The organism is Nocardioides sp. GCM10027114, from assembly GCF_042659625.1.
GTDB lineage: Bacteria > Actinomycetota > Actinomycetes > Propionibacteriales > Nocardioidaceae > Nocardioides.
In genome coordinates, this window is the sequence record NZ_JBHSSS010000025.1 from 57,672 (window position 1) to 151,051 (window position 93,380).

The 93,380-nt window shown below is 73.4% G+C and carries 85 protein-coding genes (1 of these 85 only partly in view); 46 read left to right on the forward strand and 39 right to left on the reverse strand.

Annotated features, from left to right (window positions below):
- On the forward strand, window positions 1–776 hold the 3' portion of the coding sequence (locus tag ACFP2E_RS13450) for a GNAT family N-acetyltransferase (protein ID WP_378523983.1). It extends 313 nt beyond the left edge of the window; the window shows 776 of its 1,089 coding nt (coding positions 314–1,089); its start codon lies beyond the left edge, outside the window; its stop codon occupies window positions 774–776.
- Complete coding sequence (locus ACFP2E_RS13455; protein ID WP_378523984.1) at window positions 764–1,624, forward strand: aminotransferase class IV; 861 nt, start codon at window positions 764–766, stop codon at window positions 1,622–1,624. The genes ACFP2E_RS13450 and ACFP2E_RS13455 overlap by 13 nt, the downstream gene beginning before the upstream one ends.
- A 1,125-nt stretch (window positions 1,625–2,749) precedes the next feature.
- Here the strand turns inward: ACFP2E_RS13455 and ACFP2E_RS13460 are convergent.
- On the reverse strand, window positions 2,750–3,850 hold the full coding sequence (locus tag ACFP2E_RS13460) for a hypothetical protein (protein ID WP_378523985.1): 1,101 nt from the start codon (window positions 3,848–3,850) through the stop codon (window positions 2,750–2,752).
- 159 nt (window positions 3,851–4,009) lie between these two features.
- Between ACFP2E_RS13460 and ACFP2E_RS13465 the strand changes: the two genes are divergently transcribed.
- From ACFP2E_RS13465 to ACFP2E_RS13480, 4 genes are all read left to right on the forward strand, one after another.
- Window positions 4,010–4,489: a hypothetical protein gene (locus ACFP2E_RS13465; protein WP_378523986.1), complete on the forward strand. Its 480-nt coding sequence runs from the start codon at window positions 4,010–4,012 to the stop codon at window positions 4,487–4,489.
- A 76-nt stretch (window positions 4,490–4,565) separates the two neighbouring features.
- Window positions 4,566–5,258, forward strand: a complete 693-nt coding sequence (locus ACFP2E_RS13470; RefSeq protein WP_378523987.1) for a SprT-like domain-containing protein — start codon at window positions 4,566–4,568, stop codon at window positions 5,256–5,258.
- A gap of 95 nt (window positions 5,259–5,353) precedes the next feature.
- A complete protein-coding gene (locus ACFP2E_RS13475; RefSeq protein ID WP_378523988.1) occupies window positions 5,354–6,097 on the forward strand; it encodes a nuclease-related domain-containing protein in 744 nt (247 codons plus the stop codon).
- Between the two features lie 101 nt (window positions 6,098–6,198).
- Window positions 6,199–6,678: a hypothetical protein gene (locus ACFP2E_RS13480; protein ID WP_378523990.1), complete on the forward strand. Its 480-nt coding sequence runs from the start codon at window positions 6,199–6,201 to the stop codon at window positions 6,676–6,678.
- Here the strand turns inward: ACFP2E_RS13480 and ACFP2E_RS13485 are convergent.
- Together ACFP2E_RS13485 and ACFP2E_RS13490 are read right to left on the reverse strand one after the other, a co-directional pair.
- Window positions 6,644–7,138, reverse strand: a complete 495-nt coding sequence (locus ACFP2E_RS13485) for a TIGR02206 family membrane protein (RefSeq protein WP_378523991.1) — start codon at window positions 7,136–7,138, stop codon at window positions 6,644–6,646. The genes ACFP2E_RS13480 and ACFP2E_RS13485 overlap by 35 nt on opposite strands.
- On the reverse strand, window positions 7,139–7,390 hold the full coding sequence (locus ACFP2E_RS13490; protein ID WP_378523992.1) for a hypothetical protein: 252 nt from the start codon (window positions 7,388–7,390) through the stop codon (window positions 7,139–7,141). It lies immediately after the preceding gene.
- A 374-nt stretch (window positions 7,391–7,764) separates the two neighbouring features.
- On the opposite strand from ACFP2E_RS13490, the gene ACFP2E_RS13495 reads away from it, so the two are divergent.
- Both ACFP2E_RS13495 and ACFP2E_RS13500 read left to right on the forward strand, forming a co-directional pair.
- Complete coding sequence (locus ACFP2E_RS13495) at window positions 7,765–8,994, forward strand: DUF222 domain-containing protein (protein ID WP_378523993.1); 1,230 nt, start codon at window positions 7,765–7,767, stop codon at window positions 8,992–8,994.
- 103 nt (window positions 8,995–9,097) lie between these two features.
- Window positions 9,098–10,336 carry a hypothetical protein gene (locus ACFP2E_RS13500; RefSeq protein ID WP_378523994.1) on the forward strand — a complete coding sequence of 413 codons (1,239 nt, stop codon included), beginning with the start codon at window positions 9,098–9,100 and terminating at the stop codon, window positions 10,334–10,336.
- A gap of 30 nt (window positions 10,337–10,366) precedes the next feature.
- Here ACFP2E_RS13500 and ACFP2E_RS13505 read toward each other — a convergent pair whose 3' ends face one another.
- From ACFP2E_RS13505 to ACFP2E_RS13540, 8 genes are all read right to left on the reverse strand, one after another.
- A complete protein-coding gene (locus ACFP2E_RS13505) occupies window positions 10,367–11,119 on the reverse strand; it encodes a hypothetical protein (protein ID WP_378523995.1) in 753 nt (250 codons plus the stop codon).
- A 37-nt stretch (window positions 11,120–11,156) separates the two neighbouring features.
- On the reverse strand, window positions 11,157–11,831 hold the full coding sequence (locus ACFP2E_RS13510) for an endonuclease/exonuclease/phosphatase family protein (RefSeq protein WP_378523996.1): 675 nt from the start codon (window positions 11,829–11,831) through the stop codon (window positions 11,157–11,159).
- A gap of 79 nt (window positions 11,832–11,910) precedes the next feature.
- Window positions 11,911–13,560 (reverse strand): LuxR C-terminal-related transcriptional regulator, encoded by a 1,650-nt coding sequence (locus ACFP2E_RS13515; protein ID WP_378523997.1) that lies wholly within the window; start codon window positions 13,558–13,560, stop codon window positions 11,911–11,913.
- Window positions 13,561–13,619: 59 nt separating this feature from the next.
- On the reverse strand, window positions 13,620–14,768 hold the full coding sequence (locus ACFP2E_RS13520; protein WP_378523998.1) for a flavin-containing monooxygenase: 1,149 nt from the start codon (window positions 14,766–14,768) through the stop codon (window positions 13,620–13,622).
- A gap of 158 nt (window positions 14,769–14,926) precedes the next feature.
- Window positions 14,927–16,183, reverse strand: coding sequence for a ScyD/ScyE family protein (locus ACFP2E_RS13525; RefSeq protein WP_378523999.1), 1,257 nt, complete (start codon window positions 16,181–16,183; stop codon window positions 14,927–14,929).
- 126 nt (window positions 16,184–16,309) lie between these two features.
- Window positions 16,310–16,606, reverse strand: a complete 297-nt coding sequence (locus tag ACFP2E_RS13530; protein ID WP_378524000.1) for a contact-dependent growth inhibition system immunity protein — start codon at window positions 16,604–16,606, stop codon at window positions 16,310–16,312.
- A gap of 42 nt (window positions 16,607–16,648) precedes the next feature.
- Window positions 16,649–16,942 (reverse strand): contact-dependent growth inhibition system immunity protein, encoded by a 294-nt coding sequence (locus ACFP2E_RS13535; RefSeq protein WP_378524001.1) that lies wholly within the window; start codon window positions 16,940–16,942, stop codon window positions 16,649–16,651.
- Window positions 16,943–16,961: 19 nt separating this feature from the next.
- Window positions 16,962–18,359: an RNase A-like domain-containing protein gene (locus ACFP2E_RS13540; RefSeq protein WP_378524002.1), complete on the reverse strand. Its 1,398-nt coding sequence runs from the start codon at window positions 18,357–18,359 to the stop codon at window positions 16,962–16,964.
- Window positions 18,360–18,660: 301 nt separating this feature from the next.
- Between ACFP2E_RS13540 and ACFP2E_RS13545 the strand changes: the two genes are divergently transcribed.
- Window positions 18,661–23,283, forward strand: coding sequence for a PKD domain-containing protein (locus tag ACFP2E_RS13545; protein ID WP_378524004.1), 4,623 nt, complete (start codon window positions 18,661–18,663; stop codon window positions 23,281–23,283).
- 98 nt (window positions 23,284–23,381) lie between these two features.
- On the opposite strand, the gene ACFP2E_RS13550 is transcribed toward ACFP2E_RS13545, so the two are convergent.
- Together ACFP2E_RS13550 and ACFP2E_RS13555 are read right to left on the reverse strand one after the other, a co-directional pair.
- Complete coding sequence (locus ACFP2E_RS13550; protein ID WP_378524005.1) at window positions 23,382–24,185, reverse strand: hypothetical protein; 804 nt, start codon at window positions 24,183–24,185, stop codon at window positions 23,382–23,384.
- 604 nt (window positions 24,186–24,789) lie between these two features.
- Window positions 24,790–25,401 (reverse strand): hypothetical protein, encoded by a 612-nt coding sequence (locus ACFP2E_RS13555; protein WP_378524006.1) that lies wholly within the window; start codon window positions 25,399–25,401, stop codon window positions 24,790–24,792.
- A gap of 17 nt (window positions 25,402–25,418) precedes the next feature.
- Between ACFP2E_RS13555 and ACFP2E_RS13560 the strand changes: the two genes are divergently transcribed.
- On the forward strand, window positions 25,419–25,601 hold the full coding sequence (locus ACFP2E_RS13560) for a hypothetical protein (RefSeq protein WP_378524007.1): 183 nt from the start codon (window positions 25,419–25,421) through the stop codon (window positions 25,599–25,601).
- 13 nt (window positions 25,602–25,614) lie between these two features.
- Here ACFP2E_RS13560 and ACFP2E_RS13565 read toward each other — a convergent pair whose 3' ends face one another.
- Both ACFP2E_RS13565 and ACFP2E_RS13570 read right to left on the reverse strand, forming a co-directional pair.
- Window positions 25,615–27,135, reverse strand: a complete 1,521-nt coding sequence (locus ACFP2E_RS13565; protein ID WP_378524008.1) for a DUF4389 domain-containing protein — start codon at window positions 27,133–27,135, stop codon at window positions 25,615–25,617.
- A 209-nt stretch (window positions 27,136–27,344) separates the two neighbouring features.
- On the reverse strand, window positions 27,345–27,689 hold the full coding sequence (locus ACFP2E_RS13570; RefSeq protein ID WP_378524010.1) for a hypothetical protein: 345 nt from the start codon (window positions 27,687–27,689) through the stop codon (window positions 27,345–27,347).
- 225 nt (window positions 27,690–27,914) lie between these two features.
- Between ACFP2E_RS13570 and ACFP2E_RS13575 the strand changes: the two genes are divergently transcribed.
- Entirely contained in the window at window positions 27,915–28,103 is a 189-nt protein-coding gene (locus ACFP2E_RS13575; protein WP_378524011.1) for a DUF1918 domain-containing protein, read from the forward strand.
- An 18-nt stretch (window positions 28,104–28,121) separates the two neighbouring features.
- On the opposite strand, the gene ACFP2E_RS13580 is transcribed toward ACFP2E_RS13575, so the two are convergent.
- From ACFP2E_RS13580 to ACFP2E_RS13590, 3 genes are all read right to left on the reverse strand, one after another.
- Window positions 28,122–28,538, reverse strand: coding sequence for a DUF2237 family protein (locus ACFP2E_RS13580; protein ID WP_378524012.1), 417 nt, complete (start codon window positions 28,536–28,538; stop codon window positions 28,122–28,124).
- A 211-nt stretch (window positions 28,539–28,749) separates the two neighbouring features.
- The gene (locus ACFP2E_RS13585) at window positions 28,750–29,058 is read right to left on the reverse strand and encodes a WXG100 family type VII secretion target (protein WP_378524013.1); all 309 of its coding nucleotides are present in this window, start codon (window positions 29,056–29,058) and stop codon (window positions 28,750–28,752) included.
- On the reverse strand, window positions 29,055–29,378 hold the full coding sequence (locus ACFP2E_RS13590) for a WXG100 family type VII secretion target (protein WP_378524014.1): 324 nt from the start codon (window positions 29,376–29,378) through the stop codon (window positions 29,055–29,057). The genes ACFP2E_RS13585 and ACFP2E_RS13590 overlap by 4 nt, the downstream gene beginning before the upstream one ends.
- A gap of 172 nt (window positions 29,379–29,550) precedes the next feature.
- Between ACFP2E_RS13590 and ACFP2E_RS13595 the strand changes: the two genes are divergently transcribed.
- Together ACFP2E_RS13595 and ACFP2E_RS13600 are read left to right on the forward strand one after the other, a co-directional pair.
- The gene (locus ACFP2E_RS13595) at window positions 29,551–30,111 is read left to right on the forward strand and encodes a DUF6318 family protein (protein ID WP_378524015.1); all 561 of its coding nucleotides are present in this window, start codon (window positions 29,551–29,553) and stop codon (window positions 30,109–30,111) included.
- Window positions 30,112–30,422: 311 nt separating this feature from the next.
- Window positions 30,423–30,944: a hypothetical protein gene (locus ACFP2E_RS13600; RefSeq protein ID WP_378524017.1), complete on the forward strand. Its 522-nt coding sequence runs from the start codon at window positions 30,423–30,425 to the stop codon at window positions 30,942–30,944.
- Between the two features lie 104 nt (window positions 30,945–31,048).
- Here ACFP2E_RS13600 and ACFP2E_RS13605 read toward each other — a convergent pair whose 3' ends face one another.
- Both ACFP2E_RS13605 and glgA read right to left on the reverse strand, forming a co-directional pair.
- A complete protein-coding gene (locus ACFP2E_RS13605; protein ID WP_378524018.1) occupies window positions 31,049–31,471 on the reverse strand; it encodes a hypothetical protein in 423 nt (140 codons plus the stop codon).
- A gap of 80 nt (window positions 31,472–31,551) precedes the next feature.
- Entirely contained in the window at window positions 31,552–32,742 is a 1,191-nt protein-coding gene (gene glgA, locus ACFP2E_RS13610) for a glycogen synthase (RefSeq protein WP_378524019.1), read from the reverse strand.
- Between the two features lie 53 nt (window positions 32,743–32,795).
- On the opposite strand from glgA, the gene glgC reads away from it, so the two are divergent.
- From glgC to ACFP2E_RS13625, 3 genes are read left to right on the forward strand one after another with little or no spacing between them, the layout of a single operon-like run.
- Window positions 32,796–34,055 (forward strand): glucose-1-phosphate adenylyltransferase, encoded by a 1,260-nt coding sequence (glgC, locus tag ACFP2E_RS13615; protein WP_378524020.1) that lies wholly within the window; start codon window positions 32,796–32,798, stop codon window positions 34,053–34,055.
- Window positions 34,052–34,576, forward strand: coding sequence for a hypothetical protein (locus ACFP2E_RS13620; protein ID WP_378524022.1), 525 nt, complete (start codon window positions 34,052–34,054; stop codon window positions 34,574–34,576). Before glgC ends, ACFP2E_RS13620 begins: the two co-directional genes overlap by 4 nt.
- On the forward strand, window positions 34,537–35,559 hold the full coding sequence (locus ACFP2E_RS13625; protein WP_378539342.1) for a hypothetical protein: 1,023 nt from the start codon (window positions 34,537–34,539) through the stop codon (window positions 35,557–35,559). Before ACFP2E_RS13620 ends, ACFP2E_RS13625 begins: the two co-directional genes overlap by 40 nt.
- Here the strand turns inward: ACFP2E_RS13625 and ACFP2E_RS13630 are convergent.
- The 4 genes from ACFP2E_RS13630 to ACFP2E_RS13645 all read right to left on the reverse strand — a co-directional run bounded on the left by ACFP2E_RS13630 (window position 35,538) and on the right by ACFP2E_RS13645 (window position 39,753).
- The gene (locus ACFP2E_RS13630; protein ID WP_378524024.1) at window positions 35,538–36,164 is read right to left on the reverse strand and encodes a mismatch-specific DNA-glycosylase; all 627 of its coding nucleotides are present in this window, start codon (window positions 36,162–36,164) and stop codon (window positions 35,538–35,540) included. The genes ACFP2E_RS13625 and ACFP2E_RS13630 overlap by 22 nt on opposite strands.
- A 43-nt stretch (window positions 36,165–36,207) precedes the next feature.
- Entirely contained in the window at window positions 36,208–37,530 is a 1,323-nt protein-coding gene (locus tag ACFP2E_RS13635; RefSeq protein WP_378524025.1) for a phosphodiester glycosidase family protein, read from the reverse strand.
- Between the two features lie 18 nt (window positions 37,531–37,548).
- Window positions 37,549–39,141, reverse strand: a complete 1,593-nt coding sequence (locus ACFP2E_RS13640) for a CocE/NonD family hydrolase (RefSeq protein ID WP_378524026.1) — start codon at window positions 39,139–39,141, stop codon at window positions 37,549–37,551.
- A gap of 102 nt (window positions 39,142–39,243) precedes the next feature.
- On the reverse strand, window positions 39,244–39,753 hold the full coding sequence (locus ACFP2E_RS13645) for a GNAT family N-acetyltransferase (protein WP_378524028.1): 510 nt from the start codon (window positions 39,751–39,753) through the stop codon (window positions 39,244–39,246).
- A gap of 54 nt (window positions 39,754–39,807) precedes the next feature.
- On the opposite strand from ACFP2E_RS13645, the gene ACFP2E_RS13650 reads away from it, so the two are divergent.
- Both ACFP2E_RS13650 and ACFP2E_RS13655 read left to right on the forward strand, forming a co-directional pair.
- Complete coding sequence (locus tag ACFP2E_RS13650) at window positions 39,808–41,031, forward strand: site-specific DNA-methyltransferase (protein ID WP_378524029.1); 1,224 nt, start codon at window positions 39,808–39,810, stop codon at window positions 41,029–41,031.
- 10 nt (window positions 41,032–41,041) lie between these two features.
- A complete protein-coding gene (locus ACFP2E_RS13655) occupies window positions 41,042–41,893 on the forward strand; it encodes an oxidoreductase (protein ID WP_378524030.1) in 852 nt (283 codons plus the stop codon).
- Between the two features lie 16 nt (window positions 41,894–41,909).
- On the opposite strand, the gene ACFP2E_RS13660 is transcribed toward ACFP2E_RS13655, so the two are convergent.
- Entirely contained in the window at window positions 41,910–43,535 is a 1,626-nt protein-coding gene (locus ACFP2E_RS13660; protein ID WP_378524031.1) for a wax ester/triacylglycerol synthase family O-acyltransferase, read from the reverse strand.
- Between the two features lie 59 nt (window positions 43,536–43,594).
- On the opposite strand from ACFP2E_RS13660, the gene ACFP2E_RS13665 reads away from it, so the two are divergent.
- The 6 genes from ACFP2E_RS13665 to ACFP2E_RS13690 all read left to right on the forward strand — a co-directional run bounded on the left by ACFP2E_RS13665 (window position 43,595) and on the right by ACFP2E_RS13690 (window position 48,933).
- Window positions 43,595–44,884, forward strand: a complete 1,290-nt coding sequence (locus ACFP2E_RS13665) for a serine/threonine-protein kinase (RefSeq protein ID WP_378539343.1) — start codon at window positions 43,595–43,597, stop codon at window positions 44,882–44,884.
- Window positions 44,885–45,361, forward strand: a complete 477-nt coding sequence (locus tag ACFP2E_RS13670) for a hypothetical protein (protein WP_378524033.1) — start codon at window positions 44,885–44,887, stop codon at window positions 45,359–45,361.
- Between the two features lie 168 nt (window positions 45,362–45,529).
- Window positions 45,530–46,180 carry an HNH endonuclease family protein gene (locus ACFP2E_RS13675; RefSeq protein ID WP_378524034.1) on the forward strand — a complete coding sequence of 217 codons (651 nt, stop codon included), beginning with the start codon at window positions 45,530–45,532 and terminating at the stop codon, window positions 46,178–46,180.
- Window positions 46,181–46,336: 156 nt separating this feature from the next.
- Complete coding sequence (locus tag ACFP2E_RS13680) at window positions 46,337–46,687, forward strand: hypothetical protein (protein ID WP_378524035.1); 351 nt, start codon at window positions 46,337–46,339, stop codon at window positions 46,685–46,687.
- Window positions 46,688–46,737: 50 nt separating this feature from the next.
- Window positions 46,738–47,838, forward strand: coding sequence for an aromatic acid exporter family protein (locus tag ACFP2E_RS13685; protein ID WP_378524036.1), 1,101 nt, complete (start codon window positions 46,738–46,740; stop codon window positions 47,836–47,838).
- Window positions 47,839–47,844: 6 nt separating this feature from the next.
- Entirely contained in the window at window positions 47,845–48,933 is a 1,089-nt protein-coding gene (locus tag ACFP2E_RS13690; protein ID WP_378524037.1) for a DNA polymerase IV, read from the forward strand.
- A gap of 92 nt (window positions 48,934–49,025) precedes the next feature.
- Here ACFP2E_RS13690 and ACFP2E_RS13695 read toward each other — a convergent pair whose 3' ends face one another.
- Window positions 49,026–50,180 carry a glutamate--cysteine ligase gene (locus ACFP2E_RS13695; protein ID WP_378524038.1) on the reverse strand — a complete coding sequence of 385 codons (1,155 nt, stop codon included), beginning with the start codon at window positions 50,178–50,180 and terminating at the stop codon, window positions 49,026–49,028.
- A gap of 69 nt (window positions 50,181–50,249) precedes the next feature.
- Here ACFP2E_RS13695 and ACFP2E_RS13700 point away from each other — a divergent pair, with 69 nt between their 5' ends.
- The gene (locus ACFP2E_RS13700; RefSeq protein ID WP_378524039.1) at window positions 50,250–51,731 is read left to right on the forward strand and encodes a threonine/serine exporter ThrE family protein; all 1,482 of its coding nucleotides are present in this window, start codon (window positions 50,250–50,252) and stop codon (window positions 51,729–51,731) included.
- 3 nt (window positions 51,732–51,734) lie between these two features.
- Here ACFP2E_RS13700 and ACFP2E_RS13705 read toward each other — a convergent pair whose 3' ends face one another.
- The 3 genes from ACFP2E_RS13705 to ACFP2E_RS13715 all read right to left on the reverse strand — a co-directional run bounded on the left by ACFP2E_RS13705 (window position 51,735) and on the right by ACFP2E_RS13715 (window position 54,724).
- Window positions 51,735–52,262, reverse strand: coding sequence for a DUF402 domain-containing protein (locus tag ACFP2E_RS13705; protein WP_378524041.1), 528 nt, complete (start codon window positions 52,260–52,262; stop codon window positions 51,735–51,737).
- Between the two features lie 72 nt (window positions 52,263–52,334).
- Window positions 52,335–53,186 (reverse strand): SDR family NAD(P)-dependent oxidoreductase, encoded by an 852-nt coding sequence (locus ACFP2E_RS13710; RefSeq protein ID WP_378524042.1) that lies wholly within the window; start codon window positions 53,184–53,186, stop codon window positions 52,335–52,337.
- Window positions 53,183–54,724, reverse strand: a complete 1,542-nt coding sequence (locus ACFP2E_RS13715; RefSeq protein ID WP_378524043.1) for a flavin-containing monooxygenase — start codon at window positions 54,722–54,724, stop codon at window positions 53,183–53,185. The genes ACFP2E_RS13710 and ACFP2E_RS13715 overlap by 4 nt, the downstream gene beginning before the upstream one ends.
- Window positions 54,725–54,774: 50 nt before the next feature.
- On the opposite strand from ACFP2E_RS13715, the gene ACFP2E_RS13720 reads away from it, so the two are divergent.
- The 7 genes from ACFP2E_RS13720 to ACFP2E_RS13750 all read left to right on the forward strand — a co-directional run bounded on the left by ACFP2E_RS13720 (window position 54,775) and on the right by ACFP2E_RS13750 (window position 64,316).
- A complete protein-coding gene (locus ACFP2E_RS13720; RefSeq protein WP_378524044.1) occupies window positions 54,775–55,365 on the forward strand; it encodes a TetR/AcrR family transcriptional regulator in 591 nt (196 codons plus the stop codon).
- Window positions 55,366–55,524: 159 nt separating this feature from the next.
- Complete coding sequence (locus tag ACFP2E_RS13725; protein ID WP_378524045.1) at window positions 55,525–56,202, forward strand: DUF3558 family protein; 678 nt, start codon at window positions 55,525–55,527, stop codon at window positions 56,200–56,202.
- A gap of 135 nt (window positions 56,203–56,337) precedes the next feature.
- Window positions 56,338–60,198, forward strand: a complete 3,861-nt coding sequence (gene hrpA / locus ACFP2E_RS13730) for an ATP-dependent RNA helicase HrpA (protein WP_378524046.1) — start codon at window positions 56,338–56,340, stop codon at window positions 60,196–60,198.
- Between the two features lie 22 nt (window positions 60,199–60,220).
- The gene (locus ACFP2E_RS13735; protein ID WP_378524047.1) at window positions 60,221–60,817 is read left to right on the forward strand and encodes a hypothetical protein; all 597 of its coding nucleotides are present in this window, start codon (window positions 60,221–60,223) and stop codon (window positions 60,815–60,817) included.
- 300 nt (window positions 60,818–61,117) lie between these two features.
- Window positions 61,118–61,606 (forward strand): type II toxin-antitoxin system PemK/MazF family toxin, encoded by a 489-nt coding sequence (locus ACFP2E_RS13740; protein WP_378524048.1) that lies wholly within the window; start codon window positions 61,118–61,120, stop codon window positions 61,604–61,606.
- Window positions 61,607–61,636: 30 nt separating this feature from the next.
- Entirely contained in the window at window positions 61,637–62,911 is a 1,275-nt protein-coding gene (locus ACFP2E_RS13745) for a hypothetical protein (protein WP_378524049.1), read from the forward strand.
- 7 nt (window positions 62,912–62,918) lie between these two features.
- Window positions 62,919–64,316, forward strand: coding sequence for a flavin monoamine oxidase family protein (locus tag ACFP2E_RS13750; protein WP_378524050.1), 1,398 nt, complete (start codon window positions 62,919–62,921; stop codon window positions 64,314–64,316).
- Window positions 64,317–64,412: 96 nt separating this feature from the next.
- Here the strand turns inward: ACFP2E_RS13750 and ACFP2E_RS13755 are convergent, their stop codons facing one another.
- Window positions 64,413–65,255 (reverse strand): hypothetical protein, encoded by an 843-nt coding sequence (locus ACFP2E_RS13755; protein WP_378524051.1) that lies wholly within the window; start codon window positions 65,253–65,255, stop codon window positions 64,413–64,415.
- A 192-nt stretch (window positions 65,256–65,447) separates the two neighbouring features.
- On the opposite strand from ACFP2E_RS13755, the gene ACFP2E_RS13760 reads away from it, so the two are divergent.
- Window positions 65,448–66,854 carry an ABC transporter substrate-binding protein gene (locus ACFP2E_RS13760; protein WP_378524052.1) on the forward strand — a complete coding sequence of 469 codons (1,407 nt, stop codon included), beginning with the start codon at window positions 65,448–65,450 and terminating at the stop codon, window positions 66,852–66,854.
- A 9-nt stretch (window positions 66,855–66,863) separates the two neighbouring features.
- Here the strand turns inward: ACFP2E_RS13760 and ACFP2E_RS13765 are convergent, their stop codons facing one another.
- Window positions 66,864–68,081 (reverse strand): ribonuclease D, encoded by a 1,218-nt coding sequence (locus ACFP2E_RS13765; protein ID WP_378524182.1) that lies wholly within the window; start codon window positions 68,079–68,081, stop codon window positions 66,864–66,866.
- A gap of 122 nt (window positions 68,082–68,203) precedes the next feature.
- Entirely contained in the window at window positions 68,204–68,842 is a 639-nt protein-coding gene (locus ACFP2E_RS13770) for a DUF3000 domain-containing protein (protein WP_378524053.1), read from the reverse strand.
- 71 nt (window positions 68,843–68,913) lie between these two features.
- Here ACFP2E_RS13770 and hemE point away from each other — a divergent pair, with 71 nt between their 5' ends.
- On the forward strand, window positions 68,914–70,023 hold the full coding sequence (hemE, locus tag ACFP2E_RS13775; RefSeq protein WP_378524054.1) for a uroporphyrinogen decarboxylase: 1,110 nt from the start codon (window positions 68,914–68,916) through the stop codon (window positions 70,021–70,023).
- Between the two features lie 165 nt (window positions 70,024–70,188).
- On the opposite strand, the gene ACFP2E_RS13780 is transcribed toward hemE, so the two are convergent.
- Window positions 70,189–71,127: a LysR family transcriptional regulator gene (locus ACFP2E_RS13780; RefSeq protein WP_378524055.1), complete on the reverse strand. Its 939-nt coding sequence runs from the start codon at window positions 71,125–71,127 to the stop codon at window positions 70,189–70,191.
- A gap of 154 nt (window positions 71,128–71,281) precedes the next feature.
- Between ACFP2E_RS13780 and ACFP2E_RS13785 the strand changes: the two genes are divergently transcribed.
- The 6 genes from ACFP2E_RS13785 (at window position 71,282) to ACFP2E_RS13810 (ending at window position 77,768) form a co-directional block, all read left to right on the forward strand.
- Window positions 71,282–72,583, forward strand: coding sequence for an acyl-CoA dehydrogenase family protein (locus tag ACFP2E_RS13785; RefSeq protein WP_378524056.1), 1,302 nt, complete (start codon window positions 71,282–71,284; stop codon window positions 72,581–72,583).
- Window positions 72,584–72,780: 197 nt separating this feature from the next.
- Complete coding sequence (locus tag ACFP2E_RS13790; RefSeq protein WP_378524057.1) at window positions 72,781–74,064, forward strand: SfnB family sulfur acquisition oxidoreductase; 1,284 nt, start codon at window positions 72,781–72,783, stop codon at window positions 74,062–74,064.
- 29 nt (window positions 74,065–74,093) lie between these two features.
- Entirely contained in the window at window positions 74,094–75,272 is a 1,179-nt protein-coding gene (locus tag ACFP2E_RS13795) for an LLM class flavin-dependent oxidoreductase (protein WP_378524058.1), read from the forward strand.
- Window positions 75,269–75,850 carry an NADPH-dependent FMN reductase gene (locus ACFP2E_RS13800; protein WP_378524059.1) on the forward strand — a complete coding sequence of 194 codons (582 nt, stop codon included), beginning with the start codon at window positions 75,269–75,271 and terminating at the stop codon, window positions 75,848–75,850. The genes ACFP2E_RS13795 and ACFP2E_RS13800 overlap by 4 nt, the downstream gene beginning before the upstream one ends.
- Window positions 75,847–76,350, forward strand: coding sequence for a flavin reductase family protein (locus ACFP2E_RS13805; protein ID WP_378524060.1), 504 nt, complete (start codon window positions 75,847–75,849; stop codon window positions 76,348–76,350). The genes ACFP2E_RS13800 and ACFP2E_RS13805 overlap by 4 nt, the downstream gene beginning before the upstream one ends.
- Window positions 76,347–77,768 carry an MFS transporter gene (locus ACFP2E_RS13810; RefSeq protein WP_378524061.1) on the forward strand — a complete coding sequence of 474 codons (1,422 nt, stop codon included), beginning with the start codon at window positions 76,347–76,349 and terminating at the stop codon, window positions 77,766–77,768. The genes ACFP2E_RS13805 and ACFP2E_RS13810 overlap by 4 nt, the downstream gene beginning before the upstream one ends.
- A gap of 62 nt (window positions 77,769–77,830) precedes the next feature.
- On the opposite strand, the gene ACFP2E_RS13815 is transcribed toward ACFP2E_RS13810, so the two are convergent.
- Window positions 77,831–78,691 (reverse strand): NYN domain-containing protein, encoded by an 861-nt coding sequence (locus ACFP2E_RS13815; RefSeq protein WP_378524062.1) that lies wholly within the window; start codon window positions 78,689–78,691, stop codon window positions 77,831–77,833.
- 23 nt (window positions 78,692–78,714) lie between these two features.
- Between ACFP2E_RS13815 and hemG the strand changes: the two genes are divergently transcribed.
- From hemG to ACFP2E_RS13830, 3 genes are all read left to right on the forward strand, one after another.
- Window positions 78,715–80,115, forward strand: coding sequence for a protoporphyrinogen oxidase (gene hemG, locus ACFP2E_RS13820; protein ID WP_378524063.1), 1,401 nt, complete (start codon window positions 78,715–78,717; stop codon window positions 80,113–80,115).
- Between the two features lie 4 nt (window positions 80,116–80,119).
- Complete coding sequence (gene hemQ / locus ACFP2E_RS13825; protein WP_378524064.1) at window positions 80,120–80,815, forward strand: hydrogen peroxide-dependent heme synthase; 696 nt, start codon at window positions 80,120–80,122, stop codon at window positions 80,813–80,815.
- 121 nt (window positions 80,816–80,936) lie between these two features.
- A complete protein-coding gene (locus tag ACFP2E_RS13830) occupies window positions 80,937–81,593 on the forward strand; it encodes a hypothetical protein (RefSeq protein ID WP_378524065.1) in 657 nt (218 codons plus the stop codon).
- Between the two features lie 128 nt (window positions 81,594–81,721).
- On the opposite strand, the gene ACFP2E_RS13835 is transcribed toward ACFP2E_RS13830, so the two are convergent.
- Window positions 81,722–84,286, reverse strand: coding sequence for a PIG-L family deacetylase (locus tag ACFP2E_RS13835; RefSeq protein ID WP_378524066.1), 2,565 nt, complete (start codon window positions 84,284–84,286; stop codon window positions 81,722–81,724).
- A gap of 140 nt (window positions 84,287–84,426) precedes the next feature.
- Between ACFP2E_RS13835 and ACFP2E_RS13840 the strand changes: the two genes are divergently transcribed.
- Window positions 84,427–85,620, forward strand: a complete 1,194-nt coding sequence (locus ACFP2E_RS13840; RefSeq protein WP_378524067.1) for a response regulator transcription factor — start codon at window positions 84,427–84,429, stop codon at window positions 85,618–85,620.
- 21 nt (window positions 85,621–85,641) lie between these two features.
- Here ACFP2E_RS13840 and msrB read toward each other — a convergent pair whose 3' ends face one another.
- Window positions 85,642–86,043, reverse strand: a complete 402-nt coding sequence (msrB, locus tag ACFP2E_RS13845; protein WP_378524068.1) for a peptide-methionine (R)-S-oxide reductase MsrB — start codon at window positions 86,041–86,043, stop codon at window positions 85,642–85,644.
- Between the two features lie 82 nt (window positions 86,044–86,125).
- Window positions 86,126–88,465, reverse strand: coding sequence for a lamin tail domain-containing protein (locus tag ACFP2E_RS13850; protein WP_378524069.1), 2,340 nt, complete (start codon window positions 88,463–88,465; stop codon window positions 86,126–86,128).
- Between the two features lie 213 nt (window positions 88,466–88,678).
- Here ACFP2E_RS13850 and ACFP2E_RS13855 point away from each other — a divergent pair, with 213 nt between their 5' ends.
- Together ACFP2E_RS13855 and ACFP2E_RS13860 are read left to right on the forward strand one after the other, a co-directional pair.
- Window positions 88,679–89,764, forward strand: coding sequence for a DNA polymerase domain-containing protein (locus ACFP2E_RS13855; RefSeq protein ID WP_378524070.1), 1,086 nt, complete (start codon window positions 88,679–88,681; stop codon window positions 89,762–89,764).
- 23 nt (window positions 89,765–89,787) lie between these two features.
- Window positions 89,788–90,303, forward strand: a complete 516-nt coding sequence (locus ACFP2E_RS13860) for a DUF664 domain-containing protein (RefSeq protein ID WP_378524071.1) — start codon at window positions 89,788–89,790, stop codon at window positions 90,301–90,303.
- A gap of 358 nt (window positions 90,304–90,661) precedes the next feature.
- Here the strand turns inward: ACFP2E_RS13860 and ACFP2E_RS13865 are convergent, their stop codons facing one another.
- Complete coding sequence (locus ACFP2E_RS13865) at window positions 90,662–91,201, reverse strand: hypothetical protein (protein WP_378524072.1); 540 nt, start codon at window positions 91,199–91,201, stop codon at window positions 90,662–90,664.
- A gap of 1 nt (window position 91,202) precedes the next feature.
- Window positions 91,203–92,333: an ATP-dependent DNA ligase gene (locus tag ACFP2E_RS13870; protein WP_378524073.1), complete on the reverse strand. Its 1,131-nt coding sequence runs from the start codon at window positions 92,331–92,333 to the stop codon at window positions 91,203–91,205.
- Window positions 92,334–93,380 lie beyond the last annotated feature (1,047 nt).

The window sequence follows — 93,380 nt, forward strand, 5'->3', positions numbered from 1 at the left end:
CCTTCTTCGAGACCCTGCACCTCCTTCTCAAACGCGGCGCCCTCGACCCTGCGCTGACCGACGACCTGTTCCGCAACCGCTTCTTCAAGGCTGTGGGAAACCCCGGTGTACTGCGGGTTCTCGTGCGCGAGCCCGGCTCGTTTACGAACATCCACGATCTGATCGAACGCTGGCACGGCTACCTCCTCGCAAACCAAACCCCGATGCACCCTGGCTACTACGCCTACATCGAGGCCATCACCGAGGCCAAGGGCTATCAGGTCGAAATGCTCAGTGAGGACGATCTGACGGACCTCGAGGACCTTCAGGATGAGGTCCTACAAACCCTTAGCGACGACTCGTGGTTGCGTGCCAACACTGACGTGATGCTCAAGGAGTGCCTCTTGGACCACGTCACACTCGGGGTTCGGCATCATGGGAAGTTGGTCGCCGCCGCTGTCCTCTATGACGGCGGCAAGTCGGACGAGAGCATCAAGCACTACTTCACGGATGACCCCAAGGAGTTGACGAAGTCCGTCAATCTCAAACTGGTCCTAGCACTGAAGGAGCACCGCCGACACGGCCTGAGCCGCGCGCTAGTGGAACTCCTGGAGAAGCAAGCAACCGACCTTGGAAAGACCGAGATCATGTGCACGATCCACCCGAAGAACGAACCGAGTGAGTCGCTGTTCCGTCGGCTCGGGTACGAGCGCGTCGACTCGGTCACGACCTCCTATGGCAAGCGATCCGTCTTCGCTCGGAAACTGCCGCTGCCCAACAAGCAGTGGGCCCGCTAATCGGTTCCGAACTGCATACCCTCGACGGAGTTCTTGTCGAGACGGTTCCGCCTGCGTTCGCGCTCTGCCCATTCGGAGTCTTCACCACCTTCGTCGTGATCGAGGGCAGCGCTCTCGGACTTCAGTACCACCTCGCCCGGCTCTCGCACGATGCCCGCGCGCTGTGGGACCAGGATCTGGACGAGCAACATGTGTTGGACATGTTGGCTTTGCATGTCGCGCATCTGGGTTCGGCGTCGGCAACGGTGCGCGTCACGCTGTTTCCCGCGGAGTTCGAAGTCGTTTGGCCAGCGGGTGCCGCCGGATGCCGGATCTTGGTCTCGTCGCGGCCGGCAACCCTTCCGTTCCAGCCACTGTTGGACTTCTCGGTCGGCACCGCCGAGTTCCAGCGAGAGCTCCCAGAGGTCAAGTCCACCTCGTTGGTTCGGCAGATCCAGCTGCGGCGGGAGGCGCAGCTGCGTGGCTACGACGACGTGCTGTTCACTCGGGGTGATCAGGTGCTCGAAGGCGCGACGTGGGCGGTGGTCTGCTGGCGCGAGGGAGAGGTCGTGACACCGAGGGACGGGGTGTTGCCGAGTATCACAGCGAGGTTCCTCGGCGGCATCGCCGAGGAGATGGGGTGGATCTTCCATCAGCGTTCAGTAACCGTCGCGGAACTGCTCGGGGCGGACCTTGTGCAGGCCGTCAACGCCAATCACCCTGCGCGCGCGATAAGCGTCGTCGACGGCATTCCGCTCGCCCGGGATCATTCATTGTTGGTGGACGTGGCAGCAGCCTATTCTGGTCTGTCCAGATCCACCGTGACGATGCCTTCTGGCACCAAGAAGCGCAGAGCGGACGAGGCCTGAAGGCCTAGATCCCTGTCCGAGCAAGTGCGATGCCGTCGGCATGAGCACCTGCCTTCTTCGCCTGGCTCGCCCGGGAGCCCGTTGGAAGCACGCGGGCCGCGAGGACTCTGGCGCCGCCGAGGGATTGCTCTTGGCGTGCTTGCCCTGGCCCTGGATCCGACAAGTTGGCCTTATGGCCGTGGATCCGGTCGCGATGCCTGGCCACCCGGTCCAGGATCGCCGCACTCGACAAGGTGCCCGCCGGGCACGCGCGTGAGCGGGCGATCACGATCGAAGCGCTCGACATCACCACTATCAACGCCGCCACAGACCGACGACACCACCTCCAACACGCCAAGAGTTGGCTACCGGTGCGCGGACCCTGTGGGCGAGGCGATCTAAGACGTTGAGTCGCGGCCACCCGCGGATTAGTTCTCATAAGAGCTAGTGGGAAAAGCGCATGGCAGGGCCGTCAAACTAGCAACATAGGGCCATGAACAAGATGCCGCGCCATCCGCGAGGGGTTTCCGCCCGCATGGACGAGTTTCGATCCGGACGTCGGAGACCCCTCGCCCCGACCGCCGCCGCATCCCTGACATCGCCCTCGCACATACAGGCTGGGGAGACCACTAGGCGCGGTAGGGGGTCCGACACCCCAGGTGATAGTTGGCCGCCGGCGGAGTCGCCGATCGGTGGTCGGACTGCGGCCGTCGAGCCGGCGGCGGGTCGCCAGGAGGCTTCGGGACGAGCAGTTGAGGGGCCACGCCGTGGCCACCTACGGCTCATCCGAGGCGAGGGTTAGGGCGTAGGGCAGATCGGGCTCGGGGCTGACGCGAACCCGGCGACGGCGGCGGGGTTCGCCGTGTCACCTGAAGTGGCGACCGGCCACATCTAGTCCAACGGGCCGGCAGCACGTAGTGCCGGCCACCCGCCAGCGGGCGCGTGAACAGTACGTAGGTCTTGATGTGTCCGCAGGCGACGGTGCCTCTGTCTCTGACCCGGAGCTCCGCTGGCCAGCACTATTGGGCTGACGTCGCGCACGAACAACGCCTTCATATCTGCTCCACAAGAGAGTCCCCGCCTCCCACAGGAACGGGCACGTTGGCAGGTTCGGCATCGAGGCGACGAGATACGGCGGCGGCGGTGTCATGGCTCATGCCAAAGGCGCGACGATTCGAGGACCTGCAACCGATGACGCAGCTTCTCGTCTGCGGTCTCGGCTGCGAGAGCCCTAAGCCTCGACATCCAATCAGTGATCGCTGGAGACGTGTTACTCGTCGATCCCTTCTGTTTGGCCTGCTCTAGGGACAGCTCGACCAGAGCAATGAGTGGCTCCACGGTAATGTCGGGGTATAGCGGTGAGCGCTCTTCGACAAGCACGTTGTCAAGGAAGAACAACAGCAGCCGCAGACGCCCGACGCCGTCCTCGGTCCTACCTTGGTCCCGCTCGCCTCGGGCTGCTTCCACCTGTCGTTCGACTGTTTCGACCCAATCAACCTTCACGACTGCGGCCGCGTCGGTGCTACCAGAGCTGGCAGTCGCGTCGACGACTACACCCAATAGCTGTGACTCGTCTCCCACGGCGAGCCCGGGCGGCAAGACGTCGAGATCGACCTCCTCTCCATCTCTAGCCTCGAGGGCAGGAGATGAAGCGTCGTTGGCTGAAGTGGTGCGTGGCTGTAGGGCCGGCGGAGTCGGGGGATAGGTGCGGCCTTCGGGCCATTCGGGCCGGAGACGGTCTTTGATCGAGCCTCGATCAACCGGCGCGAGATTGTGTGCTTGCGCCGTGAGTATGGAGCCTCCCGGCTGCCAGGCGGTCTCGCAATCGGGCGGGGCCACTTCGTCCTGCGACTGCGGCGAGCCCGCATGACTCGCGATCTCTTGATCGAGGTCAACGCTCTCGCTCTGGCGCCGGTCACTAAGCTCGGCTCGCAAAGCCTGGTTCTCCCTGAGCAGTCGCCTTGCGCGGACCACGCCATAGACCGTGGCAACCGCCGCGATCGTCGCGGTCGCTGCTAGGGCCGAACCGCTACCGCCAGTCGACCTCAGAACCGTCGAAGCGCCCTTCAGAGCCGGCCCGGCTTCCACAGCCGGCACCTTGCGGCCCGATGCGATGTGCTCGCTCAGGAGGGTAGAGCCCTTCCCGAGGACCAGCCTGTACTCGTTCGGCGACCCGCCTAAGAACGTCTTCGGTCGAATGTTTGCCTCGTTGAGGAGCTTCGCCGCGGCCTCCCGAGAGGCCGTCATGCCGCTCCCGACCTGATGGCGCAGCCCTCCCGGGAGCCTTGGCCCTTGGAGCCAGAGGGATCGAGTCGGGCGGCATGCCAGCGCGGCCACCGACCGCGCGTTCCTGTGGTGGAGTTGAAGGTCATCTCGGGGTTGCCGGCCAGCATAGACCCGACTGTATTGGAGCAGCCGTTCACGCCGTTCGACTTCGGGACCCGCGACCCGCTGGCCGGCGGGCTGGGGGAGTTCCTGGAGCGCCGGGTTGCGGAGCTGAGCGGCGGCACGGTGCGCGAGGTGTCGTGGGAGTACGACGAGCGGGTGCTGCGGCCGGTTCGACGGGCGAAGACCACCGAGCTCGACGTCCACGCGCCGGGAGACCCCGGCCTTGAGGAGTACGCCGAGGTTGCGCGGCGGCTGTCGGCGGCGATCCCGGACGACACCTCGGACGCGGCCCGGGAGGTGCTGCACGCGCTGGTCGTGGCCGGGGTCAGTAGGCACCGGCTCTGGCTGGCCGCGCCGGACGACGCGACCGAGGTGGCGGTGCGGCGCACCCCGGGCGCCGGCTACGCGCTCTTCGCCGCGGTCGAGCGCGTCCAGCGGGCGCAGCCGCTCTACCGCGTGGTGGTGGACCCGACCTGCGACCCGGCGCTGCACCTGTGAGCGACGCGCCGGCCTGTCGGTGGGCCCGCCTACCCTCTGCTGCGCGGCGGGTGGCCGCGGAAGGCAAGGGGGACGGATGGACCTGAACGAGGCCGCGAGGCTGGGGCGGTGGCTGCTCGACGAGCACGGCCTGCACGACTGGTCCCTGGTCTTCGACCGCGCCAAGCGGCGCGCCGGGGTGTGCCGCGCCGGCCGCAGGCAGATCGGGCTGAGCGGGCCGCTGACGGAGATCCACCCCGAGGCCGAGGTCCGCGACACCCTGCTCCACGAGATCGCCCACGCCCTGGTCGGACCGAGGCACGGCCACGACGAGGTGTGGCGGGCCACCGCGCTGCGGATCGGGTGCAGCGGCAGTCGCTGCAGCAGCGAGGACGCGCCGGCGATCGAGGGGGACTGGGTCGGTACCTGCCCCGCCGGCCACCGGATCACCGCCCACCGCCGCCCTGCCCGGCCCAAGGCCTGCCGCCGCTGCGCCACGACCTTCGACCCGGCTCACCTGTTCAGCTGGACCCACCGCGGCCGACCGGCGCCGATGCTGCCGGGCTACGTGGCGGAGCTGGCGCGGATCCGGGACCTCGAGCGCGTGGTCGCGACCCAGGCGGCGACGCCGGTGCGGGTCCGGCTGGGCGACGAGCTGCGGATCGTGGTGCCGGGCGACCGGCACGACGGCACCGTCGGCACGCTGGTCAAGCGCGGCCGGACCCGGTTCCACCTCCGGGTGGGCGACCGGGTGCTGACCGTGCCGTTCTCGATGGTGGAGCCGGCCTGACCGGCCGCCCGGTCGCGGGACTCGCGAAAACTGGGGGGCGCGGAACCGCTGGCCGCGGCGTACCCTGCCTTTACCTGCATCGGGGGAGGTAGGGAATGGCGGGCGAGTCCGCACGAGAGTCCGCGCGTCGACAACGCGCGAAGGCCGAGCGCCTGCAGCGCTCGGTCGAGCTCTACCAGCGCCACGCCGAGGGCGAGGCGCGGACCGCCCGAGCCCTGGAGGCGCTGCCCGGCGGCGCGTGGACCGTGCTGCACGACCTCGGCTGGCCGGGCCGCAAGCACCCCAACGTCGACCACATCGCGGTGGGCCCACCCGGGGTGTTCGTGGTCGACACCAAGAACTGGCCCGGCGACATCACCGTCCGCGACGGGGTGCTGCGCCAGGGCGGCCGAGCGCGCGCCACCGCCGTGGCAGCCGTGCGCGACGCCGCGGCCGAGGTGGCCGCGCTGGTCCCGTCGCTGGCCCGCGACGCGGTCCACCCCGTGCTCTGCTTCGTCTCCGACGGGCCGCTGTCGGGCCGGGCCGGCGAGGTGCTGGTCTGCTCGACGTCCAACGTAGTGGCGACGCTCGCGACGCGGCCGGTGGTGATGAGCGACGCCGAGGCGCGGCGTACCGCCTCCGAGCTGGAGCGGGCGCTGGACGCCGTCGCGAGCCGGCTCGCCCCGGCCCCCGAGGGTGCGCCCGCGCGGGAGCGGGCGGCGCGCGGAGGGGGGCGGGAGCCGGCCCTCTACCGGGTCGCCCTGTTCGTGCTCGTGGTCGTGCTGCTGGCGCTGATCGTGCGGAACCTCGGCGAGCTGGGCGACCTCGCGTCGTCGCTGGTCACCCGGCTCGGCGGCTGAGGCCGGTCGTCCGCGACCGCGGCTGTGACGGGCCTCATCGGTGGCGGGGTTGGTTGCAGGGTGGGGGTTTTACTTCCGGCGGATCTTGGGATCATGAGGCAGTGACGTCGGACGCGTACTGCGAGCACTGCGACCTCCCGCTGGCCACCTGTGTGCACGGTGCGCCACCGCCCCCGCCGCCGGCCCCCGCCGCGAAGCCCGCGAAGAAGGCGACGCCGCGCCGGACCGCCTCGGCCGGGACCGCGACCACCCGGCGTACGTCGTCGGAGCCGAAGGTGTCGGTACGCCGCACCGGCCGCACACGCACCCCGCAGGCCGAGCTGCGGCCGCACATCCTCGCGGTGCTGCAGGAGTACGGCGGCCGGGCGCGCGGCGACGACGTGCTCACCGAGCTCGAGGTCCGGCTCGACGACGTGCTGCTCGACGGCGACCGCGAGAAGGCACCGACCGGCGATGTCCGGTGGCGGCTCAACGCCCGCCGCGAGCGCAAGGCGATGACCGACGAGGGGCTGATGGTGCCGCCGCGGGAGCCGGGCGTGTGGGAGCTCAGTGCGGAAGGGCGCGCGGCGTCGTACGAGTGACGCTTGCTTCGGCCGCTTTGGCGCGGTGGTCGCCGGCCACCCAGGGCCACGTGAACAGCGCCCAGGCGGCGGCGACGATCGCGGCCTCGGCAGCGATGTACCAGGGCCACGGCCCCAACAAGTCGAGGATCGAGGCGGACCGCGGCTTGGCGTTGAGGTAGCCGTAGTTGCTGCCGATCAGCCAGTTGAGCGTGAAGACCGCCGCCGCCCACGCCGCGGTGGTCGCGATCGCGATCCGGTAGCTGCGCCAGTCGGGCCGGATGTCGCGGCCCCAGGCGAGGTAGACGGCCGCCCAGACGGTGCCGATGTGCATCGCCCAGTAGAGCAGGAACACCGGGTCGGGGAAGGTCGACCGCAGGTAGGGGGTCACCACCGCCTGCGTGGTGAGGGTCAGGCCCCAGAAGTAGGTGAGGCCGGCCGCCCAGCGGTGGTGGAACCGCAGCGCGTACGCCGCCGTCACCTACGCGATGTCGCACAGCTGGACCGGGAGCGTGCGCTGGAGGTTCCAGTAGTCCGGGGTGAAGTACAGGATCTGCAGCGGCAGCAGGGCGGCAAGCATGACGACGGCGAACACCTTGCCGAAGTGGTCGCTGGGGTCGGTGCCTTGGCCGCGTCGTCCGATGGCCACGAGGGCGAGTGCCCCCGCCACCAGCACCAGGATCGCCACCTGGTGGGAGGTGCCGTAGGTCTGGAAGTCGGCTGCTTGAACCATGGTCGCGGCGTTTAGGCGGTGCGGTTGGTTCCAGTCTGTCTCGGCCGTCGTCGCGGGGGTAGGGCGACGGGCTCGACGGGCTCGACCGGCGTGGGTCACTGCCCTGCCCTGGTTCAGAGGTCTCGAGGCTCGGCGCTGGAGCGCCTCGCACCTCGACCACCGGTTCGGAGCCCACAGTGACCCACGGGGGTCGAGCTCGTCGAGACCCGATGAGGCCGGCGCCACGGGGTCTCGACGAGCTCGACCGACCTTGGTTGCGGTTGGTGGGTCCGCTCCCGGGCCGGTTTCCGTCCACAGTCGAGGGGTTGGGGAGGGTCCTCCAGGGTCGAACTGGCGTTCGAAGACGTGTCGGTGGTGGCGTCTAGTGTCTGGGTATGTCGATCCGGCCGCTGCACCCCACGCATCCGGTGCGGGCGTGCGCGGCCGAGATCGCGGAGTCGCTGGATCGGGTCGCGCAGGTGGACCCGGCCTACATGCGGACCGAGGACCAGGCGGCCGCCCTGGTCGAGCTGACCGCGCTGGCCTCGCGGGTGGAGGAGCTGAAGCTGCGCGTGCTCGCGACCGCCGATGAGGTCGCGCTCGACTCCGGTGCCCGGTCGGCGGCGGCGTGGCTGGCGAATGCGACCCGGACCGACGCCGGGCCGGCGCTGGGTGCGGCCCGGCTGGCCGAGGCGGTGACCGGCAGGTGGTCCCGGGTCGGGCAGGGGCTCGCGCAGGGGTCGGTGAATCCGGCGCAGGCGCGGGTGCTGGTCACGTCGCTGGACGACCTGCCGGCCGACCTCGACCCCGACGTCGTCGCGAAGGCGGAGGAGTACCTGGTCGGTCAGGCCGCCCACTTCGCGCCCAAGCAGCTGCGGGTGCTGGGCGCGAAGGTGCTCGAGGTCGTCGCGCCAGAGGTTGCGGAGGCGGCCGAGCGGGACGCGCTGGAGCGAGCCGAGGCGCACGCCCGCCGCAGGACGTCGCTCACGTTCCGGCGGCGGGGTGACGGCACCACCGAGATCCACGCCCGCGTCTCCGACGCCGTGGCCAGCCGCCTGAAGACGTACCTCGACGCCTACACCAGCCCACGGGAAGCAAGTGGCGACGAGAAGATCCCGCGGGACCGGCTGCTCGGGGAGGCGTTCGCCGCGCTGCTCGAGCACCTCGACCCCGCCCGGCTGCCCCGGCACGGCGGCCGCGCCACCACCGTCGTGGTGACCATCGACCTCGAGCAGCTCCGCACCCGGCTCGGCGCGGCCGGGCTCGGGACTGGCGACCTCGTGTCCGCGGCCGAGGCGATGCGGCTGGCCTGCACCGCCGACCTCGTTCCGATGGTCCTCAACGGGAAGGGCGAGATCCTCCACCAAGGACGCGCGAAGCGGCTCTTCACCGACGCCCAACGCCTCGCGATGGCGGTGCGGGACAAGACCTGCCGCGCGGCCGGCTGCACCATCCCCGCGACCTGGTCCGAGGCGCACCACAAGCACGAGTGGGCCCTGGGCGGCCGGACCGACCTCGACGACGGGGTCAGCCTCTGCTCGTGGCACCACCACCGCGCCCACGACCCGGCGTACACGACGGAGTTCCACGCCTCCGGCGACGTCCGCTTCCACCGACGCAGATAGGGCCGGCCCACCTTTCGTCCACAACCACCGCTTGATCTCCGCCCGTCCACAGATAGTCGGTAGCCGTCCGCGGCGCGGGCCGTCCGGACGGTGAGGTGGGGCCATGCCGAAGTCCCGAGGCCGAAGGCCCAAGAAGACGCACACGCGCAGGACCCCGGGCCGGCCCGGCGCACCAGCTACGAGCCGACCTGAGTCCCAGACTGAGCGGGCGCGCCGCGAGTTCCCGACGTACCTGCCGATCCTGCAGGCGACCGACGCTGCCGAGGCCCGCGGCGACGCGCTGGCGGCCCTGGAGCTCATGCTGGAGCACGCGGTCGGCCCCGACGGGAAGCCGTTCTGGCGCCCCGAACGCTTCCGACGCCTGATGCTTGTGATGGCCATGCGGCCGTGGCTGCCGGCCTGGGTGACCTCCCGCTGGGTGCTGGCCCAGGCCGCTCAACACCTTGATAGGTCGCGGCGTGGCGTCCGGGCTCTCGACGTGGCGATCCGCGTGCAAGGTGGGCTCGAGCAAGTCCGAGGTGCCTACCCCGACGACAAGCGGGTCAAGCTCATGGACCACGACTGGGTCCACCGCCAGGTCTTGCTCTACGAGCTCGGCGGTCTCACCGACTTCGTCGAGCGGGTGGCCTCGGCCGACCTGCTCGCCGGTGCCGACCACGTCGCGGGGTGGGCGGGGGCGCGGATGGGTGGCTTCCGGCTCCACCACAAGGGACCCAGGACACTCGCCTGGACGAACGTTGCTGATGGTGAGCCGCTCGAGACGCTCAACCTCGGCGCCCTTGTCGAGGAAGGCGAGCACGTGATCGGTCGTGTTGTGCCGATCGAGCGTGGCCACATCTTCGAGTCCGCGCCCCTCGTCGTCTCGGCAGCGGCAGCACGGTCGGTCTCCGAGGAGCCAGACTCCTGGATCGACGGGATCACCGAGGAGTGGCGGCGATCCCGCTCGCACGGAAGCCGATTCCACACCCACGTCAGCGACTTCGGGATCGCCAGCGACATGCCGTTCCTGGTCCGGGCCGTGCTGGCCGAGGAGGTGGCCGAGCGGCTGACCGGCGCTCGGGGCACCGACGACGGCGAGCTGATCGCGTCGAACGACCAGGCGCAGCTCGAGCTTGTCCGGACCGCCATGCGTGGGGAGCTGGACGAGCACTCCGCTGCGCTCGACGTCGACCTGTGGCCGGTCGTTGCGGCCGCGCTGCTGGACTTCGGGGTCGTCTCCGAGCTGGTGCGAGGCGTAAGCGCCGCTGACCAGGCGGGCTTCGATCTCCTCGCGAGAGAGGTTCCCGAGCCGGCCGTCAGCCTGTGTCGCCACCTGGCGAGGAAGCTGGCCGAGGTCGCGTGACCTGCGGTCGCTGGCGGGGGAGCGTCGGGCTCAGCAGTCGATGCTGCCGAGCCGGGCCAGGCCCTCGCGGTCGCCAGGGCCGTAGGAGACGCGGCCGAGATTCTCGGCGTTCATCAGCTCGCCCGGGTCGTCGACGTGCCCGAGGCCGACGAGGTGGCCGAACTCGTGGTCGACGATGGCCTGCGCGAACGGCTCTTCGTCCTCGTCGAAGTCGGCGAACTGCTCGCTGTCGAGGACGACCATGCCGGTGACGTAGAAGCGGCGGCCGGAGCCGACCGAGACGGCGGTGCTGCCCCCGACGCCGGCGACGTCGCCGGCGAGCTCCGGGACCTCGTCGGAGTCGGCCCAGCCGACGAGCACCGGCGGCCGGCGGTCGCCGAAGCGCTGCCAGCGGTCCGCGAAGTTGCGGTCGTCGGTGTCGGGAAGCCGCTCGAACACCAGGCCGGTCGCGTCGCTGGTGCGCGAGATGGCCGTCTCGACGAGGGCCTCGTAGTTGTCGGGGGCGCCCTCGGGGTTCACCGCGACCTCGATGACGCGGCACGGGTCGTAGCCAACCGGTTCGTTGCCGCCGGGCTGGGTCAGCGCGAACTCGTACGACCCGCGGCCGTCCTCGAAGCGCGGCGGCGCCCCGAGCCGCTGGTCGCCCATCCCGACCAGCCGCCGCAGCGTCTCGGCGTTCTCCGTCGGCGACATGACGAAGAAGATCCCGAGCAGCAGCGTCGTGATCGCCAGCCCCGCGACGGTCGGGTTGCCCCGGCGGCGGACGTGGCGTGGGTCGGACACGCCGCCCATCCTGTCCCGCGAGGCCAAACCCCGCGAATCAGACGGACAGGTGAGCCCCCACCGTCGCCGGCACCACCTCGACGACGTACGCGTCGTGGTCGGAGAGCCGCGACCCCAACGCGTCGGCGCGGATCCGCTCCGCGCCGGTGACCGACCAGTCCGACGGGACCGCGACGTGGTCGATGCTCAGCTGCCCGTCGATCTGGTGGTCCAGCTCCGCGGTCGGCGCCACCAGGCCCCACTGCTCGAGCGCGCCCAGGACCGCCTTGCGACCGACGGCACTGCCGGCCCGCTCGACGCCGGAGAGCGAGTGGTTCCAGTCACCGCCCCACACCAGCCCGGTCCGCGGCAGGTGCCGCAGCAGCGTCTCCACCGCGAGCCGGGTCCGGGCGCCGTGGTTGCCCAGCCCCCACGGCTCGGCGCCGCAGGTCCGCCACGGCAGGACGGTGCTGCAGACGGTGAGGCCGCCGACCCGCACGGCCGCCGAGGCGGGGTGCGGGTCCGGCAGGGGAGCGAGGTCGCGTCGCGCGAGCACGCCGGCCCAGCGGCGGCGCGGCGCCATGCGTGTTGCCGTGACGTGCCGGTGGTAGCCGGGCAGATCCAGGGCTTCGCTGACCTCGGTCAGCAGCAGCACGTCGCAGTCGAGGCCGAGCAGCAGGTCGACGTGGGCGTCCGTCGATCGGCCCGCCAGGTTCCACGTTCCGATGCGCACCGCGGCAGGATGCCAGCGACCTCGCCGCCGCGGAACAGGATTAGTCCTGGTGATCAGACCACGTGCCCAGACCAGGTGGTCAGACCAGTCCCTGCTCGTAGGCGTACGCCGCCGCCGCGGTGCGCGAGCCGACGTCGAGCTTGGTGAAGATGTTCGACAGGTGCCGCGCGACGGTCTTCTCGCTCAGCGTCAGCGCCTCGGCGATCCGGGCGTTGCTGTGGCCGGACGCCACCAGCCGCAGCACCTCCGCCTCCCTCGCGGTCAGCCCGCCCGGCAGGCCACCGGGCGTGATCTCGGCGGAGACGGCCCGCGCGTCCACGACTGCGCCCAGCTCCGTGAAGCCCGCCAGCGCCGCCTCCCGCTCCCGCCGCGCCGACTCGTCGTCGCCGACCGCGGCCAGCGCGCGCCCGGCGAGCGCGTGGGCGCGAGCCACCTCGTACGGGCAGTCGAGCCCGGACCACAGCTGCCGGCACTTGCGCAGGTAGGGGAGCGCCCCGGCGGCGTCCCCGGCAGCGACCTCGACAGCCGCCGCGGCGTACGCCGCCCGCGCCTGCAGCGACGCCGAGCCCACCGCCGCCGCGACCTGGTCCAGCTCGACGGACGCGGCGCGGGCCTCGTCGACCTGCCCCTCCGCCAGCAGCACGTCGACCGCCGCCGGCAGCAGCGCCGACCGGTGCACCGGCGACCCGGGCTCGGCGAGCAGCCGCCGCACCGCCCCGGCCGCCGCCGTCCCTCGCCCCTGCGCCAGCCACAGCAGTGCCAGCCCCGGCTGCGGGTCCAGACCGTGCTCGTCGGCCCGCGCGTAGGCCGACTCCGCCGCGTCGAGGTCGCCGCGCAGCCGCAGCAGCTCGCCCCGCTCGTACTCGGCCAGCCCGACGGCCGGCCGGGCGTCGCTGCGGCGGTACCGGTCGATCGCCAGCTCCAGCTCCTCCAGCGCCGCGGTCCACGCGCCGCGCAGCCGCATCACCTGGCCGCGGTGCACCGCGCACTGGCCGGTGAAGGCCAGCAGCCCCGGCTGCTCCGCGCACCACCGCTGCAGCGCCGAGGTCCACTCGGCCACGCGGCCGAAGTCGCCGATCTCCTGGCAGCCCTCGATCGCAGTGCAGTAGACGTGGCCGCAGATCATCGGCGTCACCGCGCCGGTCGCGGTCCCCGCAGACGCACAGGCCATCGACTCGTCGAGCAGCGCGACCCCGTCGGCCACCCGGCCGCCGTAGATCGCCATCCGACCCTGGGCGCACAGCCCCAGCGCGATCAGGTCCTGGTCGTCGTGGCGCATGCCGATGCTCGTCGCGGTCACCGCCTGGTCGGCGGCCTCCATGAACTGGCCGGCGCCGAGGTGGGCGAACATCCGCAGGAACGCGACGTACCCGGCCTCGACCGGGTCCCCGTCACTGGCCTCGAGCCCCTCCAGCAGCCGCACCGCCCGCGCGGTCCAGCCGGCGGCCAGCGAGCCCTCGCCGCCGGTGGCGAGCGTCATCGAGGTGTGGAAGGCGACCCGGATCGCGGCGGTCGTGTCACCGCGGGCCTGGCAGCGGTTGAAGAGGTGCTGGTACGCCGCCACCGACTCGTCGCGGTGCCCGACGAGGAACGCCGTCATCGCGGCGGCGCGCAGGTCGGCGTCGTCCAGCTCGTCCGGGTCGACCCCGGACCACGTCCCGAACGCGCCGGCCCAGTCGCGGCGCTCGAAGTCCTGTCGTGCCTGCAGCAGCTCATCGACGACGCCCATCGCGAGCACCTCCTCTGGGGACGATACTCGCGACGGGCGGTCGGGTCCTGCCGGTTCGGTCATGCCGCCAGCGCGACCTGCCGGGCCCTGCGGCGGGCGAGCTGGTCGATGCGCGCCACGACACGCTCGGCGTCGCGGCCGGCGCCGCCGATGAGCATCGACGCGAACGAGAACTGGAACGACAGCCCCGTGAAGAACAGACCGGGCGCGTCGACGACCTCGCCGCGGTACTCGCGCGGCCAGCCGTCGTCGCCGAGCACCGGCAGCTCGATCCAGTCGAAGGTCTGCCGGAAGCCGGTCGCCCACACGACGTTCGCGACCTCGACGACGGTGCCGTCGGCGAGCACGGGCATCCCGTCGCGGACGCCCTCGACGCGCGCCTCGTTGCGGACCACGCCGCGCTCGGCCAGATCCTCGCGCTTGACGCGCAGCATCGGTCCGCCGTGGTGCCGGACCTCGCCGAACGCCTTGCGGCCCATCGGGGTACGCCGGGTCAGGACGTGGTTCCACACGAACCACAGCACCGGGAAGACCCGCCGCATCGCGCCGGACTCGAGCCGGAACGGGATCTCGCCGCAGTCGCGGCCCACCAGCGTGGTCCCGCGGGACTCGGCGAGCTCGTAGGCGATGTCGGTGCCGGAGTGGGAGGCGCCGACCACCAGCGCCGGGCCGTCCTTGAGCTGGCCGGGGCGGCGGTACTCGCTGGAGTGCAGCTGCAGGATCGACGGGTCCAGGTCGGCGGCGAAGTCGGGGATGTCCGGCGCCTTGCCGAAGGTGCCGGTCGCGACGACGACGTGGTCGGCGTGGAGCGTGCCCAGGCTCGCCTGCCCGTGGCTGTGCCGGCCGTGCTGGGCGGCCGAGATCTCGACGAGGTAGCCGTCCTGCCCGTCGGGGGCGGGGCAGACCCGGTCGACGCCGACGCCGAGCCGCACGGGGAGGTCGTACTTCCGGGCGTACGCCTCGAGGAAGTCGGCGACGTCGTCCTTGCCCGGGAACGACCAGCCGTCGCCCGGGAACGGCATCCCCGGCAGCCCGTCGTACCGGGTGGGGGAGTAGAGCTTCAGCGTGTCCCACTGGCGGCGCCAGCCGTCGCCGATGCGCTCGGCGCGGTCGAGGACTACGCACTCGCGGCCGCGCCTCTGCAGGTGGTACGCCGTGGCGAGTCCGGCCTGCCCGGCGCCGATGATGACGGTCTCGACGTGCTGCATGACGACCTCCCTGGGTCCTGTGGTGTGTCGGGAGCTCTCACGCTATGAAGCGGGGGCGGTTCGCCGCGTCGGGCGCGATGTGCAAACGCGGCGGTGCCGCATGGGTGGAACTACCCATGCGGCACCGCGTCCTCTGCTCGAGAGGGTTCGGCTACGCGTCAGTCGTGGTCGTGGGTGACCTTCCAGAGGAAGCCCGGACCGAAGATCGGCGCGGTGATGTAGACGGCCTTCCGCGTCGCGTCGACGCCGCCCGGGTTGGGCAGCATTCCGGCCAGCAGCTCCTGGATGCGCGGGCCGTGGCCGTGGCCGTGCTTGCCCCAGTACCGGATGTGGAACAGGCCGCCGATCTCGGAGCCGGGGACACCCAGCTCCCACTTCAGCCAGCCGAGCTGGGACAGCGAGAGGGCGAGGACGCCGTGCTTCGTGGTCGCCAGGTCGACGATCGAGGTCAGGCCGTCGGCAAAACGCTTGCACTTCCAGTTGCGCCACGGGCGCTCGGGGTCACACACGGCGTTCTTGACGCCGGGCCGGATCCGCCACACCTGGGACTTGCCCTCGGTGGCGGGGAAGCCACGCAGCTCACCGACGTACCAGTAGCCGTCCCTGCCCACGGTGATCGACGTGGCCACGGCCTCCGACAGGATCGGGGTGCCGGCCGGCGGGAAGTCGTCGCCGGGCAGGCCCTCAGGCGTCTCCACGAGGCGCGGCTTGAGGCGGGCGACGGTGACGATCTTCGGGTTTCCGTGCTTCTTGTAGGCCCTGGGGCTGCGCGGCCACACGCGGAGCAGGTCGTTGCCCGCGGCGTCGGCGACCAGCACGCTGCCGTCCTTGAGCGCGGCCAGCCCGAACGGGTTGGAGTCCTCCGGGAAGTCCTCCTGGTCGTAGGGGTCGGGGTCGGTCTGCTGGTACGCCGCGATGTCGGCGACCGGCTTGGGGTGCGGCCAGCCCGGCTTCCACTTGAAGAGCGTCTGGGGCAGATGCTCGGGCTCGCCGTTCGGGACCACCCCGTTGGCGGTCCGGAGCTTCGAGAGCGGGGCGCGGTGGGCGCCGTTCTCCTCCTCGGGTCCGCCACCGATGGTGGTCAGCAGCCAGACCGTGTGCCGCGGGCCGGCGGCGACGGCGGGGGCGAGGAAGTTGCTGACGCGGCCGAGCTCGTGGACCTTCGCCGGCTTGCCGTCGCGCTCGACGACGATGCTGAACGTGCCGTCCTGCTCGGTGACCAGCGTCTTGCCGTAGCCCAGGGCGTCCACGCCGCGGGGGCTCATCAACTCCGCCACCGGCGTCAGGTCGAGGTCGTCGTGGTGGTCGGGGTGAGCGCCGGCGGTCGTCGGAGCCAGGGTCGAGACGGCGAGCGCAAGGGAGGCGCCGGCCGCCGTGATCAAGGCGGTCGATCTGGTGCGGTGGTGAGTGGACATACCGAGGCCCTTCGCGGTTGGCGTTGTCCCCCACCGTTCTCCTGCCTACGACGCCACGCCGGACCTGTCATGCCCCACGTGGGGGAGTCGGCCGAATCTGACCCGAACGGGTCAGGGCCTCATGGCTCAGGCTTGGGAGGTGGCCGCGCGGACGCGAGCGGCGATGGAGGCCAGCCAGCCGCGGTAGCCGCCCTCGCCCTCCCTCACCGTGTACTGGTTCCCGAGGCCGTCGAGGTAGCTCTCGACTTCAGCGTCCGTCGAGGTGTCGCGCAAGAGTTCCTTGATCTCTGCTGGCAGTTCGGGCGCGAGGTCGGGGGTGTTGCTGATGAAGGCGCTGACCGCCTCTGCGACACTCGCGAACTCATCCGTCCAGTCCTGGTGGAAGTAGCCACCGATCAACTGGGCAAGGGCTGGCGCTTCCACTTGTCTCCTAGGTGCTGGATAGTCCATCCCAACAGGTCGTTCCTAGGACGTAGCGGCTCGCACTCGGTTAGCGACGGAGGCCAGCCATTCGCGATAAGAGCCGTCCTCAGGAGCTGGAGTGAAGTGCGAGCCGAGCGAGGCGAGGTGGCTGTGGATCGAGTCCTCGTTTGACAGCTTTAGAAGCAACTCATCGACCTCGCGTGGCAGTCTCGGCGCAACAGTCGGCGAGTCGCGCACGAATGCGTCGACAGCCCGGTCGGGGTCGTCGTCGAACTCATCGGCCCAGTCCTGGTGGAAGTAGGCGCCGACGAGATGCTCAAGGGCTGGCGTGGTCATGGCGTGGCTCTTCCTCGGGTCAAGGTGTGGGGTAGGCGGTCCGGATCAGGAATCCTTCGGGCATGTGCGGGTCTTGGTCAATCAACACCCGAACCCGGGTGGCATCAAGCACCTCGCCGCTCGCTTTCATACTGATGCCGGGACTGGCGCTGACTGGCCCCTCGACGACCAGCCGCTTGACATCGGAGGCCAGGAATTCCTGGACTCGCGACCAGTTCTTGTCGAGGACCGCGGCGATTGCGCGCTCTGCGGTGGCCTCGTCCGGGAACGTCGAGGCGTACTCGGGTGGGCGTCGTCCGGTAAACCGCGCGGCCAACTCATCGTCGTTCTTGCCTACGTGTTTCTTGATGCAGTGGCCTCGATCAGGGCCCTCATGCCGGGTGAGGAACCCACGCGGCCAGTCACGGGGACGGAATGGCACCAACCGGACCGAGCCGCGCTCGGCCGCAATCCCCTTGGGGAAGCCCAGGAAGTCGCCGAGCTTCTGCTTGACCGAGTGCAGCCGGGCGCCGGTGGCGCGGACGGTGGCGGCCGTGGCGGCGGCCTCGACGCGCAGTGCGGCGAGGAGCGCGCGGAGCTCGGGGGCCTTGGCGCTGATCCGGGCTAGCAGCAGCGCACCACCGGCGCCGGCGCCGAGGCCGGCGGACGCGAGCGAGGCGAGCCCGCCGATGACAGCGCTCTCGACCGCCATCTGCACGAGCACCGCGAGCACGGCGCGGGTGCGGGCGTGCGTCTGCTCGACCGCGCCGGCGTAGGAGTCGCACGACGCGGCCAGGGCGGCGTACTGGGCGGCGAGGTCGTCGGCGGTGGCGCGCAGCGACCCGACCGCGTTGACGGCGTACGGGACCTCGGGGGAGCGCTGCGCCTCGAGGCCGCGCATCGCGGCGTCGCAGTAGCGGGACAGGTCGTCCAGGGACTCGGCGGCGCCCCGCCACACCGCGGCGGCCTCGCGCAGCCGGGCAACGTCGGCGTTCGGCCACACAAACCCCTCGACGTGGTGCAGCACCCACGACTCCACCTGCGAGAACGACGGCGCGGTGCCACCGGCGCTCCCCGGCGGCGTCGTGGGCAGCACGGCGACGTAGCCGTGCTCGGGCAGCGGCCCACCCGTGTGGACCACGGCCCCCGGCAGCACCGACCGCTGCTCCGCGTCGTGGTGGTTGCGCAGCGACTGCTCCGTCAGCCGGCCCAGCCCCGCCAGCGCCCCAACCAGCGACACGTGGGCACCGAGAGCCGCAGCAGCCGCCTCGTCGTACGCCGCCGCGAAGTCGACCGAGGTCGCGTCGTCGCCCGCCATCGCGCCGAGCCCCGACAGCCGACCGGTGAGCACGTCGTACTGCGCGGCGGCGGCGTGGTTGGCGTCGGCGAAGGCCGTGGCAGCGGTGGCGTAGCCCCCGCCGTCGATGAGCAGCCGCATGCGTGTCCCCCGAGATCGACCGTCCTGCGTCCGCACCACCCTGCCTTGCAGAAACCTTGCAGCGACAGGGCGAACCCGCGACCTGTGGATAACCACCCCCGCACGTGACAGGCGACGCAAGGCGAGATTCCCCAAGCCCGCTTGGGAAATCGTCGCAGCACAGGCCGTTTCGGGCCCGGTCGGGCGCCGTGCCCAATTTGGTCGACGTTCGGATCGAAACCCCTATTCGGCACCCGTCCTTGCTGTGGTGGTCGGGCCAGCAGGGCATTCCCACGCCGTAGCCATCCGATTGGGGAACGCAGTGTCTGTCAGGTCCTCCCGCCGTTCCGAGGGCCGTCGAGCCCTCATCGCGCTACCCCTCTCCCTCGCGGTCGGGGTGCTCTCGCTGCTCACCGTCCTGGTCGCTCCGCCGGCCGTCGCGGCGACCGAGCTGAGCCACGTGGCGGCGGCCAGTGACGCCGGCAACCGCTCCAACCACCGGGTCACGATCCCGGCGGAGGTGCAGGCGGGCGACCGGCTGGTGTTGTTCCTGACGTGGAACTCCAACACCACCGCGACGACCCCCGCCGGCTGGAGCCAGCTCGAGGTCCTCGACCTGTCGCGGTTCGGCGCCGCGGCCTGGACCCGCGTCGCGGACGGCTCGGACGCCGACAGCACGGTCACCATCCCGATGGCCGCGCGCACCAAGGGCGTCGCCTCCGTCGTCGCCTACCGCAGCACCGGCGCCACCGTCCCCGTCACGGCCTCCGCCGTCGACGGCACCCAGGGCTCGGCCACCGACCACACCACCCCGGTCGTCCCCGTGGTCGACGAGGGCTCGTGGCTGGTCAGTGTCTGGGGCGAGAAGTCGGGCAGCGCGCAGACCTGGACCCTCCCGGCCGGCGCGACCGCGCGGACCAGTGACACCAACAGCGGCGGCGGCAAGATCAGCATGGAGGTCGCCGACTCAGGCGGACCCGTGACGGTCGGCGACGCCGGCGGCCTCACCGCGACGACCAGCTCCTCGGTCAACCGCGCCTCGCTGTTCTCCGTCGTGGTCAGCCCCGGCACCGAGGACGCGACCCCGAACACGCCGCCCACGGCGTCGTTCACCCACTCCTGCACCGAGCTCGCCTGCGACTTCGACGCCTCGGCGTCGCAGGACGACGACGGTGACCAGCTCAGCTACAGCTGGGACTTCGGCGACGGCAACACCGGCAGCGGGGTCTCGCCGTCGCACACGTACGCCGACGGCGGCACCTGGAGCGTCACGCTCACGGTCAGCGATGGCACCGACAGCGATTCCGCGTCGGATGACGTGAGCGTGACCGGGCCGCCGACGGGTCCGGGTACGGATCAGCCCGTGCCCGGGCACTCCGGCCTCGTGCCGGAGCGGCCCAACACCTCGATGCCCCGGATCACGGACGGCGAGATCTGGGACATCGAGGTGATGGGTGACCGCGCGTACGTTGCCGGCACGTTCGGCAGCGCCATCAACGTGGCCGGCAACGGCGCGCGGATCCAGCAGCCCAAGCTGCTCGCGTTCGACCTGAACACCGGGCTCATCGACCTCGGCTTCCGGCCGACGTTCACCGGCGGCGGCGCCGGCGTCCTCGCGGTCGAGGCCTCGCCCGACCACGAGCGGCTCTTCGTGGTCGGCTCCTTCAACCAGGTCAACGGCGTGACCAAGCGCAAGATCGCCGAGCTCGACCCGGCGACCGGCGCCCCGGTCGCGTCGTTCCAGGCCAACGCCAACAGCCGCGTCACCGCGCTCGAGGTCTCCGACGACTACCTCTACGTCGGTGGCCGGTTCAGCCGGATCGGCGGCGTCGACCTGGTCGGCCTCGCCGCGCTGGACGCGGACACCGGCGACACCGACACGGGCTTCGACAACCAGCTCGCCGGCGGCATCGGCGTCAACGGCGTCATCCAGGTGCAGCAGCTGCGGCTCACCCACGACAACACCAAGCTGCTCGTGGTGCACACCGCCCGGCGCATCGACGGCCAGAACCGCTACGGCGTGGGCCTCATCGACACCGCGACCAAGCAGCTGCTGCCGTGGCGCACCCGGCTGTGGGAGGACAACCTCCAGAACGTCGGCGGCGTCCAGCGGATCTACCCCGGAGACATCTCGCCCGACGACTCCTACTTCGTGGTCGGCAGCGGCGGCGGCGGCGACCGGCCGCCGATCAACGACACCGGCATCGCGTTCCCGATCGACGCGGTCGGACCCGACGTCCAGCCGCTGTGGATCTCCCGCGCCTTCGACTCGATCTACTCGATCGCGATCACCGAAGTCGCCGTCTACATCGGCGGGCACATGCAGTGGGCCGAGTCGCCCACCGCACCCGACCCGTGGCCGGGCCTCGACAACGTCGGCTACGGCACCGGCCAGGGCCTCTCGGCGTACGCGCTGGGCGACACCGTCGTACGCCGTGACCACCTGGCGGCGCTGACCCCCGAGGACGGCTTCGCGATGGAGTGGCACCCCGGCTCGAACTCGTTCGAGGGCAACAAGGCCATGATCGCCACCCCGCACGGCCTGATCACCGGCGGTGACGCCGGACGGCAGGGCGGGGAGCCGGTCGGCCGCGTGGCGTTCTTCGACTTCGACGACCTGCCGGCGCCCAGCAACCCCGACACCACGATCGACACCCCGATCCAGGGACGGGTGCTCGCGACCGGCGAGGAGCACATCTTCACCGGCACCGCCACAGCCGCCAACGGCGTGAACCGGGTGGCGGTCGAGATCAAGCACGCCAGCGCCAACCAGTACCTGCAGGACGACATGCAGTCGTGGGGCTCGTTCAACACGATCAACGCGGAGCTCGGGACGCCCAGCGGCGGCGTGACGCCCTGGACCCTGCCGGTGACGATCCCCGACGCCCGGGAGCTGATCGTGCGGGCCCGCACCTTCCAGAACGGCGGCGGCCGCGACCCGGTGAAGGCGGAGAAGAAGCTCGAGTCCTACAACTACGAGGACCTCACCCCGAACACCCGGATCGACTCGCCGCGCACGACGCTGCAGGAGTCCACGTCCTGGGTGATGCGCGGCACCGCGACCGACGACAAGGGCGTGGACGCGGTCCTCATCTACCTGTTCGACCAGGACGCCCGGCAGTACCTCACCCCCGACGGCACGATGGTGGACGCCTTCACGACGCACCGGATCCAGCCGGACGTGGTGGGCGCGGTGGACACCACCTGGCGGTTCGACGTCGACCTGCCGCACGAGGGCGAGTGGAAGATCGGTGCGCTCGCGATCGACACCATCGGCCAGCCCGACGCCCGGTGGGCACGGCGCGAGTACACCGTGTCCTCGACGGGCCAGACCCCGGTCGTGACCATGAACGCGCCGGTGACGGTGAACCCGCCGATCCGGCCGACCCTGACGATGGAGCCGGGCACCCGGCCGACCTTCAGCGGCACGGTCACCGACGACACCAACGTCACCATCGTCGAGGTCATCTGGCGCAACACCACGACCCGGGAGAACATGTCGGCCGACGGCACGTGGGGCAGCGACGTACAGCTCGGGTGGGACATCATCTCGCCGCCCGGGACGAACTCGCCGACCGTCAACTGGACGTGGACGCCGCCGGCCGACCTCGTGCCCGGCAACTACGACCTGCTGGTGCGCGGCATCGACGACACCGGTCTGTCCTCGCCGAGCAGCACGCGGCTGTGGGTCAAGATCTACGTGACGGTGCCGGGCGACGCCGAGCCCAACGCGCTCATCGACCTGCCGGGCAACCAGACGTCCGACGTGCTGCGCCTCGACCTGACGGGCACCGCGACCGACGACAACGGCGTGGACCGGGTGATGGTCGCGATCGACGAGAACGACACCGACCGCTACCTGCAGCCCGACGGCTCGCTCGACCCGGCGTTCGCGACGCTCGACGCAGTCCTGGGCACGCCGGGCGGGACGTCGACGACGTGGTCGCTCTCGGTGGACCTGCCGATGAACGGCGACTACTCGGTGACCGTGTACGCCGTCGACACCGTCGGGCAGTGGGACCTGTCGACCTCCGGGGCGACGGCGCGGTACAGCGTGTACCCGGGCGACCCGCTGCCCTGGCTGTGGCCCGAGCTCGCCTCACCGAACGACGGTGACTCGTTCACGGAGTCGAGGATCGTGGTGACCGGACGCGCCGAGGACGACACCTCGATCGCCGAGGTGGAGATCGCGATCGTCAACGAGGCCGGCGAGTACATGTCCAGCAGCGGCAGCTTCAGCTCTTCGGAGCGCTGGGTCAACGCGTTCCTGACCAGCGCGGGCTCGCCGGGGTCGAACTACTCCTACACCTCGCCGGTGATCAACGACGGCACGTACGTCGTGCGGGTGCGCCCGGTCGACCACCACGGTCTCTACCCCGACTCGCCACGGGAGGTGACGGTGACGGTCAGCTCGCCGGCCGCGAACAACCCGCCGGTGGCGGTCGGGACCGTCGCGTGCACGGAAAACCAGTGCACCTTCGACGGCCGCGGCAGCACCGACGAGACAGCGTCGACGCTGGACTACGCGTGGAGCTTCGGCGACGGCCGCGGCGGGTCGGACGCCCTGGAGGAGCACTTCTTCACCTTCGAGGGCACGTTCACCCCGGAGCTGACGGTCACCGACGAGTACGGGATCTCGTCGACCGTGACGCTGGACCCGGTCACCATCACGCAGCCGCCGGGCAATGCGGCGCCGGACGCGGTGATCACGCCGCCGACGTGCTGGGGCCTGACCTGCAGCTTCAGCGGTGCGACCTCGACCGACCCCGACGAGGGTGACTCGCTCGGCTACGCCTGGGACTTCGGCGACGGCGTCGGGACCAGCACCTCCTCCTCGCCGAGCTGGACCTTCGCGGCAGGAGGCACGTACACCGTGACGCTGACGGTCACGGACGGGTGGGGCAACGCCGACACGGCGACGGTGACTGTGACGGTCTCACCGTAGCCCCGCAGGGGGCGTCGCCGGAGGGAGCACCCGGTGACGTGCCGGCGCGGCGGGCAAGGGGCAAGCCCGCTGCGCCGGCGCTTCCCTGCCCTGACGGCTCAAGCGGGCTGGGGGTCGTTCGCGTCCGGACGGGCGGATACCGGGCCGGCGCCGCCGGGGAGAAGGACAAGCTGCGGCGGTCCGGACTCGGGAGGCTGGGCCCTCAGGACGTCGGCGAGCAGCTCCTCCAGCGGCGGGTGCGGCACGGCCAGCAGGTCGGGGTCCTCGAGCCGTGCCTGGCCGAGGCAGTGGGTCAGCGCGGTCGCCCGCCGGGTGCGGGGCGGGTCGCCGGGGCAGCAGGCCTCGGGCTCCCAGTGGTCGAGCAGCAGGGCCCGGGTGGCGTGCTGCTGCGCCGCGTCGGCCAGGTCGTCCTCGGTCGGCCGGGTGACCTCGAGCGTGCCGTCGTACCAGCGCAGCGCGAGCAGGTCCCCGGGTCCGAGCTCGGGCAGCCAGCCGTCCGGCCCGAGCAGGGTCTTCGCGTCGGTGCCGCCCGCGGCGACCTGGCCGCCGCCGGCGAGGGGGAGCGGCCCCTCGACGGCCAGCTCGAACAGCGGTGCGGCGCTGACGCCCGTCCACAGCACGCGGCCGGACGTGCGGCCGCGGACCCGGTGGGTGAGCACGACGCCGTCGAGCACCTCGCCCAGCCACGAGACCCGGCGGTCCGGGCGGACCACCAGCGTGGGGTCGACGGCGACCAGCCGGACGACGTGCCGCGGGTCGACCTCGCCGCCGCGGTGGCGCAGCGTCGTGTGTGCGACCAGGGCGTCGAGCGGCAGGGTGCCGCGGTCGCGGAGCACGGCGGCGACGGTCGGGTAGAGGTCGAGCATGGCCTCGACGTCAGGGTCGGATGACTCGGCTGTCACGGGCACCTCCTCGGTACGCCGCGCATCGTGCCCCGATCCGCGCCGCCCTGCCCGCGCCCTCCACAGGGGTGGGAGAGGGCAGGGCGGTGACCGACGGTGGTCGAGCCCGTCGAGACCTGGCGAGGTGGGCGGGGCGATGGTCTCGACGAGCTCGACCGGCGTGGGTTGGGCAGTGCGGTGACCGTGCGGCGATGGTCTCGACGGGCTCGACCGGCGTGGGTTGGGCAGGGCGGTGACCGTGCGGCGATGGTCTCGACGGGCCCGACCGGCGCGGGCTGGACAGGGCGGTGACCGTGCGGCGATGGTCTCGACGGGCTCGACCGGCGTGGGTTGGGCGGGGCGGTGACCGTGCGGCGATGGTCTCGACGGGCTCGACCGACGTGTGGTTGGGCGGGGCCGTGACCGTGCGGCGATGGTCTCGACGGGCTCGACCGGCGTGGGTTGGGCAGGGCGGTGACCGTGCGGCGATGGTCTCGACGGGCTCGACCGACGTGTGGTTGGGCGGGGCCGTGACCGTGCGGCGATGGTCTCGACGGGCTCGACCGGCGTGGGTTGGGCAGGGCGGTGACCCTACGGAGGTCGAGCCCGTCGAGACCCTGCCGCGTCAGACGTCGACGCGGATCTCCTCGCCGAGCCGGGCACCCTTCAGCAGCCGCAGCTCGTCGCCGGACCAGAACCGGCCGGGGTCGTAGTAGTTGGTGGGGATGCCCTCGTCGAGCAGGCCCATGGCGACGTACGTCGCGGCGACCACCTCGGCGCAGTAGGTCATCTCGGCGCTGGCCTGGCGGCGTACCCGGCCGCGGGCCCAGCGGCCGACCAGCGCGGCGGTGGCGGGGAAGGGAGTGCCGTCGAGGCGGGCAATGGTCTTGAGCACCGCGTCCTCCATCTCCGGGGTGACCTCCGCGTCGAGCTGGCGCAGCCAGGCGCGCTGGTCGTAGCGCCCGGTCCACTGCTCGACGGCCTGCCGCAGGTCGTGGAGCTGCACGCCACGGTGGTGGGTGCCGGTCCACACGTCCTCGAGCCCCTTGCCGAGCTCCGCGTGCCACATCAGCGGCGGCAGGTCCTCGAGGACGACGGCCATCCCGACGTGGTTGACCGGCGCGTTGGTGAGGACCCGGATAGCGTGGTCGGCGGCGGTGTGGCCGCGGAAGAGCCACAGGTCGCCGGTACGGGTGAGGTCGACGGCCTCGTCCAGGGTCAGCCGGCTGTCGGTCACGGAGGGAGTCCTGTCACGTGAGGCTGTGGCGTCTGCTCGGGGTTGCGGGGATCGCCGGTGTGGCGGCCACCGGGGCCATCATCGCGCGCGACCAGCGCCGGCGTGCGCAGGTCACGCCGGAGGAGGTCAGGTCGCGGCTCCACGCGCGGCTGCAGGACGACGGGCCGCCGCCGTCCGGGGCGCCGGACGAGGACGGCTGAGGGCCGGCCCGGCTCAGATCCGCTCTCGCGAGCCCTGCGCGGCCACGAGCAGCAGCGCGACCGAGACGAGCAGCAGCAGCCCGCCGGCCACCAGCAGCCCGACCGCGAACCCGCCGAGCGCCGGGACCTCCGCCCCGACGGCCACGTCGGCCTGCACCGGTGCCGTGCCGTCGCCGGCCATCACGACCAGAGTCCAGCTGCCCCCGGTCGCGTCCCAGACCACGTCCTGCCGGCCGGGTCCGGTCGCGGACACGACCCAGAAGTCGGCCTCGGTGGGCGCCAGCGCTGGTGAGCCGCCGGCCTCGAACCGGGTGGCCACCGGCTGGTCCGCGCCCGCGCCGGGCTCGACCACGACCGAGTGGGCGACGCCCGTCAGGTAGAAGTCGACGTCCGCGGTCCGTGCGACGCCGACGAAGACGTCCTCGCCGGGGGCGGCGTCGGCGACCAGCGTCACCTCGCCGAGCCACCGCGACGGGAGCCCCACCACGGCCGAGCCGTCGGCGAGGTCGATCGACTCCGAGACCACGGCGTGGCCGGGGGAGGAGACCTGGACGCTGTCGGTCCTCAGGAAGCCGTCGTCGTCGCGGACCGCGTTGTCCACCACCAGCAGCGTGGTCCCGGCGGCGAGCAGCCCCAGCGCGACCAGGACCGCGAGCGCGCTGAGCACGACCGCGACGACCCGGCCGGCGCCGAACCGCCGGGGCCCGTTGTCCGGTGGGCGAGGCGGGCGGCCGGCTGACGGGGGCGCGCCCGGCTGCGAGGCGGGAGGCGGCCAGATCGGCGACGCGGGCGGACCGACGGGCCCGGCGGGCGGTGCGGCCGAGCGTTGCCCGACCGCCAGCTTCCCTCCGGGGTCGGCGCCACCCATGTCGAGCCGGAACGGCGGGTAGACGTCGGTCATGAGGGCGGCGTACGCCGCGACCCGGAGCACCCACCGGTTCAGGCCCAGCACGAGGTCGAACACGGCACGGGGGTAGCGGCCGGTGAAGAGCAGGACCACGGCCGCGACCAGCACCAGCAGCGTGATCAGCCCGATGCCGCCCGCCTGCGGGTCGTTCCGGAGCTGCGACCCGGCGTACCAGCCACCGCTGACGAAGATGGCGACGGCGAGGTAGTGGGGGATGGCCAGCAGCCACCACTTCACGAGCGCCAGCCCGCGCGAGAGGTGCTCCGGGTAGGCGACCTCGAGGTGGGCGGGGTAGTCGGGCCGCTCGGCGAGCGTGAACGGCGGGTACCGGTCGGTGCCGAGCCCGCCGTAGGAGTAGTAGGTGACCCGCCAGGTCCACCGCAGCACGCCGACGTTGAAGTCGAAGATGCCGCGGGGGTAGCGCCCGGTCACCACGATCGCCACGAGCGCGACGACGCTGAGCACCAAGAACGCCGCCCACAGCAGCACGAGGACGAGGAAGTGCGGCACCGCCAGCAGCCACTTGACCAGCCACAGACCGCGGCTGAGCCGTTCGTCGAGGGCTGCGTCGACCCGGACGGGGTACGGCGGGGGAAGGGCGGGGACGGGGTGGGTGGAGGCGCTCACGGAAGCTCCCGGGCCGGCGGGTGTGACACCTCCACGCTCGCCGGGGCCGGCGGGGCGGGGCAGAGCCCTAGGTCACCGTGGCGAGGGACCGGAGTTGGTCGGACCGACGGCTCCAGTGGCACCCGTGACGGGAGAACGAAGCTCCGCCCGCTCGGGACAGGTGAGCGGGCGGAGGAACGACGGGCTGGTTCGGTCGCGCAGCGTGGGGGCTAGCCGCAGAGCGCGATGTGCAGCTCCTGCGGCGCGCAGTTGAACCAGTGACCGTCGATGCGCAGGGCGCGGTATCGCGGGCAGACCTCGATGATGTGCTCGGCGGCCGCCAGGGCCTCGCGGAGCCGGTCGGGCTCGTGGTGGCTCCACTTGAGCGGCGGCTCGTCGACGATGTGGAACTCGAAGTAGTCCTCGTGGTCGACGATCCGGGTCACGCGGAACGCCGGGGCGCTCGACGCCGCCTTCCACTGCGTCCAGTGGAGCTGGTGACCCGGGCCGTAGGAGTCGCACGTCGACGAGCCAGCGCTCGTCGTGTGCGAGCGTTCCGCGTGCAGGACGCTCATGAGTGATCCCCTTCCCCGGCACTGCCTGTCCCCCCGGACCCGGCATACCCCAAATTAGGGATGTCGCCGCGCGGCCGGTATCTGACCCGCGCAGATGTGGGAGGGCTGTGGACGATTTGTTGACGTCCTGTTGCCATCTCTTTACCTGGCGTGTGGCACCGACACCGCCCTTGCGGGCGCGGGACACGCGGAGCATCGTGGACGTGAGGCTGCGGAGGTGTCGGGATGCGCGCGAACGTGGGCGACCGCCTGGTCGTCGAGGGCAAGCATGTGGATGAGCCTCGCCACGAGGGCGAGGTCCTGGAGGTGCGGGGCGAGGACGGCGGACCGCCGTACGTCGTCAGGTGGTCGGACGGGCACGAGGGGCTGACCTACCCGGGGCCGGACGCGCACGTCGTACCGGCCAGCGGCTGAGGCCGCGGCAGGTCCGGCTCAGAGGCCGCTGAGGTCCGGCGGCACGTCGACCGCTGCCTCCTGCAGCAGCTCGAGCGGGATGATCTCGAGGGCCCGCTCGCTGGTCGAGGCGAGGACGACCGGCGCCACCACCCCCGACTCGTAGGACTGCAGCCAGCGGGCCGCGACCACGCACCACCGGTCCCCGGGCTCGAGGCCGGGGAACTGCCACTCGGGCCGGGGTGTCACGAGGTCGTTGCCGACGGCGCGCTGGTGGTCGAGGAACTGCCGCGTTACGACCGCGCAGACGGCGTGCACTCCGACGTCCTGCGGGCCGCAGGTGCAGCTGCCGTCGCGGTGGAACCCGGTCATCGGGTCGGTGCCGCACGGCTCGAGGTCGCCCCCCAGCACGTTGCGCTCGTGGGGCGGCTCGATCGGCGGGAAGCCTGCGCTCACGCGGTCGAGACTGCCACTCGCCGGGCCGGCGGCGGGGGAGGTCGGCGACGGTCACGAATGGGTGTCGCCCCGGTGCGCCTCGCCCTGGTGCGGCGTGGCGGCTGCTCTACTCGGTGGCGCCCGTGCGCCGGGGCCCCGGGTACATGGGGAATCCGGGGCCCTGACGCCGGACGGGCTCGACCTGCCCGGTTGCCTGCTGGCCGACGGCCCGCTAGCCCACGGCCTGCCACATCCGGGTGTTCGTCGCGGCCGCCGCGGAGTAGTTGTCGTGCGCGGTCGTCGCCGCCGCGCGCATCGCGGCCAGCCCGTCGCGCATCGCGTCGAGCCCGCGCTCCCACTCGAGCTGGGCTGCGGTGTGGGCGTCTGCGGCGGTGCCGTCCCAGGTGGCGTGGAGGGCGGCCACCCGACCCCGCACTCGCTGGGCCGCGTGGTGGAGGTCGGCCTCGCAGGCGGCCATGCGGTCGACCAGCGCGAGCAGCGCGTCGAGGTCGACCTCGTAGGCCGTCGACCCCGCGGTCACCGGCCCAGCCTCTCGACGATGCGGGCGGCGACGGCGTCGAGCCCTGCGCCCGCCGCGAGGTCGGTGGAGGTCAGGTCGCGGTGGGTTGCCGCGAGCAGGGCGGCCATCGCCGCGAGGCCGTCCAGCACGTCGGCCGCGCCCGCGCGCCACTCCGCCCACCCCTCGGCGAAGGAGTCGGCGGCGGCCCCGCGCCAGCCGCCGTCGAGGAACGTCGTCGCCTCGTCCTCGAGCCGGCGCTGCGTGGCGCGCAGCTCGTCGGCCGTGGCCCGGAGGTCGGCGACGGTGCGGTCGAACGACGCGTGGTCCAGCTGCAGGGTCATGCTCCGAGGCTGCCCGGTCGACCGGTGTCCGCGAAAGCGCCCTGCTCCCGGCCTGTGGAGAACCGGGCCCTCCACAGCCTTCACCGTCACGTCTGGAGGCCGGGGTCGTTGTTCCGTAGCGTGACGGGCGCGCCGCGGTTTCCGGGCGGCGCGGCTCGGGAAGGGGGATCCCATGACGATCGGGCGTCGTGCGGCTCATCAGTGGGTTCGCGCAGGGGCGGCGGTGTGTGCCGCCGTGGTTCTCGCCGCCGGCTGCTCAGCGGACCCGGAGCCGGAGTTCTCGGCCCCGTCCGCCACGCCGACGGAGACGGAGCCGGCCGAGCCGGCCAGGGAGCCGTGGGAGAGGCGGACCGAGGCGGGGGCGGTCGCGTTCGCGAAGCACTGGGTCGATGAGTTCAACGAGGCTCAGAGCACCGGTGACATCGCCGATCTGCGGTCGCTGAGCGCTCGGTCATGCAAGAGCTGTGCGGGTTTCATGGAGCAGTTGAGCGAGCTGTACGGCAGTGGTGGAGTCCTGAGGAGCGAGGGCTGGCGAGTCGTCGAGGCAAACCCTGTCAGCGGCTTGTCGCCGTCAGAAGGTCGAATCGCGATGCGAGTCCGGCGCAGTCCGCAGACCGTCGCCCCGGCGTCGGGACCGACGCAGAAGTTCCCTGGCGGGGTCGCGACGCTCACGGCTGAACTCGAATGGCGTCAGCACCAGTGGAGGATGCGCGAGCTGGTGATGGTCGAATGAAGTGGCGGCTGCTTGGCCCCACCGTCTTGGTTCTCGCGGCTCTAGGGGGTCCTGCGCAAGCGGATCCAGATGTGAGCACCACTCCCGAGGATGACTGGTTCGACGTATCGATCACCAAGTCGGAGCAGCCATCCGCCACCAGCGAAGCGAGCCAAGCGTCCACAACGACGACGACGTACAGCTACGTTCCTCTTTGCGTGCGCGGTGAAGGCATTGCTGGCGCTGATTTCTATGGCTGCGGGGGCCAGATGCGCTGCGGCGACAAGAACCGAGGGCGGCTCTTCACGGTCTGGGCCCATCGGGCTGACGGTGTGAACGAGCCGGTGGGTGAGACCTGCTTCGACCGCGGCGAGGGGCCGACCGCGCAGCAGGTGACCCAGGCCGACGTGCTGCGCGCGTTCCAGCGGGTCCCCGTGCCGGCGTCCCGGGTGTCCATCCAGCCGCCGGGCGGCGTCACCCTGGTCAACCTCGACACGATCTTCTCCACGCAGGCGCAGCCCTTCACGCGCACGATCGGGCTGCTGGGCCACCGGGTGGAGCTGGACATCCGGCCCGCGGAGTTCCGCTGGGTCAACGGCGACGGCACGGTCCAGGTGACCGACTGGCCGGGCAAGCCGTGGCGGCGCGGCACCCCGGTGCACGAGCTGATCACGCACCGCTACGACGACGCCGACCCGCGCCTGCAGGCGCGCGTGGACACCACGTGGACCGCCCGCTACCGCGTCGACGGTGGGCCCTGGCAGGACGTCGGCGGCACGGTCACCACGACCGGGGAGCCGTTCGACCTCGCCGTTCGGTCGGCCGCGCCGCACCTCACCAGCACCTCCGGCTGATCGCCCGAGGCCCCAAGGCTCGGTGACCCGCAACGTCATACGGTCCGGTCGCTATAACGACCGGACCGTATGACGTCCGCGGGCTCCCGCAGGGCGGAGAGCGGTCAGGCGGACTCGGGCAGGGCCACCTCGTCCATCGGGACGGGGACCACGGCGGTGTCGGTGGCGACGTGGAGCACCTCGGTCGGGACGCCGGCGGCGCGGAAGGCGTCGTACAGGTCGCGGGCCCAGGTGAGGTCGGCCGGGGTGAGCGCGCTGCCGCCGGGGCGGCTGAGCAGCACCGCGACCCGGTGCGACGCGTCGTGGGCGTCGGCCACGAAGTCGGCGAAGCCGGCGAGCACCTCGGCGTCGAGCCGCTCGGGGACCTCGGCGATCTCCACGAGCTGCGGCGAGGGCCGGTCGTGCTCGTCGAGGTACATCACCCAGAGGCTGCGGTCGCGGAAGCCGAGCGGCTGGAGCAGGTGCTGCCAGGCGGCCTGCAGGTCGGCCTGGGTGCGGATGGTGGGGCGGAAGGGCTCAGTGGTCATGCCCCCACCCTGAGCCGGGGCGCGGTCCGGCGCATCCGGCTCTCCACAGGCCCCGGGCCGGGCGCCGGGACGGGTCGGCGTCAGCCGAGCACGGAGGAGTAGACCCCGACGGTCTTCTCGGCGATGGCCGGCCAGGAGAAGTGGTCGGTGGCGCGCTGCCGGCCGGCGCGGCCCATCTCGGCCGCCTTGTCGGGGTCGCCGACGACCTCGGTGAGCGCGGCGGCGAAGTCGGCGACGTACTTGTCCGGGTCGAGGGGAGTGCCGGTGCCGTCGGTGGCCTGGTCGATCGGGACCAGCAGCCCGGTCTCGCCCGGCACGACGACCTCGGGGATGCCGCCGGTGGCGGTGGCGACCACCGCGGTCTCGCAGGCCATCGCCTCGAGGTTGACGATCCCGAGCGGCTCGTAGATCGACGGGCACGCGAACGCCGTCGCCGCGGACAGCAGCGCGACGACGTCGGGCCGCGGCAGCATCTCCCGGATCCACACCACGCCGTCGCGGGACGACGCCAGGCCCGCGGCCAGCATCTCCACCTCGGCCTGGATCTCGGGGGTGTCCGGGGCGCCGGCGCACAGCACGATCTGCACCTCCGGCGGCAGCTCCGCGCAGGCGCGCAGGAACAGCGGCAGCCCCTTCTGCCGGGTGATCCGGCCGACGAACACCACCGACGGCCGGTCAGGGTCGACGCCGTGCGAGCGCACCCGGTCGGGGTCGTCGGACGGCGCCCAGTCGGTGGTGTCGATGCCGTTGTGCACGACGTGCACCTTCGCCGGGTCGATGTCGGGGTAGGAGCGCAGCACGTCGTCGCGCATCGCCGCGCTCACGGCGATCACCGCGGCGGCGTCGAGGTACGCCGTCCTCTCGACCCACGACGAGACGGCGTAGCCGCCGCCGAGCTGCTCGGCCTTCCACGGCCGCAGCGGCTCGAGCGAGTGCGCGCTGACGACGTGCGGGACGCCGTGCAGCAGCGCTGCGAGGTGGCCGGCCATGTTGGCGTACCAGGTGTGGGAGTGGACGAGGTCGGCCCCGGCGCAGGCGTCCGCGATCGCCAGGTCGACGCCCAGCGTCCGCAGCGCCGCGTTGGCGCCCGCCAGCTCCGCGGGCTCGGCGTACGACGCGGTGCCGGCCTCGTCGCGCGGCGCCCCGAAGGCGTGCACGCGGGCCTCCACGTCGGACCGGTCGCGCAGCGCGCGGACCAGCTCGGCCACGTGGACCCCGGCGCCGCCGTAGACCTCGGGCGGGTACTCCTTGCTCAGCACGTCGACTCGCACGTCCCTGAAACTACCCCTGACGACCTCCGCGCGACATCGCTAGCGTGTGCGACATGACGTCCGCCAAGCGCAGGCCCTCCCGACGGAACGTGCTCGCCATCGTGCTCGCGGGAGGTGAGGGCAAGCGGCTGATGCCGCTGACGGCGGACCGGGCGAAACCGGCGGTGCCGTTCGCGGGGATCTACCGGCTCATCGACTTCGCGCTGTCCAACGTCGTCAACTCCGGCTTCCTGCAGGTTGTCGTGCTGACGCAGTACAAGTCGCACAGCCTCGACCGTCACGTCACGCAGACCTGGCGGATGTCGACGATGCTCGGCAACTACGTCACCCCGGTGCCGGCGCAGCAGCGGGTGGGGAAGCGGTGGTACCTCGGCAGCGCCGACGCGATCTACCAGTCGCTCAACCTGGTGCGCGACGAGCGGCCCGACATCATCGTGGTGGTGGGCGCCGACCACGTCTACCGCATGGACTTCTCGCAGATGGTCGAGCAGCACATCGAGTCGGGCGCCGGTTGCACCGTCGCCGCGATCCGGCAGCCGATCGGGCTCGCCGACCAGTTCGGCGTCATCGACGTGAACCCCGACGACCCGCGCCGGATCCGGGAGTTCCTCGAGAAGCCGACCGATCCCACGGGCCTCCCAGACAGCCCCGAGGAGATCCTCGCCTCGATGGGCAACTACGTCTTCGACGCCGACGCGCTGGTCGAGGCGGTCACCCGCGACGCCGAGCTCGACGGCTCCAACCACGACATGGGCGGCGACATCGTGCCGGCGTTCGTGCGGCGCAACGACGCGGCCGTCTACGACTACAAGGACAACGAGGTGCCCGGCGCCACCAAGCGCGACCACGGCTACTGGCGCGACGTCGGGACGATCGGCTCCTACTACGCCGCCCACATGGACGTCGTCTCGCCGCTGCCGATCTTCAACCTCTACAACTTCGACTGGCCGATCTACACCTCCTACGGCCCGCAGCCGCCGGCCAAGCTCGCCCAGGGAGACGGCGGCCAGCCGGCCGCCGCCAGCGACGCGCTGCTCGCGCCGGGCGTCGTCGTCAGCGGCGGCACGGTCCACCGCTCGGTGCTGTCGCCGTCGGTGCAGGTGCTCTCCGGTGCGCAGGTCAGCGACTCGGTGCTGATGAACGGCGTCTGCGTCGGGGCCGGCGCGGTGGTGCGCAACGCGATCCTCGACAAGAACGTCGTCATCCCGCCCAACATGCGGATCGGCGTGGACCCCGATGAGGACAGGGCCCGCGGGTTCGTCGTCGAGGACGGGCTGACCGTGCTGGGCAAGGACCAGACCTTCCCCAGGTGACATCCACGGTGACCGAGCACGGGGAGGGGCGCGCGACGCCGGCCGGGGTCGCGTTCCCGTACGCCGACGGCCGGCGCAGCACGGCCGCGGTCGGCCGCGCCGTGGTCGCCGACGCGCTGCGCGAGGTCGACCCGGCCGGGGCGCTGGCCGCGGAGCAGGAGACGAACTGGCGCGCCGGCTACCTGACCCACTTCCGGCGGCTGGTCGAGGCGGGCCTGACGTCCCCGGACGCGGCGGTGCGGATCGCCGACGGCGGGCTGGCGTCCCTGCGGGCGCGGATGGTCGTCGTCGACGGCGCGGGGGAGGAGCACCCGCTCGCCGACTGGCCGCACGACGCCGACGCCGGCCCGGCCGACGGGCTGCGCACCAGCGTGGTCCGCGGCACCGACGCCCCGGAGACCGAGCTGTCGCTGCCCTGGCACGGCGACAGGCTGCGCGGCGACGACCTGCGTCGCCGGCTCGACGCGTGGGTCGAGGGGGGGTGGTCGAGCCGTCCGTGCGCGAGGCCGTCGCGACGGTGATGGCGAACCCCGGCTGGCTGCGGCTGGACGGGCGCACCGTCGCGGTCCTCGGCGCGGGCGCCGAGATGGGCCCGCTGCGCGCGCTGCTGCGGTGGGGCGCCACCGTCGCCGCCGTCGACCTGCCCCGGCCGGGGCTGTGGGAGCGGGTGCTCGACGCGGGTCGCGCCGGCGCCGGCCGGCTGCTCGTCCCCGCGCGCGACGACCGCAGGGTCACCCCCGACCCGGCGCACCTCGGCGCCGACCTCACCACCGACGTCCCCGCGATCGCCGAGTGGCTCTCCGGGCTCGACGGCCGGCTGGTGCTCGGCAACTACGTGTACGCCGACGGCGCCGACAACGTCCGGGTCTCGGTGGCCGTGGACGACCTCACCACCCGGCTGCTGGCCGGCCGCGAGGACACCGCGCTGGCGTTCCTGGCGACACCGACCGACGTGTTCGCGGTGCCCGGCGACGCGGTCGCACAGTCCGTCCGCGCCTACGAGGGCCGCTCCCGAGGCGCGCGCCTGGTGGGCCGGCCGCTGCGCGCGGTCAGCGCCGGCCGGCTGCTCCGCCGCGCCTACGCGCCGGGCTCGGACCCGGGCATCAACGACAGCCTCGTCGCCCAGCAGGGCCCCAACTACGCCCTCGCCAAGCGGCTGCAGCGGTGGCGCGCCACGTCCGCCCGCGCCGCCGGCGGGCTGGTCTCGCTCAACGTCGCGCCGCCCACCCGCACCCGGTCCGTCGTCAAGAACCGCGCGCTCGCGGCGGCGTACGTCGGCGCCCACCGGTTCGGGGTCGAGGTCTTCGAGCCGGCCACCTCCAACGTGCTGATGGCCGCGCTGCTGGTCCACGACCTGCACACTGGCGGCGGGCCGCGGCACGACCACCCCTGGCAGGACGAGGCGTACGCCGCGGCGCATGGCGGGCTGTGGCGGGCGGCGTACGCGCCGCGCAGCGCGCTGGGGCTGGCCGCCGTGCTGGGCTACGGGGCCGCGCGCAGCTGACCGTCCGGCGCTTCCGAGGGTTCCGCCGGGAGGATGCCCGCGGCGCGCGCCGGCTCGGCGTACGCGACCGCGAGGGAGTCGACCGTCTCGTGGGCGTTGAGCCCGCTCGGGTTCGGCACCACCCACAGCTCAGCGCCCTCGAACGGCTCCGGCTGCCGGCCCAGGACGGCCCGGCGGTCGCCGAAGGCGCTGCGGTAGGCGGTGATGCCGGCGACCGCGACGACCCGCGGCGCCCGCTCGGCCACCAGCGCCCGCAGCCGCTGGCCGCCCTCGCGGAGCTCGGCGGCGCCGAGCTCGTCGGCACGGGCTGTGGCGCGGCGGACCAGGTTGGTGATGCCGATGCCGCGGGCCCGCAGCCGGTCGCGGTCCTCGTCGGTCATCCCCGCGGACGGGTCGACCGGCTCGGTGATGATGCCGGCGCGCAGCAGCGCGGGGTAGAAGCGGTTGACCGGGTGCGCGAAGTGGGTCTGGGTGGCCGCGGTCCACAGCCCGGGGTTGATCCCGACGAAGAGCAGCCGCAGGTGCGAGCCCTCCCGGTCGGGGAGCAGGTCGGGGACCTCGGCGTCGCGGAACAACTCGAGCTCGGCGCGGGAGAAGCGGGGCACGCCCGAGAGCCTGCCACGTGCCCGGAGAGCTCCCGGACGGGGCTCAGCCGCGGCCGCGGACGGTGACGGCGATGCCGTCGGGGATGGACCGCTGGTCGCCGTCGGAGGGGTTGTTGGTCACGCGGAGGTTGCCCTTGGCGTTGACGGCCGCCATGGTCGTGGACCCGCCGCCATCGAGGTTGAGCGCGTCCACCGCGCCCTCCTCCTGGAGCCGCTTGGCCAGCTCCTTGAGGGTGAGCCCGCGGCTCTTCTCGGAGCGGCCGTCGGCGACGAGGAGCATGACCCGTCCCTTGCGGTCGATGCCGACGGCGGTGCGGGGGTGGAGCTGGGTGTCCTCGCGGACCTTGCGCTTCCCGTCGCGGACCAGCACCTTCTCGCCGCTGATCGCCATCCTGTGGCGGCCGGGGAGCTTCCAGGTCACCGTCGCGGCGGTGCCGACCCGGAGCTCGGCGAGCTGCTCGGCGGAGGGGCCGCGGCCGACGAGCACGACGCCCTCGATCTGCTTGCCCTTGGTCAGGGTGGTGCGGTTGGCGACGACGACCCCGTCCTGGATGAGCACCATCCGCACGTTGCGGGTCTGGCCGTCGGTGATCCGGTCGCCCATCGTCGAGCCCCACTCGGCCGTGTAGATGCCGGCCTTGGCCTCGCGGACGCGGGGGGAGTTGATGTTGCTGATCTCGACCTGGGGGTACTCGGCGATGGTCGCGACCGCCTGCAGCTTGCCGATCGCGGGCACCCCGCGGCGCGACAGCGAGAAGGTGTTGTTCCACGTGTAGTACGACGAGTGCAGGAAGCCGCGCTCCCGGTCGACGCCGACGCCCAGCGGCGCGCCGGTGTCGTAGATGTCGAAGAAGCCGCCGTTGACCCCGGCGATGGCGGCGTCCGCCTCCAGCAGCGTCGTCAGCGGGCGGCGCTCGGGGACCAGCGTGCCGGTGGCGTAGTCGAGGCTGACGCCCTTGGCCTTCGGGTCGACCCGGAGCAGGTGCAGCCGGACCCGGCCGCGGCGGTCGATCCGGTCCCAGCGCTTGTAGTGGACGCCGGGGGCGAGCTTGCGGCTGCGCTCCTTGGCGATACGGACCCGGCCCAGGGTGGCGCCGGGCTCGAGCGGCTCCGCCGTCTCGCCGGGGATCCCCTCGGAGGTCTGCCCGGGCGGCCGGCTGGGGTCGTCCTGCTGCGCGGCCAGCACCAGTCCGCTCGCCGCCGCGCCCCCGTCCAGGAGTCGGCCGGACGCGCGGCGGTCGTCGCCCGGGCGGTCCACCGCGCCGGCCGCGAGCAGCGCGACCAGGCCCACCGCGAGGCAGGTGAGGACGGCCGCGGTCCTGACGGCGGCATGGGACCGGAGTGACGGACGGGACTGGGCACGCACTGGCTCAGCCTAGGTCGGTCAGCGGCCGACGACCGGCAGTTTCACCTTCGTGTCCTCGAGAAGCACCGCGCCCGGGGTGCGGCTGCTCATGCCGACGAAGGTGTCGCTCACCGCGCTGGCCAGCACGTACAGCGTCTGGCCCTCCGGCACGTCGACCGCCACGGAGGGCAGCGCGACGCGGCGCTTCTCGCCGGTCACCGGTCCGGGCTCGTTGAGCGGCAGCACGTTGTTCTGCACCAGCCGGGCATCGGCGGGGGTGGTGCCGACGGCGAGGCCGTAGAACGCGCGGTTCTGCACGCCGAGCGCGGTCAGCTTCCCGACCATCCGCGGCGTCCCGGCGATCCGGATCGGCCCCTCGGCGACCGGGTAGGCGAGCGGCGCCGACCCGGTGGTCGGCGTGGCGACCAGCCCCACGTCGTACGACGCGGAGGGGGCGACGCTGTCGACGGTCGTGCAGGTGCTGGCCGGGGTGGCGAGGTGGATCCGGCCGTAGCCGGCGAGCCCGGTGTCGCGGCCCTTGAGCTGCTCGTCCATGAAGCGGCGGGCGAGGTCGGCGAACGAGTCGCCGGCGAGCTGCTCGCTGCACGGGTCGGAGGTGACGGCGACGCCGGCGGGGAACACCGCGGGCAGCGCGTGGCCGCCGTTGTAGGCGACGAAGATGCTGCGCCGCTTCGAGGCGGGGGTCAGCGCGCGGTGCCAGTTGGCGAGGCCCTGCTGCAGGTTGAAGAGGGTGTCGGTCGTGCCCTGGCCGAGGAGCACCGGGATGTCGAGGCGGCGGCCCTGCTTCACGTGCCAGCCGGGACCATTCTTGCGGAAGAACGACTCCATGTCCTCGGTGCCGGGGACCGACCCGTCGGGCCAGGTGCCGGTGGCGGCGCCCTCGGCGAGCGCCTTGTAGACACGCGGCGGGAGAGCGTCCGTGGACGCGGCCGCGGCGCTCAGCGCCAGCGCCCACTCGGTACGGACGACGTCCTCGGGGGCGAGGCTCTGGTTGAGGTCGAACCAGGTGATCTCGGGGGCGAGCGCGTCGAACACGGGGGTGCCGTGCCGGCGGAGGAGCTCGAAGGCGCCGAGGAACTGGTAGCCGCCGCCGTAGCTGCCGCCGATCGCGCCCAGCCGTGGGTCGCCCGGGCCGTCCTGCTGCACCCAGTCGAGGGTGCTGAGCATCCTGACCAGGCGGCGCACGTCGTGGCCCTCGTAACGGGGGTTCTCGACGTGCGCCTGGCCACCGCTGGCGCCGAAGCCGCGCTGGTCGAACGAGAGCACGCCGTACCCGGCGCCGAGCCAGCGCTCGAACGCCGCCGGGTCCTTCGTGCGGGAGCCGCCCCAGCCGTGGCTGTGCACGATCATCGGGACGCGGTTGTCGGCGGTGGCACCCTCCGGCCGGAACAGCGTCCAGCAGATCTCGACCGGGTCCGTGCTGCCCGGCTCGGGGACGCTCTCGAGGCAGCCGTCGGTCACGGACGGCTCGGCCTGGGCGACGGCCCGGGCGCCGGAGCCGGACTCGGCCTGGGCCGGGGCGGCGAGGAGGCCCGCCGCCAACGCGCAGGCCGCAAGGGCGGCGGTGACGGCAGGGACGGGGCGGCAGGAGAGGGTGCGCAGCGGTCGCATGCGGGGACAACGCGGCAGGGGCGGTCGGGGTCACGCGGGTGCCGGACAGTTCGTGACGATCGGGTCGCAATGCCGGACTGCGGGCGACCCGAACGTCACGAACTATCCCGCGCCGACCTCCAGGTCCAGGGTCATGAACGTGCTGAACGGGCTCGGCTGGTAGTCGTCGAACGGCCCGCACTCGCGGAAGCCCACGCAGGCGTAAAGGGTGCGCGCGGGGAGGAACGCCGCCATCGAGCCGGTCTCCAGGCTGACCCGCGCCAGCCCCTCGGAACGAGCCAGCGCGAGCAGGTGGTCGAGCACGTGCCGGCCCAGCCCGAGGCCGCGCGACCCCGCCGCCACGTGCATCGACTTCAGCTCGGCGTGCCCGCCCGGCCCGCCCCAACCACCGGACCCCGCAGCACCCAACCGTTTGAGCGCCCCCACCGCCAGCAGCTCCCCGTCCGCCCGGCCGCCGACGAACGTCACCGACGGGTCGCACAGGCCGTCCACGTCGAGCGCGTGCACGCCCTCGGGCGGGCTGTGCTCGAGCATCAGCGCGTGGTGGCGGGCGAGGAGACGGCGTACGTCGTCGGCGCGCGGGTCCTCGGTCGTGATCGTCAGCAGCGGCACGACCGGACCCTAGGCGAGCCGTGTTTCGGGCGCGTGACGCACTAGCCTGCGGGGGTGGCCGTCAGCCCCTTCTCCCGAGACTCCGACGTCTGGAACGTCTTCGTGGAGGGCGACAACCTCGAGGTGCTGCCGCGGCTGGAGCCCGGGTCGGTCGACCTCGTCTACATCGACCCGCCGTACAACACGGGCAACGACTTCGCCTACCGCGACGACTTCCGCCACGGCACCGGCATCGGCAGTCGCGCCACCCGCCACCAGGCCTGGGTGGCGATGATGCGGCCGCGGCTCGAGGCGGCGCGGACGGCGATGAGCTCGCGGTCGGCGATCTGCGTCAGCATCGACGACAACGAGGCCGCCCACCTGCGGCTGCTGATGGACGACGTCTTCGGCGAGCGGAACTTCCTCGCCCAGGTCGTGGTCAACCTCAACGCCAAGGGCCGCCAGCTCGGCAAGGGGTTCGCGACCAGCCACGAGTACCTCCTCGTCTACGCCCTCGACGCCGCCACCTGCGCGCTCGACGCCAGCAGCCCCGACGCCGTCGACGAACGCGACTTCCCGCTGACCGCGCCGGACGGCCGCCGCTACCGGCACCTGCCGCTGCGCAACACCAACAAGAAGTTCAACCCCGCCACGGCCCGCACCCTGCACTTCCCGGTGTACGGCGACCCGGCGACCGGCCGGGTCGCGACGACACCGTTCGAGGGGGCCGTCGAGATCGAGCCGGTCTTCGGCGACGGCCGGCCTGCGGTGTGGCGGTGGAGCCGGCCGCGGATCGACGAGCGGCCCGACGACCTGGTCTGCCGCACCGTCAACGGGCGCCAGGGGCAGCGGGTCGACGTCTTCCAGAAGGACTGGCTGCACCGCGACGGCGGCCGCCGCAAGAAGCTGCGCACGATCTGGCTCGCCGAGGAGGTCGGCTCCACCGACACCGCCGTCGCCGAGCTCAAGGAGATCGTCGGCCACGTCTTCGAGTCGCCCAAGCCCACCGGGCTGCTGCGGCGGATCCTCGGCACGATGCCCGACGACGTGACCGTGCTCGACTTCTTCGCCGGCAGCGGCACCACCGGCCACGCGGTCGCGCTGCAGAACGCCGAGGACGGCGGCAAGCGGCGCTGCCTGTCGATCAACTCGACCGAGCCGACCCGGGTCGGCTCGAACGCCCACGCCGCCGGGCTGCTCACCGTCGCCGACATCACCCGCGCCCGGCTCGCCGCCGTCGCGGAACGGATCGGCGGCGGGCTCGTTCTGGACTCCGTACTACCCACCCCCGAGAGCTGAAGGACCTCCCATGGCCACCACCGACAAGCGCGTCGTCCTCGTCACCGGCGCCTCCAGCGGCATCGGCGAGCACACCGTCCGGCGGTTCCTCGGCGCCGGCTTCGAGGTGTACGCCGTCGCTCGCCGGGTCGACCGGATGGCCGACCTCGAGGCCGCCGGGGCGCACGTCTTCGGCATGGACGTCACCGACGACGCCTCGATGGTCGCCGGCGTCGAGCGGGTCATGGCCGAGCAGGGCCGGATCGACGTGCTGGTCAACAACGCCGGCTACGGCTCCTACGGCGCCGTCGAGGACGTCCCGATCGACGAGGCCCGCCGGCAGTTCGAGGTCAACGTCTTCGGCCTCGCCCGGCTCACCCAGCTGGTCACGCCGCACATGCGGGCGGCGTACGCCGAGCACGACCGCCGCGGCCGGATCCTCAACATCTCCTCGGTGGGCGGCAAGTTCTACGAGCCGATGGGCGCCTGGTACCACGCCACCAAGTTCGCCGTGGAGGGCTTCAGCGACAGCCTGCGGGTCGAGCTGGCGCCGTTCGGGATGGACGTGGTGATCATCGAGCCCGGCCCGATCCGCACCGAGTGGAACGAGATCGCCCGCGACAGCCTCGTCGAGCAGGCGGCCGGCGGGGCCTACGAGGAGATGGCGCAGAAGGTCGTCCGCACCATGAAGCTCGGCGACACCAGCCGGCTGCTCTCCAGCAAGCCCGACGTGGTCGCCCGCAAGATCGTCAAGGCCGCGCTGACCAACACCCCGCGGGCGCGCTACCCCGTCGGCAAGGGCGCGGGCAGCATCGTCCGGTCGCGGCGGCTGCTGCCCGACGCCCTCTTCGACTACGTGGTGAAGGCCGTCTACCTGCGCTGAGGCGTGCGCAGGCGGGTCAGAGGTCGGCGGCCTTCTCCAGCGCCGCCACCTCGTCGTCGAGGAACGCGAGCAGCCGCTGCAGGTGCGGCAGGGTGCGCCGGCAGCCGGTCAGGCCGAAGCACATCTTCCCGTCGTACGACGTGCAGGTGATGTTGAGCGCCATCCCGTTGATCGGGATCGACAGCGGGTAGGTGCCGAGCAGCTCCGCGCCGTTCCAGTAGTGGGTGGTGCGCGGACCGGGCACGTTGCTGATGATCGTGTTGTACGGCGGCCGCACCAGGCCCTGCATCCGGAACAGCGGGGTGAGGATCGCCGGCGCCTGGCCGATGGCGCTCATCGCGAGGATCTGGATCGGCGTCATGGAGGAGAGGGCCTCCTTGCCGTCCAGCATCGACCGGTGGACGGTCGCCAGCCGCTGCGCCGGGTCGGCGAGGTTGGTGCCGAGCTGGACCATCACGGCGCCGACCGCGTTGCCACCCTCGAGCGAGGGAAGCTGCGACTCCTTGGCCTTGAGGCCGACCGGCACCATCGCGACCAGCGGGGCGTCGGGCAGCGCGTTGAGCTCGTCGAGGTAGCTGCGCAGGGCGCCGCTGCACATCGCGAGCACCACGTCGTTGAGGGTGGTGCCGGTCGCCTTGCCGATCGCCCGGAGCCGCTCGACCGGCCAGTCCTGCGCGGCGAAGCGGCGGGAGCCGGTGATGGTGCGGTTGAGGATCGTGCGCGGCGCGTAGAGGGAGAGCGCCGAGGTCTCGTTGCGCACGCTGCGGGTGAGCGTCCGGACGAGCGCGGCCGGCAGGCCGGCGGCCTCGGCGGTGATGCCCATCGCGGTGCGGAACGCCTCCAGCGGGAGGTCCGCCGGCGAGACGGCGCCGCCGGTCGCCGGGGCGGTGGCCGTGGCGCCCGAGTCGCTGGAGCCGCCCGGGTCGGACGGCGCCTCGCTGGGCCGTGGCCGCGCAGCCCACGGGGCGGGCATGCCGCGCTGGTCGGGGTCGGTGGTCAGCACGCTCTGCAGCAGCCGCATCGCCGAGACGCCGTCGACCAGGGCGTGGTGGGTCTTGGTGTACATCGCGACCCGGCCGTCGGCCATGCCCTCGATGACGTGGGCCTCCCACAGCGGTCGCTCCCACGCGAGCCGGGTCGAGTGCAGCCGGGAGCACAGCTCGAGCAGCTCCCGCACCCGGCCGGGCTGGGGCAGCGCGCTGTGCCGCACGTGGTGCTCGATGTCGAACTGCTCGTCCTCGCGCCAGACCAGCTGCCCGGCGGTCTTCACCGACCGGTGTGGGTGCTTGAGGAACAGCGGCGCGACCTCCTCCACGTCACGCATCGCGAGGTACATCTCGCGGACGTAGTCGGGTCCGGCGCCCTCCGGCTTGCGGAACAGCTGGAGTCCTCCGACGTGCATGGGCATGCTGCGGTTCTCCGCGAGCAGAAATCCTGCAGCGGTCGGGTCGACTGGTGAGACCACGGTGGCTACCACCCCTTTCCTTACCCCCCGAGCGGGTGTCGTCCGATCCTTCCCTGCGGACCGGCGGGCCACAAGTGCGAACGACGCCTCACGCGAACGGGTACGCCTCCCGAGGCCGGTGTGAGGCAGCACACCCGCGGGGCCGGGGCTGCAGCACCCGGGGCGCGGGTAGGACACACCGACGTACGCTCGACGGGTCCCGTTGGCACCCGCACACAGGAATCCAGGAGGTGGTCGTGGTCACCGATGCCCGGTCAGGAGGCCCCGCGCCAGTAGGCCCCTCGTCCGGCGGTGCGGCACCGCAGGTGCTCGGCGACCGCTACGAGCTCGGCGAGCGTCTCGGCAGCGGCGGCATGGCCGACGTCTATCGGGCCACCGACCGGCTGCTGCACCGCGACGTCGCGGTCAAGGTGCTGCGCGACGTCGCCGGCAACGACAGCGACCGCGACCGGTTCACCGCCGAGGCGCGCACCCTGGCGGGGCTGTCCCACCACGGGCTCGTGACCGTGCTCGACGCCGGCCTGGCCGGCGCAGCCGCAGAGCGACCCTTCCTCGTCCTCGAGCTCGTCGAGGGCAGCACCCTCGCCGACGAGATCCGGCTCGGGCCGGTGGCGACCGACCGGGTCGCCGCGCTCGGCCGGCACGTCGCCGAGGCGCTCGCCTACGCCCACGGCCGCGACGTCGTCCACCGCGACGTGAAGCCCGGCAACGTGCTGCTCGACCGCGACCACCGGGCCAAGCTCGCCGACTTCGGCATCGCCAAGCTGCTCGGCGACTCGGCCGGCCACACCCGCACCGGCATGACCATCGGCTCGGCCGCCTACCTCGCCCCCGAGCAGGTCCGCGGCGAGCCCGTGACCCCGGCCGTCGACGTCTACTCGCTGGGCCTGGTGCTGCTGGAGGCGCTGACCGGGGAGCGCGCGTTCCCCGGTCCGGCCATGGAGGCGGCCGTGGCCCGGCTGCACCGCGACCCCGACATCCCCGGCCACCTTCCCGGCCGGTGGGCTGAAACTCTGCGCGCGATGACCGCGGCCGACCCGGCCGCGCGCCCCAGCGCCCGCGAGGTGGCCTCGATGCTGGGCCGGGTCGAGGCGCCCCCGGCCGACGCCGGAGCGCCCTCCGCGGCGGCCGGTGCCGAGGCGACCCGGGTGATGGCCACCCAGCAGGCCGCCCCTGCCCCTGCCCCCGCAACGCCCTCGGCGCTCGACCGCGCGGGAGACGCGCTGGCGGCGTCAGCGGCGGGCGCGTGGCGGCGTACGGCGGAGACCACGCCGGTCCTCGGCCGCCGGGCCGCGGACGGCGCGCGCGCCGGCTGGCGCCGCGTGGTCGCGATGCCCGCCCACCAGAAGGGGGTCGCCGCAGCGGTGGCCGCCCTGCTGCTGCTCATCGTGGTGGTCGCGCTGGCCGCCGGCACCTCCGGTGGCGACGGGTCGGGCGCGGGCGAGACCGACATCCCCGCCGACACCCCGCAGCGGTTCGAGCAGCCGCTGCGGGACCTGCACGACGCCGTCAACGGGAGGTCCTGAATGGTGCGCCGGCTGCTCGCCGCAGGCTGCACGGCCGTGCTCCTCGGGCTGTCCGGCTGCGGCGGCACGAGCCCCGTCGAGGCGGTCCCCGAGCTGTCCGACCGGCTGGCCGCCGTCGACGCGGCGGTCGTCGCCGGCGACCACGCGACGACCCGCGACGCGGTCGAGGACCTGGTGGCGACCGCGGAGGAGGCCGAGGCCGCGGGCGAGATCGACGCGGCCCAGGCCGACGCGATCGTCGCGGCCGCCGAGGCGCTGCTCGCCCGGCTCGCAGACGAGGAGCCCGCCGAGCCCGAGCCGCTCCCGGAGCCGACGCCGACCCAGTCCGCCGCGCCCGAGGAGTCCGAGCCCGAGGAGACCGAGGAGTCCGAGGAGGAGGACGACGAGGACGAGCACCCCGGCAAGGGGAAGGGCGCCGACAAGCACGACAAGGGCGAGAAGCCGGGCAAGCCCGACAAGGACGACGAGGACGACTGACCGAGTCGGGCGACCGCTGACGGGTCCGCCCGGAGAACGGGCGGCGAACATCCCGGGCATCCCCGGGGTCGGATGGGCGCAGGGTCTTCCCACGGGGTCGCGCGAGCGGCAGGCTGCTGACGACGCGACCGACCGGTCGCGTCGTCCAGCTCTGTCTCGGGAGTTCCAGTGCAGCTGCGCCGTCTCGTCCTCGCCCTCGCGCTCGCGTGTGGCCTGGTCGCCGTCCCCCAGTCCGCCCAGGCCGCCGCCAGTCAGTACTCGGCGCCGCTGATGACCGCGATCTCCGACCTGCCGGTCGCCACCGAGGTCCGCACCGGCTACAACCGCGACCTCTTCCCGCACTGGATCGACGCGGACGGCGACGGCTGCCACACCCGCAACGAGGTGCTCATCGCCGAGGCCGACGACCCGGTGACCGTCGGCTCGGGCTGCTCGCTGTCCGGCGGCCGCTGGTTCTCCTACTACGACCGCGTGTCGTGGACGAACACCTCCGACATCGACATCGACCACATGGTGCCCCTGGCCGAGGCCTGGGACTCCGGTGCCCGGAGCTGGTCCACGAGCCTGCGCCAGTCCTTCGCCAACGACCTCGGCGACTACCGCTCGCTGGTCGGCGTGACCGACAACGTGAACCAGTCCAAGGGCGACCAGGACCCGGCCGAGTGGATGCCGCAGTACGACAAGTGCCGATACCTCGGCGAGTGGGTCGCGGTGAAGCACCGCTGGCGGCTGACCGTCGACTCGACCGAGAAGAGTGCCCTGCAGTCGCTGGCCTCGGGCTGCAGCAACACCACGATCTCGGTGACCTACGCCTGGTGACCCGCCCCTGACGGGCCCACCTCCCGTCCCCAGCACGGCCGCGCCGGCCCCGGCTCCACAGCCCGGACCGGCGCGGCCGTCGCGCGTCTGCGTCCGTCCCTAGCGTCCCCGTCAGGCACCGGGACCGACCGGTGCGACGACATGCGAGGAGACGACATGAAGCGATACGCCGCGAGCGTGCTGACGGCCGCGCTGGCCCTGGTGGCCGGCAGCGTGGGGACGGCCCTGGCCGGGGGTGGGGCGGCTGCCCCCTCGGAGCCGGCGGGGCGCTGGATCCCGCCCCACGACACGATCGTGAAGGTCACCGGCGACGCCGCCGACGGGTTCGCGATCCACCACTACGACGGCTCCGTGCTCTACCCGCCGACGGACTCCGAGGCGCGGGCCGAGTGCCTCGAGTACGACACCCGCGTCGAGCGGGTGCGCTGCCGCACCGAGGTCCGCACCTGGCACGCCGACCTCGACGACATGAAGGTCGCGCTGCGCTGGGCGAACCGCCGACGCTGAGGGGCCGGCGAACCGGCGCCGGGTGAGGGGCGGTCTGGCAGGATCGCGCCATGGAGGCCGCTCCGCTGGACCGCGCCTGGCAGCGCGGCCGCAGCTCGCTCGCTGCCCGGCAGGCGCGGTTGCGGTCGAAGTCCTGGCAGATCGGCCAGTGCGCGCTCGCGGCCGGGGTGGCATGGTGGATCGCCGCCGACCTCGTCGGCCACCCGACGCCGTTCTTCGCCCCGATCGCCGCGGTGCTCAGCCTCGGCACCTCCTACGGCCAGCGGCTGCGGCGGGTGGCCGAGGTGACGGTCGGCGTCGCGATCGGCGTCTTCGTCGGCGACATGCTGGTGCTGCAGATCGGCATCGGCTGGTGGCAGCTGACCCTGATCGTCGGGCTGGCGATGTCGGTGGCGTTCCTGCTCGACGGCGGCCAGCTCTTCGTCAACCAGGCGGCGGTGCAGGCGATCGTCGTCAGCACCCTCATCCCGGACCCCGACGCCGCCTTCACCCGGTGGACCGACGCCCTCATCGGGGGCGCGGTGGCGCTGGTCGCGGCGACCGTCGTGCCGGCGGCGCCGCTGCGCCGGCCACGGGAGCAGGCCGCGGTGGTGGTGCGCAAGATCGGCCAGCTGCTCCGTGCCGCCGGGGACGCGATGCTCGACGGCGAGTCCGAGCCCGCGCTCGACCTGCTGGCCGACGCCCGCGCCACCGACTACCTGATCCGCGAGCTCCAGTCCGCCGCCGACGAGGGGCTGGCGGTCGTGGCGTCGTCGCCGTTCCGGATCCGCCACCGCGGCCAGCTGCGGCGGATGACCGAGCTGGTCGACCCGCTGGACCGGTCGCTGCGGACCACCCGGGTGCTGGTGCGGCAGGTCGCGGTCGCGGCCTACCACCGCCGGCCGGTGCCGCAGGCCTACGCCCGGCTGGCGCACGATCTCGCCGACGCCACCAACGTGATCGCGATCGAGCTGTCCGAGAACCGCATGGCCACGGCCGCCCAGCCGGCGCTGCTCGGGGTCGGGCAGGCCACCGGCCAGGTGGAGCGCAGCGAGGTTCTCGCCGCGGAGGCGATCCTGGCCCAGCTCCGGTCGCTGACGACCGACCTGCTGCTGATGACCGGGATGGACCAGCTCGAGGCGTCCGATGCGCTGCCGCCCCCGCCGCGGTAGGCACTGATGAGTCCCGACACCCCGCCGGACCAGCAGTGGGTGCTGCACGTCGACCTCGACCAGTTCATCGCGGCGGTGGAGGTGCTGCGGCGTCCCGAGCTGGCGGGGCTCCCGGTCGTCGTGGGCGGCCGTGGCGATCCCACCGAGCGCGGGGTCGTGTCGACGGCGTCCTATGAGGCCAGGGAGTTCGGCGTCGGCTCCGGGATGCCGCTGCGGGTGGCGCTGCGCAGGTGCCCCGACGCGGTCTTCCTGCCGGTCGACGCGTCGGCGTACGACGCCGCCTCGACCGAGGTGATGGCGGCGCTGCGGGCGCTGGAGTGGGGCGGGGTGCCGGTGGTGGTCGAGGTGCTCGGCTGGGACGAGGCGTTCCTGGCCGCCGGGGACGGCCACGGCGACCTCGGCGACCCGGTGGCCTTTGCGGAGCAGGTGCGGGCCGCCGTGCTGGAGGCGACCCGACTGCACTGCTCGGTGGGGATCGGCGACAACAAGCTGCGCGCCAAGATCGCGACCGACATGGGCAAGCCGCGTGGCACCTTCCGGCTGACCGCGGACACCTGGTTCGAGGTGATGGGGGAGCGGCCCACGACGGCGTTGTGGGGGATCGGCTCGCGCACGGCCCGCAAGCTCGAGGCGCTGGGCGTCGCGACCGTCGCCGAGCTCGCGGCCGCCGACGTCGGACGGCTGGCTGCCGCGCTGGGGCCCACGATGGGGCCGTGGTTCCACCGGCTCGGCCGCGGGGCCGACGGCGGCCGGGTCGACGCCAGCCCGTGGGTGCCCCGCGCCCACGGCCACGAGGAGACCTTCCAGCAGGACGTCACCGACTGGGCCGAGGTGGAGGCGCACGTGCGCCGGATCGCGGTGCGGGCGCTGGCCGACATCGACCGGGAGGGGCGGCCGGCGGCGCGGGTCGGCCTCAAGGTGCGCTTCCGGCCCTTCGTCACCGTGACCCGCAGCCTGACCCTGCCCCGGCCGAGCAACGACCCGGAGACGCTGGCCGACGCGGCGGCGTCGCTGCTCGAGCGGGTCGAGCGCGACCGGCCGGTGCGGCTGCTCGGCGTACGCCTCGAGATGGTGCCGCCGGAGGGCGGCTACTGACCCACCGCTCCGGCACGGACAGCCGGCACGGGCAGCCGGCACGGACAGCCGGCACGGACAGCCGGCACGGACAGCCGGCACCGGGGGCGCGGTCAGCGGACCCCGGCGGGCACGCCGTGCCCGAGCGACGTCCGCAGCTCGCGGACCACCGAGTCGACGACGGCGACGAGGTCGCCGCCGGTGCGGTCCAGCACCGCCCGCTGCCGCTGGTACGACGCCCCGACCCGCGGGATGTCGGCGACGCTGCGCAGCTCGTCCTCGCAGTCGAGCCTCCGGGCGACCGGCGTGAGCCGCTCGAGCAGGTCGGCGAGGTCGTCGGTGACCAGCCGCTCGCGGCACGCGGAGTCGAGGATGATCTCGGCGTCGAGGCCGTAGCGGGCGGCGCGCCACTTGTTCTCCTGGACGTGCCACGGCGGCATGGTCGGGAGCTCCTCGCCCGCCGCCAGCCGCTGGTCGAGGTCGACCACGAGGCAGTGCATGAGGGCCACCAGCCCGGTGAGCTCGCGGACGTCGGAGACGCCGTCGCAGACCCGGTTCTCGATGGTGCCGAGCTCGGACGACGGCCGGATGTCCCACCGGATGTCGGTGAACCCCTCGATGACGCCGGTCGTGAGCTGGTCGTCGACGAAGTCCTCGTACTCGCCCCAGGTCTCGAACTGGAAGGGCAGCCCGGCCGTGGGCAGCTGCTGGAACATCAGGGCCCGGTTGGAGGCGTAGCCGGTGTCGGTGCCGGCCCAGATCGGCGAGGACGCCGACAACGCCTGCAGGTGCGGGAAGGTGTTGAGCAGCGACGACAGCACCGGGATCACCCGGTCCCGCTCGGGCATCCCGACGTGGACGTGCAACCCCCAGATGAGCATCTGCCGGCCCCACCACTGGGTGCGGTTGATGAGCTCCTCGTAGCGGTGGCCCGGGGTGAGCACCTGCGACGACCACGCCGCGAAGGGGTGCGCGCCGGCCCCGAACAGGTCGAGACCGAGCTCGTCGGCGGCCGGCAGCACCACCCGCAGCGTGCCGACCAGGTCCTCGACGGCCTCGGCGACCGTGTCGCAGATGCCGGTCACGACCTCGACGGTGTTGCGCAGCAGCTCCTTGTGGAGCCGGCCCGGGTCGTCGAGCCGGGGCACCGCGAGCTCGAACAACGAGGCGGCCCCGTTGACCAGGTCGCGCGACTCCCTGTCGACCAGCGCGAGCTCCCACTCCACGCCGAGGGTGGGGCGGGGCGACGCGTGGAAGTCGATGCGCACGCGACAAGTGCAGCACACCACACCACCCTCACGGCAGTGGCGGGCGCCGGAAGTGTCAGCATTGTCGACATGCTCGACGCTCGTTCACTCAACCTGACACTGGACTTCTGTCTCAGGGTGGGCGAGCTGCTGTTGTCCTCGGGTGCCGGTGCCGCGGACGTCACGGCCACCATGCGGACCCTGGCCTGGCACTTCGGGGTGCGCCACCCCGACATCGACGTCACCTTCACCTCGCTGGCCATGACCTACCAGTCGAGCCCGGAGGAGCCCCCGCTCATCCAGATCCGCCAGGTCAAGCAGCGCGACATCGACTACGAGGACCTCACCTCGGTCGACCACCTCGTCCGCGACGTGCTGGCCGACCGGGTCGACCTCCTCGAGGCGCGCAGCACGCTCGCGAGGATCGTCTCCTCCGGCCACCTCACGCCGCGCTGGGCCGTCAGCCTCGCCTGGGGCGTCATGTGCGGCGGCGTCGGCCTGATGCTCGGTGGCGGCCCGCTCGTGATCGCGGTGGCCTTCACCGCCGCCGTCTGCATCGACCGGTCCCAGCTGGTCATGCAGCGGCGCCGGATCCCGTACTTCTACCAGCAGGTCGCGGGCGGCGGCATCGCGACGCTGCTGGCGCTGGCCGTGGCGGCGACGCCGCTCGACGTCGACACCTCGCTGGTCATCACCGCGAACATCATCATGCTGCTGGCCGGGATCGGCTTCATGGGCGCGCTGCAGGACGCCCTGTCCGGCTTCTACGTCACGGCGGGCGCCCGGCTCACCGAGGCGCTGCTGGCCACGGCCGGCATCATCGCCGGCGTCAGCGGCGGACTGACCATCGCCACCGCGGCCAACCTCGAGATCGACCGGATCGACCCGGGCATCGGCAGCTGGACCAGCGTCGCCGTGCTGGCGGGGGGCGGCGCCATCGCGGCCGGGGCGTTCGCCGTCGCGTCGTACGCCCCGAAGCGGATCATCCTGCCCATCGCGCTCATCGCCGCGCTGGCGATGCTGATCTCGCAGTCCTTCGTGGTGCAGGGCTTCGGCCGCGCCTGGCCGGTGGCGCTGGCCGCCTTCTTCGTCGGTCTCGTGAGCTACACCGTCGCCGGCCGGCTCAAGGTGCCGCCGCTGGTCGTGGTCGTCTCCGCCGTGGTGCCGATGCTGCCCGGTCTGTCGATCTACCGAGGCCTGGCGCTGCTCGCCGAGGGGGACCAGTCCACCTCGCAGGGCCTGCTCGCGATGGTCACCGCCGCGTCGGTCGCGATCGCGCTGGCGTCCGGCGTCATCCTCGGCGAGTACGTCGCCCAGCCGCTGCGTCGCGAGGCCGCGAAGCTCGAGAGCCGACTGGCCGGGCCCCGCCTCGTCGGTCCTCCGGCGCGCACGGGCCGCGCCGCTCGCGAGGAGCGGGCGGCCGCCCGCCGCGAGCGGGCCACCGCGCGCCGGCAGCAGCGCACGGACGAGCGGACCCAGAAGGCCCAGGAGCGCACCGAGCGGGAGCAGGCAGAGCAGGAGGCCCGGCGGGCCCGCAAGGAGCAGCGCGAGGCCGCCCGCGGCCGCCGCTGAGGCTCACTGGCCCACGAGGGCCCGCAGCTGGCGCAGCCAGGCGCGGTGCGTGCGGCCGTCGTACGGCGCGACGGCGTGCTCGAGCGCGTCGCGCACCCGGTCGCAGGAGTCGAGGGCCGCACGGACCACCTCGTCCGGGTAGCCGAACCGGGTCCGGTGGTCGGCGAACTCGTCCTCGTCGTCGACCCACACCCGGCCGGTGGCGCCGCGCACCACGTCGAGGTCGAGGTCGACCGCGCGCAGCACGTTCCCGTCCCACACCGGAGGCGTGGTCATGTCGACGTAGACCTCCACCGGCCCGCCGTCGGCGTGGAAGGTAGCCATCCAGTGGTGGCCGGCGGGGGCGAGCATGACCTGGTCGACCGGGGCGACGTACTCGGCGCCCGGTCGCGAGAAGTGGCTGCCGCCGGCGATGCCGACCCAGTCGCCCTGCGCGTCGCTGCCCAGCAGGACCCCGCCGAACTCCCAGTGCGGCCGGTCGCCCCACTTGCTCATGACGACGCGGACCGCGGAGCCGGGAGCGGGGGTCACGCCGACGTTCTACCACCCCCACGCCGACCCGCCCGAAACTTTCGGGCGGGTCAGGGCTGAGTTTCGGGCGGGTCAGCGGCGGGACATCAGCCGCCGGCTGATCCGGGCCGCCACCTCCTGGTAGCGCGACCCGAGCAGCTTCGCGGCCTGGTGGATGAGGTGCGCGTCGAGCCCGACGAGCACCCGGGCCTTCCCGGCGAGCATGCCGTCGACGATGATCTCGGCGGCCCGCTCGGGGGACATCGACGCCAGCTTCTTGTCGAACAGCGCCGCGGTGGCCGCCTTGTCCTCGCCGGCTGTGACGCGGCAGTTGCGGGCGATTGCGGTCTTGATCCCGCCGGGGTGGACCACGGTCACGCCGACGGGGAGCCGGTCGACGAGCATCTCCTCGCGCAGCGCCTCGCTGAAGCCGCGCACGGCGTACTTGGTGGCGTTGTAGGCGCTCTGGCCCGGGATGCTGATCAGGCCGAACAGGCTGGAGATGTTGACGACGTGGCCCTCGCCCGAGGCGACGAGGTGCGGCAGGAACTCCTTGGTGCCGTGGACGACGCCCCAGAAGTTGATGCCGACGATCCACTCGAAGTCGTCGTACTCGATCTCGCGGAACGGGCCCGCGAGCGCGACGCCGGCGTTGTTGACCACGACGTTGACCCGGCCGAAGTGGTCGACGACCTCCTGCGCGTACGCCGCCACCGCGGCGCGGTCGGCCACGTCGAGCCGGTCGGCGCGCACCTCGCGGGCGCCGGCGTTCTTGGCGAGGTCGACGGTCTCGGCCAGGCCGTCCTCGTCCACGTCGGAGACCGCGAGCAGGGCGCCGCGGGCGGCGACGTGGAGGGCGATCGCCCGGCCGATGCCCGAGCCGGCGCCGGTGACGACGACGACCCGGTCCTCGAGGGCGGTCACGCCCGGGTGGCGGCGGCTCACGCCGGGACCCCGGCCGGCTCGCCGGCCTGTTCGTCCGCGGTCACCGGGGCCGCGACGTCGTACGCGGCCACGTCGAACTCCGCGAGCTGGCGCCGGAAGGTGAAGGTGGTGCGCGGCCACAGCGTGGTGTTGCGGCCGTGCTCGTCGAGGTACCAGCTCGAGCAGCCGCCGGTCTGCCACACGGTGCGCTGCATGCGGCGCTGGAGGTCGTCGTTCCAGGCGGCCTGGGTGCGGGCGCTGGGCTCGATCGCGCCGTACCGGTGCAGCCGCATGGTGCGGACGGCGTCGCGGAGGTAGGCGACCTGCGACTCGATCATGAACACCATGCTCGAGTGTCCCAGCCCGGTGTTGGGGCCGGCCAGGATGAACAGGTTGGGGAAGCCGTGGACGGTGGTGCCCTTGTAGGCGCTCATCCCGACCTCCCGCCAGGTCTCGGCCAGGCTCCGGCCGTCGCGGCCGCGGATCTTCTCGGCGATCGGCAGGTCGGTGGTGTGGAAGCCGGTCGCGACCACGAGCACGTCGATCGGCCGCTCGGTGCCGTCGGCGGTGACGACGGCGTTGCCGGTGACCTTGGTGATCCGGTCGGTGACGAGGTCGACATTGTCGGCGTCGAGGGCGGGGTAGTACGTGTTCGAGATCAGGATCCGCTTGCAGCCGATCTCGAACGACGGGGTCACCTTCTCCCGCAGCTCGGGGTCGGAGATGCCCTTGCGGATGTTGGCCAGCGCCATCTTCTTGGCGGGCGTGGCGATCCGGGCGTCGACCGTGAAGGCCGGCACGTAGGTCTCCCGGCCCCAGTAGATCGCCGTGCGGGCGAGCCGCTGCAGCGCCGGGAGGTGGCGGAAGGCGAGCCGCTCGACGCGGGTGTAGCGGCGGTCGTTGCGCGGGATCACCCAGGGCGCGGTGCGCTGGTAGACGTCGAGGTGGCCGACGACCTTCTGCAGCTCCGGGACGATCTGGATCGCGGAGGCGCCGGTGCCGATGACGGCGACCCGCTTGCCGGTGAGGTCGACGTCGTGGTTCCACTGCGCCGAGTGGAAGACCTCGCCCTGGAAGTCGTCGATGCCGTCGATGTCGGGCAGCCGCGGCTCGGAGAGGCCGCCGGCGCCGCTGACGAGCGTCGTGGAGGTGACGGTCTGCTCGCCGTCGGGGCCGGAGAGGCGGACCACCCACCGCTGCGCGGCGTCGTCCCAGGCGGCCTGCTCGACGCCGGTGCCGAAGACGAACCGGTCGAGGACGCCGGACTCACGGGCGACCCGGCGCAGGTACTCCTGGATCTCCGGCTGGGGCGAGAAGGACATGCTCCAGTCGGGGTTGGGCGCGAACGAGAACGAGTAGAGCTGGCTGGGCACGTCGCAGGCGGCGCCCGGGTAGGTGTTGTCGCGCCAGGTGCCACCGACCTCGGGTCCGCGCTCGACGACGAGGAAGTCGCGCTCGCCGTCCTCGTCGAGCTTGATCGCGGTGCAGAGCCCGGCGAAGCCCGCGCCGATGACGAGGTGGCGGACGTGTCGGGGGAGGGTGCTGCCCGAGGGGGTCATGCCCGCGACGGTAGTGGCGCTATTGAATTGGTGTCAATAAGATCGGGCGTGTGACGACGACCAGGAACCGGCTCACCCCGGAGCAGCGCCGGACCCAGCTGCTCGACCTCGGGGTCAGCCTGCTGTCGACCCGCTCGCTGGACGACCTCACCATCGACCTGCTGGCCGAGGAGGCCGGCATCTCGCGCGGGCTGCTCTACCACTACTTCGGCAACAAGCAGGACTTCCGCGAGGCCGTCGTGCGCCGGGCGGTCGACGACCTGGTCGCGCAGACCGCCCCGCCCCAGGGCGGCGACCCGGGGTCGCGGCTGCTCGCCTCGATGACGGCGTACGTCGACTACGTCGAGCAGAACTTCGCCGGCTACTCCTCGATCGTGCGGGGCGCCGCCGGCGGCAACGAGACCCTCCGCCGGCTCTACGAGGAGGCCCGGACGGCGCTCACCGACCGGATCTTCACCGAGGGAGCCCAGGGCGAGATCGTGCCCGACACCCCCGCCGCCCGGTTGATGGTGTGGGCCTGGGCGGCGATGGTCGAGGACCTGGTGCTGACCTGGGTCCCAGACCCCGCCGGCGTCACCCGCGAGCAGCTCGTCGGCGCGATGGCGGCCTCCCTCCCCGCCCTCGTCACCATCCTCCACTGACGTCCCCCACGACGAGCTGCCACCAGTTCCCTTCCACACCCCGCCGAGCTGCCAGCAGTTCCCCGCCAGATCCCAGCGACCTGCCACCAGTTCCCCTTTGTGGGGCTTGGGGACCACCCGCAGGGGTCACGGGTTGGAGCCGCGTGGAACCATCCAGCGGTGCGCGCTGCTCTTGCCCTTCCCCTCGTCTCGTTCGTGCTGCTGGCCGGCTGTTCCCCGACCGCCGACGACGGGCCGGAGTCCGTCCCCGCCGCCGACCCGACCAGCACTGCGACGCCGGCGGACACCATGACGGAGCCAGCGATCGAGGGAGCGGACCCCTGTGACCTGCTCTCGGAGCAGGAGGCGGCGACGCTCGCCGGTGCCCCCGTGGACCGGCCCAGCCCCGGAACAACCGGTGGCATGCCCAACTGCCAGTGGCTCACCGGGGACGGGGTCTTCGTCCAGACGGTCGCCGTACCTGCCCCGGTCTGGGCTCAGTCGCTGCCGGAGATCCTCCGCCTCGTCGAGGCCTCGGGCCTGGCCGGGGACGGCGAGGACCTGGAGAAGTTCAGGGCCGGCGCCGAGCTCGTCGAGGGCGGCGAGGACCTCGACCCCGACGCCGCCTGCTCGCTGTTCTCGACGATGCTCGAGCTGCAGGGCCGGCCCGAGGGCTCGTCCACCATCGTGACCGTGGTTCCCGACCCCGGCTCGCCCCAGGCGGTCACGGCGCAGGCGTGCAGCCGCGGCAGGTTCACCTCGGTGCTGGTCGGGGACGCGACGGGCCTGCAAGGAGCGCTGCCCGACTCGCAGGTCGCGCGAACCCTGACCGAGGTCCACCGCCGGCACCTCGGCTAGGCCGAGGGGGCGGGCAACTGGTGGCAGCTCGGCGCCGTTCCCGGGGGAACTGGTGGCAGCTCGGTGGGGATCCCGGGTGAACTGGTGGCAGCTCGCGGGAAACGGGGTGGGGCTGCCGACCAGCCGTGGGGAAGAATGGCCCGCGTTGTGCAGATCTCCTACCCGCCCGAGCTCCCGGTCACCCAGCGCCGCGACGACATCGCCGCCGCCATCCGTGACCACCAGGTCGTCATCGTCGCCGGCGAGACCGGCTCCGGGAAGACGACCCAGCTGCCGAAGATCTGCCTCGAGCTCGGCCGGGGCAAGGACCGGCTGATCGGCCACACCCAGCCCCGCCGGATCGCGGCGCGCAGCGTCGCCGAGCGGATCGCCGAGGAGATGGGCAGCAGCCTCGGGGACCTGGTCGGCTACCAGGTCCGGTTCACCGACCGCACGTCCAAGGCCAGCCGGCTCAAGCTGATGACCGACGGCATCCTGCTGGCGGAGCTGCAGCGCGACCGGCAGCTGCGGAAGTACGACACGATCATCATCGACGAGGCCCACGAGCGGAGCCTCAACATCGACTTCCTCCTCGGCTACCTCAAGCGGTTGCTGCCGCGTCGGCCCGACCTGAAGCTGATCATCACCTCGGCGACCATCGACCCCGAACGGTTCGCGCGCCACTTCGCCGACCGCCGCGGCAAGCCGGCGCCGATCATCGAGGTCTCCGGCCGCACCTACCCGGTCGAGGTCCGCTACCGGCCGCTCATGCTCGAGGGGGACGGCGACTCCCTCGACGACGAGGGCGAGACCGTCGTCCGCGACCAGACCGAGGCGATCGTCGACGCCGTCAAGGAGCTCTCGGCCGAGGGGCCGGGCGACATCCTGGTCTTCCTCCCCGGCGAGCGGGAGATCCGCGACACCGCCGAGGCGCTCACCGACGCGCTCGGCCTCGACCGGGGCGACCGGCGCGGGTCCCACGTCGAGGTGGTGCCGCTCTACTCGCGGCTCTCCGCCGCCGAGCAGCACCGCGTCTTCCAGCCCCACACCGGCAGGCGCGTCGTGCTCGCCACCAACGTCGCCGAGACGTCGCTGACCGTCCCCGGCATCCGGTACGTCGTCGACACCGGCGTCGCGCGGATCTCGCGCTACTCGGTGCGCACGAAGGTGCAGCGGCTCCCCATCGAGCCGATCAGCCAGGCCTCCGCCAACCAGCGCTCCGGCCGCTGCGGCCGCGTCGAGGCCGGCATCGCGATCCGGCTCTACTCCGAGGAGGACTTCGAGGGCCGGCCGGAGTTCACCGACCCGGAGATCCTGCGGACCAACCTCGCCAGCGTCATCCTGCAGATGACCTCGCTGGGGCTGGGCGACATCGGCCGGTTCCCGTTCGTGGAGCCGCCCGACAAGCGCAACGTGACCGCCGGCGCGCAGCTCCTCGACGAGCTCGGCGCCATCCGCGAGGAGGACGGCAAGCCCGGGAAGACCCGCCTCACCCGGGTCGGCAGGCGGCTCGCGCGGCTGCCCATCGACCCGCGGCTGGCCCGGATGGTGCTCGAGGCCGAGCGGCTCGGCTGCGTCCGCGAGGTGGTCGTCATCGCCGCCGCGCTCTCGCTGCAGGACCCCCGCGAGCGGCCCGCCGAGCAGCAGGCCCAGGCCGACCAGCAGCACGCCCGCTTCAAGGACGAGTCCTCGGACTTCCTGACCTGGCTCAACCTGTGGCGCTACCTGCGCGAGCAGCAGCGCGAGCTCTCCGGCAGCGCCTTCCGCCGCATGTGCAAGCGGGAGTACCTCAACTACCTCCGCGTCCGCGAGTGGCAGGACTTCGAGTCCCAGCTCCGCCAGGTCTGCAAGGAGATGGACGTCCAGGTCGGCAGGCCGGCCGACCAGCCCGACGCCGACGGCATCCACCAGGCGCTGCTGTCCGGCCTGCTGTCCCACATCGGGATGCTGGAGGAGCGCGAGAAGGGCACCGGCGGCCAGGGCGCCGGCGGCGGCAAGGAGAAGCGGCGCGGCCCGCGCGAGTACCTCGGCGCCCGCGGCGCCCGGTTCGCGATCTTCCCCGGCAGCGTGCTGCACCGCCGCAACCCGCAGTTCCTCATGGCCGCCGAGCTCGTCGAGACCAGCCGGCTGTGGGCCCGCCAGAACGCCGCCATCAAGCCCGAGTGGGCCGAGCGGCTCGGCGGCCACCTGGTCAAGCGCAGCTACAGCGAGCCCCACTGGTCGAAGAAGCGGGCCGCGGTCATGGCCTACGAGCGGGTGACGCTGTACGGCGTACCGCTCGTCGCCGACCGGCTCGTCAGCTACGGCAAGGTCGACGCCGCGCTGGCCCGCGAGCTCTTCATCCGCCACGCTCTGGTGTACGGCGAGTGGCACAGCCGGCACCGCTTCCTCGCCGAGAACGCCCGGCTGCTCGAGGAGGCCGAGGAGCTCGAGCACCGTGCCCGGCGCCGCGACATCGTCGTCGACGAGCACACTCTCTTCGACTTCTACGACGCCCGGATCGGCGCCGAGGTCGTCAGCGGCGCCCACTTCGACCAGTGGTGGAAGCGGGAGCGGCAGAAGCGCCCGAACCTGCTGACCTTCGACCCGGCGATGCTCACCCACGACGGCGCCGAGGAGGTCCGCGAGGCCGACTACCCGCAGGAGTGGCGCTCGTCGGTGGCGGAGGGGCTGACCTTCCCGATCCGCTACCACTTCGAGCCGGGCTCGGCCGACGACGGCCTCACCATCGACGTGCCCGTCGCGACCCTCAACCGGGTCGAGGCCGACGACTTCTCGTGGAACGTCCCCGGCCTGCGCGAGGAGCTGGTCACCAGCCTGATCCGCAGCCTGCCGAAGAACCTCCGGGTCAGCTTCGTGCCGGCCCCCGACAAGGCCCGCGAGTTCCTCGCGGCCGTCCCGCCGGGGGAGGAGCCGCTCCTCGACGCCCTCGAGCGGTGGTGCCGCGCGACCACCGGCGTCGTGGTGCCGCGGGAGGCGTGGGACTGGTCCAAGGTCGCGGAGCACCTGCGGCCGACCTTCCGGGTCGTCGACGACTCGGGGAAGGAGCAGGCCCGCGGCAAGGACCTCGAGGCCCTCAAGGAGCCGCTGCGGCCGACCTTCGCGAAGGCGATGGCGGAGGTCGCCTCCGAGAGCGGCGTGACCCGCACCGGCGAGACCACCTGGGTGTTCGGCACGGTCGAGAAGTCCTTCATCCAGACCCGGGCCGGCCACGAGGTGCGCGGCTTCCCGGCGCTCGTCGACGAGGGCGCCACCGTCGGGCTGCAGGTCTTCGGCTCCGAGGACGAGGCCGAGGCCCGCCACCGCGACGGCGTCACCCGGCTGGTGCTGCTCGCGCTCGACCGCCGCGACGGCGGCACCCCGGTGAGGGCGGTGCTCGACTCCCTCGACAACACCCAGAAGCTGGCGCTCGCCGGGTCGCCGTACGGCTCGGTCGCCGAGCTGCTGGCCGACTGCCGCAAGGCCGTCGTGCGGGACACCGTCGACACCCGGCCGGTGGTCCGCGACGAGAAGGCGTACGACGCGGTGGTCGCCGCGGCCGCCGACGACCACGAGCTGCGGCTGCGGTCGGTGCTCGACGACGTGATGCGGGTGCTGGCGGCGTGGCGGCACACCGACAAGGCGCTCAGCGGCCGTGCCGACCTGCACACCCTGCCGGCGCTGACCGACATGCGCGCCCAGCTCGGCCGGCTGGTCCACCCCGGCTTCGTCGGCGAGGCCGGGACGGCCCAGCTGCGGCGCTACCCGGCGTACCTCGCTGCTCTCGACCACCGCCGCGAACGGCTCGAGGAGCAGGTGGCGCGCGACCGGCAGCTGATGGACCAGATCGGCGACCTCCAGGATGCGTGGCTCCACCAGGTCGCGGCGCTGCCCGAGGGTCGCCCGCCGGGCGCCCAGCTGCGCAAGGTGCGGTGGATGCTCGAGGAGTACCGCATCTCGCTGTGGGCCCAGCACCTCGGCACGGCGTACCCCGTGAGCGACCAGCGGATCCGCAAGGCGCTCGCGGCGGCCTCGTAGCCCGGGGTCGTAGCCTGAGGCGGTGAGCGACCGCCAGCACCACCGCCCGATGACGCCCGGCGGCGCCTTCTTCGAGGCGCTGGACGGCGGCGCCGACCCGGCCGTCGTCCGGGAGGCCGCCGACCGCGCGGCGACGCTGCTCGTCCGGGGCGCCCGCGAGGCGCAGGACGACGCGGTGGCCGACCGGCTGCTCCACCTCGCCGAGACCGAGGGAATCGAGACGATCGCCGAGGTGTGGTCGGGGTCGCCGGCGGACTCGCTGGCCGGCTGCCTGTGGCGGCTCTACCTGCTGCGCGCCTGGGTGTACGCCGACCCCGGCACCGTCGCGGCCGAGTTCGAGGCCGGCCGGGCCCGGGCGCAGGTGGCACGGGTGGTGGCGGGGGTCGCGGACCCGCCGGGCCCCGACGAGCTCAAGGCGATGGTCGACCAGGTGCTGCGCGGGATCGCGGGCGGCGACTTCGCCGACGTGCTGCTGCGGGCGGCGGCGTTCGCGCGGGTGGTCGCGACCGGCCGGGCCAGCCTCCACCACTCCAGCCACCGCGAGGTGACCCGGATGCTGGCGCTGGCCGAGCAGCTCGAGGCGGCCGGGCACGCCGAGCTCGACCACGGGCTCGCCTGACTGGTCCGGTCCGGTCCGATCTGGTCCGCACCGTCCGCTCCGCGGTGCGGGACGTCATACGTTCCGGTCGCTATAGGCACCGCTTCGTATGACGTTGCGCACGACTCGCCGGACGGGCTGGGGAGAGATTCCACGGGGCGACCAGCGCTCCCTTATGCTCGAACGAGTGCGCCGGGCCGCGGCAGCCCCGGGTCCCAAAATAAGCCGCTACGAGCGGCCACGCGCCGTGAGGCGCTCCCGGTCCGGCGCACTTCAGCTTCTCTCCGGCGGGCGGTCCCGCCCGCTCGTTAGGCTCCCCTCATGAGCCGGCTGCGACGTGCCCTGTCCCGCCTGATGCCGACCCACCACACCCAGCCGGTGGGGACGGTGCCCGACGCGGCCGCCGGCGCCGCCGGGACCGCCGGCGACGGCGTCTCCTACGCGCCCCGCGCGGACGGCCAGCCGGACCCGGGTGAGGTCGTGTGGGGCTGGGTGCCCTACGAGGACGACGCGACCCAGGGCAAGGACCGCCCGGTGCTGCTCCTCGGCCGGCGCGGCGACCGGTGGCTGGGGCTGATGCTCACCAGCCAGGACCACGACCACGACGCCGCCGACGAGGCCCGCCACGGCCGCTACTGGATGGACGTCGGCGCCGGCGCCTGGGACCGCGAGCGGCGCCCGAGCGAGGTCCGCCTCGACCGGCTCCTCGAGCTCGACCCGGCGTCGATCCGCCGGGAGGGCGCGGCGCTGCCGCGCGAGGTGTTCGACGCGGTGCTGGTCGAGGCCCGCCGGTTCCACGACCTCGGCTGACGCTCCGTCGACCAGAGAGGAGCGGGCACCGTGTGCGACACCTTCGTCCTCCCGACGCCGGCGGGCATGCTGCTGGCCAAGAACAGCGACCGCGACCCCAACGAGGCGCAGCTCTGGGAGTGGACCCCGGCCCGCGACCATGCGGTCGGGGCGGCCGAGGGCGACGCCGCGGCCCGCGCCGACCTCACCTTCGTCTCGCTGCCGCAGGTCGCCCGCACCCACGCGACGGTCGTCTCGCGCCCCTGGTGGATGTGGGGCGCCGAGACGGGCGCCAACGAGCACGGCGTCGCCATCGGCAACGAGGCGGTCTTCACCACCGAGCCGGTACGCCGCGAGCCGGGCCTGCTCGGGATGGACCTGCTCCGGCTGGCGCTGGAGCGGGCGACCGACGCGCGGGGCGCCGTCGAGGTGATCGTCGGGCTGCTGGAGGAGCACGGCCAGTCCGGCCCGTGCAGCATCGAGCACCCGCGGTTCAGCTACCACAACAGCTTCCTCGTCGCGGACCGCGACGGCGCCGTGGTGCTCGAGACCGCCGGTCGGCACTGGGCCGCGGAGGAGGTCACCGGTCGGGCCCGGAGCATCTCGAACGGCCTCACCATCGAGCCGTTCGCGGCCCGCTTCAGCGACCGGCTGCGCAGCCGCGTCGGCCGCTGCGCAGTCCGGCAGCGGCTCACCCAGCGCCGCGCCGACCGCGCCGGGGGAGCCCTCGACGCGATGGCGGTGCTGCGCGACAACGGCACCTCCGCCGGCCCGCAGTGGTCGCGGCTGACCGGCTCGATGGCCGGTCCCAACATGCACGGCGGCGGCCTGCTCGCCTCGTCCCAGACCGTCTCGTCGTGGGTCAGCGACCCGGTCAGCGGGCGGCACTGGTCCACGGGCGCCGCCGACCCCGCCCTCTCGCTGTTCGTGCCGCTCCGGGTCGACGAGCCGGTGGGCCAGGCCGACTACCCGACGGCCGGGGTCGCGAACACCGCCGACGACCGCTCCCGCTGGTGGCGGCACGAGCGGCTGCACCGGCTCGCCCTGCGCGACTGGGAGGCGGCCGAGTCGCTGCTGGCGCGCGAGCGCGACGACCGGCAGCGGCGCTGGCTCGCCGACCCGCCGGCCACGGTCGCGGCGCTGCGGACTGTCGACGAGGTCGAGGGCCGCTGGCTCGACCGGCTCCACGACCGCGCTCCCGGTTCGTGGGCGGACACCCGGCCGCGCTGGCTGCGGCGCCGCTGGGCGGCGTACGACCGCGCCGCCGGGCTCGACCCGGACCGGCCGCTCGGGGCCGCCGCACGGGTCCGGTCGATCACGGCATGATGCGAGGGTGACCTCCTCCACGACCCAGCCGGACCCGACCGACGTCCTCGTGGTGGGGGCGGGACTCGCCGGCCTGGCCACCGCCCGCCGCCTCGCCGCGGCGGGCCGCACGGTCCGGGTGCTCGAGGCGCGCGACCGCGTCGGCGGCCGCACCGAGGGCGGCCGGCTCGACGACGGCCAGTGGATCGAGCTGGGCGGCCAGTGGCTGGGCCCCGGCCAGGACCGGATGTACGAGCTGGTCGCCGAGCTCGGCCTGCGGACCGTGCCGACCTTCAACGACGGCGACGTCGTGTGGGAGATGGGCGGCCGGCCGGGACGGATGTCCGGCAGGCCGGGCGCGGTGCCCCGGCTCAACCCGTTCGGCCTCGCCGACCTGGCCCAGGGCGTCACCCGCTTCCACCGGCTCGCCCGCCGGGTCGACCTGCGCGAGCCGTGGCGCACCCCCGGCGCCGCGGCGCTCGACGGTCAGACGCTGCGGACGTGGGTGCGGCGCAACCTGCGCACGCCGCAGGGGCGGGGCTACTTCGAGCTCTACTGCGAGGCGGTGCTGGCCGCCGGGCTCGCCGACGTCTCGCTGCTGCACGCGCTCTTCTACACCGCCTCCGGCACCGACATGGACGTCCTGATGGGCACCGAGCAGGGCGCCCAGCAGGACCGCGTCGAGGGCGGGTCGGTGCTCGTCAGCGAGCGGCTCGCCGCGGCCCTCGGCGACCTGGGCGCGGACGTCGTGCTGCGGGCTCCCGTGCGGTCGATCGGCCAGAAGGACGGGACCGGGGGAGGCGTCACCGTCATCACCCGCGACGGCACGACGTACGCCGCCGGCCGCGTCGTGGTCGCCGTACCGCCCGCGCTCGCGGCCCGGATCGACTACGACCCGCTGCTGCCGGCCCGGCGCGACCAGCTCACCCAGAAGCTGCCGATGGGCAGCGTGCTGAAGCTGTACGCCGTCTACCCCGAGCCGTTCTGGCGCGAGGACGGCCTCAACGGCCAGGTCGGCTCCGACCGCGACCCGGTCAAGGTGGTCTTCGACAACACCCCGCCCGGGTACGACCGCGGCATCCTCATGGGCTTCATGGAGGCCGGCGCAGCGCGGGAGTGGTCGGCCCGCACCCCGGCCGAGCGCCGGGCCGCCTTCGTCGAGGCGCTGGTCCACAACTTCGGGCCGCGGGCGGCCGCGCCGCTGGAGTACCACGAGCGCGACTGGACGGCCGAGGAGTTCAGCCGCGGCTGCTACGGCGCCCACTTCGCGCCCGGCGTGTGGACCGGCTACGGGCAGGCGCTGCGCGAGCCGGTCGGTCGCGTCCACTGGGCCGGCACGGAGTACGCCGACCGCTGGAACGGCTACATGGAGGGCGCGGTCCGCTCCGGCGAGGCGACCGCCGACGAGGTGCTCGCCGCCGACTGACCCCTGTTCGCGCTGCGGGTCAGGCCCGACTCAGGCCCGACTCAGGCCCGGCTCAGGCCCGACTCAGGCCCGGCTCAGGCCCGGGTCAGGCCCGGGTCAGGCGAAGGTGTCGGCGATCCGGCGCACCGCCCGCGACGACGGACTCCAGCGGGCGGGATAGTCGGACGGAGTCGCCCGGATCTCCACGATCGAGAGCCACCGGCCGGTCCGGACGATGCCGAACCCGGTGGTCCGGCGACGGTCGCGGCTGCCCAGGACGGCCCGGTAGTGCGCACCGGTCGCGCGCACCTCGAGGTCGACGTCCTCCATCGGGCCGACGTCCGAGCGCCGCTGCAGCCGCTGCTCGCAGTCGTCGCGCCAGGCCGCCAGGACCTCGTGGGCACGCCAGGCCGACTTCGCGTCGGCGAACTCGGCCACCACCTGGCGGGTGCGCATGCCGCTCTCCTCGGGGCCGACGAAGACGCGGCGGACCGCGGTGACGGCGCCGATGTCGACCAGCGGCGTCTTCTGGCATGCACCGACCGGACGGGTCCGCTCCGGCCCGGTGGCCCGGACCTGCCAGCTGGCGCCACCGCCCAGCCGGGGCAGGGACTTGGCCGCGAGCAGGTGGTCGCCCGGGTCGGACGACCGGTCGGTGCGGGTCCGGGGCGCCGTCGGCGGTGCCATCTTCTGGTCCCGGTCCTTCTTCTCCGCGTCGGTGCGCGGGGTCGCCTGCGGGGTCGCCGCCCCCGAGGCCGGGGCCTCGGTGGCGGCCGAGGTGGGCGAGGGCGTGGGTGTGGGCGACTGGCTGGTGCGCCGGCCCTCGCCGGCGCGCTGGTCGCGGGCGCCGGCGTCGGAGCCGCAGCCGGCCAGCAGGCCGCTGAGGAGCCCCCCGACGAGCAGGGTGCTGAGCAGGAGTGCCGGACGCGGCGGCACCGCGGGCAGGGAAGACCGGGTCACCCTGCCAAGGCTAGGGACGGCGGGCCCCCGGAACGGCGTACGACACGGCCGAACCGAGGCCGACGTGGGTGACGCCACGCGCGAGGTGGCTCACGGGGCGCGCCTCGCGCGGCCCGCGGTCGCTAGGGTGTGAGCCCCGGATGCGAGGACGCCGGGTTCGGTCCGGCAATCGCGGGTGAGAGGGGAAGAGGCGTGTCACGAGGCCAGGGTGCCCGGGGGGCCCGCGGCGTGGTGCCCGCCCTGCTGACCGTTCCGCTCGCGCTGACGCTGGTCCTCACCGGCTGCACGTCCGACGCGGAGCCCGAGCCGGAGCCGACGCCCAGCCCGACCGCCACCGAGCCGACGGTTCCCGACGAGGAGACCGTCCTGTCCTTCGGGGCCTTCGGGGCCGAGGAGGAGCTCGGTGCCTACCGGGCGGTCGCGGAGACCTTCGACGCCCTCGACCCCGAGGTGGAGGTGCGGGTCCGCACCGCGCCCGACGCCGAAGCCCTGGCCCAGCAGCTGCGCAGCGGCTCGCTGCCCGACGTCTTCATGGTCTCCCGCCAGGAGCTCGCCTGGCTCCTCGAGGAGCAGCTGACGCTGCCCGTCGACACGCTGCTGGACGAGCGCGGCGTCGACTTCGGCGACGACTACTCCCGTGACGGGCTGGAGGCGTTCAGCGCCGCCGACCGGCTGCAGTGCATGCCCTACGGCCTGTCGCCGACGGTGATGTTCTACAACACCGACCTCGTCGACTTCGGGCGCATGGACGCGCGCGGGCTGCCGGTGCCGGGTGGCGAGGAGCCGCTCACCTGGAGCTACGAGGCGTTCACCGCCGCCGCCGGGTTCGCCAGCCGGCCGCGCGGCAACACCCGCGGCATCCACGTGGAGCCGACGCTCGACGGGATCGCGCCGTTCGTCTACACCGGTGGCGGCGAGCTGTACGACGACCCGGTCGCGCCGACCGCGACCGCGTTCTCCGACGGCGCCACCCGCGACGCGCTGGAGGCCACGCTGCCGGTGCTGCGCGACCCGCTGGTCACCCTCGACCAGAAGATGCTGCAGCGCCGCACCCCGCTGGAGTGGTTCGAGCGCGGAAAGCTGGCCATGATGCCCGGCACCCGCGACCTCGTGCCGCGGCTCCGCATGGTCCAGGGCCTCGACTTCGACGTGATCGCGATGCCCAGCCTCGAGGGCCGCGCGACGGTCGGCGACGTGACCGGGCTCTGCCTGTCCCGCGAGACCGAGGACGTGTCGGCCGCCGCCGACCTGCTGGTCCACCTGCTGTCGACGCCGTCGGTGCAGCGCGTGGTCGGCGCCGGCTACCTCGTGCCGGCCAACCAGGAGGTCGCCCTCTCCGACGACTTCTGGCAGCCGGGCCGGATGCCGCGCCACGCGCAGGTCTTCACCGCCAGCGTCCGCGACATGGTGCTGCCGCCGCTCGTCGACGAGCTGCCCGCGCTGGAGGCCGCCGTACGCCCCGGCATCGGGCGGCTGCTCAACGAGCCGGTGCTCGACGACCTCGAGGCGATCACCGAGCAGATCGACGAGGCGGCCCGCGCCGTGCTGGCGCCCGAGGACGCGGCCGACGGCACCGAGTCGCCCAGCCCGGCGGAGTAGCAGCCGCCGTCAGTCCGTGTCGGCGGGAGCCGCCTCGTCGGCCGCCAGCACCGCCTCGACGAGCAGCGGCGCGGTGAGGTCGACCTGCCAGGGCCGGGCGCCGTGGCCGGTGAGCAGGGTGCGGATGCCCTCGGAGAGCTTCTCCGGGTCGCGGCTGCGCGGCGGCGACCAGAGGGTACGACGCAGGAAGTCGGGGGTGAGGAGGTTCTCGGCCGGGACCTCGACCTCCTCCGACAGCCGGGTGATCGCCTCCCGGGCCAGCGTCAGCCGGCGAGCCGCGACCGGGTCCTTGTCGGCCCAGGCGCGCGGGGCCGGAGGGCCGTCACCGCGCGGCGCACGGGCGGGCAGGTCGCGCTCCGGGAGCTCGCGGGCCGCGGTCAGCGCCGCCAGCCAGCGGCTGGCGTAGCGCTCCGCGCCACGGCCGTGGAAGCCCTTGGTGCCGAGCAGGGCGGACCGGTCGGTGGGCATCGCCAGCGCGGCCGCGACGATCGCGGAGTCGGGGAGGATCCGGCCCGGGGTCACGTCGCGGCGCTCGGCGATGGCGTCGCGGGTCAGCCACAGCTCGCGGACCGCGGCCAGCCCGCGGCGGCCGCGGACGCGGTGCATCCCGGACGTGCGGCGCCAGGCGTCGACCCGAGGAGCGGGCTCGAAGGTGCGGGCGTAGTCGAACTCCTGGCGGGCCCACTCGGTCTTGCCGGCGGCCTCGAGCTCGGCCTCGAGCGCGTCGCGCAGCTCGACGAGCACCTCGACGTCGAGGGCGGCGTACTCGAGCCACGGCTCCGGCAGCGGCCGGGTCGACCAGTCGACCGCGGAGTGCTCCTTGGCGAGGTGGGAGCCGAGGAGGGTGCCGACCAGGGTGGCGAGGCCCACGCGCGGGTAGCCCAGCAGCCGGCCGGCGAGCTCGGTGTCGAACAGCGCGGCCGGGCGCAGGCCGAGCTCGGCGAGGCACGGCAGGTCCTGGCTGGCCGCGTGGAGGATCCACTCCTCGTCGCCGATCGCCTCCTGGAGCGGCGCGAGGTCGTCGAACCCGATCGGGTCGATCAGGAACAGCCCGGCGCCCTCGCGGCGCAGCTGCACGAGGTAGGCGCGGGAGGAGTAGCGGTAGCCCGAGGCCCGCTCGGCGTCGATGGCGATCGGTCCGGTGCCGGCGGCGACGGCGTCGCAGACGGCGCGCAGCCCGGCCTCGTCCGCCACCACCCTCGGCAGGCCGTCGCGCAGCGCGAGCAGCGGCGGCTCGGGGGCCGCCTTGTCGGGGGTCTCGTCGGGAGCCTCGGCGGGGCTGTCCGCCGCGGGAACCACCAGCTCGGGGTCCGGGTCGGACGCGTCGGCCCCGCTCGGTGCCACGGCCCTCATCGCCCCGAGCCGCGCTGGCCGCGCCGGCTCGGCATCGCGGTGACGCCCTCGGGGACCGGCGGCAGCCCGACGGCGGTGCAGAGCAGCTCCCCCCACGCCTCGACGTGCGGCGCGACGTCGAGCGGGGTGCCGGCGGCGGCGTCCGGGCGGGGACGCGGTGTCCAGGACGCACGGATCTCGACCTGGGCGGTGCCGCCCTCGTCGGCCATGCCGCCGAAGCTCTCGGTGGCGACCCGGGTGACGGTGCCGGAGGCGGCGGCGTACGCGGCACCGTGGCCGTCGAGCGCCTCGGTCAGCCACGACCAGCCGACGCCGGCCAGCAGCGGGTCGCTGATGAGGTCGAGGTCGACCTCGGCGCGGACGTAGGCGACGCAGCGGAACGTGCCGTCCCAGGCCTCGTTGCCGGCAGGGTCGTGCAGCAGGATGATCCGGCCGGTGCCGACGTCGGTCTCGTCGACGGTCACGTCGGCCGACAGGGCGGCGGCGTACGGCGCGATCCGCTGCGGCGCCGGCATCTCCTCGCAGAAGATCTCGGGGCGCAGCCGAGCCGCCTGCATGCTCTCGACCGCGGCCCGGAACTCGGGCGGCGTCGCGCCCGCACCCGTCCCGGGGTGCGTCTCCTGACGGACGACCATGCCTCAACAGTAGGTCGCGGGGCCACGCACGGATGTGCGAACACGCCGGGCGACCTGCGAGGCTTCGTCACATGACGACCGCGCCCGGCGCCGACAGCACAGCACAGCAGTCACAGCAGTCCCAGCAGAACCTCCAGCAGCACTCCGGGCCGCACCCGGGGCTCGCGGAGAGCGCGTTCCTCCGGGCCGCGCGCGGGGAGTCGGTGCCGCACACCCCGGTGTGGTTCATGCGCCAGGCGGGCCGGTCGCTGCCGGAGTACCTCGCGATCCGCGAGGGCGTCGCGATGCTCGACGCCTGCATGGACCCCGAGATGGTCGTCGAGATCACGATGCAGCCGGTGCGCCGGTACGGCGTCGACGCAGCGATCTTCTTCTCCGACATCGTGCTGCCGCTCAAGGCGGTCGGCGTCGATCTCGACATCAAGCCCGGCGTCGGCCCCGTCGTCGCCGACCCGGTGCGCACCCTCGCCGACGTCGAGGCGATCCCGGACCTGACCCCGGAGCACGTCTCCTACATCACCGAGGCGGTGCGCGGCCTGGTCGGCGAGCTCGGCGGAACCCCGCTGATCGGCTTCGCGGGCGCGCCGTTCACCGTGGCGTCGTACCTCGTCGAGGGCGGGCCGTCCAAGGAGCACGCCCGCACCAAGGCGATGATGTTCGGCGCCCCCGACGTGTGGGACGCGCTGATGCGCAAGATCGCCGGCATCGCCGCGGCGTACCTCGAGGTGCAGGTCGCCGCCGGTGCCTCGGCCGTGCAGCTCTTCGACTCGTGGGCCGGCGCGCTCACCCCGCAGGACTACCGCGAGCTCGTGATGCCGTACTCAGCCGCCGTGCTCGAGCGGGCCGGGACGCTCGGCGTGCCGCGCATCCACTTCGGCGTCGGCACCTCCAACCTGCTCCCGCTCATGGGCGAGGCCGGCGCCGACGTGGTCGGCGTCGACTGGCGCACCCCGCTCGCCTCCGCGATCCCGCAGGTCGGCGACCGGGCGGTGCAGGGCAACCTCGACCCGACCCTGGTCTTCGCGCCCGCCGAGGTGATGACCGCCCGCGCCGCCGAGGTCATCGAGGCCGGCAAGGCCGCCCGCGGCCACATCTTCAACCTCGGCCACGGCGTCATCCCCAGCACCGACCCCGACCAGCTCAAGCGGCTGACCGAGTTCGTCCAGTCCTACCCGCGCTGACGGGGACGTAGCGATCCCCGGATATCCGGGGATCGCTCCGCTTCTCGGCCACCGGAGTGCCCGAGAAGCGCCGGGAGTGCCCGAGCGCTGGGGCCGGTGTGGCTCCCGGGACGCGCGACGAGGCCGCCAGGACGGTTCCGGCCGCCGTGCGGTACGCCGCCCGGCTCAGGCGGTCCGCGGACCCACCCGTCCCTTGAGCTCGCGCGCCCGGGCGAGCAGCCGTCCCCGCAGCTCGCCCGCCTGCGCGGAGAGCCGGTCGGGCTGCCGGTGCCGCAGCACCAGCCGGATCACGCTGGGCCGGAGCGACGAGGGGTCCTCGGCCAGTGGTCGGTGGGTGATCAGCCCGGCCGACTCCCACGGGTCGCCGGTGATGCTGAACGTCGGCAGCAGGGTCACGCCCAGCCCTTCGGCCACCATCACCTTGCCCATCTCCGCGCCGTCCGTGCTGTGACAGGTCGCGGGCAACCGGCTCCCGAAGACCCGCTGGGCCAGGTCGTGCATCAGGTAGCCGGGCCGCATCATCACGAACTGCTCGCGACGCAGCTGGTCGACGGTCACCTCGTCCTGCGCGGCCAGCGGGTGCTCCGCCGGGAGCACCACGACCGGTCGGCCGTGGGCGAGCGTGGAGTCGACCAGGCCGAGCGGCGGCTCGTCGGCGCCCAGCACCGTGACGAGGCCGAGGTCCAGGGAGCCGTCCCCGAGGCCGAGGTCGATCTCGGCCTGCTGCACGTGCACCACCTCCACGCTCGCGCCGGGGGAGGAGCCCTGGAAGGCGGACACCGCGGGCACCAGCAGCGTCGAGGTGGCGGCGTTCACGGTGCCGACGCGGATGAGGCGGGCGGCGCGGCTGTGGTCGCCGGCCGCCTGCCGCAGCCGGTCGACGGCCTCGAGGACCTCGACGACGTGCGGCATGAGCTCCTGGCCCTGGCGGCTCGGACGGGCCCCGGAGCGGCGGCGGTCGAGCAGGGGCACGCCGAGCTCCCGCTCGAGCTTGCTCACCGCCTCGCTTAGCGCGGGCATCGAGAGGTGGAGCCGTTCGCTCGCGCGGCGCAGCGAGCCGAGCTGCATGACCGCGACGACGTACTCGAGCTGTTCGGTGCGCATGTGAGCCTCTTCCCCCGGGTGGTCGACCTTGGCAGCCGTTGCTGTGAGCCCCTGCAGGGGAAACCTGCCGTCACGGCGGGGCCGGGTCGTGGGGCTGCGCTCTAAAAACTATTAAGTTGCTAGAGAAACAGCAACTCGACTCAGGAGAGCACCCATGACCCTCGTGTCCTCGCGGCAGGACGCAGCAGACGCCGGCACCCCGTTCGGCGAGCTGATGGCCGACCTCGCGCCCGTTCTGGCCGACATCGCCGCCGGCGCACCCCAGCGCGAGCGCGACGGGGTGCCGCCCGGCGGGGCGATGCGCCGGCTGAAGGAGCTCGGCCTGGGCGCCGCGCGGCTGCCGGGAGCGTACGGCGGTCGCGGGCTGGGGATCGTCGACCTGGTGCGGCTGTGGGTCGCGCTGGCGGAGGCGGACCCCAACCTGACACAGGCGCTGCGGGGCCACTTCGCCGTCGTGGAGGACCTGCTGTGGCGCCACGCCCGGGGCGAGGACCAGCAGCGGTGGTTCGAACGGTTCGTCGCCGGCCAGACGGCCGGCAACGCGTGGGCTGAGCCGCCGGGCACCGAGCTCGGCCGGATGGCCACCGAGGTGGTGCCGGGACCGGCTCCCGGTGACCTGCTGCTGCGCGGCGTGAAGAACTACACCACCGGGTGCGCGTACGCCGAGTGGGCCGACGTCCGGGCCGTCAGGGTGCTGCCCGACGGCTCCCACGAGGACGTCGTGGTGCTCGTCGACCTGCGCCTCGACGGCGTGTCCGTGGTCGACGACTGGGACGGCTTCGGCCAGCGCGGCACGGCCACCGGCACGGTGACCTTCCGCGACGTCCCGGTGCGGGCCGGCCACGTGGTGCGGCACTCCGAACGGTTCGACTACCAGAGCACGTTCTTCCAGCTGAACCTGCTCGCGACGCTGGTCGGGATCGGTCGCCGGGCCGTCGGCGACCTCGTGCAGCAGCTGCGCACCCGCGACCGGCACTTCTCGCACGGCAACGCCGCCCGGGTGCGCGACGACGCGCAGGCGCTGGCTCACGTGGGCGAGCTCTCCGCGGCCGTCTTCGCCGCGGAGGCGGCGACGCTGCGGGTGGCCGCCGCCGTGCAGCAGGCGTCCCGGGCGGTCGACCGGGTGCGGGCGGACTGGCTGGAGCTGGCCGAGGTCGAGTGTGCCGCGGCCCAGGTCGTGGTCACCCGGCTCGTCCTCGACGTCACCTCGCGGTTCCTCGACCCGCTCGGCGCGTCGGCCACCTCGCGGGCGCTCTGCCTCGACCGGCACTGGCGCAACGCGCGCACCGTCGCCTCGCACAACCCCGTCCAGCTCAAGGCCCGCGTGGTGGGGGACCACCGCGTCAACCACGCGGCGCCGCCGCGGGACTGGGCGGTGGGGCGGACCCGCCGCGAGGCGCCGTCGGTGGGGGCCGTGCCCGGTCATCCGGCCGGTGGTCGGGTGACCGGGCGGTGACCGGTCGGTGACCGGCCGGTGGTCGGGTGACCGGTCGGTGATCGGTCCTGCCTGACGGCCGTACGGCGGAACCGGTCGGCGTACGGCGGGTCCTGGCTTGAGTCCGGCCTCAAAGTCGACAAGTCTGATCAGGAATAGCCAGTTACCCGCATTCGACGGGACCGGTCCCACCGGACGTCCCGACCCCGAGGAGCCCGATGCCCACCCCCGCGACCACCGCCCTCGCCGCGACCGGCACCACGACCGGCACCACGACCGGCACCACGACCGACGCCACGACCGACGCCACGACCGAGGTGCCGGTCCTCGACCCGGACCGTGCCGTGGCGGCCGCGGGCCGGCTCGCGGCCGAGCACGCCCTGGGTGCCGCCGAGCGCGACGCGCACCGGGTGCTTCCGGTGCGCGAGGTGGACGAGGTGACCCGCAGCGGCCTGCTCGCGATCACCGTGCCCCGCGCCCACGGCGGGGCCGACCTGCCGGTCGCCACCGTCGCCGAGGTCTTCCGGGTCCTCGCCGCCGGCGACCCGAACGTCGCGCAGATCCCCCACAGCCACTTCGTCTACGTCAACGCGCTGCGCCACCGCGGCAGCGATCAGCAGCAGGCGTTCTTCTTCCGCGAGGTCCTCCGCGGCCGCCGCTTCGGCAACGCCCAGTCGGAGACCAGGAGCCGACACGTGCGCGACCACGCCACCACGCTGCACCCGGGCGGCTCGGGCGGCTCGGGCGGCTGGCGGCTGCAGGGCGAGAAGGGGTACTGCACCGGTGCCCTGCTCGCCGACTGGATCCCGGTGATGGCCCACCTCGGCGTCGACGGCCCCCTCCACGTCGCCTGGGTCCACCGGGACGCCGACGGCGTCACCGTGCTCGACGACTGGGACGGCCTCGGCCAGCGCACGACCGGCAGCGGCACCGTCCTGCTGGAGGACGTCGCCGTCCCCGAGGAGCGGGTCATGCCCGCCATGAGCTGGGACGCGCCCCAGACGTACGGCGCGTTCGCGCAGGTGCTGCACGCCGCCATCGACGCCGGCATCGCCCGGGCGGCGCTCGACGCCGCCGGCGAGTTCGTCGCGATGCGGAGCCGGCCCTACCCCGACGCCGGAGTCGAGCGGGCCGCCGAGGACCCGCTCGTCGTGCAGGCCCTCGGCGAGATGGACCTGCAGGTGCGGGGTGCCGAGGCGTTGCTGGCCGAGGGCGCCCGTGCGGTCGACCGCGCCGACGCCGGCCTGACCGCCGCCTCCGCCGGCGCCGCCTCGCTGGCGGTGGCGGCGGCGAGGGCCGCGACGGCCCGGGCGGCCGTGGACGTCTCGAGCCGGCTCTTCGAGGTGTGCGGGACGCGGTCCGCCCTGGCGGCGCTCAACCTCGACCGGCACTGGCGCAACGCGCGCACCCACACGCTCCACGACCCCACGGCCTGGAAGGTCCAGCACCTCGGCCGCCACGCGGTCGACGGGACGCTGCCGCCCGGCCACGGCCAGCTGTGACGCCCAGCCCGCTCCGACGAGAGGAAGACATGTCCCTGAAGTTCCACTGGTTCCTGCCGACCAACGGCGGCGACGGACGTGACGTGGTCGGGGGTGGCCACGGGGTCGTCCCCAACGCCGGCGGGCGCGCCGCGACCGTCTCCTACCTGGGCCAGGTCGCCCGGGCCGCCGAGGACCTCGGCTTCGAGGCGGCGCTCACGCCCACCGGCGCCTGGTGCGAGGACGCCTGGCTGACCACCGCCATGCTGAGCCAGGTCTCCGAGCGGCTGAAGTTCCTGGTGGCCTTCCGCCCCGGCCTGGTCACGCCGACCCTGGCCGCCCAGATGGCCGCCACCTTCCAGAACCTCACCGGCGGTCGGTTGCTGCTCAACGTCGTCACCGGCGGCGAGAGCCACGAGCAGCGGGCCTACGGCGACTTCCTCGACAAGGATGCCCGCTACGCCCGCTGCGACGAGTTCCTGTCGGTCGTCTCCCGGCTCTGGGCGGGCGAGCGGGTGGACCACCACGGGACGCACCTCCGCGTAGAGGGGGCCGAGCTGCAGCAGCTCCCCTCCCCGGTCCCGGAGCTGTACTTCGGCGGCTCCTCGCCCGCCGCCGGCCAGGTGGCCGCCCGCCACGTCGACGTCTACCTGACATGGGGAGAGCCCCCCGCCGCGGTGGCGGAGAAGGTGGCGTGGGTCCGACGCCTCGCCGAGGAGCAGGGCCGCCGGGTGCGCTTCGGCATCCGGATGCACACCATCACCCGCGACACCGCGGCGGAGGCGTGGGCCGAGGCGGACCGGCTGCTGGTCGGCGTGGACGACGCAACCCTCCGGAGCATGCAGGCGGGACTGCGTCGCAGCGAGTCCGAGGGCCAGCGGCGGATGCTCGACCTGCACGGCGGCTCGCGCGACGACCTGGTCGTCCACCCCAACGTCTGGGCCGGCATCGGGCTGGTCCGCGGCGGCGCCGGCACCGCCCTGGTCGGCAGCCACGAGGAGGTGGCCGACCGGATCGAGGAGTACGCCGCCGCGGGCATCGAGGAGTTCGTGCTGTCGGCATACCCGCACCTCGAGGGCGCCTACCACTTCGGCGAGGGGGTGCTGCCGCTGCTGGCCCGCCGCGGGCTGTGGCGCCACCCGTCCCCGCCGGCGACGGGCCGGGCCTCCGTCCCGTTCGGCGCGCCGGCCCTCCCCGGTGCCGGCGTGCTGCGGGAGACCGCGTCGTGACCGCCGTGACGACCGGACAGCAGGGCCGGCAGCCGGGCCGGCGTACGACGGGCCTCTCGGCGCGACGGCCGCGGGTCGCCGTCGTCGTGGGCAATCCCTCACCCGGCAGCCGCACCCGGGCCACCGCGGAGCAGGTGGCCGCGGACCTCGCCGGCGAGCCGGCCGGCGTCGTCGTCGACCTCGCCGACTGGGGTCCGTCGCTGCTCGACCACCGTGACGCGGCCGCCGACCAGATGGTCGAGGAGGTCTGCGCGTCGGACCTCGTCGTGGTCGCGAGCCCGACGTACAAGGCGAGCTACACCGGCCTGCTCAAGCTGTTCCTCGACCGGGTCCCACCGGGCGGCCTGCGCGGCGTGGTGGCCGTGCCGCTGATGCTCGGCGGCCACCCGGGCCACGCGCTCGCCCCCGAGCTCTGCCTGCGCCCGGTGCTCGTCGAGCTCGGCGCAGCCGTACCCGCGCCGGCGCTCTACGTGCTCGACCGGCAGCACGACGACCCCGCCGCCTGGGCCGACTGGCTGGACCGGGCCCGACCCCTCGTCACCCTGCTCACCCTCCACACGACAGGAGCACCCGCATGACCATCACCGCCCTCGACCCCGCCCAGCTGCGCCACGCCTTCGGCGCCTTCCCCTCAGGCGTCGTCGCCGTCGCCGCCCGCGTCGACGGCGCGCTGACCGGCATGGCCGCCAGCTCGTTCACGTCGGTCAGCCTCGACCCGCCCCTCGTCTCCTTCTCGGTCGCCAACGGCTCGTCGACGTGGCCGCTGCTGCGGCGCTCGGAGCGGCTGGGCCTGAGCGTGCTCGCCGACCACCACGGCGCGGCCTGCCGGCGGCTGGCCGGACCGGCTGCGCAGAGGTTCGAGGGGCTCGACGTCGCCGACGCCGCGGGCGGCGCCGTGCTGCTGCCGGACGCCGTGACCACCTTCGAGTGCGTGGTCCACGAGGAGCTCCCGGCGGGCGACCACACCATCGTGCTGCTCCGGCTCGTCGACTGGCACGAGGGTGCGGGTTCGCCGCTGGTCTTCCACCGCAGCGCCTTCGCCCGCCTGCGCGACGCCCTGACGGGCGGCGCCCGGTGACCCTGTCGACCGGATCCCCCGGGGCTCCCGGGGCTCCCGGGCCCCCCGGGACCGCCGCGGAGGACGACGAGCCGGCGCCGACCCCCCGGAAGGTCGCCGCCGCGGCCGCGGTGGGCGCGACGATCGAGTGGTACGACTTCTTCCTCTACGGCACCGCGGCCGGCCTGGTGTTCGACAAGCTCTTCTTCGCCGGCCTCGACGGTCCGGCGGCCCAGTTCGCCGCGTTCGGGACGTTCGCCGTGGGCTTCCTCGCCCGCCCGCTGGGCGGCCTGGTCTTCGGGCACTTCGGGGACCGGGTCGGCCGCAAGACGATGCTGCTGCTGACCCTCGTCATGATGGGGCTGGCCACCGCCGCGATCGGGCTGCTGCCGACGTACGACCAGATAGGGGTGTGGGCCCCGGTCGCGCTGGTGCTGCTGCGAGTCCTGCAGGGCATCGCGGTCGGCGGCGAGTACGGCGGAGCCGTGCTGCTGGCGGTGGAGTACGCGCCCGGGTCGCGGCGCGGCTTCTTCGGGAGCTTCGCGCACGTCGGCGTGCCCGCCGGGCTGCTGCTGGCCGCCGGCGCGTTCTCGCTGGCCGGCCAGCTCCCCGACGAGGCGTTCCTCGCCTGGGGCTGGCGCGCCTGCTTCGTGGCCAGCCTCGCGCTGCTGGCGATCGGGGCCTGGATCCGGCTCAGCGTGCTGGAGACGCCGGCGTTCGCGCGGATCCGCGAGCAGCAGGAGATCAGCACCCTGCCGGTGCGCGACCTGCTGCGCGAGCAACCGGGCCGGCTCCTGCTCGGCATGGGCACCCGGCTCATCGAGGGGTTCAACTTCAACCTGTTCGCGGTCTACCTGCTCGCCTACACCGCCGGCGACCTCGGGCTGCCGCGGCAGTGGGCGCTGGACGGGATCCTCGTGGGCGCGGCGCTCGGTGTGGTCCTCGTGCCGGTTGCCGGGGCTGTCTCGGACCGCATCGGTCGCAAGCGGGTGTTCCGGGCGGGTACCTGGGCCGCGGCGCTGCTGGCCTTCCCGCTCGCAGCGCTGGTGCAGAGCGGGACGCAGGCCGGCGTGTTCTGGGCCATGGTCCTCGGGCTCGGTGTCGTGCAGGGCGTGGTCTACGGCCCGCTGGCGGCCTTCTGGGCCGAGCTGTTCGACACCCGCTACCGCTACACGGCGCTCAGTGCCCTCTACCAGGTCTCCGGCATCGTCGCGTCCGGCATCACGCCGCTCGTCGCCGCCGCCCTGGTCGTGATGGGGAGCGGGACCCTGTGGTGGGTCGCCGGCTACCACGTGGCGGTGGCGTCGCTGAGCCTGCTGTCGGCGCGGTTCCTGCCCGAGACGCGGGGCCGCGACCTCGACGCCCCGCGCGGCACCGCCGTCCCGTCGCTGCCGCGCGCGACGGCCGGAGCCCGCGGGGGAGCCGGGCGGGCCGCCTGAGCCGGGGGCGGCCGGGCTCGGGGGACTCGGCCGCCCCCTCCCTTCCCGCGCGAGGGGAGGGGTCAGTCCTTCTTCGCGGCGGTCTTCTTCGCCGTGGCCTTCTTGGTCGGGGACTTCCCGGCCGCCGCCTTCCTCGCAGTGCCCGAGCCCGTCGAGGCCTTGCCCTTGAGGGCGACTTGCATGCCGGCTCCCTCGGAGCGGGTCTGGAGGTAGGGCTGCTCGCGGACCAGGCTGCTCAGCTTGGAGTGCCCGAATGTCCGTGGGTCGAACGACGGGTGGCTGCGCGCCAGGTGGTCGCCGACGCCGGACAGCCGGGCCCAGCCGTGGTCGTCGCTGGTGGCGTTCACCGCTTTGGTCAGCGCGCTCTGCAGGTTGATCTTCGGGGGCGGCGGCGTCTCCGCGGCCGCACCGCCCTCGCCGTCCCGCGTCTCGGGGGTCTCGGGGACCTCGTCGCCGTTGCTGTCGTCCCCGTTGCCCTCGGCCCCGAGCACCTCGAGCTGGATGAACTTGTCGCACGCGTTCTGCAGCGCATCGACGGTGTTCTTGCGGCCCAGCCCGTAGACGGTTTTGCCGCCCTCGCGCAGCCGGTGCACCAGCCCGGTGAAGTCGCTGTCGCTGCTGACGATCGCGAACGCGTCGACGTTGTTGGCGTACAGCAGGTCCATCGCGTCGATGACCAGGGCGAGATCGGTGGAGTTCTTGCCCGTCGTGAAGGCGTTCTGATGCATCGCGCGGATCGCGCGGGCGTTGAGCTCCCGGGTCCACTTCTGGAGCCGCGACGAGGAGAAGTCGCCGTAGGCGCGCTTGATCGTGGGGGTGCCGTACGACGCGATCTCGTCCAGGATCGCCTCGGCGTACGCCGACGAGACGTTGTCGGCGTCGATCAGGACGGCGATGCGTGCGGCGCTCGAGTCGGTGTCCACGGCCGCACCCTACGCTGGGCGGCATGTCCCCGACCCCGACCCGCGTGGCCGTCGTCGGGGGCGGCATCGGCGGACTCACCGCGGCGTACCTCCTGGGCGCCGACCCGGGTCGCGACGTGGTCCTGCTCGAGGCCTCGCCCCGGCTGGGCGGCAAGCTGCTGCGCGCCGAGGTCGGCGGCGTCACCGTCGACGTGGGCGCGGAGGCGATGCTGCACCGCCGCCCCGAGGGTGCCGAGCTGGCGGCCGAGCTCGGCCTCGAGGTCGTCCACCCGACCGGCGCGGCGTCGCGGCTGTGGACCGGCGGCGCGCTGCGGCCGCTGCCGCGCTCGCTGATGGGGGTGCCGCTCGACCTGGCCGCGCTGGAGGCGTCGGGCGTGCTCTCCGAGCGGGGCTTGGCGCGGGTGCGCGCCGAGCCGGACCTGCCGCCCACGGTTCTCCACCGCGACGTCTCCGTGGGCGAGCTGGTCGCGCGGCGCCTCGGTGACGAGGTCGTCGACCGGCTCGTGGAGCCCCTGCTCGGCGGCGTGTACGCCGGTCACGCGCGGCTGCTGTCGGCCCGCGCGACCGTGCCGCAGCTGGTCGCGCTGCTGGAGCGCGGCTCCCTGCTGGAGGCGGCGGCCGCGCTGCCGGTCGTCCACGGCCCCGTGTTCGGCGGGCTGGCCGGCGGGATGGGCCGGCTGCCGGAGGCGCTCGCCGCCACCGGCCGGTTCCGGGTCCGCACCGGCGCGACCGTCCGGGCGCTCGACCGTGTCGACGCGAGCACTGGCGGGGGGTTCAGCCTCGTCCTCGGCCCCACCCGCGACGAGGAGTGCCTCGAGGTCGACGAGGTCGTGCTCGCGGTGCCCGCCGCCCCGGCGGCACGGCTGCTCAAGGGTGTCGCCCCGGCCGCCGCCGACGCGCTGGCGACCGTCGAGCACGCCTCGATGGCGGTCGTCACCCTGGCCTTCCGCGCCGCCGACGTGCCGGCGCACCTGGCCGACTCCTCGGGTTTCCTCGTCCCGCCCGTCGAGGGCCGCCGGATCAAGGCCAGCACCTTCTCCTTCGCCAAGTGGGACTGGGTGCGGGCGGCCGGCGTGGGCGCGCTCGACGGCGAGGACCTGCTCCTGCTGCGCACCTCCCTCGGCCGGCACCGCGAGGAGCAGGCGCTCCAGGTGCCGGACCAGGAGCTCGTCGCGGCCTCCCTGGCCGACCTCGCCGACGCGGCCGGCCTCACCGCCCCTCCCGTCGACAGCCACGTGCAGCGCTGGGGCGGCGGGCTGCCGCAGTACGCCGTCGGCCACCTCGACCTCGTCACCAAGGTGCGCGACGCCGTCGCGGAGGTGCCCGGGCTGGCCGTCTGCGGGGCGGCGTACGACGGCGTCGGCATCCCGGCCGTGATCGCGTCGGCCCGCCGGGCCGCGGCTTCGCTGCGCCCGGCAGAATAGGGGCATGAGCAACGCCGCCCGGATCCGCGAGCTGAACGACACCATCCGCTACACGATGTGGTCGGTCTTCCGCCTGGCCGAGCCGCTCGGCGACACCGACCGTGCCGCCGAGGCCGACGAGGTCGAGAAGCTCCTGGCCGACCTGGCCGAGGCCGACGTCGTCGTCCGCGGCCTGTACGACGTGAGCGGGCTGCGCGCCGACGCCGACCTGATGGTCTGGTGGCACGCCGCCGACTCCGAGCAGCTGCAGCAGGCCTACCACCGGTTCCGCCGCACGGCGTTCGGCCGCCGCTTCGAGCCCGTCTGGTCGCAGATGGCGCTGCACCGCCCCGCGGAGTTCAACAAGAGCCACATCCCGGCGTTCCTCGCCGACGAGGAGCCCCGCAAGCACATCTGCGTCTACCCGTTCGTCCGGTCCTACGAGTGGTACCTCCTCGAGGACGCCGAGCGGCGCGAGATGCTCGCCGAGCACGGCCAGATGGCCCGCGGCTACCCCGACGTCCGCGCCAACACCGTCGCCAGCTTCGCCCTCGGCGACTACGAGTGGATGCTGGCGTTCGAGGCCGACGAGCTCCACCGGATCGTCGACCTGATGCGGCACCTGCGGGCGTCGAAGGCGCGCCGCCACGTGCGCGAGGAGGTGCCGTTCTACACCGGCGCCCGCGCCGAGGTCCGCGAGCTGGTCGACCGCCTGCCCTGATCGCTGCGGATAGTTCGTGACGTTCGGGTCGCGTTCCGGGTCTCCGGGCGACCCGAACGTCACGAACTATCGCGTTCGGCCCGACCGGGAACCGAACCCGGGCCCCCCTCGTCCCATGGGCATGAGGACCACCCTGGCCGTGCTGGCCCTGCTCGCCCCGCTCACCCTCGCCGCGTGCGGCGGTGACGACGGGCCGACCACCGCGATCGACCCCGGCTCGTCGGACGACAGCTCGTCCGGCGGCGGCCCGGCGGGCTCGCCGATGCCCGCCGACGTACCCGCCGCCGACGGCCTGGTCGCCACCCGGATGACGGCCACGGTCATGGACACCGGCCGCCCCGAGCTGTGCCTCGGCGCGGTCGCCGAGTCGTGGCCGCCGCAGTGCGGCGGGCCGCCGATCCTCGGCTGGACGTGGTCCGAGCGCGACGGCATGTTCGAGCGGCAGGGCGACATCCGCTGGGGCGACTTCCACGTCACCGGCCGCTGGGACGGCGAGGCGTTCACGCTCGAGGACGCCGTCCCGGCCGCGCTGTACGACGCGATGGTTCCGGAGCCCGAGCCCACACCCGACCCGGCCGTCGACCTGTCCGAGAAGGAGCTGGCCGCGATCGCCGAGGAGGTCGGCGGCGGCCTCGCCGGCGCCCAGGGCGCCTACAGCATGGACGGCCACGTCTTCGTCGACGTCACCTACGACGACGGCTCGCTGCAGGCGTGGTGCGAAGCGGAGTACGGCCAGGACGTCGTGCTCGTGACCTCCGCCCTCGTCGACGTCACCTGACCCCACAAAGCCGCTGACCCGCCCGATAGTTCGGGCGGGTCAGCGGTGAACTGGTGGCAGCTCGCGGTGCTCCGGCGGGCAACTGGTGGCAGCTCGCGGTGCTCCGGCGGGCAACTGGTGGCAGGTCGTCAGAGGCGGTGGTTGGCGACCATCCGGCGGTGCGGGTCGTACGCCGCCCGCAGGTGCGCCAGCCGCGCCCAGTCCTCGCCGTCGAAGAAGCTGCTCGCGTCGACGGGGTTGTCGGTGAACGTCGGAGCGAAGGCCGGCACCGACCACGGCGCCAGCGCCCGGACCAGGTCGGCGGCCGCCTCCTGCACGACGGCGCCCACCTCGGGGGTGGGGGCCACGCCGATGGCGTACAGCGCGTACTCGCCCGAGAGCGCCGAGAGCGCGCCGCCGTGCTCCGCCCGGCGGGCGAACGCGCCGCCGAGGTGGCGGAGCTCGGCGAAGAGCAGCGGCGAGGCGGTCCCGTGGCCGACGTGGGCCAGCAGCGTCTCGACGGTCTCACCGGTCACCTCGGCCAGGAGCGCGTGGTCCGAGGCAGCCGGGGTGGGCGCCGGCGGGTCCATGTGCATGGCGAGCACGTCGGTGACGGGCCCGCGGCCGAACGTGTCCATCTCCGGCTCGAGCGCCCGCAGCGGCGCGAGCAGCTCGGCCGCCCGCTCGTCGTCCTCGAGCACGGCGCCGTCGATGACGACCAGCTGCCGGCCGCTGAGGAACGGCGGCAGCTCGGGCAGCGGCGGGAAGCTCATCACCCGCAGCGACGTCGTCACCGACTCCGGCAGGTCGCGGGTCCAGGCGGCCCAGGTCCGGGTCACGGCCAGGGCGTGCTTCCGGTCCCACAGCAGCATCCCGGCGTACACGTCGGGGAGCGGCAGCAGGTCGATCTCGAGCGCGACGACGACGCCCAGGTTGCCGGCGCCCCCGCGGACCGCCCAGAACAGGTCGGCGTGCTGGTGGGCGTCGGCGCGCAGCAGCACGCCCTCGGCGGTCACGACCTCGACCGCACGCACGGAGTTCACCGCGAGGCCGTGGGCGCGGCCGTAGAAGGACATGCCGCCGTTGAGGGCGTAGCCCGCGACCGCGACGTCGGGGGCGCTGCCGTGCAGGGCGGTGTAGCCGTGCGGCGCGGCCGCGGCGACGACGTCCTGCCACTCGGTGCCGCCGACGACGCGGGCGGTGCCTGCCGCCGCGTCGACCTCGACGCCGGTGAGCCCGGAGAGGCGCAGCAGCACCACGTCGGAGAGGTCGGCGCCGGCGAGCGGCCCGGCACCGTGGCCGGTGCTCTGCGGCGCCACCCGCAGCCCGGCGGCCGCGGCGGCGCGCACCACCTCGACGACCTCGTCGACGGTGTGGGGGAGCGCGACGGCGGCGGGGCGCTGGTCGACCGCGAGGTTCCACGGCTGCCGCACCTGGTCGTACGCCGGGTCGCCGGGCAGGTGGACCCGGCCGCCGCAGAGGCCGCGCAGCGACTGAGCGGAGCCAGGGGCGGACCCCGGCGAGGTGGTCGGGGAGGAGGTCAGGGTCATGGTGCTTCCTTCGGTGGTGTGGGGACGCCGGTCCGGCGGCCCGGGAGGGGTCTGGGAGGGGGGCGGCGGCCCCGACGGCCGAAGCGCCTCGGGAGGGCGCGGCAGCCAGGTATCGGCCACGGGGCCGCCGGGCCAGGGAGGGTCGACGCGGCGGAGCCGGTCGACCGCGAGGAACGCGTGCTGGAGCGGCTCGTCCATCGCGTCGTACGGCGGCACCTGCGAGGCGTGGGCCCGGATCGCGCGCCAGCGCAGGTCCAGCACGTCGGCGACGTCGACGAGCGCGGTCACGTCCTCGTCGGGGGTGCCGAGGGTCGGGTCGCCGGTGAACGCCGCCATCACCGACCGCACCAGGCAGTGCAGGTACGTCGCGGCGGGCCGGTGCTCGACCACGTCGAGCGCCGCGAGGGTCGCGTCCCGGACTGCTGCGTGGTCGCGGTGCCCGTCGCCCGCGTCGAGGGTGACCACCACGTCGGGGCGCACCTCGTCGACGATCGTGGCCACCCGGTCGCGCAGCTCGGTGGGGTCGGCGGCGGCCAGCGACCCGGGCACCGGGGCGCCGGACACGCCGGAGTCGCGGTAGCCGAGCAGCTCGACGCGCTCCGCCCCGAGCAGCGCGCAGGCCGAGCGCAGCTCGCGCTCGCGGACCGCGGGCAGCTCCTCGCGGGTGAGCCCGGAGCCGGGGGCCGGCTCGCCGAGCTCGCCGCGGGTTGCGCACACGACGGTGCTGCGCAGCCCGTGGGCCGTGGCGTGGGCGATCACCGAGCCGCAGCCGAAGGCCTCGTCGTCGGGATGGGCGACCACGACGAGCAGCCGGCCGGGGCGGCGTACGACGGGCTCGAGCGCGACCAGCTGGCCCGGCAGCGCCAGCGCCGGCACCTCGACGACCTCGAGGTCGGCGCGGGCCCCGATCTCCTCCAGCCGCTCGGTGAGCACCTCCGCGACGTCGCCGACGAGGTCCGGCTCCGGCACGAGCACCCGCAGCCGGACCAGGTCGACCGGGCGGTGGCCGTCGCGCCCGAGGGCGGCCTCGAGCCGGCACAGCGCCAGCGCGGCCTGGGCGGCCGGGTCGTCGGCGTGCACCAGCCGGCCGCGCTCGTCGACGGGCTCGCCGAGGAGGGCGGGGACCCGGACGGGGGCCGGGGTGCTGGGCAGGGTCGTGGACACGGCAGAGAGCGTCGCGGCCGGCGAGACCTGCGCACCACCCCGAGGACGAGGGTATTTGCGGACCGCGACGGCTGGGTGGTCCGGACCACCCAGATATCTGGGATGTCGCGCCGCGGCGCCGCGGCGGACACTGGGGGATCGTGGCCTCCACCCTGCCCTCCACCCTGACCGGGCTGACCAGTGAACGCGTCCGCCGGGACGTGGAGGTCGTCGCGCGCGCGGGCCTCGACCTCGAGACCTTCCTCGAGGAGTCGATCGCCTCGGTGCAGCGCGCGGTGCCGTTCGTCGGGGCCTGCCTGGCCACCCACGACCCCGGCACGCTCATGGTCACCAGCGCCCGCAAGTACGGCGAGCTGCGCGACCGCAACGCCCACGACCACGAGTGGGGCCTGATCGAGTACGGCTCGTGCGAGCAGACCGCCTACGTCGAGATGGTGCGTGCCGGCCTGGTGGCGGCGAGCGTGCACGCGGTGACGGGCGGCGACGTCGAGCAGTCGGAGCGGATGCGGACGCTGGTGCTGCCGAACTTCGGCTACGCCGACGAGGCGCGGCTGGTGATCCGCGACGGGTCGCAGGTGTGGGGCGGACTGGCGATGTTCCGCGGCTCGGACGAGCGCCCGTTCGACGAGCGGGAGGTCGAGTTCCTCGCGTCTCTGTCGCAGAGCTTCGCCCACGGTGTCCGCTCGGGCCTGCTCACCCGGCTCGCGGAGGCACCCGGCCTGGCGTCACCGCTCGGCCCGGCGGTGGTGATCGTCGACTCCCGGGACCGGGTCGTGCAGATGAGCGTCGGCGCCGAGGAGCGGCTGGCCGACCTCGGCCGCGGCAGCCTGGCCTACGGCGACCACCTGTCGCCGGTCTCGGCGCTGGTGGGCGCCGCGCGACGCTACGCCCGCGGCGAGACCGACGTCGTGCCGCGTTCGCGGGTCCGCGCCTCCAGCGGCATGTGGCTGATGATGCACGCCTCGCCGCTGAGCGCCTCCGGTGCAGCCGTCGGCTCGGCCGGGGAGCGGCAGGGCGACGTGGTGGTCACGATCGAGGAGGCGCGGCCTCCCGAGATCGTGGCGCTGGTCGTGGCGGCCTTCGGGCTGACCCAGCGGGAGCGCGACGTCACCCAGCTGGTGCTGCAGGGCGTCGACACCAAGGAGATCGCCGCGACGCTGCACCTCTCGGCGTACACCGTGCAGGACCACCTGAAGTCGGTCTTCGAGAAGGCCGACGTGCGGTCGCGCCGCGAGCTGATCTCGCGGGTCTACTTCGAGCAGTACGTGCCGCGGATCGGCTCCGAGCTGGGCCCGTCGGGCTGGTTCGCCGGCACGGCCGACCGACCCGACTGACGCGACCGGCCCGTCAGCCCGTCAGTCGTCGGCGGGCTCGAGCGTCAGGCTGACCGAGTTGATGCAGAACCGGTCTCCGGTGGGCGTGCCGTAGCCGTCGGGGAAGACGTGCCCGAGGTGGGAGCCGCAGGACGCGCAGCGCACCTCGACCCGCTTCATGCCGTGGGAGTTGTCCTCGTGGTACTCGACGGTGTCGGTGATCGGCTGGTAGAAGCTCGGCCAGCCGCAGCCGGAGTGGAACTTGGTGTCGGACTCGAAGAGCTTCGCCGAGCACGCCTTGCAGCGGTAGACGCCCTTGGTCTCGGTGTCGGTGTACTCGCCGGTGAAGGCCCGCTCCGTGCCGGCCTGGCGCAGCACGGCGTACTCCTCGGGCGAGAGCTCCTCACGCCACTGCTCGTCGGTCTTCTCCACCTGGTACGTCATGGCGCCAACGATAGGCGTTGCGCCAAGGCGGGCCCGGCCCCCGGGAGGGAACCGGGCCCGCCCTTGCGGTGGTGCGCGCGGCTCAGAAGGTGAAGCGGGCGACCGAGGGGTCGTGGTCGCTGAGCGGGTTCTGGAACTCGGCGTTGACGTGGACGATGTCGTACGCCGCGCTGCCGGCCAGGGAGGCCGAGGCCAGGATCTGGTCGAGGACCTGGCTGTTGCCCTGGTAGACGTAGCTGTACCGCTCGTTCGCGGGGAGCGTGCGCGGCAGGCTGGTCAGCGCCGTCGCGCCCGAGCCGACGAGGATGTCGGTGGTCCGGCTGAACTCGAAGTCGTTGATGTCGCCGAGGACGACCACCCGGGCGTTCGGGTCGGCGGCGAGCAGCTGGTCCACGAAGCCGCGGACGACGCCGGCCTGGTCGTGGCGCTTGGGCTCGGAGCTGTTGACCGGCGGCTGCACCTTGCCGAAGAGCGGGTCGTCGCCGCCCTTGCTGCTGAAGTGGTTGGCGATGGCGAAGAACTTCTTGCCGTTCCAGGTGAACTCGCCGACCAGCGGCTTGCGGGTCGAGGACCATGCGGCGTTCTGCGGGTCGACGCGGCCCGGGGAGTGGCTCAGCGTCGTGCTCGCTCCGCTGCCGGTGACGGTGGTGGCGGTGGTCGCCGTGGCGGTGCCGCGGTCGACGAAGGCGAGGCCGCGGTCGGTGCGGAACAGGAACGCCACCCGGATGTTGCCGCCGGGCTCGCCGCCGTCGGCGCCGTCGGCCGGGTCGATCTGCCGGTAGTCGTAGGCCGGCCCGCCCGCGGCCGAGATTGCCGAGATCAGCTTGCTGTAGGTGGTGGAGGCGGAGACGACGCCGTTGTTGGTGGCGCCGCTGTTGTCCTGCACCTCCTCGAGCGCGATGAGGTCGGGCGACCTGAGGTTGGTGACGATCTGCTGCGCGAGCCCGTCGAACTTCGACTGCGGGTCGCTCGGGTCGAGGTTCTCGACGTTGAAGGTGGCGGTGGCGAGCGTGCCCGCCGGGGCCGCGGTGGTCACCTCGGGGGTGAGCGTCCCGGCGACGACGGCCGGGGTGGCGGTCGGCAGCAGCTTGAAGTTGCTGAACGAGTAGTCGAGGACACCGGTCACCGAGGCGCCGAGGGTGTCGCCGACCTTCGCCTGCGGCGCCGCCGAGAGCACGTCGTCGAGCAGGACCCGCTCGGGGTTGAAGTCGGTCGCGGAGACCAGGATGCCGCCGCGCGGCGTGCGGACGCCGGAGCCGTTCGGGACGACCGCGGTCTCGCCGTAGGAGTTGGTCGCGCCGACGACCTGGGGCGCGTTGACCGTCACGCGCATGCCCTCCATCGACTCCCAGAAGTCGATGCCGTCGGTGGTGGCGTCGAAGGTCCCGGAGGTCTCGACGTTGCCGGTGGCGTCGTCGTCGATGACGGTGGCGGGCGGCACCCGGCCGCCGGAGCCGACGACGGTCGCGCTCGGCAGCGGCTGGCCGGTCGCGGTCTTCGTGACGGTCGGGCCGGTCACCTGGGTGGTGGTGAGGTTGTCGCTGGACGCGCCGCCCGAGCGGTACTCGGTGACGCTGCCGCCGACCTCGACCGCGTCGCCCACGACGACGGTCGGGGCGGTGGAGGTGTAGACGAGGATGCCCTCGCTGGTGGCCGGGTCCGCGTCGGCGCAGGCGTCGGTGTCCTGCATCCAGAAGCCGGTCGTCGAGGTCGCGACGACGATGCCGGCGAGGCCGTTGACCGAGCCGGTCTGGCCGGTGTGGGAGGCCTTCTGCACGTCGTGGATCCGGGTGCCGGTGCAGCTCCCGCCGCCCCCGCCGCTCGCCGAGCCCGGGGTGGGGGCGCCGGCTGCGAAGTCGTTGCCGTTGTGGTCGGTGTCCGCGCCGGCGCGGGTCAGCGAGGTGGTGTTGCTGCCGGAGGGCGCCGTGGCGGTCTCGGAGTCGTTGGCCGAGCCGTAGCCGACGAAGTCCTTCACCGACGCGTGGGTGTCGCAGTTGCTGCCGCACGTCAGGTTGGTGTTGTTCGTGACCAGGGCGACCTTGCCGCTGGTGGCGCTCATGTTGGTGGTGCCGGTCGCCTGCGGCGTCGGCAGCGCGGCGCCGGTGCTGCCGCCCGCGAGCTGGACGAGGTACGTCGCGCCGGGCGCGACCGAGCCGCTGAGCGCGGTCCTGTTGGTCCACGACGAGCCGGTGGCGGAGGCGTACTGGACGCTCCAGCCGGCGAGGCTGACGGTCGTGCTGCCGAGGTTGCGCAGCTCGACGAAGTCGTTCTTGTAGGGGGCGCCGGAGTTGCCGCCGCCGCCGTAGACCTCGCTGATGACGACGTCGGTGGACGCCGCCTGCGCGGTGGTGCCGGGCACCGCCACGAGGGCGGTCCCGGACGCCACGGCCAGCGCCGCGGCAAGGGGGGAGAGTCTGGTCACGTGCGACTTCCTTCTGTTGCGTGAGCAGTGCTCACAGGGGTCGCTCGGTGGGTGGCCCGAGCCGGAGCGAAGCCAAGCACCTCCGGGACCCTGTGGGAAGGGGTCGACAGACTCCGCCGCCCGATGCTCGCCGCCCCTTCGCGCGGCGTTCACCGCCTCGACTCCGTCGCCGACGTCATCGGTCCGTCGGCGTGCGGCGCTAGGTTGGGACGCATGGCGAGGACGACCGCGGCGGAGGTCGAGGCGGGGGGCCGGGCAGTCCGGGTCTCCAGCCCCGACCGGGTGATCTACGAGGCGACCGACCGCACGCCCGAGGTCACCAAGCTGATGGTCGCGGAGTACTTCGCGAGCGTCGACGACGGCCTGATGCGGGCGCTGCGCGACCGGCCGACCGCGCTCGAGCGGTGGACCTCCGGCGTCCGGGAGGGGATGCGGCTGGCGACCGGGCCGCAGGACAAGGACGCCGACGCGTTCTACCAGAAGCGGGTGCCCAAGGGCGCCCCCGAGTACGTCGAGACGGTGCGGGTCACCTTCCCGTCCGGCCGGACCGCCGACGAGATCTGCCCGACCGAGATCGCGGTGCCGGTCTGGTGCGCCCACATGGGCACCCTCACGTTCCACCCCTGGCCCGTCCGCCGTGCGGACGTCGACCACCCCGACGAGCTGCGGATCGACCTCGACCCCCAGCCCGGCACCGCCTTCCGCGACGCGGTGCGGGTGGCCGGGGTGGCGCGTGAGCTGCTCGAGGAGCTGGGCCTGGTCGGCTACGCCAAGACCTCCGGCAACCGCGGCATCCACGTCTACGTCCGGATCGAGCCGCGCTGGGAGTTCACCGACGTGCGGCACGCCGCGATCGGGTTCGGCCGCGAGCTCGCCCGGCGGGACGACGGCGTCACCGTCGACTGGTGGAAGGAGGAGCGGGGCGAGCGCGTCTTCGTCGACTTCAACCAGAACAACCGCGACCGCACCATCGCCTCCGCCTACTCGCTGCGGCCGCTGCCGGGCGCGCCGGTCTCCACGCCGGTGACGTGGGAGGAGCTGGCCGACCTCGACGACCCGCGCGAGCTCAACCTCTTCACCGTCCCCGACCGGGTCGCCGACGGCGACCCGTGGGCGGCGATCGACGACACGGCGTACTCCCTGGAGCCGCTGCTGCGGCTGTGGGAGGAGCTGCCCGGCGGCGAGCTCAACTTCCCGCCGGACTACCCGAAGATGCCGGGGGAGCCGCCGCGGGTGCAGCCGTCGAAGAAGGTCGCGGAGCACTGGGACGAGCACGGCAACCGGGTCGAGGGCACGTGAGTGAGGAGCCCGGGAGCCACGCAATGGCAGGAGCGGGCCGCTGGGCGGCGTACCTCGACTGGGTGCGCGAGGAGATCGTCGACGGGGTGCTGTCGCTGCCCGAGGGCGAGCGTCGTACGACGCGGCTGGCGTCCGGCTGGACCCCGGTCGAGCTGTTGAGCCACGTGCTGCACATGGAGCAGCGGTGGTTCGTCTGGGGCTTCCTGGGCGAGCAGGTGGCCGACCCGTGGGGCGACTGGACGGTCGACGAGCCCTGGGAGCCCGGGGCGGACGGCCGGTGGCACGTGCCCGACGGCGTCACCGCAGGGGACCTGGTCGCGCGACTGCGGGCGGTGGGTGGACGGACCCGGTCGGTGCTGCGGGACTTCCCGCTGGACGCGACGGCCTCGGCCGGCGGTCGCTTCGCCGAGGACCCGCCGACGCTGGAGTGGATCTGCTTCCACGTGCTGGCGGAGTACGCCCGGCACGCCGGTCATCTCGACATCGCGGTCGAGCTGGCCAGAGCCGACGAGGCCGACGAGGTCGACGCGGCCGACTGATCAGGCCCGCGGACCGGATCACGCAGCAGTGGGCCGGGTCCGGGTGGTCCGCCCGTTGCCTCGGTCCGGCGGACCACCCCCCATAGAGGGTGCGGCGACCCCCACGATCGCCGTCGTGCACTCCTCCACCCCCGGCTGTGACGGCCCCCGTAGGTCCCCCACAGACCTGAGTGGTTCCGTCTGTCGGGTCGGCTCTCCCTCCGACCCGGCCTGTCGGCAATGGATCTCCCTCGTACTTCTGATCCATCCCCATGTGCCGACATCCAGAACACTACGAACCCGACGGCAACGACTCACCCACGTGACGGAAACACTCGGTCCAGCGTTCGGTAACAGGCCGAACCGGTGGAGTTACGGGTCAGAAACCGCTGATGCCCTCGCCGCCGCCGGCCTGCTCGTCGAAGTTCTCGTGCTCGAGCAGGTGGAGGCACGGGACGCCGATCTTGCGGCGTGCGCGCGACGTCCAGTCGACGTGGAAGAACTCCGCGACGACGTGGGGGCGGGTCAGGATGATGGCCTCGCGGCCGTCGACCTGCTCGACCTTGTCGGCGAGCGCGTCGATCGGGGGCTTGGTGATCACCTCGCCGAGCGCCGTGGCGCCGGCGTCGCGGAGCGCGGTGAGGGTCTGCTCGAGGTCGCGAACGGACCGCTCCTGACAGTCCTTGCGGACCGCCTCGAGGTCGACCTCGCGCATCGCCATCGCCGGCGACGCCATCACCTCGCCGGCCGCGAGCGAGCCCATGGAGGCCTCGATCCGGGCCGCAGCGTCCTCCATCGGCAGCAGCACGTGGTAGGTCACCGGCTCGTCCAGGCCCTCGTGGAGGGACCGCACCTGGGCGGCGTCGGCCTTCGTCAGCGCCTGCTCGACGAGCAGGACCACGTGGTAGGTCTCGGTCATCTCAGCGCCTCCCGGCCTGGGAACCGGTGGTCGGTCCCGCACCCAAAATCCTAGCGAGGTCGTAGCCCGTCGGCTCGTCCAACTGGTCGTAGCCACAGGATTCGGCGTCGCGATCGGGCCGCCAGCGGCGGAACTGGGCGGTGTGCCGGAAGCGGCGCCCCTCCATGTGGTCGTAGGCGACCTCGAGCACCAGGTCCGGCCGCAGCGGCGTGAACGACAGGTCCTTGCCGGCGCTCCAGCGGCTCTGCGTGCCGGGCACCCGGTCGGGGTTGGCGATCGCCCACTCCTGCCAGGCGCCCCACGGGTGCTCCTCGACCGGGACGACCAGCGGCTGGAGCTGCTCGATCAGCTCGGCGCGACGCTTCTCGGTGAAGCTCGCGCAGACGCCGATGTGCTGCAGCGAGCCGTCGGCGTACAGGCCGAGGAGGAGCGAGCCGAGCAGCGGCCGCTCCGGCGTGGAGTTCTTGTGCTCGCGGTAGCCGGCGACCACGACGTCGGCCGTCCGCTCGTGCTTGATCTTGAACATGGTGCGGGCGTTCGGCTGGTACGGCGCGTCGAGCGGCTTGGCGATCACGCCGTCGAGGCCGGCGCCCTCGAACTGGTGGAACCACTGCTCCGCCTGCTCGGGGTCGGTCGTCGTCCGGGTGAGGAAGCACGGTCCGGTGAGGCCGTCGAGCGCCTTCTCCATTGCCGCCCGGCGCTCCCGGAACGGCCGGTCGACGTACGACTCGTCGCTGAGCGCCAGCAGGTCGAAGGCGACGAACCCGGCCGGGGTCTCCCGGCTGAGCAGGTCGACCCGCGACTTCGCCGGGTGGATCCGCTCCTGCAGCACCTCGAACTCCAGCCGCTGGCCGGCCTCGCCGTCCGGCAGTGCGACGAACAGCTCGCCGTCGAGCACGCATCGCTCGGGCAGCTGCTCGCGCGCGGCCTCGACGACCTCGGGGAAGTAGCGGGTCAGCGGCTTGGTGTTGCGGCTCGTCAGCTCGACCTCATCGCCGTCCTTGAACAGCAGGCACCGGAAGCCGTCCCACTTCGGCTCGAAGCTCAGCCCGCCGTGCTTGTCCGGGTCGGGGATGCCCTTCACGGACTTCGCGAGCATCGGCTGGACGGGCGGCATGACGGGCAGGTCCACCCTCAGGACCCTAGCCCCGCACCACGTGGACGGCGGTGACCCACGGAGGTCGAGCTCGTCGAGACCCGGCGAGGCAGGGCGGTGAGGCACGGAGGTCGAGCTCGTCGAGACCCGGCGAGGCAGGGCGGTGAGGCACGCGGGTCGAGCTCGTCGAGACCCGGCGAGGCAGGGCGGTGAGGCACGCGGGTCGAGCCCGTCGAGACCCAGCGACGTGCGCAGAGCAGCGAACCCACGCCGGTCGAGCCCGTCGAGACCCAGCGACGTGCGCAGAGCAGCGAACCCACGCCGGTCGAGCTCGTCGAGACCCCGGAAGGCGCGCAGGGCAACGAGGTACGCCGGTCGAGCCCGGCGAGACCCAGCGACGTGCGCAGGGCAACGAGGTACGCCGGTCGAGCTCGTCGAGACCCGGAGCGGTGGGCAGGGCAACGAGGTACGCCGGTCGAGCTCGTCGAGACCCGGAGCGGTGGGCAGGGCAACGAGGTACGCCGGTCGAGCTCGTCGAGACCCCGGAAGGCGCGCAGGGCAACGAGGTACGCCGGTCGAGCTCGTCGAGACCCGGTGACGTGGGCAGGGCAGCGAACCCACGTCGGTCGAGCCCGTCGAGACCCGGTGACGTGGGCAGGGCAGCGAACCCACGTCGGTCGAGCCCGTCGAGACCCGGTGACGTGGGCAGGGCAGCGAACCCACGTCGGTCGAGCCCGTCGAGACCCAGCGACGTGCGCAGGGCAGCGAACCCACGCCGGTCGAGCCCGTCGAGACCCAGCGACGTGCGCACGGCAGCGAACCGACGCCGGTCGAGCCCGTCGAGACCCCGGAAGGTGCGCAGGGCAACGAGGTACGCCGGTCGAGCTCGTCGAGACCCCGGAAGGTGCGCAGGGCAACGAGGTACGCCGGTCGAGCTCGTCGAGACCCCGGAAGGTGCGCAGGGCAACGAGGTACGCCGGTCGAGCTCGTCGAGACCACAGCGGTTCGGTGGTCGAGTAGCGAGCGCAGCCAGCGTGTCGAGACCCCTTGTCGACTCGCGGCTGCTTCGTGCCCCGGTCGCCC

Excerpts from the sequence above, each read along its gene's own strand:
- ACFP2E_RS13700 (WP_378524039.1), top strand. The coding sequence starts at position 50,250 with ATGCTCGACGCTCGTTCACTCAACCTGACACTGGACTTCTGTCTCAGG.
- ACFP2E_RS13780 (WP_378524055.1), bottom strand. The coding sequence starts at position 71,127 with ATGCGCACCGAACAGCTCGAGTACGTCGTCGCGGTCATGCAGCTCGGC.
- ACFP2E_RS13685 (WP_378524036.1), top strand. The coding sequence starts at position 46,738 with ATGGAGGCCGCTCCGCTGGACCGCGCCTGGCAGCGCGGCCGCAGCTCG.
- ACFP2E_RS13460 (WP_378523985.1), bottom strand. The coding sequence starts at position 3,850 with ATGACGGCCTCTCGGGAGGCCGCGGCGAAGCTCCTCAACGAGGCAAAC.
- ACFP2E_RS13535 (WP_378524001.1), bottom strand. The coding sequence starts at position 16,942 with ATGACCACGCCAGCCCTTGAGCATCTCGTCGGCGCCTACTTCCACCAG.
- hemQ (WP_378524064.1), top strand. The coding sequence starts at position 80,120 with ATGAGCAACGCCGCCCGGATCCGCGAGCTGAACGACACCATCCGCTAC.
- ACFP2E_RS13655 (WP_378524030.1), top strand. The coding sequence starts at position 41,042 with ATGGCCACCACCGACAAGCGCGTCGTCCTCGTCACCGGCGCCTCCAGC.
- ACFP2E_RS13785 (WP_378524056.1), top strand. The coding sequence starts at position 71,282 with ATGACCCTCGTGTCCTCGCGGCAGGACGCAGCAGACGCCGGCACCCCG.
- ACFP2E_RS13670 (WP_378524033.1), top strand. The coding sequence starts at position 44,885 with ATGGTGCGCCGGCTGCTCGCCGCAGGCTGCACGGCCGTGCTCCTCGGG.
- ACFP2E_RS13770 (WP_378524053.1), bottom strand. The coding sequence starts at position 68,842 with ATGGTCGTCCGTCAGGAGACGCACCCCGGGACGGGTGCGGGCGCGACG.
- ACFP2E_RS13490 (WP_378523992.1), bottom strand. The coding sequence starts at position 7,390 with ATGGTTCAAGCAGCCGACTTCCAGACCTACGGCACCTCCCACCAGGTG.
- ACFP2E_RS13795 (WP_378524058.1), top strand. The coding sequence starts at position 74,094 with ATGTCCCTGAAGTTCCACTGGTTCCTGCCGACCAACGGCGGCGACGGA.
- ACFP2E_RS13605 (WP_378524018.1), bottom strand. The coding sequence starts at position 31,471 with ATGACCACTGAGCCCTTCCGCCCCACCATCCGCACCCAGGCCGACCTG.
- ACFP2E_RS13855 (WP_378524070.1), top strand. The coding sequence starts at position 88,679 with ATGGCGAGGACGACCGCGGCGGAGGTCGAGGCGGGGGGCCGGGCAGTC.
- ACFP2E_RS13500 (WP_378523994.1), top strand. The coding sequence starts at position 9,098 with ATGCCGAAGTCCCGAGGCCGAAGGCCCAAGAAGACGCACACGCGCAGG.
- hemG (WP_378524063.1), top strand. The coding sequence starts at position 78,715 with ATGTCCCCGACCCCGACCCGCGTGGCCGTCGTCGGGGGCGGCATCGGC.
- ACFP2E_RS13570 (WP_378524010.1), bottom strand. The coding sequence starts at position 27,689 with ATGAGCGTCCTGCACGCGGAACGCTCGCACACGACGAGCGCTGGCTCG.
- ACFP2E_RS13595 (WP_378524015.1), top strand. The coding sequence starts at position 29,551 with ATGACGATCGGGCGTCGTGCGGCTCATCAGTGGGTTCGCGCAGGGGCG.
- ACFP2E_RS13740 (WP_378524048.1), top strand. The coding sequence starts at position 61,118 with ATGAGCCGGCTGCGACGTGCCCTGTCCCGCCTGATGCCGACCCACCAC.
- ACFP2E_RS13575 (WP_378524011.1), top strand. The coding sequence starts at position 27,915 with ATGCGCGCGAACGTGGGCGACCGCCTGGTCGTCGAGGGCAAGCATGTG.
- ACFP2E_RS13590 (WP_378524014.1), bottom strand. The coding sequence starts at position 29,378 with ATGACCCTGCAGCTGGACCACGCGTCGTTCGACCGCACCGTCGCCGAC.
- ACFP2E_RS13495 (WP_378523993.1), top strand. The coding sequence starts at position 7,765 with ATGTCGATCCGGCCGCTGCACCCCACGCATCCGGTGCGGGCGTGCGCG.
- ACFP2E_RS13805 (WP_378524060.1), top strand. The coding sequence starts at position 75,847 with ATGACCATCACCGCCCTCGACCCCGCCCAGCTGCGCCACGCCTTCGGC.
- ACFP2E_RS13790 (WP_378524057.1), top strand. The coding sequence starts at position 72,781 with ATGCCCACCCCCGCGACCACCGCCCTCGCCGCGACCGGCACCACGACC.
- ACFP2E_RS13640 (WP_378524026.1), bottom strand. The coding sequence starts at position 39,141 with ATGCGACCGCTGCGCACCCTCTCCTGCCGCCCCGTCCCTGCCGTCACC.
- ACFP2E_RS13525 (WP_378523999.1), bottom strand. The coding sequence starts at position 16,183 with ATGTCCACTCACCACCGCACCAGATCGACCGCCTTGATCACGGCGGCC.
- ACFP2E_RS13860 (WP_378524071.1), top strand. The coding sequence starts at position 89,788 with ATGGCAGGAGCGGGCCGCTGGGCGGCGTACCTCGACTGGGTGCGCGAG.
- ACFP2E_RS13520 (WP_378523998.1), bottom strand. The coding sequence starts at position 14,768 with ATGCAGCACGTCGAGACCGTCATCATCGGCGCCGGGCAGGCCGGACTC.
- hemE (WP_378524054.1), top strand. The coding sequence starts at position 68,914 with ATGACGACCGCGCCCGGCGCCGACAGCACAGCACAGCAGTCACAGCAG.
- ACFP2E_RS13475 (WP_378523988.1), top strand. The coding sequence starts at position 5,354 with ATGGCGGGCGAGTCCGCACGAGAGTCCGCGCGTCGACAACGCGCGAAG.
- ACFP2E_RS13715 (WP_378524043.1), bottom strand. The coding sequence starts at position 54,724 with ATGACCCCCTCGGGCAGCACCCTCCCCCGACACGTCCGCCACCTCGTC.
- ACFP2E_RS13865 (WP_378524072.1), bottom strand. The coding sequence starts at position 91,201 with ATGACCGAGACCTACCACGTGGTCCTGCTCGTCGAGCAGGCGCTGACG.
- msrB (WP_378524068.1), bottom strand. The coding sequence starts at position 86,043 with ATGACGTACCAGGTGGAGAAGACCGACGAGCAGTGGCGTGAGGAGCTC.
- ACFP2E_RS13830 (WP_378524065.1), top strand. The coding sequence starts at position 80,937 with ATGAGGACCACCCTGGCCGTGCTGGCCCTGCTCGCCCCGCTCACCCTC.
- ACFP2E_RS13470 (WP_378523987.1), top strand. The coding sequence starts at position 4,566 with ATGGACCTGAACGAGGCCGCGAGGCTGGGGCGGTGGCTGCTCGACGAG.
- ACFP2E_RS13680 (WP_378524035.1), top strand. The coding sequence starts at position 46,337 with ATGAAGCGATACGCCGCGAGCGTGCTGACGGCCGCGCTGGCCCTGGTG.
- hrpA (WP_378524046.1), top strand. The coding sequence starts at position 56,338 with ATGGCCCGCGTTGTGCAGATCTCCTACCCGCCCGAGCTCCCGGTCACC.
- ACFP2E_RS13540 (WP_378524002.1), bottom strand. The coding sequence starts at position 18,359 with ATGCGGCTGCTCATCGACGGCGGGGGCTACGCCACCGCTGCCACGGCC.
- ACFP2E_RS13690 (WP_378524037.1), top strand. The coding sequence starts at position 47,845 with ATGAGTCCCGACACCCCGCCGGACCAGCAGTGGGTGCTGCACGTCGAC.
- ACFP2E_RS13515 (WP_378523997.1), bottom strand. The coding sequence starts at position 13,560 with ATGGGCGTCGTCGATGAGCTGCTGCAGGCACGACAGGACTTCGAGCGC.
- glgC (WP_378524020.1), top strand. The coding sequence starts at position 32,796 with ATGACGTCCGCCAAGCGCAGGCCCTCCCGACGGAACGTGCTCGCCATC.